The organism is Planococcus kocurii, assembly GCF_001465835.2.
GTDB classification, from domain to species: Bacteria; Bacillota; Bacilli; order Bacillales_A; family Planococcaceae; genus Planococcus; species Planococcus kocurii.
In genome coordinates this window covers 3191179-3306521 of the sequence record NZ_CP013661.2, presented here as the reverse complement: position 1 = coordinate 3306521, position 115343 = coordinate 3191179, and the positions used below count along the sequence as shown (strand labels likewise).

Genomic DNA, 115343 nt, shown 5'->3' with positions numbered 1-115343 from the left:
TAATCAAGAAACAGCACAAAAATATGGTGTTATGAGCATTCCGACACTTCTTTTCTTTAAAGATGGAGAATTGATGGAGAAATCAGTTGGCTTTCAGCCAAAAGAAGAAATTCTTTCAATCGCCCAAAAACACATTTCTTAATAAGAACATTTTTGCTATCATTCTATTCACTGTTGATATGCACTTATACCGGCGTGCATCCTAGCAATCCAACTAGTTAAATGAAAGGAAGATGTAATTTATGACAACGATGACACAAGAAATTAATGAATATATCGAAAAATTTAAAGCCAACAAGCCAAAAGAAGTTCAAGTAAAAATGCAACATGCGATTGAAGAATTAGAAGCATCGAACGAAGGAAAAGGATTAAGAACAGGCGAACAAGCACCAAACTTTAACTTACCTAATGCTGCAGGCGAAACGGTTGAACTATACGAGCAGCTAAAAAAAGGTCCTGTCGTGTTAACGTTTTATCGCGGGAATTGGTGTCCGTATTGCAACATGGAGCTACGCGCTTACCAGCAGATCATTGGAGAAATTCACGACCAAGGCGCTGAGCTAATTGCCATTAGCCCGCAAACACCAGACCAGTCCATGTCTATTCAAGAAAAGCACGATTTAGAGTACTTGGTAGTAAGCGATGAAGGCAATAACGTAGCAAACCAATTTAATTTGGTTTACCAATTGCCAGAATACCTGGTTGAGCTTTATAAAGCTATCGGTCTAGATGTAGCTAAACACAACGGAGACGATACCTGGACACTTCCTGTATCTGCAACTTACATCATTCAGACAGATGGTACAATCGCTTATGAATACACAAAATCAGATTATAAAGACCGTGTTGAACCTTCAGATGTACTACAAGAATTAAAAAAAATTAACTAACCCAACAATAGAAAGAGCAATCCAAACATCAGTACTGATGTTTGGATTGCTCTTTTAATTTTGAAGTTTTTTTGATGAATTAGCCACTCTTGATATAAAAATAGGTAACTTTCTGTAAAAAGCATTCACAGTTATAATCAGCTTAACAGAACTGAAAGCCAAAATACGTCTAACGAGGTTATACTGAAATGACTAATTAATTTTCATCACTCACTTAGAAAAAACTTATTTCTTTTATATTTTAGGAGTATTAGTCGACTCGTCATAAACAATAAACAAAAATCCATAATGATCCCTATTATCACCTACAGCATTTAATGTTGTTCGCCTTTTTTTCGTGTATTCAGAAATAGGAAATGATGCAAAAATAACAACAAACATACACATCATACATAAACTTGCCAGCCCTAGTAATATGGACATTTTAATACCTCCCTCCCCTGTTTCGTTAAGCATAGCGTATGAAACGGGTTTCAGAGCAAGCACAGAAATTAACTTTAAATAGGAGTGATCAACTTGGCAAATATTAAAGAACTCGCTCAAATGGCAGGAGTTTCAGTAGCGACAGTCTCCCGCGTATTAAACAATCATCCGTATGTTAGTGAAAACAAACGGAATGCAGTCGAACAGGCTATGAAAGCATCCAATTATCAACGAAACTTAAATGCTGTACATTTAAGTAAAGGCAAAACCATGCTAATTGGTGTGATTGTCCCTTTTGTAAATCACCCCTATTTTGGTTTATTGGTTGAAGGAATAGCCAATGAAGCGGTTAAAAATAATTATAAATTAGTTCTTTTTCAAACAAATTACGAAGAAACAAGAGAAATCGAAGCGTTGGAAATGCTGAAGCATAAGCAAATCGATGCGTTAATCATTTGTTCTCGAAATTCTCCATTTAGCGTGGTAGATGACTATACTAAATACGGTCCCATTACCCTGTGTGAAGATAGCAGAGAAAAAAATATGTCTTCTACTTTCGTTGATCATTACAAAAGCTTTTCTCAAGCACTGAATTATTTGCATAGCAAAGGGCATAAAAAAATTGGTTACTGTTTAGCGCGGAATTCAGGGTCTAATAGTAGATATAGAGAAAAAGCTTATGAAGATTTTCTCAAAAAAATAAATGAGCCGTTTGTTCCCGACTATGTATTTTATGATTGCTTATACTTTGAAGATGGACAAACCGTAATACAGCGACTGATTGGTATGCACAGTCCTCCTACAGCTTTGATCGTTACTAACGATCAAGTAGCTGCTGGAATATTGGTTTGTTGTACGGAAGAGGACATATCGGTACCAGATCAATTGGCCATCCTAAGTTTTGACAATCAGCCCATTGCACAAGTCATGAACATAACCACTCTTGAAATCCCATTAGTAGAAATAGGAAAAAATCTATTGCTGCAAGCTATCAATCATCGACAAGTTCATCATGATGAGCTATTTGTAAAAATGATTGAACGAAAAACCGTTTAATGGAAGAAGAATCAAAGTCTTGACGCACACTCTAGTCATCCTTAGCATAGCCACAAAGTTAACAATTTATAATTATTTGTACTATCTACTCAAAATCGCAATCTAATTACTTTAATATTAAATACTTTAGTGTTAAAGTATTTTTTGTGAGTAATCCCTCTTATGAGCTAAAAATTCAATCAATACACATAACGATACGTGTTTTCTGTGTATCTTTTTTTCAAACAGAAAATTAGAATTGGAGCGTGAAACGAATTGGAGACAGAAAATTTATTTAAACTTATCCACACAGTAGAAGCGATCACGAACAGAGCAATCGTTGATTGGAATGATATTTTCCCTCATAATATAGGTGTTTCTCCTATATTGGTTTTAAGCGAATTAGAACGGAACGGTCCGCAAAACCAAATGAAACTAGCAGATTTACTTGGCTTTACTGGTGGTGCCATGACAAATATTGCATCCAAACTTGTGAAACTTGAACTGGCCATTCGGACATTTAATGACAGTGATCGTCGACAAGTTTTACTGAAAGTTACACCAAAAGGATCTTCATTGCTTCAAGAAGCGCAAAGGTTAGGGAAACAACAGCACATCGAAATGTTCCAAGTATTGGATGAAGACGAGATTGCTCAATACTTATCTATTAACGAAAAATTATTAAAAAGTTTGAAAACCAAAAAAAGTAATCGATAGGAGCGTTAACTATGAAACGAGTTCACGGAAAAGTAGCATTAATAACAGGAGGAGCTTCTGGCATCGGTCTTTCAACAGCTAGTCTTTTAGCAAAAGAAGGGGCAAAAGTAGTCATTGCTGATTTTAATACAGCTGGCGCAAAGGAGGCTGCCGCTAAAATTAACGAAGAAGGTGGAGAGGCTTCGAGTATCTTTTTAGATGCATCGAAAGAAGATTCCATCAAAGAAGCCGTTGACTTTACAGTAAAACAGTACGGAACAATTACCGTATTATTTAATAATGTCGGTTTGACAAATCTTCAAAAAGATTTAGATGTCGTCAACATTGACTTGGATGAATGGGACCGACTTATGAATGTAAACTTGAAAAGCGTGCTGTTAGGTGCTCGATTCGCCATTCCCCACATGATTAAAGCTGGAGGCGGCTCGATTATCAATACCGCTTCCATGTCCGGATTTACAGGAGATGTTATTCGTTCTGCTTATGGTGCTTCAAAAGCAGCTGTTGTCAATTTAACGAAATACACAGCTGCACAATACGGCAAAGACAATATTCGATGCAACGCGATTGCTCCAGGACTAATTTTGACACCTGCTGCAAAAAATAACTTAACTCCTGAAGTATTATCTATTTTCGAAAAATACAATGCCCTTCCTTACCATGGCGAAGCAGACGATATCGGTTATACAGCTCTTTTCCTTGCCTCTGATGAATCTAAATTTATTACAGGACAAACAATCCAAGTCGAAGGCGGACATTATATCGCAAATCCAACTGTGCCTGACTTTAAAGCTTTCTCAGAACAAGCTTAAGAGAATAACTTGTTAGAAACAGATACATAAAAACTCTTCTATGCTGTTGTAGGAATTTCCTACATACTACATGGAAGAGTTTTTGTATGACAGTCATTATTGGCCGGTTAAAATCATGACTGTCTATTGACTTTAACACCACTTGATTTGAAAAAAAAGGACTATGACAAATGGATATGGCAAGCAACCTTTTGAGTCCAGCCCCTTTGAATCTAAAAAATGTCGTAAAATTGACTTAGAAAATATCTTCGGTCCTACTAAAGGCAATTGGACATTCCCGACAATTAATTCTTATAAATTCAAAAGAGCACACAGCAAATCCGAGATTACAGGTCGCAATTTTAAAAAACAGACGGAGAAAAGGGACACCCTTTTCTCCGTCTGTTTTATTGTAGAGACTTAGGAGACAGTCCCTTTTCCGTTTAAACTAACGCTTACTGTTTGCGTGTACGAACCGCGACTACGGTCGTCAATGCCGCTAACATTAAGCCGGCCAGTACCCACATGAATGGGAATGATCCGGTATCAGACATACCACCCATGCCTGTTTTTGGCATTTCGGCTGGCATTTCAGTCGCGCCGAATTGGTCTGGGAATTGATCGACAATCGCTGCTGACAAGCCCGCTGCTGGCATTTGCATGTGTGCATACGCCTCGCGAATCGAGCTGTACGCTGCGTCATAATCGCCCGCTACATACGAATCAAATGCCGCCAGTAGTTGCCCAACGTGAGCAGTTAAACCTTCTTCCAGTGCTGCTGCAGGAACACGTCCCTCTGTTGCTGCATCTAAGAAGGCTGCTTGGTCTACGATGTACTGATCAAGCTCGGCACGTGCTTGTTCTTGCCCTTCTTTGTTGCCTTCACCCGTTGCCGTTACGTAATCCACAAAGTAACCAATGTGCGACTTCCATGTTTCTTCAAACTGTGCACCGGCTTCGTCGCCGTAAACCGATCCTACGGCTGCTGACAAGTCATCGGCGTTCGCAAGAAGTGCCCCTGCTGCTTGGTCAAAACTTTCAGCGCCGTCCGCGCCGTCTTGCATCGCCATGACCGCAAGTCCTGCGTGTTCAGTGAACGTTTGGTTCAATGTTGCACGCAAATCAATGGCCGGTGTATCGGCACTGGTGTTGTCAAATTTATCCGGAAATTGCGTCGTGATTGCTACTGACAAGCTTTCGGCGAACATGCTCATGTGTTGAATCGATTCACGCTCAAGTGAGTAAGCTTTTTCAAAATCGCCCGCCACATACGCGTCAAACGCCATGATCAACTGATCGACGTGCACGTCCAATCCTTCTTGAACCGCCGCTGCTGGCAAGAGTCCGCCTGTGGCGGTATCAAAGAATTTCGATTGTTCCACTTTGTATTTTTCCAGTTCCGCTAACGCTTGGTCTTTGCCTTCTTGGTTGTCTTCAGCGGTTGCTGTCACGTAATCGACGAAATAGCCGATGTGCGACTTCCATACTTCGTCAAACTGTGCGGCGCCTTCTTCCCCGTAAACTGAACCAACGGCTGCAGACAAGTCGTCAGCGTTTGCCAGTAACGCTCCTGCTGCTTGATCAAAATCTTCTGCCCCGTCGACGCCTTTCCGCATCGCTTCAACTGCTAGAAATGCGTGCTCTGTTAAGGTCGTATCCAGTGCAATGCGCAGTTCCGCCGCAGGTGTTGTCGTGCTTACTTCTGTTGCAGTTTCGCTTGTTGAATGACCGCCGTGGCTATCGGCAAGTGCTGCCGTTGGTACAAGCAACGCTAGGCTAAGTGGTAGGGCCAACAGTAATTTGTTTAATTTCATACTAAAATCGCTCCCTTTTTCTTGTTTTTTTTTCGTTATACAGACATAACGCAAAGGGGATTTGTTTAGATCACTTTATTTTTAAAAAGATTGAATTAACATTTATTAGAGACAGGCTTAATCAACCTACATACAAGAAAAGATTTTTGCTTATTTACATATAATTATTGATGATCTCAATCTGTTTTCTTTTCATTAAGCTATTGCAACTACTTTGGTGTGTGATAGTGGTTGAATCAAGCACTAGCTCTACGCCCAAAATGAGCAATTGACTTTTCTGCACATTTATATAGAAGGAAAAATCTTTTTTCAAAAAAAGTAATCTAATTCTCCCCTTACTGCGTTTTATAGGCAAGAACAAAAAACGAGGAGGAACTAAAATGATTAACAAAAAAATCGGGTTTATTCTCGCTGCATCAATCTTGTCATTAGCAGCTTGTGGGGAAGAACAAACGTCGGGTAACGAAAAGGCTGAACCGGCAGTTGAGGAACAAGGAAGTACCGCAGAAGAAACTACTACTGAAGAAGTAGAAGAAGAGCCTGCGGAAGAAGTTGTGGAAGAAGAACCAGCTGAAGAAACAACAGAGGCTGAACCCGTGGAAGAAAGCTCACCTGAAGCGAAAAGTGGTACCGCTTCTGATTTATTATCAAATGGAGACAAGACGAGCTTTGTGTTTAACGAAGCAGGTGAATTTTCGATATTCTGTGAACCGCACCCTGTTATGCAAATGACCGTGATTGTTGAAGAAGGTGCTGAAGCTATGGATAAAGTAGAAGTCGATATTGCAGATTATGCATTTGGCGAAGAAACGATTACTGTTGCTCCTGGAACAACGATTGAATGGACCAACCAAGATCAAGTTCAGCACAATGTTGCATTTAAATAAGACAATATCTTTTAGCAAATGAATTTCAATACACTAGCACAGGCAATATTAAGCTATTGCCTGTGCTGGTTTTTCATAATTCCTTAAATAAATGGATGTCCCTTCACCATATCCAAGGTCACTATGAATGAGGAGGTTTCTAATGAAATACAGACACTTTAAAAATGCAATTGAAAGTGAATACAAAAAACCATTAAAAGACTTGATGTACGAAGTTTGTGTAGTCAAGAACCTAAATGCTGTAGAAGGCTCCAAAAAAGTTGGGATAGCCAAGGAAGTATTTGTCTATTGGCGGCATTTTTATCGCCTAGAAGCAAGGCAACGATTATTTGACCAAACAATAAATGAATTAAATAAATCCTTTTTTAATGCCACTAATGAAAAAAACATTAGTGAATGCTGAAATTCCAGTTTCTCATAAGGATTAAATCAAAAAAGATGACGCCGGCAAAAACGCCGACGTCATCTTTTTTAGTTCGATCTCTATCAACTTACACAAGCTCCGGAAATAAATAACGTATCAACTTCATTGTCACGCGGCGCGATTTTCCTTTGTACGGGAAAATATGCATATACATAGAGGGATTGAAGTTCGCTTCAATAATTCCATAAGCATTGTTAGCCGACGCTGGAACTTCAATACTTTCAATAATTAAATCGATGCCACTAATCTTAGCTCCAAGAGCAGCTACTGCATCTACAGCTATCTTTTTATAGTCATCTGAAATTTGATCGGTGACATCAATTGAATCGCCGCCTGTGCTCACATTTGAGTTCTCGCGCAAATAGAGGATTTCGTCTTTTTTTGGAATTGAATCCAATTTCTTTCCTTGCCCTTTAAGCATTAACACTTCTAACTCGCCTAATTGAATCTTTTCTAACGGTGTTCGGTGATCTCTGCCTCTCAGTGGATCCTGGTTTTTTTGAGCTACTAATTCTTCAACCGTGTGTTTACCATCCCCGACGACATTTGCTGGAATTCTTGACATAACGGCTTGTACTTCGTCATTCATGATAAAAAATCGGTATTCTGTTCCGTTAAGAAACTCTTCTATTAACACAGAAGAATCTTCTTCAAAAGCCAGTGTAAGAGATTTTTGATAATCCTCATAGCTTGCCCCTTCTTTGAAAATCGAAATTCCCAAACCATAATTTGTCGATTTCGGCTTTACGACAAAAGCTTTAGTGGAAAATAACTCAAAGGCTTGTAAAGCTTGTTCAATGTCGTTAAATTCTTCACCTGCTGGAACACGGAATCCCTGCTGCTGAAGAATTTTCTTCGTTACGGTTTTGTTTTCCATAATTAAAGTCGCAATATAGCTGTCTTTACTGGTCATATTGCCATTCTTGACATATTCAATATGATTATTCAGCTTCAGTTTTAAAAATTGATCTTGACGGTCTATAATTTCCACTTGAATTCCTTGCTGCATTGCATCAAATATTAAAAATTGAGTGGACAATTCCATATCTGTAAATGAAGTTAATTGGTATGGTTTTTCCCATGCAGTTTCATGATATTCTTTCGCAATGCACGTGGCTACTTGACCTTGACTGCTGTCTTTACTTTTTTCAAAAAGCTTTCCTGCTAAAGTTTTACTTGGGTCTTGTAACATTTCTCTAAAATTAGCAAATAAGCCTTCAGAAACAGCTAATCCTAGCAATTGTGTCAATTGCTCTATTTCATCAACGATAGTTTCAGCTTCTGCTTTAAATTGTGTAATTGCCAATGGGTGTTCAAGTGCCACTGCTTCGCTATAAAGTTCTCCTTTTTTAACCCATTCGTCACAATCCATCTCTTCATCTTTCCATAACATATAAATCAAGAACAGATGCAGAAACTCTGCTTGTTCATAGCTAATTCCATTTTTGTCAAAAGGATTAATATCGATGTTTCTTAATTCGATATATCCAATGCCGCGTTCTTCTAAATCTGCAACTTGACTTCCACCTCTTAAACGGACAGCCGAGTAAAACTCTTTTTCTTCACTGAGTATTCCCTTTTCAATCATTAAAGAAATATCAGCTATATAGGTTTTTAAACTACTATAGGATACTTGCACATTGTTTCGATTTGTATAACCGTATTTGCTACTTCGAATGCTTCTCACTGGCTCATCTAAAGAATCATTGTCAAAGAAATTCTTTTCACTGCTAGGAGAGGCCCCATACAAATAGGTAATTAGCCATCTATAGTGCAAATAGTTTCGAGTAATTTTCATATAAACTTCAGTTTTAAAATGAGGAAAAGCTATGATTTCAGACTGCGCCTTAAACAAAGCTTGGAGCAATTCATCACTAAATTCAAAGTTATAATGAATACCACTAATCATTTGCTTGCGACGACCATAAGAATCGGCTAATGATTGACGGTATTGAACACCTTCATCGTTAGCTAATTTTGCAATAATAATATCTTTTTCGTCTTTTGGTAATTCCGGTGGCATACTTAGTGGCCAAAGCATTTCGTTTTCATCCATCGACCGATAGGCCACTTCATGAATAGCTGTTAAGTAATCAAAAAGTTCTTTTAGTGAATCCGTAACCGGTGTAACCAATTCCATCTGTGTCTCCGCAAAATCACGTTTGATATAAGGATGGTCATCGCTCATCGCTATATTTTCAGGATGGTTTGTGTGAACCAACATCCCCGTCAAATCAACCCGTTGACCTTCTTTTTCAATACCGTAACGAGCTTTTGACAAATATGGTTTTACACGTTCATTGACTAACATTTTTTTCATATCCATATATTCTCTACCTCTTAGTTAACATATTTTTTCCGAACTTGTTGTTATTTTCAAACTATACATTGAAATAGCAATAGCAAATAGCATCAATCCTGTTTTGATTATAACGCATATTTGTTTTTGTATCGTCATACTAGGCTTGATCGCAGAAAATCTTACATCTAGTGTTTCTTAAGTTCAATCTGCTTTGCAATTTTTAAAAAATGAACTAAAAACAATAGGACATCCCCACATTTAACTGCAATGTAGGCATGTCCCATTTTACATCTTATTTTAAAATGAGAATCATTTTAAGTTCTTCATATGGAAGGCGAAATGATCATCCAAGAAAGTGGAGATAAAGAAATAACTATGATCATAACCAGCGTTTTTCGTGTACTCCACCAATTGGTTATTTTCTTTAGCATTTTTTAAGAAAGCTGTCTCTTCCAATTGTTCTGGATAAAACGAATCTTGAGTTCCTTGAGAAATCAGGATAGGTGGTGCATGAGTTGTTTTTACTAATTCTGTCGCATCCCACTCTAACCAAGTTGCTTTATCTTTGCCTAAATAAGTTGAAAAAGCTTTTATTCCCCATGGTACTTGGCTTGGACTCAAAATAGGGGAAAAAGCAGAAATTGCTTTAAAACGTTGTGCATTTTTCATCCCAATGACTAAGGCTCCATGACCGCCCATGGAGTGGCCCATGATGCTTTCTTTGCCTGAAAAACGAGGGACCAGTGTAGACGCAATTTCAGCTAACTCTTCTGTAATGTACGTATACATTTTATAATGCTCTGACCATGGTTGTTCAGTAGCATCTACATAAAAGCCTGCACCTTGTCCAAGGTCATAAGCAGCGTCATCTGCAACAGCTTCTCCGCGCGGTGACGTATCTGGAATTATAACCGCTACTTGGTGTATTTCAGCCAATCGTTGAAAACCACTTTTTTGACTAAAATTATCATCTGTGCACGTTAAGCCTGATAGCCACCAGATAAGAGGAATTTCTTTCTTTTCATTATTGGTTGGTAAGTAAATGCTAAATGTCATATCACATTGCAAGGCTTCCGAAAAATGACTGTATTTACGTTGTTCCCCGTCAAAAGCTATTTTTGTTTCAACATTTTTAAGATTCATTGTATCACTCTCCATAAGTTAAAATCGTACGAATCGACTCACCTTTATGCAAAAGTTCAAATGCTTCGTTTATCTCTTGGAATGCTAAGTGATGCGTGATAAACGACTCCAAATCAATGTCCCCGTTCATAAAGTCTTTGACCATGCCAGGCAATTCCGTACGTCCTTTAACACCACCAAATGCCGATCCACGCCATACGCGTCCTGTCACCAATTGGAATGGACGTGTGCTAATTTCTTTGCCCGCACCTGCGACACCTAAGATAATGCTTTCGCCCCAGCCTTTATGACAACATTCAAGAGCTGAACGCATAACCTCAACGTTTCCGATACACTCAAAGCTATAATCAACGCCGCCATCGGTCATTTCAACAATTACTTCTTGAATCGGCTTATCGAATTTCGACGGGTTAATAAAATCAGTCGCACCCATTTTCTTCGCTAGTTCAAATTTATCTTCGTTCAAGTCGATCACAATAATACGGCTGGCATTTGCTTTTACCAATCCTTGAACGACCGCTAGCCCAATTGCGCCTACTCCAAAGACTGCCGCTACAGCACCTTCTTCAACTTTCGCCGTATTTTTCACTGCGCCCATGCCTGTCGTAACACCACAACCAAGCAAGCAAACTTTATCTAATGGAGCATCTTCATCCACTTTTGCTAAGCTCACTTCGTTCACAACCGTGTATTCACTAAATGTGCTCGTGCCCATGTAATGATAAACCGGCTCTCCGTTATAAGAAAAACGCGTTGTGCCGTCTGTCATTAAGCCTTTACCTTGTGTTTCGCGCACTGCACTACACAAGTTTGTTTTACCTGACAAGCAGAATTTACACTCGCCACATTCCGCTGTGTAAAGTGGAATCACGTGATCTCCTGGTTTTACAGACGTTACACCTTCTCCGACAGATACCACGACACCGCCGCCTTCATGTCCTAAAACAGCTGGAAAAACGCCTTCTGGGTCATTGCCTGATAACGTGAACGCATCCGTATGACAAACCGATGTATAGAGTATTTTTACCATGACTTCTTTTGCTTTTGGTTCTTCTACATCGATTTCAACGATTTGAAGAGGTTCTCCTGCTTTAAACGCGACTGCTGCTCTACTTTTCATATTTATGCCTTCTTTCTTTTTGTTTGTTTTATACTATGTATCTATCATTACATACAAAAATCCTTTAAACAATACTGACGATTTTGTCACTATACACGGCTACTCCTTTTGCAAATGTTTAAGCGAGATACAAAAAGAGATGTCTAAGTCCAATAATCTTCCAGTCAACTTCAGCTATTGTTTCATCAGTGTCATTATTTGATAATGACTTTTTTGTTTTTAATTTTTCAGTTTCACACTTTTTCATATGAAGGACTTTTTCTGATCTAAATGCAATCGCCGCTCTTTTATTTATGCCATCTCCCTCTTTCTACTGTTTTTTAGCCGAGACTTATCTTTTACTAAAGTCCTTTTGAGCAGTACTGACTTTTTTGTCATTACAGGTTAGTATAAACATAAAGGAGTGAGAACACTTGGAAATTCATTATAAAGAAAAAACCTATTTCTCTGGAAAAGATTTAGCATTGTCAGCTATTGGCGGCCGTTGGAAAATAGCTGTTATCTGGTGTCTATTACATGATTCTCCACTACGACTGAGTGAAATACAGAAAAAACTTCCCCAAGCCAATCAGCGCATGTTAATTAGGCAACTAAGAGAATTAGAAGAAGACCAAATCATAACTCGTTTTGTTTATCCGGTTGTGCCACCTAAAGTAGAGTATCAATTGAGTGATATCGGTCTTCGTCTAGAGCCTGTAGTTACATCTATTTGTAATTGGGGCGACGAATTTAGTGACTTTGTCAGAAAAGAAGCCACTAAAATTCCAGTCGAATAAACACTTTGTCTAAACCTTCATTGACTGCGTATCAGTCAATGAAGGTTTATTTTTTATCCCTTTCAAGTTGACCAATAAATTTTACTATCCTTTTTCTCAACTCTTCTCAATCCGGCTTTTTCTAGCACACGAATAGATGCAAAGTTGTCGTAATCGCAACTGGCAATTATTCTGTTGATACCTGACTGCGTTTTCCCCCATGCTACTAAAGCTTGTGCCATTTCGGTTGCATAGCCATGGCCTTGATAACTCGGGACGATGCTATAGCCTAGTTCCAATTCATCTTGCTTGCCATCTCGGTACCGAAAACCCATATCTCCTATAATGGTTCGCGTCTGATTATGTACAAGTATGCCTTCCCATTTATTTTCGTGTGGATATTCGCTAAATTGTTTTATTTTATATGGAATGATTTCTTTGTAAGCAGTCATCGGGTAGCCGTCAGCTACTCGGTATGTTGTGATCCTTTCCAGATCAGCCTTATTAGAAATTGCAGCTTTCATCATTGCCACAGTAAATGTGATTAAGGTCAATCTACTTGTCTGAATGTATGGCACTTTCGATTTCTCTCCTTCCTACTATTCACGTAGTTTTGTTCGGTGTAATTTTTACGCTACTCTTACTTTCTCTTTTCAATGCAAAAGTCCTTTAAAAAAGCGAAAGACCTTTCATACAAAATAAAAAAGGAGCTGTACTCAAAAAGTCATTGTTTATGACCTTTTGAGACAGCCCCTTGTACTTAATTTTCTTCTGCTAATCTATATGCTTTACGACTTCGCAAGCTAAGTACTAGCCATAACAGCAGATTAAAGACCACAATAAAAGCGACAAGCACTAAAATACTCGTAATGAAAGTATGTGTTCCATATGCCGAAGACATCGATTCTCGGAATCCGAGGATGGCATAGCTCATGGGAACAAAATCATGCACCGTCTGGAAAAATGTATTTGTTAATTCTACAGGGAATGTACCACCACTTGCACCCAATTGGAGAACGAGAATAATCATTGCCACAAATCGTCCTGGATTTCCAAAAGTAATACCTAAGAACATAATCAAGAACATGTAGGTAAGTGAAGTGATGACTGAGACCGCAATAAACTCTCCGATGTGATCGACTTGAAGATGGAAACCGAACAGCATAATTGCATCAACAATGAGTGCTGCTGCTGTTGCTTGGATAAAACCAAGTGAAAACTTACTAAACCACCAGCCAACTCCTGAAGTCTGGCGTCCAGCTGGCGCGTTAATTGGGAATACTAAATTGAAAGATAAAGCTCCGACGAAAAGAGCAAGCGACAAAATATAAGGTGCTAATGCATGACCGTAGTTCGGTACATCGCTCCGTTCACTTTCTGTTGCTGTTGCTGGTGCAGCGATCATTTCGTAATTATCATCTGTTACTTGTTTACTTGCTACGTCTTCTGCGCCATCAGATAAACTTGTAGCAAGTTCAGAAGTTCCTTCCTCTAGCTTTGTAAGGCCTTGACCTAATTCACCAGAGCCGTCTTCTAGTTTGCTGGCTCCGCTATGTAAATCAGTTGCTCCACCAGCAAGTTCACCTGCACCACTTGAAAGCGCTGGTACGCCCTCGGCTAGCTGATTTGCACCATTTGCCAAATCACTGGAACCAGAATTCAGCTCTGCAGAGTTAGCCGCAAGTTCAGCCGTTCCTTCTTGAAGCTGCCCTGCTCCTTGTGCTGCTTTTGATACTCCTGCTGTGTATTCAGTTGTTCCTTTTTCTAATTCTATAGACCCTTGTTGCAACGCGCTCGCACCTTCAACAAGTCCAATTGAGCCTGAAGCAAGAGAAGATACACCGTCATTCAGTGAAGAGCTTCCTTCTGCTAACCGGTCAACTGCATCTGCAAGCTGAGGTAGACTTTCTGCTGTTTTTTCAATTCCCGCAAGAAGTTGTCCACTTGTCTCGGCCGCTTGCTCTGCTCCCGCATTGAGATTCTTCACACCTGGAATAAGTTGATCGTTCAGTGCATTTCGGACGGCTGAATATCCACCAAGAGCTTCTTGGGCTGCAGGATTTACTTGATCTACAGCACTGTTCAATTCTGCTACTTTCTCAGGCATGGATCCGAGTGATTGAAATGCGGGAATAATTTGCTCGTTTATGTTAGCTGATACAGCTGCAAGACTTTGCTCGAGCGTTTCAAGTGCACCTTGTTGTGCTGCTGCTTGTTGCTGTGTACTTCCAGTTACTGCAGCTGATAATTCGGCTTGTTGCTCCGCAGTTAAACTGCTATAAGTAGCTGTTGCTTCAAGAGCTGCCACTGTTGCAGTTGAAGAAGTTGGCTGCATTTCGCTAACGGCTTGTTGCGCCGCCGCTAGATTCGCCTGCAATTTTGATGCATTCTGTGCACTACTGGCTGAAACAGCACCATTTAATTGGTTAACGTTTTCTTGAATAGCTAATAAACCTTGTTGCAAATTGTTGAGTTGATTTGGTGTTGGAAGTTGGTTATTTAATGCACCAAGCCCCTCTTGAAGAGTGGTACTACCATTAGCCAGTTTAGCAAGACCCTCACCAAGCGCAGCTTGACCTAATACCAACTGTTGAATGCCAGAAGAACTCCCTGTTAACTCGCTTGTTTGTGTTTGAAGCTCATGTAAGCCATTATTTAGCTGTGCACTACCAGCTTCAGTAGCTGTCAGACCTTGACTCAGTTGTTCTGCTCCTGGAACGAGAGAATTTAGACCTTGCTCTAACTTTTGTGATCCTTCAACAAGTTTTGGACCATTATTATTTAGCTCTGCAGTTCCTTCGGCAAGTCCAACCACACCGCTTTGCAACTTGCCTACTCCTGCTGTATAAGAAATAATCCCTTTATTCAACAGGTTCGCTCCTTGATTTAAATCTGCGGCTCCTGTAGCAAACTGTCCGGCACCAATTTCTAATTGCTCTGCGCCTTCCTGGAAAGTTAAACTTCCTTCTGAAAGTGTGCCAAGCCCTGCGATTAATTCTGCATTTCCTTTTTGTAATTTGACAGTTCCATCATCAAGTTGTTCCGCACCTTCTGCTGCATCTCCTAAACCTTCGCCCAGTGTATCAATTTGTTCAAATACTGCTTTTACGTATTCTTTTGTCACACTTTCTGCAATTTCCTCTTTAATCGTCGTAGTCGCTTGCTTACTTATTGATTTTATAAAAAATCCGCGACCGGGATTGGTTTCATACTGTAAATCCATCGGTTTTGGATCATCACTCATTACAGATGCTGCATGTTCCGAGAAATTTTCTGGAATGGTCAAAACCATAAAGTATTTCCCATCCTCCATTCCTTGCTCTGCTTTTTTTGCATCGGTAAACTGCCAATCCAATGCATCATTCTCTTTTAAATTTCCAACTAACTCTGAACCGACATCAAGTGTCTTGCCCTCATATTCTGATGGTACATCTTCATTAACGACCGCTACCGGTAAGCGTTCTGTTTTTCCGTAAGGGTCCCACGACGAGCCTAAGAAAAAACCACTATAAATAATCGGGATAAACATCATAACAACCATGGTTCCTAACAAAAGTGGTTTGGAAAACAATTGCTTCCATTCCTGTTTAAACATTTTCATTTTAAATCATCCTGTTCTTTTTTCAATACATCACTTAACGTTTCTCTATTCCAGTTTAACGTTGGCAAATTTGATGTTCCTAATCCTTCTTTTAAAAGATCAGCAGCTGTTACTTTAGATAAATATTCAATCAATAACCGATCTCCTTGTGAAAAAACATTTTTAAGAATTTCTTGTCCTTTTTGTGCGTACTCTCCATCTTTAAAAGCCAGACGAATTAACCCTGTATCTGGGTATAATTGTATCGGACCTTCCATTGCTTCAATAACGTCAAGCATTGTAATATGCGTTGCTGATTTTGCTAGTGAAACGCCGCCATTATTGCCAGGTACCGAAACAGCAATTCCTTGAACGACTAATTTCCTCGTTATTTTCTTCATATAAGATGGTGAAACGCCCAGCCTTTTGCTAATTTCATCTGAAGCAAGCGGCGCGCTGCTTTCTTGCGTCGCCAGCAACACAATAATACAAATAGCCTGCTCGACACCCTTTGTTAGCTGCATAATCTGCACTCCTTTTCTGTCTAATATAAGTTAACAGTTATTTTCAATGTTAAGTAGCTATTTGCAATATCCATTGTGGATATGCAATATCTATTTAGGTATATTACTCTTTTTTGACGAAATTGCAATAAGTAAGTCGAAATATCATTCTTTTTTTACAGAAAAAAGCAGACACCCCGAGTAGAATCGGTTGTCTGCTTTTTCGCATAAAACAGTTGTACTTCTCTTAAATGATTAATTTTGGTCTTGTGCTAGTCTAAACCCACTAAATTGCCATCTTTTTTCTGGCGGGAAAAAATTTCGGTATGTTTCTCGGATATGTTTTAGCGGCGTTGCGCATGAACCTCCGCGAAGAATCATTTGGTTGCACATGAATTTTGCATTGTATTCACCTAATGCACCTTCTAACGGTTTACTTCCTGGATACGGTGAATAGGCACTGGCAGTCCATTCCCATACATCTCCGAACATCTTAGACAACAATTCACTTTGTGAATCGCTACTGCTTGCTACAGGATGGTAAACTCCCTCATCCAACGTATTTCCATGAATAGCAACACTTTGAGAAGCATATTCCCATTCAGCTTCAGTAGGTAACCTTTTGCCTTTCCATCTACTAAAAGCATCTGCTTCGTAAAAACTAATATGACTAACCGGTTCATCGAGTTCTAGGTCCTGTATGCCCGCTAAGGTAAAGATTTGCCAGTGCTGTTGTTTGTCTTTCAGCCAATAAAGTGGTGCTTTCCAATTGTGTTCTTTGACTATACTCCAACCATCAGAAAGCCAATATTCCGGTTTTTCATAGCCTCCGGAATTTATAAATTCAAGAAATTCTCCATTGGTTACAGGTTTTGTTGCCAATTTGAAAGGTTCAAGCCAAACCTTGTGACGCGGACTTTCGTTATCAAACGCAAAGCCATTCCCGTCGTGACCGATTTCGACCAATCCTCCCTCAAACTCAACAAACTGCGATTCCTGCTGTTTACTTACTGGACGTTTTTCAGTTTCTGTATACGTAGGAAAAAGTGGATTAACAAAAAAGTTGTATTTTATATCCATTAAGATCAATTCCTGATGCTGTTGTTCGTGTTGAAGGCCCATATATATTAAAGCTTCTATTTCTTCCTTTGTTTCACTAGCTGATTCAGCAAGTAAGTTACTTACTTGCTGATCCACATAATTGCGATATTCAATAACTTGATTTACAGTCGGTCGTGATAGCACGCCACGTTGGTGGCGTGGTTGATAAGGTCCAATCGTGTTGTAATACGAATTAAACAAAAAATCAAAAGTCGAATTGAATTCTTGGTAATCCGATTTAAATTCTTTTAAAATCATACGCTCGAAAAACCAGGTGGTATGGGCAATATGCCACTTTGCTGGACTCACATCTTCGTGGGATTGAATGATAAAATCTTCCATTTCTAAAGGCTCAATTAGTTTCATCGTAACGCCTCTAATTTCTGCAAAGCGCTCTGCTATAGACGTATTTTCTACTGCTTTCATCGAATAACTCCCCTTACCTACTAAAAATTTTCTACTTACTTACATGTTAATAAGTTTCTCTATTCTTCAATCAATTCTTTTTCGATTAGAAATTCTCGAGCTACGTCTTGCGGTTGCTCTTTATCAACATCTACTTTAGAGTTCATCGCCAACATTTCTTCTTCGCTGATTTGCCCAGCAAGCTCGTTTAAGACATCTTTCAACTCTGGATACTCTTCAAGTGTTTCTAATCTGACAACTGGGGCTGCATCATATTTTGGAAAGAAGTTTAAATCATCTTTTGTCGTTGCTAGGTCGAACAACTCAATTCTGCTATCTGTTGTAAATGCCGGAATAACGTCTACATCTCCATTTTTCACAGCTTCGTACATAATAGAGGGATCAAAACTTTCGGTAGCCGAAAATTTAAAATCATAAGTAGCTTTTAAATCTTCGTAGCCATCACCCTGTCGTTCATAAATAGAGTGGGGTCCGCCAAAAGTGACATCCTCAGAAGCAGAAATCGCAGCTAAATCAGAGTAAGTTTCAGCATTAAAGCCGCTATCTTTAGAGTAAGCTAACGTATAGCCATTTTCAAAACCCAGCGGCTCTAACCATGTCGCTCCTAGTTCTTCTTCATACCCTTCTCTAACTGCCTCGAGCACTTCTTCAGATGATTGACCTGGTTCTGAATCACGTTTCAGCACATCTTTTAATCCTGTACCGGTATACTCTACATACATATCAATATCACCTTTTTCCAAAGCAGGTGTTAAAATTGCCACTTCCCCTAGGCCATCTTCATACTCAACCGTATACTCTGAGTTGGACTCTATGTACTCACCTAAAATATAAGGCAAAATATACTGCTCAGTCCAAGGCTTTCCTCCAATAATAATTGGCTCTTTTGCATCTTCTCCCGAACTACACCCGACCAAAGCGATTGAAGCAATGATCGACATCCCGACTACTTTTTTATTCATATTCATACCCCCTATTTTTTAGTAAAATCAACTACTTTTAAACGATCAAGCAAGTCAAATGTCTATTTCTTTCTAACTCGCATTTATATCGTCTCTTTTCGAATACCCTTTTTCTAAATTTTCAATCTCACTTTTCCGCTTGCTTCTATTTATAGTTACTATGCATTGTAAGTTGCAAAAATAAAAAATTAGCATCATCCAGCAGCCATCATATGATTTCCGGTTTGTACTGTATAATAAAAGATAAAGTTCTTCTGCTTTCAAGTTAGAAAAAAATAAATAAAAGTTTATACTCGTTGATTACAAGTGGGTTTCTATAAGGGATTATGCCAATAAAAACAGCACTAAGCAGATAACTCAATGAAATTTACCGAATCGAAAGGACGGATTCACATGATGACAAACCTCTCAGATATCCCCATATTCTCAGACATCCCAGAAAACGATTTGCAACAGATTCTTCTGCTGCTCAAAGAGCGTCAATTCAAGAAAAATCATATGCTCATGTTTGAAAATGATGAAAGCGAAGATATTTACATTATCCGTTCTGGAAAACTGAAAATTTTCCGCTTGCACGAAGACAAAGAAATTGTGCTCAGCTTTGCATTACCTGGAGAAATTTTAGGAGAAGTTGAAGCTTTATCTCTTGTTAATTACCGAATTTCTTCTATTGAAGCACTTGAAAACGTTGCAGCCTGGCAAATTAAGAAGACAGATTTCCTGGAACTTGTGGAACAATACCCAGCGATTTTAAGAAATGCCTACAGGATCCTTGTTGAACGCACGCGTATACTAAATCGCTTGATTCGTTATTTAAGCTTGCATGATGTCCGGACAAAAGTCGCTAATTTACTCGTCGATTTCTATTTCAATTTTGGCGATCAAAGTAATGATGGCTACAAAGTGGATTTAAAAATCAATCAATCTTTTCTCGCAACGATGCTTGGGATTACGCGAGAATCCATGTCTAAAACTTTGAACGAATTTCAGGACGAAAAGATAATTAAAATTCGAGAAAAAAATATTTATATAGTAGATATGAAAAAACTCGAGTCTATTTGCAATCAAGCAGAAGAAATACAAATGCTTCGTAAATGGAATAGTATGTAATCAAAAAACCAGCTACCTTATCCTCTGCTTTTTTGTGAACAAGTTCACAAAAATAAGGTAGTTGTCTTCACAGCTCACTTCTTTCTGTCATGTTATGATGCTTTGTAAAGATGCAATTACATGCAAACGAACAACAACGACAATGGAGGTTTTTCTAATGAGTTTTCATATTGAAGCAAAAGTAGGAGAAATAGCAGAGTCAGTGTTACTTCCCGGAGATCCGTTACGCGCAACCTATATTGCAGAAACTTTTCTTGAAGATGTAAGTTGCTACAATAATGTGCGTGGCATGTTGGGGTATACAGGCACCTATAAAGGAAACCGCGTTTCTGTTCAAGGAACTGGAATGGGTATGCCCTCAGCATCCATTTACATTCATGAGTTAATCAATGACTATCAGGTAAAAAATCTTGTGAGAATCGGAACATGTGGTGCAATTCAGCAAGACGTGAACATTCGCGATGTAATTATTGCACAAGCTGCTGCAACGGATTCTGCGATGATCCGCAAAGATTTCCCAGGAATTGATCTTCCTCAAATTGGAAACTTTGATTTAATCAAAAATGCTTATGATATTGCTACAGATAAAGGACTTACGCTTCATGTAGGAAATGTATTTTCTTCTGATAGTTTCTACTCTGATGACCAAGCAACAACTAACAAGCTTGGTCAGCACGGTGTATTAGCTGTTGAAATGGAAGCAGCTGCTCTTTATTACCTATCTGCTAAATTTGGTGTAAGAGGATTAACGTTGTTAACGGTTAGCGATCATATTCTTACTGGGGAACACACGACTTCACAAGAAAGACAAACGACGTTTAATGACATGATTGAAGTGGCGCTGGAAACGGTAGCAAAATAAAGTTTCAATTTTAAAAAGAGTGTTGACCCTTACCGGTCCCACTCTTTTGTCATTCTATCTTGTTTTGATTTTGTTGAAAGTAACCAAAAGAAAAATCACACTCGTCGGAAACGTATGGTCATCATGAAAAATAAGTCAACACACATGAGAACTTTTAATCTACCTATACAAAACAACTATGGAGGCATCGGCTGTTATGAATAAAATTATTAAAGGAACAGGCTTTTCAAGTATTAACCTACAGGAAATCGAAATATTGGAAGACTATCTTTTCTGTATAAATGATGATGGCTTTATTGCTAAACGTCTTTCACCGAATGATCAAGATTACAACATGGTATTGAAACAAGCTCGCAGTGAAGAAACGCTGATGGAACTAACAGAAGGTCAGTATTTACTTCCTGGATTTATCGATTTGCATATTCATGCTCCTCAATGGGCTCAAACCGGCACAGCACTTGATTTGCCACTTTATGAATGGCTGAATACGTACACATTCCCACTAGAAGCTAAGTTTTCAGATATAACTTTTGCCGAAGAAACTTATAACCACTTAGTCGATACATTGCTTGGAAACGGCACAACAACCGCTCTTTACTTTGCGACCATCCACGAAGAAGCAAGTTTTTTGCTAGCAAAAATTTGTGCCGAAAAAGGACAACGCGGACTCGTCGGAAAAGTCGTGATGGATGACCCGGCTGAAAACCCGGATTTCTACAGAGATGCTAGCCTAGAAGAAGCATTAACAGGCACAGAACGCTTTATTCAACGAGTAAAAGAGTTGAATAAAACAACAAAGCAAGGTGTCTACCCAGTAGTAACGCCGCGTTTTGTACCAAGTTGTACATCTGAAGCTTTAGAAGGATTAGGGAAAATTGCGGCTAAACACGATGTTCATATCACTTCGCATTGTAGCGAGAGTGACTGGGCACACAATCATGTGAAAGAGCGTTTCGGCAAAAATGACGCACAAGTATTAAATGATTTCGGCTTATTGACTGAAAAAGCAATTATGGCGCATGCTAATTTCTTGAGCGATGATGATGCAAAAACGTATATCGAACAAGGAACTGCAATCGCTCACTGCCCTATTTCCAATGCTTATTTTGCCAATAGTGTAATTCCGATCAAACATTTTGCTGACATGGGTGTTGAAATTGGACTCGGTACGGATTTGTCGGCAGGTTATGACCCTGGAATTTATTCCGCCATTCGCCAAGCCGTTATTTCTTCTCGCATGCTAGAAGATGGGGTAGATCCTTCTAAAAACGCTGCTTCTCGCGGACGTGCTCATTCGCGTATCACGGCCAATGAAGCGTTTTATTTTGCTACAGCAGGTGGCGGTGAAAGCATTAGTCTGCCAGTTGGTCGACTTGCGGAAAATTATGCTTTTGACGCACAAATTATCGATACCAAGATAAAAGACTCATCCATGCCAATTTTCGAAGGCATGAACTCTCTCCAAGATATTTTTCAGAAGCTCGTCTATATGACTCAACGTCGCAATATTATCTCGGTGTTCGTCCAAGGCGAACGAGTAAAATAACTCCAACACAAAAACCTTCAGGCAACTAAATGCTTGAAGGTTTTTGTGGCGATGGGGCCTGCATTCAAATTAAACAACGTATCTGATTTCAGCTTACTTACTAGTTAATGTAAGAATTTTACTTACGACATATTCAGCTGATTGAAGCGCTCCTTCTAAATGGCCACTATACTGTGAATTTGTCTCAGTTCCTGCAAAAAACACTTTTTCTTCCCAGTCACCAGCTGATGGCGGTTGACCATAACTCGCATAATTTTTGAATGGGCTTGAATCTTCTTCAACTGCAGTATTAAAATCGCTAGACCAATCTTTATAAAGAATTGCTTGGGGATTTTCAGCGTCTCTGCCAAACAATTTAACTAATTGATTAGCGACCAATTCTTTTACTTTTTCTGGTCCCATATGTTGACGCACTTCAGAAGAAATCCCGAAAAATCCGAATAGCGCACCTGCCCCATTAGTAGGCGAAGCATCGTAGATTTCTTGCAAGGGACCAACCGAACTCAACACCAAACCTGACAATCCAGATTCTCTCCAAAATGGACGATCAAAAACCACAACCACTTTGGCTTGTGAGCCCATCCATGTCGGTTTTTCGGCAATATCAGTTAAAAGTTCTGTCGGAAGTGATGGGGAAAATTTAATATGACGTGCTACAAGACGCGGTGGCAATGCCAAAATAACCGAAGCTGCACTCATATTTTCTAACTTTCCACCTGCTCTTTCTACTGTAACCGTAATTTTTCCAGCCTCGTCCATACAGATTTCTTTAACACGAGTTTCTAACTCAATCATTTTTGCAGGGATTTGCTCTGCCAATGCATCTATTAACGACTGCATTCCCCCGGTTAACCGAACTCCTCTGGCATCAATGTGTTCTTCCATAACACAGCGCTCTGGAGGCTTTGTTTGAAACCGTTCCATTAGCATGTCTCCTTCGTTCTGCTGAACGAAGTTCACCAACCCTAATTCTTCTACTAGAGCCAAAATTTTGCGCTCGTGTTGCGGCCAAAACCACGTTGGCCCCAGATCAAATCTTCCGAGATCCTCTTGATTTGGAACAGACTCACTTAAAATTCTGCCACCAATTCTATCTCGTGCTTCAAGCACTTTACAAGTTATTCCTTGTTTTGTAAGTAGTAATGCCGCGCGCAAACCGCTTAATCCTGCACCTATAATGATGACTGGATTATTCATATGTATTCCTCCTACTGCTACGTTTAGCTAGATTGTTCGATTGGAAAGCTGTACATTCCAAAAGCTATATCCATCATTATAATGCTAAAATTCCTTATTGCACCTATGAGGGGTTTATAGTTTGCAAATTACTATTTTGAGTTACCTTTATGTGAAAAAAAAGACCTTTATTCAGCTACAAGAACTGAAAAAGATCTTTTCTTATTCAGAAGATATTATTGCATATATCATAACGGATTTCATCCTGTCTCACGTAAATACTTATACATTTCTTGGCTCAGGTTTGAGACGAAAAACTACAGACTGTAGCCTCATCTCAACCCCTGCGAATATACAATCAATAGCTTTAATAATTTAATCCTAAGACGAATTACTCAAAATTATCTATTCGGTCAACATCCCACATCTACTAAAAAATAGATTTCGACTATAATTTGTTTGAGAAAAAGCACTAGTCTATTCTAGTTAACCATATGATCACTCCCAAAAAAATTACGAAACATTTGGACTGTTGTGTCGCGATTCATCGAGGCAATCGACGTGGTTAACGGGATTCCTTTCGGACAAACCTCTACACAGTTTTGCGCCATGCCGCATTCTTGAATGCCGCTCGGTCCCATGAGTAAGGTCAACCGTTCATCTTTGTTCATCGCACCCGTTGGATGGGCATTCATCAAGCGTACTTGTGAAATAGGAGCTGCCCCAATATAATTGGTTTTGTCGTTGACGTTTGGACAAGCTTCTAAACAAACACCGCACGTCATACACTTGGACAACTCATATGCCCACTGGCGTTTGCGTTCTGGCATGCGCGGACCTTCGCCAAGATCATAAGTTCCATCAATCGGAATCCACACTTTGAGTTTTTTCAACGTATCAAACATCGAACTGCGATCAACAATCAGATCACGAACAACTGGAAATGTTTTCATAGGCTGTAGCCGTATAGGATGTTTTAATTGGTCAACTAAAGCTGTGCATGATTGGCGAGCATAGCCATTGATAACCATCGAACAGGCTCCACATACTTCTTCTAAGCAGTTCATATCCCATGTGACAGGCGTCGTTTTTTCTCCTTTCATGTTGACAGGATTTCGTCGAATCTCCATCAAAGCAGAAATGACGTTCATGTTCATCACATAGGGTAATTCAAACTCTTCCCAGTAAGAACTTTCTCCCGGCGTGTTTCTTCGTTCGATTTCAAAAATAACGGTCTTCTGCACATTTCCCACGATTCTCATCTCCTTTTAATCAGCGTAGCAATAGTTTTATTGTGTAAACTAAACGTTATTGACTTTTTCTATAAACCCCAATTCCTTTTTCTCTATTTCATACTCAAAAGATTAACTCTACCTTAACATATTTATCAGAAAATTGAGATAATGTGGTATACTAAATGAAAATGATGCAAAGTATGAGGAATTCGAATTGATATGCTGTCCCACATAAATCTAAAACGACAATGAGGAGGAAGTAACATGAAAGATCCACAACAAACAGCACTTGATCGCTTTCATGCGATTGACCAGATGATTAATGAAGGACTAGGCAGCGGCACGATTAATCCGAGCTATACAAAAACTCATTTAAAGTTAAAAGAAAAACAAGAAGCACAATTACTTTCTGCCTTGTCGGAAAAGCCTTTAGACAACAAGCCTATTAAGAAGTGAAGAAGCAGTAACAAGCTAAAACTATTGTAATTTGGTCCCTTTGCCTCAATGACAAACTAAATGATTTATTCAAGTAAAAGACGTCTAGCTAGCACCTATTTTCAAGTGCTGGCTAGACGTCTTTTTGTTGCTTAAAAAAGAGCGTATTTATCTCAGTTGACAACTGTCACTTTCTAGCTTTTTTCATAATCACTGATAAAAGTCTGCTCACTTACTTCTGTAGTTAAGACGAATTTGTGAAATCGTCTTCATAGGGTGGATTTCTATGGTAATCTATAGGATACTCTGTATAAAAAAGTAACTGTACTAGGTATGAATTTCGGATAAATCATTTCGATGAATTCATTTGGCACTGTCTATACAACTATTCCTCTGTTTCAAAGCGTTCCTGCTATGACATCATACTGTGCCTCTTATAATCATCTTGTTTTAGCTTAACTGCAAAACAAAAAAGATGAAAAAAATGTGCATTCAGCTATAATGGGACACGTTGAGTAGTTAAATTCCAATACAGATGGAGGTACTTTTGTAATGAATACTATCCGATCAGAAGAGCAATCATGAGCTACATTCCTATTTTTCATCTGACCATTCCCGCTATATGGATTGCTGTTTTGTTAGCAGCTGCCGTAGCTAAGCTTTTCATGCGTTTTTTTACCGGAGAAAAAATCGGAGAATGGTATTGGAATGCGCTGACGTTCTATATCCTTACCTGGAAACTCAGTTACAGCCTATTTCATTTCGAAAACTTTTGTAATATGCCTTTATCCATCCTTTATTTTAACGGCGGTTTATATGGACATTTCCTTGGAATTGTTGTCGTTAGTATCTATTTAATTATGGTGCAGAAAAAACAATGGAAGGTAGCGAAGCAATCCGCATTTGCCTGGCTTTTGTTCTTTTTATCTTATCAAGCAATTCTGCAAAGCTTTGAAAAAAATGTGGTTGAAGCAATTTTACATACTTTGCTTCTGATTATAAGCATTCTGGCTATTCGCTTTCTCGCAAAACGTACTGACGTCCCGAACGTATTATTGCTTGCCGCATTATTAACATTAGAGTTGCTAATTTCAAGTGCATTTGGTTCGCTTTGGTCATGGCAAAACGCAACATTCATTTTACTAGCGATCGTCACTAGCATCATGTACATCCGCTTTGAACAGAAAGGACAGACTCTATGATTAAAAAAATACTTTTTGGAATTCTGCTTTTAGCTGCTATTGGCATCATGGCGCTCAATTTCTTTACGAAGAGTGAATCAACTAAGCAATCAGAAACCATTACACCTACTTCAACAGGACTCTCTCTAGGAGCAAAAGCACCCGATTTCACTTTGACCGACCAACATGGTCAAACAGTTCAGTTATCCGATTATCACGGCAAAAAAGTCATTCTCAATTTCTGGGCTACTTGGTGTCCTCCGTGTCGTGCAGAAATGCCACACATGCAGCAATTTCATGAAAACAATCTAGATGGCGATGTCGAAATACTGGCCGTCAATTTGACAGAGCAGGATAATGGCGAACAAGCAATCGGTTCGTTTATTGATGAATTTGGCTTAACCTTCACAATGCCTATGGATGAGACAGGTAGCGTCGCTCAAACTTATCAAATTCGCACTGTACCAACAACATATATCTTGAATACAAAAGGCGAAATTGCTCAAAAAATTATTGGCCCGATGGATGAGCAAATTATGAAAAATCAAACAGACAGCATCGATTAGTTTGTTAAGTAAGCTTTAAGTTACCTATCGTAGATGATCAGAAATAACGAACGGAGAGGAGGTGTCGAATGACGCCTCTTCTCCGTTTTTATAGTACATTTTTCTTCTGTAGATGAGTATTTTCTAGCTCCACGTTTTTAGCATATATGCAAGTCAAAAATTCATTCATTTGCGTCCATTCACTAAGGATTTTTTGGAATCGCTCAATCTTATTAAGAAGTGCTTGGAAATCTTTTTTCTTTGGTACAACTCTATAAATTCCGATATCATTGCCAGCGTCTTACTGTTCTACGCCAAATGATTTAATGATTTTCTTAGTTCAATTGATTGGCTCCCGTCCTCGTATAAAGAATCTAAATTCCAACGTTTAATCGTTTCTCTCTTTGGATAAATTAACAATAACTCTTGTGATTTTTATTCTCTATACTCCTTTTGGATGTTAGACATATTAATCTCAATAGCTTCTGTATCCATCCCTTTACTCGTTAAGCTTTATCATTATCTCGAGTATCAGACAAGCCTTTGTAAAAGCTAGGTTTTTTCACCATCGTAATAAAATCTGTAAAATTTGCACTAAATTCATTAACTTGAATAAACCCAAGCTTTTTGTATAAGTAAATGGCTCTCTGGTTAAATTTCGCTACAGTCAATCGAATAGAGTGACTATGATAATATTCTTCGATGACTTTAACAATATATGAGCAGAACTCATATCCGTTACCTCTTCCTACTAGTTGAGGATTCATCCCTAATCCCATATCAAAAAGGGGTTCTTCGTATACTTTGAATTTTTTCTCACTTGGAACTTGGGCGCTTTTACCGGTACAGAAGAAACCGATTAACTCGCTTAAATCATTGGTGATAGCAAAGTATGAACCATCCATCATTTCGGCCAGTGTCTCTTGCGTTAACTTATTGTTGTAAAAATCATAAGGAGAATCATACTCCCATTTCAATATTTCAACCGCTATTTTCCCATTCATGGCTACATGGTCTAACTTCACCTTCAGCACCTCTGTCATTCTCATTAACTTTTACCCGAAGAAAAACCTTCAAATAACCGTCCTCCATAAGGCAGTAAGACTTCGTCGATCAGTTGGATAATTTTTTGTTTGTTGTCATTTTTATAAAATTCCTCAAAAGCCTCAATAAAATAATTAGCAAATTCACAATCATAGTGTCTCAACGATCGAATTATCCATTTTGACGAACCACTCCATTGCTTGTTCGTTCGTAGTACAAATTCACTTATGAGTTCAGCTATAGCGCCAGCAGTAAAGATCGCTTCGGCTCGGTCATGACATCCGATAAAGTCATCGAGTAAATCGGTAATAACGTATCGTTTAGTATCGATGATTTGGGTTGGCCACTCTTTCGGACCCCTATCTAGTAATACCTCCGCTTCTGCTTTTACTCGCTCAATAATTCCATTGTCTTTTAAAACCACCCCTTCGGCTACCATCCTAGGCATTGAAGGTCTAGCTCTTTCGCAATCACTTGAAAAGTACTCCTTATACGAAGTCAAATTGTGAACAAATACTTCAATATTCCAACCAAAATCGATAAATGATTCTCGGTAAGAAGAACGTAACTGATGATCGAATACCACAATATCAAGATCAGATGTTGCTGTGGCCTCACCACGAATTACACTTCCTGCGAGCAATGCTGCATCACAGGAGGGATGATTCTTTTTCACAAATTGCTTAGCTGCGTTAATTGGATTCTCTTTATGATCCTTCTTCATTGTCTGAACACCTTCTTTCTACGCAATCTAAATCTATTAACAAATTAGACATGCAACGTGAACATAATTTTCTACTAAAATAAATTATTTCTTTGGTTGAAAATACAAAAGTTCATCAATTTGAGAAGAGGCTAAATCCTTTAGCTCTTCACAAAATACCGGTAACCTCGCTTCGATTTCTTCCTTACTGCCATATCGAATTTTTGTTTCCTCAGCAAGATCCTCTGAAAGCAAACAAAAATGGCTATAAGCGGTTTCCAGTAATTGAAGCAACTGCTCTCCTCTCACTTCACTAGCAATTTGTCGATTGCCGGCACTATAACCGGTTATATATCCTTGCGCAACCAACTTTAATTTAGCCGCACATGTTGAAAATTGATGTCTGCTGTAACGAGGTGTATCCGAAAGAGCGATAAAAAATGTCTCGTAGAGATTCATAAAGTTGCCGGCCATTCCTCTTGAATAATAGATACTAGGATAAGAGTCAATTAGACATAACCCATTTTCATCAATCAAAATATTTTCTGGCGAAGCATCTTGATTAACAAGTTGCGGTTTCGTAAATGCTTTTTTTCTACTAGTCACAGCTAATTGAAGTGCTTTACTAACCACACTGTCTTCAAACTTCGGATGTGCAAGGCAAAGCGTTTGATAATCTGCTAAATGCTCCTTGCTTTCTTCTTTCAAAAATTCGTGTACATCTCCATTTAATGTGCCTTTTAGTCCATTTTCTTCTGACCAAGTTAGATAACCAAAACCACTCAATCCATGTGGAATATCTTCTGTTTTACGTTGGATTGATCCGACTTTACTGCCTATCTGAAAAGCCGCTTTTTCTGTCATACTGTGTAAATCAATTTGTTTTCCTCTAAATGTTTCTAACGTGTAAGTCAGCTCAGACGACACATGGAATTTAAAAAAATCCGGTGCCGCCCCTTTTTGAGCTTTATTTACAGCCCAGTAGTAGAGTTCAGTGCCTGCATACTCTGCTTTAAATGCCTCTTCATCAAACGAGACAGATTTTCCATAAGCAATCGCTTTTGGAATTCGAAGCACTAATTTTTTTTCTTCTCTACATACTTTCCAGGCATAATGCCAGGCTCCTTCACCGAGAAAACTCGCTCGGTTGACTCCAGCATGCACCAATGCTGCTTGTAATTTAACTTCAATCATTTCTTCTCTTCCTTTCTTTTTTTCACGACATTACTAGAGGCTCTAATTAATCTGCTTAATATTCTGTTTTCTTGAAACCTTTTTTCTATTGTAACGTAAAGAATAACTAAATAGATTAACATTTATTACAAAAACTATAAAATGGAGGTAGCTATGAAAAAAATATTCATAATTCTTTTAACCCTTTCGACTATCGCATTTGGCAATTGGGCAAGTGCCTTTGCTCTACAACTAGCTTTCTTAGATATTGCAATCCCATTCGCAGGGTTGGCCTTAGCCCTCGTTTACTTTTTTAAATCTAAGGGTGGGATGACGAGTCGTCGATTAGATATGTCAATTCAAGGACAAACAGGAATTCGAATGGAACAGAAAGTTCACGTATCAGAAAGGTCTTATATTTTTATTGGTTCAGTCTTATACTTCGTATTGGCACTCGGATTTACTTTCTATACGTACCGAGAGTATTTCTTGACTTGACTAAATGTATCCGTTCATAAATTAAAAAAAGGACACCCGTTGTAGACATCTCTACTCCTTCTTACTATATTTAAGACTTTAAAAGGCTCATAGAAAAAAGGATAGAATGGCTCATAAGTGAGCTGCTATCCTTCTTTTTTTCGTTTACGATCCGCTTTTGTGTAGTGCAAAACTCCTTATAAAATCTCGCTGAATCTTTATTTTTGAAACCACCTAACAATACACAACCAAAAGCCAGTCTGGCAATAGTAGGTAGTGTCGTGCTACTGTAAAGCATGAGATTGATGTGCATATTAACTACAGAAATCTAGCTTTCACTATTCGGCAAATAAGGTATAAAAAAGACTAAAATAACAAACGCCAGTAAGCTCATAGCAACAAATTCAATCCAATCGAATGAGTGATCCTGCCATTCTTTTGTTTCGAGAATAAATTTCGGTGTGTGCATCAGCAACCCTATTATCACCGGAAACAAAAAAGTGTAAGCTCGAAGTGGATAAAGAGTAAATGTTGTTCGCGATTTTGCAACAAGCTGTTCTTGAAAGTATAGTCCCAAAATAACTACAATTCCAATAACGAATGTCCACATAAAATAGCAGGAAAATGGTTTCATAAAACTCTCCTGCCCTTTATTACTAAATAAATACTTCAACATACTTCTATTTACGTATTGAAAAGTTAGAAAGTTTCTTCTATTCAAAAACGTTTTCTATTTGATAAAGGTTTAAGAGTAAACAGATATTTTTCTTTATTCAGCACCTAATTATTACTTAATGCAAAATCACAAATTTTCCGTTAAAAGGTCTCTTCATCTAAAAAACAGCCTGATTTTTAAAAATCGGCTGTTTTGTTCGCTATGTGTCGTTATTAGAAGATTCTTCTTTTCCACAATGCCCCCCCAATTAAGACAACCAAGATCAACGCTATTAAAAGTGTACTAACCCATGAAGTCGAGTCAGTACCCATTGCAGGCAAATCTACATTCATCCCGTAAAAACTAAATACTAATGTTGGAAGAGTTAAAAACACAGTAAATAGCGTTAGCGTTTTCATCGTATTGTTCAATTCGTTTGATATGAGCGAAGAATATGAACTTGTGATGCTGTCCAAAATTCTCGTATACAATTCGGTCGTTTCAATCCCTTGATTGTTTTCTATTTTCACATCTTCTAAAAGATCTTTATCGTCTTCGTACAACTTGATCGAATGGATACGAAACAGTTTGGTTATGACGGTTGCATTTGACTTTAACGAGGTGAGAAAATACACCAAACTTTTCTCAATTTCCATTAGGTCATAAAGTTGCTTGTTTGTTAATGAGTCACGCAAGTTACTTTCTATTTTAAGGCGATGCTTATTAAGGTGTTTTAAGTTGTCCAAATACTGGGTTGATATGGACAATAATACTTCTAAGGCAAATCGACTTTTCATTAAGGTGCTGACGTTTTTCTTAATGAGTCCGTTTAAAAAGTTACTTGGCTGCTGACAAACCGTGACGATGTAGTCGCTCCCTAAGATAATGCCGATAGGAATAGTGATATACGAATTAAACTGGTCGTTGGTCACATCGACGATTGGAAAGTCATTAATCAGCAACGTGCTATTCGTTTCTTCGTCATATTCAATACGAGCACTTTCTTCCAAATCTAATGGATCTTCTAAAAAATCCATTGGGATCTTACAAGAACGAGATACTTCCTCAAGTTCTTCTTTTGACGGTGCGGTAATATTGATCCAGCAATTGCTTTCGAATTTTTTTATTGTTTTTAATATTCCATCCGGTGAGGATTTATAAATGGTTAACACGCTTTACTTCCTCTCTATTTTAATCGCACAATTATTGTCGATTCGACTCTTATTTTAATACTAACCGCGTACCATAGAAAACGGTCTCACTTTCTTTTTAATTTTAGCAATAAAAAATAAAAAAAGCAGGTGTTCAAAAGAAAAAAGGAAAAGATGTCGAGCTTTCCCTTATTGTATGTTTGTTTAAATGAGCATAACCTACTGAAATGCCGACAGAGACTGAGCTACTTCTTTCAGTTGCGCTCAACTTCTATAAACGGACTGTATTCTTTCTCCGTTCGCTATAAATACTCTATCCAGCACCTATTACGTAGCAGATTAATAGCAGTAAAATAAAAGTCAATGAATTTTAAAAAAAGCAGCAACTTTCCTATGAAGCTTCCTCCACCGTTGAATTTTTTTAAGTCATCAGAATGTCTCTACTTGCTTTAGGTGCTCTTCCGTATGGAATCGGTTCTGTATTTAAAAGTTTGCTTCCTACTCCTACGACATTCCTTGGCATATTTCGGAGTACGTTCACTATCAAAACTTAATATTCCAATCGGTTTTTAATTGAGTTAGCAAATCCTTTGGTGGATTTTTGATAAAATACGAAGTTCCTTCTTTGTCTACTTGAATCGTTCCATCTTGATAAAAGAGAAAAGGCAGAATATCCTCACTTTTACTGTTGACACTTGGTTTGTTGTAAAGCAACACACGGTAACTGCCTGACTGTTCTAGTGTAGCGGTTCTTTTTTGAATCTCTTTTTCGTTTGGTTCAAACAATTCTTTCCCATTTAACAGGTCAATTAACTCATTAGCCCTATCTTCACTTTTGACGAAAACCTCTTCATAGCCATCCGTTTTGACCAGTGAAGAAGCATCGGAAACCAAAATTCCCTCGTAACCTTTCGAATTTTCAATAACGAGCGTTTTTGAGACATTCGTATTTGAACATCCACTTACCAACAGAAAGAGTACAAAGGGGGAAAAAACCAAAAATAACTTATTCATCGCTTTCATACAAATCCTCCACTTATCGAATAGATGATTTTAGCATATCACTAATGGTAAAATTTACAATGCTAATTGTCACTTTGAGAAATACCGTCTAAAAGGAGATAACTATTGTCTCACTTTACGTCTCAAGTTAAACAGAAAAAAGGCTCATCTTTATCACTCAATTGAACCTTGAAAATAAGAATTAGAATAACTATTAAACACAAGTAACTCAAGGCGAACAAAGCTTATGATCAAAACGATATACATTCTTTGTCATCCTAATTTGGATAGTCTTTTCCATTTACGAAATCAAGTTATCCTATTTCTGTCAAACTCCATTTAACATGACCATTTATACAACTCGCCACAAATTCTCCTTTTTTTAAAAAACAACTCACTCTTTTGAATGGATTGAAGCACAGACTCTATTCGTCAATTGGCATGATTTATTTGAATAGATTTTCCCAAACTTATAAGTAATTAAGAATGCGCTTAGCTCCTCTCTTTGCGCCTAAACACGAACTACGGTTGCATAGTTCAAAACTTTAGTTGAATCGATCCAGTGAAAATGGTGCAATGTTTTGTTCAGTCTTCCCAGAACTGATCAATTCACTCAAAATTTGACCAACGGCACTGCTGAATTTAAAGCCGTGTCCAGAGAAGCCTGCAGCAATAGCGACGTTTGAGTAGACTGGATGTAAATCGATAATAAAATCTTCATCAGGAGTCAATGTATACATACATGTTTTTCCATACTTTAGTTTTTTTACTGAAGGCATATAATGATTTAAAAAGTTTCTTAGATCTGTTCTGTCTTCATCTAGCTGTCCAAATTCTGGGATGGATTTGTCTGGATCAATTGATTGTCCTCCATCGTGGCGGCCAACTTTTAATCCGGAACCATCAATGCTCGGAAAACCATAATAGAATCCTTGAGATGTCGCAAACGTAAAAGCTGGAAAATTCGTATGATTGTATAGATTTTCGCCAGCATCAAACCAAGCAAATGTTTTTCTTACTGGATTTAACGGTAGATTTAACCCCAACATGGAAAAAAGGTCTCGAGACCATGCGCCTGCTGAAATCACTAAAGCATCCGAGCTAAAAGTCTGAGCCTCAGTTTTGACGGTAACTCTTTGATCATGAACCGATAATTCGTTCACTTTACTATCCATCAAAAGTGTAGCACCGTGCTGCTCTGCAAGTGTTCTATATGCTCTAATACACGACTCGCATTTTAGTATGCCGGATGCAGGTTCAAAACATCCGATGTACTTGGCAGGTATCGTTATGCCGGGCCAACGTTTGTTCACTTCAGGTGAAGCTAGAGTCTCAAGTGGTAACGAATAGGTTTTTGAACTCGAGATGATGTTCTGGATAAAATCAGTTTTTTCATGGCCAACGTTTAACACACCAGTGGCAGAAAATAATGATATTCCCGTCATTTCCTCTAAGTCGTTCCATAATTTTTGAGCCTGAAGTGCCAAAGGGACGTATTCTCCACCTTCTCCATATGCATGCCGAATGATTCTTGTTTCCCCGTGATGACTTCCTTTATTGTGCGGGGGGCTAAAAGAATCTAGTAATAACGTTTTCTTTCCGCTCTTTGCTAAAAAATAACCTGCTGCCATTCCCATCGACCCTGCTCCAATTACAATTACGTCATAATGCATCGCACGTCCACTCCCATCAAAAAAGTAGTAAAGATCAGGTACTGGATTGTCTTTATAGCTTTTCGATCAGCTAGAAAACTGAATCAGCAATCGACAAATTGAAAAAACTTCTCTATTATCAGAATACGAGTACGGCCATATTAAATCAAATCGCTGTCGCATACAGCAATCCGGTAAATAGCGCTAGATACACATATACCCATCTGTTGTGTATTTCTCTAACAGTCCTCACTATTCTTTCTTTATAAATAAGGTAGTTTTTAAATTGCGCAATTTGTCACAAAAACTAGAAAGTAGGTTACCTTTTTTATATTCAACGCTTAAAAAACATCTCTGAAATTCACATGATGTCTTTGCTTAAAATTATTTCAAAATAAATGATTGACAAGATTAGAAGCTGTAAGTATAGTGTTGAATAACAGTTAAAACTTTTCTTATATAGTTTAAAGAAACGCGATGAGTAGGAGTAGTAAAAGTTTATTAGTTGGTCAAGAGAGCTGCGGGTTGGTGCAACGCAGTCCACTAATGCTTTGAACTTGCCTAGGAGTGGTAAAGCACATAGAGCTATCTATACGCTTTAACGATTCACCCCCGTTACAAGGTGGTCAAGTAGGGTTCATAAAGAACCAATTAGAGTGGTACCGCGGTTTGCACAAGGCATGTCGTCTCTTCTTTCATGTACTCATGAAGGAACAGACGACATGCCTTTTTTGATTTTGTATTTTGGAGATATTTTGAAATGAAGGGTCAAGGGCATTAAAACGAGCACGAGTACTTAAACTAAAAGATAATTTTAAAGAAACGCGATGAGTAGGAGTAGTAAAAGTGTATTAGTTGGTCAAGAGAGCTGCGGGTTGGTGCAACGCAGTCCACTAATGCTTTGAACTTGCCTAGGAGTGGTAAAGCACATAGAGCTATCTATACGCTTTAACGATTCACCCCCGTTACAAGGTGGTCAAGTAGGGTTCATAAAGAACCAATTAGAGTGGTACCGCGGTTTGCACAAGGCATGTCGTCTCTTCTTTCATGTACTCATGAAGGAACAGACGGCATGCCTTTTATATTTTAGGAGGTAAGAAAATGGAAAACAATAACGAGAAATTGCAGAGAACGATGACATCACGTCATATCATGATGATGGCATTGGGTGGTGCTATTGGCGCCGGATTATTTAAAGGGAGCAGTGCAGCCATTGATATGGCAGGTCCAGCCGTACTTATTGCGTATTTAATAGGTGGTATTATTCTATTATTTGTTATGCAGGGCTTAGCAGAAATGGCCGTCCGCAACAGCGAAGCAAGAACTTTTAGAGATTTGGTGCAATCGATTTTAGGAAAATATCCTGCTTATTTTCTGGACTGGATCTATTGGAAGATGTGGGTATTAAATATCGCAGCTGAATCAGTAGTTGCAGCTATTTTCATTCAATATTGGTTACCTAATTATCCGATTTGGATACTCGCATTATCTGTTTCCATATTGGTTACAGTCATAAACTTGTTATCCGTAAAAGTTTTCGCGGAAACAGAATACTGGCTGGCATTAATCAAAATTGCCGTTATCGTAGTGTTCATTGTAGCTGGGTTAATCCTATTACTCGTCACATTTGGTAACCACACAGCTATTGGTTTTTCTAACTTAACAGACCATGGTGGTTTTTTGCCGAATGGACCCTCCGGTTTAGTCGCCGCTATGCTTGTTGTGATTTATTCTTATGGAGGAACTGAAATTATTGGTATTACATTAGCCGAAACCAAAAATCCAGAAAAAGCTGTACCAAAAGCTGTAGGTGGCACACTTGTACGCATCATTTCCTTTTATTTACTTCCATTTTTTATTATTGTCAGCTTAATTCCTTGGAATGAAGTAAACGGAGTACCGGAAAGTCCGTTTGTTATGGTATTTAAGATGATTGGTGTACCAGGCGCTGATCATATTATGAATGCCGTTGTCATACTCGCTATTATTTCATCTATGAATTCGGGCTTGTATGGCTCATCGCGCGTCCTGTATACGCAAGCTGCAGATGGTCGTATTCCTAAAATCTTTGGACATTTATCAAAAAGGAAAGTACCTGTCTACGCCATATTCATGTGTACAGTTGCTTTATATGCGGGTGTCATTATTTCTTTATTTGCAGGCAGTAAAACCTTTGAGTTCTTAATGGGTTCACTTGGCTATACCGTATTATTTATTTGGCTAATCATTGCGGTTGCACACCTAAAATCCCGAAAAATACATCCAGAAAAAACGAGTGCCTACGCAGTAAAATGGTTCCCCTACACAACCTGGGCAGCCATCATCGCTTTGAGCGCTATTCTTATTGGAATTGTTGCCACAACTCCTATAGTCATTACAGGTGTTACATTAAGCATTTATATCTTTATTACGCTAACATATATCTTCAAAGGTCGTTTTCATGAAGATAAAAGTGAAAACCAAATTTTGTAAAGGAACTGATGGAGCGTTCTTTTCGTCAATGACTTTGTTAAAAAACTTGCGATTTTCACCGTTTAAAATCCGATTCTCTATAAAATTATTATTCGTTAATTTTGACATTAATGAAAGATTTGAATATTTGTGTTAAAATTCAAATTAATCAACTAATTGAGCTTGAGAGTACTGCTTTTTGTAAATTAAAATACAATTATTCAACCAATTCACTGAAAGGACGTGCTTAACGTATGTGGATTTTTGTCATTCCGATAACTTCTCTATTGGCTTTCGGAGGATTTATAGAATGGAAACGTAAGAGAAGAAATGATCTCACTCATAAAGTGAGCAATCCCCACACACGACCTGGAGAAAGTACAAATTTTAAAATGGGCGATAATCATTATACTAGCGGTGGAGAGTAAGTTCTATTTTCTTCATAATAGGTTCATTACTGGAGCAACAAAAGCGTATTCGAAGAAAATCGAATACGCTTTTGTATTGGTCTTCACTATAATACTAAAAGATTTTTCGTAAAATATACTTTGCAGACAAAAGAGAAGGAAGATGCTGATCAAAGTCTATTTTTTCTTTCTATTCGAATAGCTTCCAATCGACTGCGATATGTAAATCCCAATTCATTGGAATTCAATATGCGTCTTCACCATGACCTTCTATAATACACGTTCCCCTTCATTATCTATCAATTTGAAATGGATATCAGTCGATGTTCCTCCACCAATATGTTCTTGGACATCTGTTACGTCGAGTAATTCATTTAAATGCACAGTTTTTTCTTGATTAGCTTCTATAGTGATACGATACGGACCGGCTAAATTCATAAGCGACTCCAATTCTACAGTCTCTTCCATAAAAATAGTATCTATAAACTCTAATTCAAATGATACTGCCTCGTCACTCCGATTATGCAAGATAAAATTACACTCACCACTCATTTTTTTATCTACCAACTCCAAATTACATTGGCCATTATGGTCATAAGATATTGCTGCAACCCCACTTGCTAACGTTTCTTGATACGCCGTGATAAGAAAACTGGGTAAAATTGCATATGCAAAGGCAACTAGAAATAGTATTCGAAATTGATATTTTTTTAAGCCTTTGAAAAGTAAAGTTAAAGCGGCGATAAACAAAATCGACCCTATTATTCCAAGTAAAATATAACCATCTTGATTGAGGATTGGAAACGACATGAACGTAATACGTGCGTCTACCATTACATTATTTGGAAAAGGAAAAAACAAATACATGCATATAGCTAGAATAATAAACGAACTAAAGAGTGCTAATTTATTTTTTATCATCTATCCTTATTCTCCATTTTGGACTCTCCTCTATAGTGTAAAAATACCAAATTTTCTCTATGGCCAATTCAAGTATGTACACTTTTTTCCTATTTTTTTATATACTGAAGTAATTACTTATTGATCTAACATCTTCTAATGATACAACCTCAAAACCTATAGCTTATTCTTTTTGTGCTATTCGTTAATTTACTCAGGTATTTTATCTCCTTCCATTAAATAAAGAAAATCAAATCTATGCCACCTTCAGAATCGCTTAAAAGTTCACTTGGCTATAGACAATAAAGAGAAAAAGCTGTCTTCCGCTGTGGCTCTTCCAATAATTGGTCAACTGTTAACTGACTATCTAATTGACCCAGATAATTATAAATCAGCGCAAATCTAGCTAAACTCTCGATTTTCTTCCTACTGTTTCCCTTTAATTTTACCATGTTAAACGGCCATTAAAAGAAAACTCTTTTATGCCACTCTTAGCTAATATTCTATAAAGCAAAAAGCCATAGCTTTAACTACTTCAAATCATTTTTTCGGAATTTACTTAATCTGTACATAAGGTTTAAAAGAGCTTCTTTTTAGCATCATTCCTTCCGCCAAGTTGCATTATGTAACTATTTTTAGTCAGCTTAACTCATAAAATAACTTCATGACAAATACATTTCCCAACAAATGACTTTAGAAGTCCCTTTTAAAAAGAGTGAATATTCCACCTTTATGAAACTTCACTCTTATTTTAGCGTATACAATAATAGAAGTAACCTAACATTTATTTCAAAAAATACAAAAAGGAGTGAAATGAAAACACTAACGAGTACTTTGCTAACTTTTCTATTTGTTCTTATTGCTTAATACAAAAGTCTTGAAAACAATTAATTTCATTGCAGACGGTATGCATTTTCTGCCAATGTTTGTTCACTTAGGAATTTTATCGATCTTTTTGGAGGAGTACGCTATTAAATGCATTCGCCGTATCCTGTACTGGATGATTGTGCCTCCATTATTGATTTAATGGTCCTGATCTATTGCTTTACGACAATTGCAAAACAATTTGCTCAAAAAAAATAGATGCAAGTATCTTCTTTTACACAAATGAAGAATGCAAAAGTGAACGATAAAGTGAATGAACTAGCCCCAAATCACTTTACGCCTCATTCCCATTTGAGAACTTCAAAAAAGAAAGGAAAAGTTCGTATTAGCTGCACTCCTTCTTTTTACTTCATTCTTTAAACAGTGAACTACTTTTGAAAAGTTATATTTGCAAGCTGAATACATGAATTTAACAATGGAATTTACCTTACTATATATAAAACTGATTAATAAGGAGGTCGAATATTTTGTTTGAGATATTTGTAAAAAAAGTTAATTCTGACATCGTCATTAAATGGCTTTTCTCAAAAGTAACAATTCCAATCGCTGATATTGTAGCCATTAGTACAGATGATACTTATGGCGGAAAAGAAAAGCAGGCAATAAGACTTGGAATGCCCTATGGCACGACAGATAGAGTGGTTATCATCACAAAGGAGAATATGTATATTTTGTTTACAACCAATTATGTTTCGATACAAAAAAAAACTCAACGCGTACATCAATTCATTTTAATAACTGGACTGTTAAAACCGTCGGCGCCTTTGCGCATTCGGTTTTTTGCGTTCTCAATCTATCGCCTAGCTTAATTTTGGCTAAAGGTTATGTGTGTAACGTGATCATTTTATTAGAACATTTATTGTTAATCCTTAAACAACAGTGAATCGTATGCATCTTATTACATTGAAAAACTCAAAAAATCTCTTCAACATCATTCTTATAAATTTAGTGCAATTAGCACTACAGCACCTCAAAACTAGTCTTATCTGCTGTTTAAAAGATAATTTAAACTTCCTTATGATAGCTCTTTTTCTGCACAATCAATCCACCCCCAACACCAATTGCTATGAATATGGATGCTGTAACTAAACGAACTGCAAAACTGTCTGTTAAAAACAAATGATGGGCAGCTCTTTCTAAAATTGTGGCGAAGATCACTATCCAAACTACAGTCCATTTTTTCATAAATTATCCTCCTATTATTGTTTTCATTTCTTAAAACCGAATCCAACTTACCCCCATAAGTAATGTACAAACCTCAGCTTCTGGCCATTCATTTCAAATTCTTCATTATCAATCCCCACTTGTTTAAAATCTTTTTTCTCCAATACCTTTTGAGACGCTTGGTTAACAGTCGTCGTTTTTCCGCGTATTTGTTTCACACTTAAATTGGTTTTTAAAAGCAGCTTCAATGCCTGATTCCCAATTCCTTTTTCCACGTATTCTGCGCCTATTCTAAATCCAATATCCGCTATATTATTTCGTTTATCAATATCGACTAAGTTAACCCTACCTACCATTTCTCCAGAATTATTTTTGATCAGATAAAAATTAGAAAGGCCATTCTGTTGTTCTTTAGGTGTTGCCATTACTAACTCCATATTTTCACTCCGTCTCAACCTTTTTCAATCATTAAATTTAGTATGGATAAACATACTATGCCTTAACATATTTTGAATGCAACTTAATTTCACTTTTGTTACATTCAAATCCTAGTGTCAACCCACTGACTTCTTTTGGATATTATTGAGGATATGTTCAGATTTTATCTAATCTAATTAAAAGCGAAACTCATACATTAAATATACTTAGACCTCCACACATTAGCTAGATAATTTTGGAAATAAAAGCGTTCTTAAAAGTACGGTATCACGAACAGAAAAGAAGAAAAGATACGCTGCGTCCGGCTTCTTTTCTTTTCTCTTCTAAATCTGCTTTTGATAAACAGGAATATGTTAACTAAAATAATTCGATATTTTTACTTTTAAATTTATACTTATTTACTCGAATCAATTTCATAATGCGCACTTTTAAAAAATCATAGAAGAGCCGAAAATCGATGATTCCTTAAAAAAACGAATGAAATGGTGAATTACGCTGCGATTGTTTGAAGAACTTTTAAACGGTCGATGGCGAGTTTGGATGCGTTATACGCTAACTGAACCAAATCGACATGCAATTTGGCTTTCTTTCCAGTGCGATGATAAATCTGATTTAAGAGGAAATACCCTTTCAAATAGGCATTGACCCTTTCAACGGCACTTCGTGCCTTGTAGAGCTGTTTCCATTTCAGCGAGCCTCTTGCCGGCGCTGTGTATTTGCGGAGATCGTCCGTGATTTTCTTTTTGTATACTTTTTGGCACAAGCTGTCGTGGGCTAACGGACAGTCCGCGCATTCGCTTGGCCTCGTATACTTAAGGGTTTCGTGCTTTTTATCGAAACTGTCATATCGGTAGCTATGTTCGCGGACGCAGGTCGGCGCAAAATGACGATCAAATCCAATCGGTTCTGGTTCGTTCTTTTTATTGTAGGCAATGACTGATTGGGCGCCCATCCGGTAAACTTGTTCGTAAATCGGAGCGTAGTCGTATCCGGCATCCATCGTGGCATAAGCGATTTTGAGCGAAGCCAACCGTTCCTGTATTCCTTTAAGCAACGGGATGGCGGCTTTTCCGTCATTCAGATTGCCCGAAGAAAATAGAGACTGAAGGATGTACTGGCTTTCTGCCCCAACGGCGAGATGGATTTTGAATACAAACCAGAACACGTTCTTTCCTTCGCTATTCTTTTTCACTCCCCATTCGGGGTGTATGGAAACTGAAGCTCGCAGTTCCGAAAGCAGAATATCCAGCTGATCGGCAATTTTTTTTTCATATAAGGGAAGACTCGCTTCTTCTTCCGCCTTTTCCGCCAGCCATTGTTCCCGTTCTTCTTTCTTTTTGCGGCCACGCTTTTTCGGTTCTTTTTCGACCGCTTCTTTCTTTTGTGGCGCACAGTCACGTGCCTCGACATGGGTGGCGTCTATGGCAACAATTTCATCTGAGATGAACCCTTCAGACATAGCCATCAAAAGAGTGCGTTCCTGGACAATTTCCAAGGCATCCGATTCGCTGACCAACGTAATCATACGTGAATAAGAAGCTTCCGAAGGAATCTCGTCCGATACCAAAAAGCCGCAGTCCACTTTGAAGCGCAAATCACTTTCCAAGCGTTTGACCAAATCTTTGATGAAGGGAATCCGTTCGGTGATCCGCACAATCAGCGAATAGATCATCGCCGCGTAATTCAAGGTTTGCGGTGGTCCGAAACGAGACTTTTTCGTCACAACATTAAGAATTGGATGGATATCAATTCCCGATAAAATTGAGTTGAACCGGTGGGTAGGTTCCAAGTCATATAAAACTTGCATGTCAAACAGGCTTTCTTGTCGTATAATAGGCATAGGGCAACTCTCCAGTCTGTTAATGTTTGTGTCGTAACTCTCATTATACAGGATTTGGGGAGGTGCTCTATTTTCTTAGGATTTTACCCTTAGAGCCGCAAGGGCTCAGAGTTATGAAATTGATTCACTCAAATCTTTTTAACGATTCATTAAAAGTTTGTTCATGACTTTCGGGATGTTTTCTAAAGGGTTATTCATTTGTCCGATAGCGTCTGTTCTAAACAAGCTATCATAAGAGCCTGTTTTAATTTTAGTTTATCGAATATTTAGAAACTTTTGCACTTCACTTACGTAAGCAACATATAGATTAAATATAATTTATTTCAAGAAAGGGGCTACGCATCATGAATAAGTGGTTTGCTTTTTTATTACTCTCTTCTGTACTACTACTCTCAGCTTGTAGCGATACTAATGATTTAGTTGGGAAAACTTTCGATGTTGCTTATGTGCCAGTACTCGAAGAGGATACTGACAGTCCAGATAGGTATAGCTCTATTTTGACACTAGAATTTTTAAACGAAAATACGATAACGAGTCCTGTCTACGGAGAAGGAACCTATGAGTTAACCGACGATAACCTTGTCCTTTATTATGAAAATGAAAATGAGTCTTTAGAAATAACAATTGGCGTTGCAGAAAGTGATAAAGATTTTAGTGAGTATTACGCATTAATCAATGACCTTGATTATCAGATTACTGATTCTGATAAAATAAGTCATTTCCAGAATCTAGCCTTTAAATTAGATAAAGAGAGGCCCATCGAATTTATAAAAGATTAAAAGTAGTTTTTTAGAATGGCGTTATAGAAAGCTGTTTACTTATCAGAAATTTACGTATAACAAAAAAGATAAACACATTGTGGTTTTAAGAATTCTAAAATGGACACTCTTTACGAATAAGAGGAAGGCAAAAGCACTTATACTAGCTTCTGTTTTCCCTCTTTGTTTTTAACATCATTTCTAGTTTTTTATAGGTGGTAAATTACTGCCTATAATTCCGAATATGTAAACTAGTTAAGTTTAAGTAATGAACAGAATATAACCTAAGAACGAAGGTATTCCTAGTTTCTTTCTTCGCCTTATGCTCGCTTATATAGCAAGCATCTAAGCTTTAGTCCATCTTTCGAAACAACAATTCAAATATTTATTGATTTACATTTATGGTAATTTAATAGGAATTTAGATTACATTCTGGATAGGAGTGATTGAAAATTAGTACCGAAAATAGAGTGGTTAAAGTGGTTCCTCGCCTTACCCATATGGAAACTTTTCTTAAAGCAATAGCCTCATATCCAGGAACCAGCAGGAAAGATCTATTCCTTGAAATATTCAATCTTTCAGAAGAGGAATTAGAAACAAGATCGTTTTTTGGCATATTTCATTTAGAAAGTGAGATTGGGATACTTGAATCGCAATTAAATAAGATGCACAGCCTTACTTATGAGAATTTTATAAAGGATGAATTAACGCTTCTCTGTAAAGAATTCCCGGTTTCAAAAGCGATAGAGTTTGAGTTGTTCATTCTTGATGAACAGGATCAATTTGTCAGAGAAAAACTTGGAGGGGTTTCAGCATTCACTGACTGGAGTGGCAAGCTATTTTTCGCAGTTTTTCCTGACGCTCAAGTTCGTTCAACCCTAAAGTCAGTAATTAACCATGAATACCATCATCATTGGCGAATGCACGCCTTAACTATTACCAAACAGAATCAAACGTTAATGGACCGATTGATCCTAGAAGGTTTAGCAGAACATTTTGTGGAAATCAGATTAGGCGATGCCTATCTTGGTCCCTATAAAGATGCACTAACCGAACAACAAGCCAAAGATTTATGGGAAAGTACATATAAATTATGTCGCACCGAACTAGGTGGAAGAACCGATGTCTACATGTTCGGAAGCAAGGAAGAAAAATTGCCTTTCTGGGGAGGTTATTCCATTGGATACTATCTCGTGAAGTGGTATCTGGAGAAAAACGAAGGAAGTTCTATTGAATACATGACATCCTTGTCTAGTGAAAATTTTATATTTTAATTCGTGTCATATAATTACAGCTATAACCCGTTTCATAAAAACAGTTGTGTCAACCGAAAAAGTTGAAATAGTTTGAATAATATATTATATTTATAAAATAATGGAAACAACGATTCTATATCTCGATGAAACAGTTACTCCACTTTTAATTTTATCTTATTATTTTAGAAATTAACTTAATTCTTATATCGTATTGTTAAAGGAGGTATAAGACAGTGGATAAATTACGTAAGTACTCTTCAAAATAACAATTTTGAGGAGGAAAAATAATGACTATAGTATTCAAAGAAACCAAGCAAATTGATCAGAAAAATTTACTAGTACTTTACGAAGATGTGGAATGGTACGCCTACACTAAAGATATCAATCAGTTAGAACAAGCAATATCAAACTCATTATACGTATTATCTGCCTGGGATGAAGAATGTTTAATTGGCTTAATAAGAATTATTGGCGATGGCCTTACAATTATCTATATACAAGATATCCTAGTATTGAATAGCTACCAAAACCACGGTATTGCAACTAAATTGATGGATCGTATTCTTGACAAATTTAAGGCTGTGCGTCAAAAAGTGCTGTTAACTGAAGAAGCTCCAAATGTTCGTCACTTTTATGAAAAAAACGGCTTTGATTCTTGTGACAAAGGAACACTTGTGGCTTTTGTAAAACTGACTTGATTGACCACTAAATCCTTTTCTTTTGGTTAGTTGTTGTATCAAAAAAAGATTGAAATGAGAAACTTTGTATATAAAAAAGAAAAACCTTCATAAAAATACACTAAACCCCAAATAGATCACTTCAAAGTAAGTGATCTGTTTGGGGTTTAGCTAAAAGAATCAAAAGTGGTGATTTATTTTCCGAGAATTTTTGGTGTGATGCTCATCCTTGTTCATCAAAGGCAAGTAAAAAATTCACTTGTGCATTCTAATTGCTTTCATTCTCTTCGTTTTCTTTTAAAACAGGAAAAATAGGATTATTATTAATTTTATGGGTACCTTCAAGCATATTAATTTCTAAAGCATCAAACTCGATCCGGTATGATTCTGGGGTTTCTCCGTTCATATGGCTAACATGTGCAAACGGATAAAACGTCAGTACCGTCGCTTCGGGATTTAAGCCTCTCATTGTTGCTGTCCAGAAAAGGTCCTCCTGTGTATTTGCTCCTCCGTAAGCAGTCCCCCCGTTGTGCGGAACTTTATAGACATTCCCTAAATTATCTTGAGCAATTAATTCGGCTTCTACAGCTCCCGACTCTTTTAATAACGATGGATCAACTAATTGCTGATAAGCAATATTCACCGCAATATCCGTAAAAGTAACTTCAGTAAAATGAACCGTCACGCCACTTCCCAAAACTTTTTCATCCAGAACGATAGGATCCTTCTTCAGTTGGTCCACCGCAAACTCAAACTTCCAATCTCCTTCAATCTCTCCTTTTTTAGTATAAAGGCTTGCTGGCTCCCAAAGTACATTGACTTGGGCAGCCTCTTCGTTAAGATGTGGAATACTGTTTATGCCAACCAGTATATCTTGTTTCATCTCCCACTCCATTGAAGTGCTTACGTCTTCTGCTTCCAATAATGTTGGAAATCCAGTAATATGAGTCGAGTCATCCAATTCCACATCACCCATGACCGTATACGTAAAGGTTACATTGGTTCCATCATAAACTGCCTGGTCAATAGAAATCGTCACTCCGTTACTCGTTTTCGACAATCCCACTTTTTCGCTGAATCGTTCATATTGTAATAATCCTTCTTCTTTCTCCGAAAAAATTGAAAATACACTGCCGATGATTGGCAACTCTGTCATATAATTTGCGAGGGCTGGAGATGCGGTAAGAGTTGCTACTGAAATGCCAGTAAAAAGGATAGATGCTGCTATAGCAGGAATTAGCCACTTCCGTCGCTTTCTTGCTTTTGTCCGAGCTGGACCAAAGAATGCGTTGCTAATAATCAAATCCAATTGATCTTCTGGCACTTCTATTTGCTCAATCGCTTTTTTAATTAGAATCTCTTTGTCTTTCATCTACATACACTCCTTTCAAGTTTTTTTTCAATAGTGCCATTCCCCGATGAATATTTGTCTTCACCGTTCCTTCTGGACATCCCATTACTTCCGCAATTTGCTTCACCGTAAAATCCTGAAAAAAACGTAGCATCAAAGCGGTTTTATATTTCTCTGGCAACAAATTCAAAGCATTTGCCACATCGAGTTGCTGGGCAACATCAATAGAAATAATATTTTCTGTTCTTTGTTCTTCTACTTCACTTATCACAATCAACTTTTTCTTTTTCTTGATAACTGCTAATGCTTTATTGATACATATCCGCGTCAACCAAGTCGAAAAGTAGGATGGTTCTTTTACTTGATGCATTGATTCAATAGCCTGAAGAACTGTCTGCTGAAAAACCTCGAGCGAATCTTCTTCGTTCTTCACGTATGTATAAGCCATCCGGTACAGTTTTTCTTTTTCATTTTTTAATAAGTGCTGAAGCGCCAAGCGGTCTCCTTGAATCGCTGCTGAAACCATCTCTTCATCATGCTGCATCCACCTCATCCTCCCTTTACTTATTAGATACATCTATACGTTGAAACGTTTCGTTTATTTTAATTTCCTATTAAAAATTTACCATTTCTTATTGACATACAATAGTTATACTGTGTAGTGCAATATAGAAGTACAGAGTTATGAAACGAAAAAGTACATAACGCTGCACTGTACGAAGGCACAAAAAAAAGACTTGCCGGTCTTCCAAAATTTCTCTACCGTAATTGGTGTCGAATCAATAAGGTGGAGGTTGAAAGGAATGCTGACAATGTCTGAAGTAAATTGTATCAAAGTTTTGCGGAATCAAAAATCATTATCTATCAATGCAATCCATAAAATGCTGGGAATCAACTGGCGCACAGCGAAAAAGTATGCCGATGGCGAGGATCTGCCGGAGGAGAAGGTAGTTAAAAAAGAAGGCATGATGCATGAGGAGCAATGGGGCGAGATCGTAGCCGATTGGCTATGGGAAGATGAAAAGCTGAAGAAAAAACAGCGCCGGACCAATAAAAAGATGTTTCAGGATTTGAAAGCCATGGAGTTTCCAGGCTCCTACCGAACCGTCTGCTATTTTATCAAAGAGTGGCGTGAGGGCCGTGAGGATCTGGAAGAAGAGACACGGGACAAGAACGCGGAACGACTGGAACACCCGCCGGGTGAAGCGCAGTTGGATTTCGGTTTAATGGAGGCGGTGAAAGAAGGCAAATATGTGGATGTTCACGCACTCGTCTTGTCACTTCCTTTCAGTAACGCCGCTTATGCAATACCGTTGCCAGGCGAGAACCAGGAATGTTTCCTACAAGGAATGAAGATGATTTTCAATCAATTGGGAGAAGTCCCAAGAAAAATTCGCATTGATAACCTGAAAGCCGCAGTCATCCGCCCACGTGGCCGTCATGAAGAGGCCGTCTTTACGGATGAGTTCCTCCGCTTCGCCAATCACTACGGATTTGAGCCACAGGCGTGCAATCCGGCTGCCGGCTACGAAAAAGGAAATGTAGAAAACAAGGTGAGTTACGTCCGCTACAATTTTATTACGCCGGCGCCTGTCATCGAAAACCTGGATCACCTAACGGGTCTGCTTAAAGAACACTTGGAAAAAGACCGAGAACGAACTCATTACAAGAAACAGGTGCCAATTAAAGATCTGTTGGAAGAGGAGTCTCAGTACCTTCTCGCATTGCCTGAAGAAGAGTACCCCGTGTTCAAGGAAGAAAAGGCGAAAGCGAATAAGTATGGCGAGATCCTGGTGGATCAAGTGGGCATTTACATACCGAAAGGCGCTAATTTTTCACAGCTGTCCGTCATCAAATACTGGGACCGGTTCAAAGTCGTCTCTCCTCACGGAGAGATTCTGTATGATGATTTTCGTCCCTACATGCATCGGAATCGGAAGATTCCTTGGGATGGCATTTTACGCGCTTGGCTCAGTAAGCCGCGCGCTGTTCCCTACTCCCGTTTTGCCCCTTATTTGCCAGGACGTATCCGGGAATACTTAGCGATAACGGATCTCGCCATTCGCAAAGAGCGCTTGAGATGGCTCATTGCCACACTTGTCCTGCATGACATGGAAGAAATCAGTGAACGGTTCTATGAGCTGTTAAGTGAACAGACCGAGGAGATGAAAGAGCCGGCAGGCCACCCGTTCGATGTAGACTGGTCGATTTACGATCAGCTCCAATCCCCCACCCACGCTGGAGGTGAGATATGATGACGGCTGAATTGAAACAGATGTGTAAGAGCCTGCGGCTGGCGCATGTCGCCGACATCTACGGGTCCATCGCCTTTGAAAATTCCGCTCAATTTGTGGAAGCGCTTCTGAATAAGGAGCTGCAGATGCGGGAAGAAGCGAAAGCAGCGCGGCTAATCAAGAAAGCAAAGTTCTTGCAGGAAAAGACGCTTCCGTCTTTTGAGTGGAGCGAAAAAATTCATTTTCCGCATCAGCTCGATTCAGAAGAACTCGTCAAGCTTCACTTCATCGAACGAAAAGAGAACTTGATCTTCACCGGATCCACTGGACTTGGCAAAACGCATCTGGCCACTGCGCTGGGTCATGAAGCATGCCAAAAGGGTTTTGAGGTACGGTTCTATCGAGTTTCAGATCTCGCAGAAGCATTGGAAAAAGCGTGGGCAGAAGGACGATGGGGACAATTCCGGAATCGATTCAAAAAAGTGGACTTGGTCATCTTGGATGAGATGGGTTATGTTCCTTTTAGCAAAGAAGGGGCGGAGCTCCTCTTTCAGCTCATTTCGGACTGGTATGAGCAAACGAGCCTCATCATCACATCAAACTTGGAATTCAGCCAATGGAATCGTGTGTTCAGTGATCCCCGACTAACAGCAGCGCTCGTCGATCGCGTCATCCATCACGCACATATTCTGAATTTTACAGGGGATAGTTTTAGAGTCTCAAACGCACTGTCGCGGCAAAAATAAATACAAAAAGGAAGGCTGGCAAGCTTCTGTATTTTTCGTTGCATTCTTATGCACTTTTCTCGGTTCTCACGCTCTTTTGGGGATGCTTCTTTTTATTGTTTTGCGGGTATAGGAATACCAAAAAACCCGAAAGGTCGTTGAACGAGATGAAGACCCCAATGGAAGAAGCCCTTTTCCATTTAGACGAAAACCTCCATCTTCTTTATCAGGAACAGACGGAAGAAGAACTCTTTTTCATCGTTGAAGTCCAGTCCTCCTCGGCACTATGCCCTGCTTGTCATCAAATCTCTCGTCGTCCACACAGCCGTTATTGCCGGAAGGTGGACGACCTGCCTGTGTCAGACCGACATGTTCATTTTCAGGCCCTGCTTCACAAATGGTTTTGTGATAATCCGGATTGTCCAACGAAAGTTTTTACAGAACGTTTATCCTGGCTTCAATCTTATAAGAGAAAAACCGAGCGTTTGGAGAACATCATCGAAAAGATCGCTTTTTCCACAAGTTGTTTAACAGCGGAAAAAGTATGCCGGGAGATGCACATTCCCGTCAGCCACGATACACTTCTCAGACGAGTGAAGGCGATCTCCTTTGATCCCGCGCCCTCTTCCTTTCGTCGGTATCGATGATTTCGCTTTTAAAAAACGCTTTACGTATGGAACCATTTTTATCGATCTCCAAACGCATCAACCCCTGGATATTCTGAACACGCGCCAACCCGAAGGGGTGACAAAATGGTTGAAAAACTACCCAGCCATCAAGTTAATCACCCGCGATGGTTCGAAAACTTATGCGGCAGCGGTAAAGGAAGCTTCACCGGCCATTCTCCAAATAGCGGACCGATGGCATCTGCTTCATCAGCTGTTTGAAGCGTTGAAGAAAACGGTTTTCGCTCTTTTGCCGGCTACGTGGACACCGCCTAGCCCAGAGCAATCAACTCATCCAACTGAAGAGGTAAACCTTAAGCTGCGAAAGCATGAACGGCTAAGAGTTCAAAATGAAGAAAAAAGATGGCGGCGTATTCAACAAGTTCAATCTTTGTATAAAGAGGGCTATACCAAAACCGAAATCCACGAAAGACTCAATATTTCGTTTGGGACGGTAAGAAATGATTTGAGCAAGACAGAAAAGCCTAAGCTTCGACGCACCTCAGCTTTTCAACGATTCCGCCCGTTGATTCGCTCCTTAATCCAAGAAAAGCGAGCAAGCAGCTACATTGAAGAAATCTGCCGATCTGAAGGATATAAGGGGTCCGTTTCAACCTTGACCAATATGATTTCCGAAGAACGTAAACAATTGAAGCAAGGTAGACCAGCAACTGTTTCGATTCGACAAGAAGTTCTGCGAATTCTCTGGGATACCGAAAAAGAAAATCACTATGACCGATTTCAAAAGCTGCATCCTAACTTATTGGATACTTTCCCACAAATTATGAAGCTCGATGAGCTCGTTCACTCTTTCCGTCAATTATTCAAGGACAAGAACGTTGAACATCTATTAGTCTGGTTAAAAAAAGAAGAGCAAGGCAACTTTTCCTTTATTCGAACTTTTGTTCAAGGAATTCTCCAGGATTTGAGCGCAGTCAAACTAAGCATTGAACAGCCCTGGAGCAATGGTCCAACAGAAGGACAGGTGAACCGGTTAAAAACCATCAAACGGATGATGTATGGCAGAGCCGGGTTTCAAGTGTTGCGAAACCGGGTTCTTTATCGATGGTAATTATACTGCGATAAAGTGAAGGTTTCTTATAGGTGAAGGTAATTTCGTTCCCCAAAAATGCGTGAGAACCCTTTTCTCTTGCATTACACAAGTTATACCTTCATTTTAAGGAGTTTTTAATACTTCTTCATAGAAAAATCTCATTTCCTTTAAATTAACTTCTTTTTCATTCACATAAGGTATTTTACGCTCTCAACAAAAAAAAGAAGCTCAAAGTTAAGCTTCTTCTCTTCCGATAAGGTGTCATATGTAAACTTCCGTTTAGTCACTCCTTCCATTTCTTATTTCAAAGCAAATAAAACACAGCTATTGACTCAGCATTTCTATCGATTAGAAATAAGGACAATCCATATACGAATTTTTATCCATAAATTCTCTTTCTTCGTTGGGTGTGTTCATAAAACCACATGATTCTCTTACAAACCTCTTGAGATGAATGCGCTTTATTGGTGGTCAACGAAATAATTCATACTGTTTACTTCTTCTGGACAAAATGGATATTAACTATGTGACTGTTTCTTTTGAGTTGCAAGTTAAAATGAAGTTCCTCCTTCGATTCTCGCTCGTCCACAAGCTCTATTTTAGAAAAGATTGCTATACTTACTCGGTTTTTTCCATAACTCCCCACAAATAAACTCATTTTTACTCCTTAATATTAACTCGAAAAAATGTCAATAAGTATTTTCAGTGTAAAAAGATGGATTAATTTTTAAAAAAAATAAATAAAACTCAAATTAGTGGGTATATAAGTTCTATGGCTTTTTATTCACATGAATAATAAGACTCAATTTTAGCGAAATGACGAAAAATAGAAGTGATCAATCTCGAAACACCTCAACTGCTGATTCTTTATTTCGCTATTATTCAGGAGGTTTTCTATTGAAATACAAACATTTTAAAAATGTAATTGAGAATCAACACAAGACATTTTAAAAAAGATCTTGTATGAAATTTGTATCGCAGAAGAATTGAATGCTGTGAAGGCTCAAAAAATTGGGCATAGCCAAAGAAGTATTTGCTTATTGGACGCATTACTATCTTTTTGAAGAAAGACAACGATAGTTTGACCGAACGATAAAAATAAGCCGACTTTTTCAGATGATGAAGCAAAAGAGTTTACCGAATGCTGTAATTCAACAATTATGAAGATTGAAAGGAATTAAAACCAATGACGATAGCGCTAGAAAAGAAGTACATTTCATTAGCAAATTATTTTTCCATGGCAACAAAGCCAACCTTTACGTTGCACCTTACTGAAATTGAAAAAATCATGGGACAGAACCTGCCCAATAGTGCCTACTTAAATCAAAGTTGGTGGAAAAAGACCAAAGCACCCTCAAAGTATTTCCATGCTTGGCTAGATAACGGCTACATAGTCAAGGAGTTCAAGCCAAATCGTTATGTCAGTTTTGAAAGACTGGATCTTTTGACTAAAAACGGTGGAAATCAGGATCATGCCGATGAGGATGTCTTGCTCATTCGAGCAGCTGGACATAATGACGCACGTTTTCTCGCAGAGTTGCAGAAAAATATAGAAGGAGAATCGGACTTTCTCCTGTATGGAAAAGAGGAACGAGCACTGTCTACACAAAAAGTGAGAAAGCAGATTATTGAGTGGAACCAACGGAGCCATTCAATTATCTTTCTTGCTATTTTAAATGGGAAACACGTCGGTTATTTGATGGTTATAGGGAATGAGGCCAAGCGAGCCAATCATCGTGCTGCCTTACTCCTTGGGATTCAAGCTGATGCACAAGGCAAAGGAATCGCTTTCTCTCTTCTTCAAAAAGCAGAGGAATGGGCTATTTCAAAAGCTATCAGTCGTCTCGAGCTGACTGTTTTAGAAGAAAACATTCCAGCTCGGAAGCTCTTCGAAAAAATTGGGTATAAACCGGAAGGCATTCGCAAAAATTCAATAATTATCAACAATAAACTACACAACGAAATTTATATGGTCAAGTTTTTAGACTACTAAAAAAGGACAGATACTTTGAACTCACATTACCCCTAATGGGGAGTCTTTCGTTCTATGTCTTAAGGATGAGCCTATTCGATTATTGCAGTGTAAACTGTCTGCAGTTGATATTCCAAAATGGACTATTTTACTCTCAGAAGTTCTAGTTTACTCCTAATAGAGTCTTAGATTCAATGTACCTCAATGCGTGATTAGTTTTGGCTTATGCTTAAATAGTTTTTTATTAAAGGCAAAACTTGAGCTAATAATTGCTCATTTGTTAGTTCGATTCCACGCTCAGTCCAAAATGTGTATGCGGTACCTTTAAGAACATCTTGCGTGTCAACTTCGCCGTAGGGATTATCTTTGTAACAAAATACAGTTGATTTATGAAACGCCTTTACGTAGTCAATTTGTTCTGTGATAGCTTCTGTATCTATACCGTCATGACTTGGACTATACACTAACGTATAAAAATTCGCATTGTGAAGTGCTCTATTGCGTGAAATAAAAACCTCTGGGGTCAACATGTTTTCTTGCCAATAGACAATCTCTACGTTTGAATTTAGTGCATGTAACCCGGCTTCAGTTAACGAATCGTTCCACATTCTCGGTTTGTAGCCGCATTGCTCGACATGACCAGAAATTGTATTGATAAACCTTATATACTCTTCCTGGAAGTTATTTGTCCCTGGCACTTCGTCACCGCCTATTGAGAATATTTGGTGTCCTTTATATTTGTCTTGCTTAAATAAGAAGGCTATTTCCTCGATCAAATGTTTCACGAGCATTGTTGCTTGAGGGTTATCAAAATAGTCAACTAAACCCTCATCAAAGTCTGACACGATCGATTTGTAAAAATTTTCGCCGAATTTTTCTTTGACCAGATTCAACCACTCCTTTGAATGGCTTGGAACATCAAAATCTGGAACAATCATCACATCTCTATCATTTGCATAAGCAATGAGTTCTAGAATTTCGCTTTTAACGAGGTATTGATCATTTGTTTTTGTCAAAGTCTGACCTAGGATTTCAGAGAATAACCGGTATCCCTCTGCATCCGAAAAATGTAATTGAAGATAATCTCCACCACCTATTTGAATCTCATCGATAACGCGCATTAAGAACGTTACTGGCACATGACGTCTCGAAGTATCTAATATAATACCACTGGTCAACCGAGACCGAGTAGCTTCTCCTCGTAGGTATTTCGATAAATTGAAGAGCTCTTTTTTAATACGGTTCTGCAAAATAAAAACCTCCTATATCTAAGGATATGGTTAAAGTAGTTTTGTTACTTTCTAAGTATATCGACCTTTTTAAAAAAGAAGTTAATAAAATTAATACATCTATTTTTTCGATAAAAATTCACTATATAAATATAGAAACATGAAAGTAGGAATATTGAAATGGATTTCTTTTCAGGACCCTATGGTTTGGTCACAAGTTTTGTTTTTTGGTATCCATTTCTAATGGCACTTTTTTGGATGGCAGGATCTATTCTTTTTTTAAGAACAAAAGAAAATAAACAAAATGACATCGATATAGATGGATTTGATTGGCCGATGATCAGTATTCTTGTTCCTTGTTATAACGAAGAAGATACGATAAAGGAGACCATAGAAAATCTATCTGGATTGTCCTATCCCAAAAAGGAAATTATTCTAATAAATGACGGATCAACCGATCAAACCGCTTCTCTTTTAGAGGAATTATCAAAAAAACACAATGAAGTAAGAGTAATTCAATTAGAACAGAACCGAGGAAAAGCAAATGCTTTACAAGTTGGCTTATTTGCTGCTAAAGCTGAGTATTTAGTCTGCGTTGATGCAGATGCCCTTTTAGCAGATACAGCCCCTTACTATATGATTCATCAGTTTTTTGTAAGTGGAGAACGAGTGGGCGCTGTTACGGGAAGCCCATCTATTCGGAATCGAAACACGCTTTTGAGCCGCATGCAATTGGTTGAATATGCTTCAATTATTGGCGCGATCAAGCGAACACAAAGACTGTTAGGCAAAGTAATGACGGTATCGGGAGTCGTTGTGACATTTCGTAAAAAAGCATTAGTAGACGTTGGGTTATGGGACCGCGATATGATTACAGAAGACATTGCGGTTAGTTGGAAATTGCAAAAACGATTTTGGGATGTTCGCTATGAACCTCGTGCAATTTGTTGGATGCTTGTCCCGGAAACACTGTCCGGTATTTGGAAACAGCGAATTCGTTGGGCGCAAGGGGGACAGGAAGTCGTTTTACGTCATTGGCGCATCTTATTCAGCTGGAAACAAAGACGGCTGTGGCTTATTTTCTTGGAGCAATGTGTTAGTACAATCTGGGCTTTCAGTTGGCTATTTATTACACTGGTTCTTATTTTTTCAGCTAATGCCTTTCAAGATCTATTACTTTGGTTGACATTAACTTCTTTTTTCCTTGTATTTATTAGCATGATTCAACTGTTCATCTCTCTTGTAATTGATTCTAGACATAACGGTGTGATGAAGTATTATTTTTGGGCCGCATGGTATCCAGCTATTTACTGGATGGTAAACACACTCGTAGTTGTTGTTGCTTTACCAAGAGCTATTAAATCTCGTTACAAAGGAGGTTATGCTGTATGGTCAAGTCCAGATCGAGGTCTAAAGAAATCATGATTATTAGTGGAAATCGCTCAAATTTTAGATTTGTTACCGACCTGCTTATTACTTTGTTTTTTTGGGTGTATACGATCATTGTGATGATTTTCATTTTATCAGCTACTACTGGATTTAGTAATGTCGTGACAAGAACGTTGAATACTACATTCAAAACAACGAATAGTGAAGTTCAAGCAGTGATTTTATTTGGGTTTGTCGTATTTATTGTGATTTATTTAGTGTTATTTATTAATCGTCTTTATAATAAAAAACGGTTTGGTAAACTAACCCGTCGAACTTACCCAGAGACGGTGACTGAGCGTGATCTAATCTCCTTGCGATTAATGAGTATCGAAAACATTGAAAAACTCCAAAGCAACTATGTGGTTTTTGAAAAAAACCCAATTATCTCATTAAAAGAGGAAAAAATACATGAAGAAAGCGATTAAACTAATCATTATTCTAGCTTTAATATATGCGTTTTTTTTGTTCAAAGATAATATCAAAGAAGAAGTGTTTACGGTAGATGAGTTAGCGATGTCTTTTCCAGAAGAGCTAAACAAAGAGAGTTGCCTAGGTTTAAACTATCACCGTGTGGTAGAGGATACTTTGCCTGTTCGAATAAGCAGATGGCTATTAAACTCAGATGAATTGGTTAAGTACAGCGTATTAACTACAGAATTTGAAGAACAATTAACGTCATTAGCCGATGCAGGAGCTGTTTTCTTGTCAGAAGACGAATTACTTCAAGCAAAGAAATCAGGAATCTTCCCACCAAAATGTGTATGGGTTTCTTTTGATGACATCGATCACTCAGTTTACAAAAATGCCTTTCCGATTTTGAAAAAAGCAAATGTTCCATTTACCATGTTTATCATCGCAGGGCGCGTTGGAGATGAAGACTTCAGCAACTTAAAAATGGCAACATGGGATCAAATAAGAGAAATGGAAAAGAGTGGACTTGCCAGTGTTGGATCTCATACGTATAAAATGCATCGATTTGAAAACGAAACTCCCATATTTCTTGTTCCAGAAAATAGAGAGGCATTTAAAAGCGATTTGAAAAAAAGTATTGAAGTTATTGAAAAAGAGCTTGAAATAACTGTGCGTAGCTTCGCTTATCCGTACGGGGATACTGATGAATTTACAGCTCAGGCATTACGGGATCAAGGACTAGAAGCAGGATATATATTAGCACCGCAAACTATCGCACCGACAGATGATAATTTTTACATCAATCGTGTACTTGTTAACGATGCAACACATCGCAAAGTCATTCTTCCTTTCATTAAAAGTCAGTAAGGTTCAAAAAAGAGCATCAGCGAGTAGTATATTCTAAAAGTTAAGTTTGAACGCTAACTTTTGGGAGGCATTACTAATCTTGATGTTCTTTTTCTTTTTGATCTTCATACGAATAGTTAATAGCTTCTTTTAAATCTGGTCCTTATTTTTTGTTCCACTCATTTTATCGCAGCCATAAGCTACTCATGCATTCATCTGTACATATAAATTTTATAATTCTGTTGAAAATCGCACGTATCCACAAAAACTACAATAGAAAAATATATTTTATTTCCAACACTGGCATATAAGGTCCATACGACCCCAACAAAAAATTGTGACTACCACATTTGGCGCACCTATCCGAAATAAACAGCTAATGCCGTATGAACCAGAAACAGATTCTGAACTTTCTTCTGGCGCTTAATCAGGTCACCCCAAAAGTATTCAATTGAAACACGCCCTTTAAAGTATTATTAAATTTCATACCTTGTTTGACTTAAATTGATAATTTACGATATCAGAGCAACTGCAAGCCCGCAAATAAAGTAATCTAAAAACGAGAAATTTTCGTTATTAAATATAGTAGAGAAGAAGTCATGCTAAATGTCATATCTTTGACAGAATTACTTGCATTTATTAGAATTTCGATTACTAGCTCAGTTAAACACTTTAAAAAAATATAATTCAAAGAAAGATGATGGTTATATTGAAGAAAGATTGCGAAAATATTCTATCAACAGAAGTAGGAATAAAAGAATCTATTCTGGATTCTTTGCGAGATCAAATTTGTTTAATCGATGTAACTGGCTCTATTCTTTTTGTAAATAATGAATGGCTTCAATTTGCGTTAAGAAATGGTAAAACTTTAACGAGTTATGGTATTGGAATGAATTATTTAGAACAATGTGAGAATGAGCCTCTACTGTATCAGGGGCTGCAAGCGATATTGACAGGACAGAAAGACTCTTTGAATTTTGAACAACCCTGTCACTCTCCTACTATAAAAAGATGGTTTTTGATGCAAGCTACGCCTCTTCAAACCGAGGAATCTGTTGAAGGAGTAGTTATTCGCTATGTAGACATTACCAAACAGAAACTTCTAGAACTTCAATTAAAAAAATTGGCAGAACAAGATTCTTTGACCTCTTTATATAATCGTCGTTATTTTATGGAGCAATTAGCTAAAGCAGCAAATTGCACGCGTCATGATGGTAGATTTTTGGCCTTGTTATACATCGATACAGACAATTTTAAAGTCATTAACGATACTTATGGACACCCTGCAGGAGACCATGTACTAAAAGAATTGGCAAATCAACTTAAAGAAGACACAAGATTTGCGGACACTGTAGCACGTATAGGTGGAGACGAATTTGCTGTCTTATTGCCCGACATTACTCAAGTTGAAGTGAAACTTATTGCTGACAGGATCCTCCTATCTATTCAGCAATTGACCATTCACTATCAAGATTGCCTAATTGAGCTTACCGTATCAATTGGGGGGGGATTTTCACTGATAAAATGCCGCTTACTTCTATGATGGAGTTAGTAGATAAATCCTTATATATAGCAAAAGATAAAGGGAAAAATAAAGTAGTCATTAGTTGAAAGTATGTGGGGTCTAATATAATTTATAAACTGTCCACCAAATGGGTCGCGGATCGCAAGAATAAGGATTTAGTTTTATTTGAATCAATTTCATAATGCGCACTTTTAAAAAATCATAGAAGAGCCGAAAATCGATGATTCCTTAAAAAAACGAATGAAATGGTGAATTACGCTGCGATTGTTTGAAGAACTTTTAAACGGTCGATGGCGAGTTTGGATGCGTTATACGCTAACTGAACCAAATCGACATGCAATTTGGCTTTCTTTCCAGTGCGATGATAAATCTGATTTAAGAGGAAATACCCTTTCAAATAGGCATTGACCCTTTCAACGGCACTTCGTGCCTTGTAGAGCTGTTTCCATTTCAGCGAGCCTCTTGCCGGCGCTGTGTATTTGCGGAGATCGTCCGTGATTTTCTTTTTGTATACTTTTTGGCACAAGCTGTCGTGGGCTAACGGACAGTCCGCGCATTCGCTTGGCCTCGTATACTTAAGGGTTTCGTGCTTTTTATCGAAACTATCATATCGGTAGCTATGTTCGCGGACGCAGGTCGGCGCAAAATGACGATCAAATCCAATCGGTTCTGGTTCGTTCTTTTTATTGTAGGCAATGACTGATTGGGCGCCCATCCGGTAAACTTGTTCGTAAATCGGAGCGTAGTCGTATCCGGCATCCATCGTGGCATAAGCGATTTTGAGCGAAGCCAACCGTTCCTGTATTCCTTTAAGCAGCAGGATGGCGGCTTTTCCGTCATTCAGATTGCCCGAAGAAAATAGAGACTGAAGGATGTACTGGCTTTCTGCCCCAACGGCGAGATGGATTTTGAATCCAAACCAGAACACGTTCTTTCCTTCGCTATTCTTTTTCACTCCCCATTCGGGGTGTATGGGAACTGAAGCTCGCAGTTCCGAAAGCAGAATATCCAGCTGATCGGCAATTTTTTTTTCATATAAGGGAAGACTCGCTTCTTCTTCCGCCTTTTCCGCCAGCCATTGTTCCCGTTCTTCTTTCTTTTTGCGGCCACGCTTTTTCGGTTCTTTTTCGACCGCTTCTTTCTTTTGTGGCGCACAGTCGCGTGCCTCGACATGGGTGGCGTCTATGGCAACAATTTCATCTGAGATGAACCCTTCAGACATGGCCATCAAAAGAGTGCATTCCTGGACAATTTCCAAGGCATCCGATTCGCTGACCAACGTAATCATACGTGAATAAGAAGCTTCCGAAGGAATCTCGTCCGATACCAAAAAGCCGCAGTCCACTTTGAAGCGCAAATCACTTTCCAAGCGTTTGACCAAATCTTTGATGAAGGGAATCCGTTCGGTGATCCGCACAATCAGCGAATAGATCATCGCCGCGTAATTCAAGGTTTGCGGTGGTCCGAAACGAGACTTTTTCGTCACAACATTAAGAATTGGATAGATATCAATTCCCGATAAAATTGAGTTGAACCGGTGGGTAGGTTCCAAGTCATATAAAACTTGCATGTCAAACAGGCTTTCTTGTCGTATAATAGGCATAGGGCAACTCTCCAGTCTGTTAATGTTTGTGTCGTAACTCTCATTATACAGGATTTGGGGAGGTGCTCTATTTTCTTAGGATTTTACCCTTAGAGCCGCAAGGGCTCAGAGTTATGAAATTGATTCATTTAAATAATCATTTCAAAAAGTATTCGTAAAAGTGCACTTTTACAAACAATAAGGAGAAAAGATGCGCTACGGACAGCCTCTTCTCTCCTTTTCATTATAAGTAGCTTCCTATAACCTGTGATATGTAAACTAAGCTCTGACACAAAAACTCACTGGAACTTCTTTGAAACAACAAACTCCGTAATAGGAAGTGTAACGAATGCCAGTCCAATTACAATAACAAGAGGGATGTTTTGAATATCATTTAATGCCGTTACTCTTTCTGTAAGAATTAGCACCACCACCATCAATACAAGCAACAGATAATAGCTAATTTTAGAGCTGGTCAAAGTGATGTGTTTCTCTAATTCATCTTTTTCACCTTCCTGCTTTCCATCCATATCTCCCCAAGTCAAAGACTGAAAGAAAAAACCGATGCCCAAAAATAGAAAGAAAATTGTTGAAGCTGTTATCAAATCTTTCCTCAACCATTCAAAAATACCAAATCCGCCAATGGCAACGATTAAAATGATAGAGCAAATTAAGCTCACTTTCTTTTCAATCCTCATTTCTCTCCAATTTGCTATGCTCATTTAATTTCCTCCTCGAAAATAAATAATTCGTCAACTTTCACGTTAAGATTCTTCGACAGTTTAAATGCCAACGCTAATGTTGGATCATACTTATTGTTTTCAATCGCATTGATTGTTTGTCTTGTTACCGAGCATCTTCTGGCTAATTCTTCTTGGGAAAACCCCTGTATTTTACGCAAGTCTTGAATTTGATTTTTCATTCGCTTCAACCACCTAGTCTTTTACGGTGCATCACATAAAAAATGAAGTAACTACTGACAGCAATAAGCAAGTACAGCAATTCCGGATAAATTAGTGGCACATTATCTAATCGCATATCACTTAAATTGAAGAAATCATTGAAAAAGTTGATTACGAAGAATACTAAGAGCATAATCCAACTGCTTACGATCGCCTGCTGTTTAATGTGTTTCTTTCGCTCATCGTTATTTGTTTTGTATCCATGTTCTTCACTTCCGGTTATTTTCCCTAATATTAGAAAGAGCAATAAAGATACTACTATTATTACTAACCAAGATAACAATGTACTCACTCCTTTTATGTCAAAAGTTCTTTACATTTTAATTATAAAGCACCGAACATTTATGTAAATATTTTTTTACATTTCAATGTTTCATATTAATTTAAACACCTAAGAATACTTGCTATCTTAATTCAAAATACTTTATTCTCTTGGCTACGAAAACCGTTCGCTAAAGTGCATTTGCACGAAAAAAAGAGAAGAACCTCATATGAGTTTCTCCTCTTCGGTAATTATTGATGCGTAAACTTGTAGTGACGCATCCAACAAATCTTCTTCAGCCCTAGTATCTGGTAACATCAAATACTATTGGTTTTTTTCTTGCTCTTTCTAATAAAATATAGGATAAGCAAGACGGCAATAATGAGCATTCCGATGAGAGTCAGTGATATATAAAATGGGTCTTCATTAATTTCTTTGGGGATTAATCTTTCTACAATCGATCCTACACTCATCACCCCAGCAACAATGATCGTAATCCAGGATTTTGTATAGAGTGCATAGAGAATAAAAACCAGTATACAGAAAGCTACTATTATATAGCTTTGTTCTGGAGTCGCTACAAAATAATTTGAATCTACTTTTTGGTTCATCCAGAAATAGAGACCGACCCAAGTTCCAATTACAAGAGCGTTCACTCCCACCATCAGAAGGCCAAATTTAACTGGAGAATTATGGAGTTTTGGTAACCCTTTAAATAAAACAAATGCATATACCGCCAGAGTAAGTAATACTATTATCGAACCCCATAACAAGATATTCTGAGAAACCCTGAAATTTCCTTCTATCGCAGGAACGTAACACAAATATGAGAGTATGACGAGAATGGTAGATGGGATTAAAACGAATAACTCTTTCTTCTCTGTCGGCAAAGTTTTCCCGATGCTTTTTATATATTGTTTAGGATCATTCCCCACGATACTCTCAACACTTTTTCCTTTTTTTTCTGATTCAACCAAATGGCTTTCCAATTCTTCCACGATACTGTTAATATCCTCATCACTTTTGCCGTGCTGGATTAAGTACATCCGCAACTCGAGTAAAAATTGCTCCGACTTAGCAGATAACATTTTAATGACCTCCTTTATTGATTACAGTTTCGACCGATTTTTTCATCTCAGCCCATCTTGTTAAGAATTGCACCAGTTCTTCTTCTCCTTTTTGAGATAAGGAGTAATACTTCCGTTTGGGCCCAGCAGTAGATTTTCTTTGGACACTTGATAATAAGCCATCTTTTTGCATTCTTAGTAGGAGGGGATAAATTGTGCCTTCACTGAAAGAAGAAAAGCCATAGCCCTGAAGTTTTTCTGCCAGTTCATATCCATATATTTCCCCTTCCTTAATAATTGAAAGAATGCAGCCATCCAGAATTCCTTTTAGCATTTGGGTAGAATCCGCCACATCCACACCAGCTCTCTGTATTTTTAGTTACCTATATACCTTGCATTGCAAGTGTTATAATCACAATTTATCACATTAACCCTTGCATTACAATATACTGAATAACTTAAGATATAATTTTCAGCTAGTTTTTAAATTAAAAGCGTTCGTAAAAGTACACTTTCCCAGACATAAAGAAAGAGAAAAAGCTTTTTGCAGCTTCTTCTCTCTCGTTAAAGTGCCAGATGTTTTATAAATTAAAATAAGGAAATTTATCTTTTTCCAATAGAGACTTATGGAATGATTACCATCGAAATCGTACGTTCTGTGCCTTCCTCTACACTTTTCATATTGTAGTACTTTTCCATTAATGCACTTAATTCCGATTGAAACTCGCTCAATGAATCATCCGTTAAATTCATTTTCACTAGCGAAAATGTTGATTGATCCTGAGATTGATTTGTGCCGAGACTTTCGTGGTAGTTTTTATAACCTTGCAAAATGTACATGAAGAAGTAAGTAACAAATTTTATTTTTTCATTGTATGTGGCAGACTGCCATTCTTCTTCACTAATTTTATATGCTTGCGTATTTAAGGCATATAATTTCTCTTCAACTTTACCGCTGCGATTTAGTCCAACAATTTTCAACAAGTCATCCTCTACCATTGAATTTACGTGCCTGTATAACGTCGCTTGTGATACTTCTTTCAGTAATTTATTGAGTTCCAAAATGGATAAGCCTTCATCTCTATCTATTAATTCCAAAGCGATTTTAAACCTAACTTGATTTTTAAATAAATCGAATTCCATATAATCTCATCCCCTATTTTCTATGTACTTAGTTAGCTAGTATATATTCTTTCGAGTCATTTACCAACTGACTAAATGCGTCTACTCTTATCTCCACAAACTTATGTGTAGATGCAATTACTAGGCTAAAAGTTAATTTATCAGTTGACTTATATATTATCATTATTGATAATGATAATATATAAGGAGGAGGGGGATAGATATGAATACCGACATTACAGCTTTACTTGAAATTGAATGGTCTACAATACTTCCTTTTTTAGTGCCTGTTGTCTTTTTAAATGTATTGCTCATTGGAGTTGCTTTATACGATTGGGTCAAAAGGAAGGATTTGATCGCCACACCCTATAGTTGGTTGATGGCCATTTTATTGGTCCAGTCGTTGGGACCGATTTTGTATTTAGTCATTGGAAGGAAGGTCATTCGAAATGATTACAGTCGAAAATCTTGATAAGACCATCAATAAACGAAAGATTTTAAGCGATATCTCCTTTTCAATTTCAAAAGGAGAATGCGTAGGTTTGTTGGGACCGAACGGTGCAGGCAAAACGACACTTATTAAATGCATGACTGGAATTTTGCGGTACGAAAAAGGAGACATTCGGTTCAATTCGGTCCCCATTGCGCAACACAAGAAGAATATTGGCTATCTGTCACAACATACAGATTTTAAGTCGTGGATGACCTGCGAAGAATCACTGCAGTTCTTTGGAAAGTTATCAGGGCTCGATGATGATTTTTTAAAAGGGCATATTTCGGTCGTTTTAGAAGAAGTCGGGCTAAAAGACAAAGGAAATTATAAAGTGGAACAATTATCCGGTGGAATGAAACAGCGTCTTGGGATTGCACAAGCCATTTTGCACCAACCCCAGTTATTAATCTTGGATGAACCGGTTTCTGCTTTAGACCCAATCGGTAGAAATGAAATGAAAAAGTTAATCAACCGATTAAAGAAGCGCACAACCATTATTATTTCGACGCATATTTTAGATGATGCCAGCGAATTTTGCGATCGATACCTTATTTTAAATAACGGACTAATTGTTGGAAACATACACGCCGAATCTTCGAAATCAGACCGGAAAAGAATACTGGTGACAGTTGAAAATTCACCCCCACCACCCGTGAATTTTCTCGGTCCAACTTTTAAGAAAATTGAATGGATATCAAAGAACACTCTTCTGTTAACGGGAGTTGAAGAACTGGACTTGCAGAACGTAATCAACGATTTTGCCCATACAGAACTTAACATTACTGCCATCGCTTTTTATGAAAAAGGGTTAGAAGACATTTTCTTAGAGATGGTGTCGGCCACATGACAAAATTTTATACATTAGCGCGCACGGAACTCGTAGAAGCCATGAAAGAATATAAGTTCATCTGGTTAACGCTGTTTTTCGTCATTCTCGGTGTAACTCAACCTTTGATTAATAAATACATGGAAGTCATTCTCAAAAATGTAGGTGGAACCAATGGCATCACAATCGATCCAAACAGACCGGTTCCCTCCTCTGCCGAAGTGCTTCTGTCTACAATTTCCGGTCAGTTCAATCAAATCGGTCTTATCATTTTAATTATTAGTTTTATGGGGCTGATTGCAGCTGACCGTAACAGTGGCATGCAAGATTTTATTTTAACCCGTCCTGTTTCACTTCAGTCCTATCTCTTATCCAAACTGGCAAGCCATTGGATAATTAGTATGTTTAGTATCTCTATCGGGGCAGGGGTTTCTTACTTCTACACCCTGCTGTTATTCGGGACTTTGTCTTTTTCAAGTTTCCTTTTCTTCCTGATTTTATACAGCCTTTGGATTCTATACGTAGTGAGTTTAGCCATTCTGATTAGTACGTTCATTAAGAGCCCCATACTCATCGCAGTCGCAACCATTCTCGTATCCATGGTTTGTATTATAATAAAAGGATTCAATCACCTTGTATTCCAGCTTTCACCAGGTGGCATTTTAAATTTGGCTGAGCAACAGTTACTGTCGATTCAGGACTTGAATTACTTCAGTATCGGAACTTGTTTCTTTTTTATTTCATGTAATATCTCCTTAGCTTACCTGAAAATAAAAAACTCATAAGAAGTCAGTTCAAATGACTAGAGTGAGGAGGTGCGCTTTGACCAATTTCCTCTCTCTTTTTATTTACATAGCTTCCGATAAGCTGCGATATGTAAACCAAATGGCGAAAATATTAATCAAGAAAACCTATTTACAATACCTGGACTGTAACTTCTTCAAGATCAAGTGAGGTACATTTTTTAAAAATCCCTACGAAGACCCCTTCCTTAAATTTATCTCTCGTATACTTTCATCCAAATTTATATGAGTTACAACAATCGTTTGATGTTTTCGCAACTACTCGATACTTAGACCTGCTATTACCTTATTTTTTTCTTTCTTTTTACATCTGAATCTTTCGACCCCAAATTTAGTGAAGAATATAATTCCAAAAGGGACTCAAAAATAATTTCAATAAGTAGAAACATCAGTTACTACTGAAATCTAAATTGGTCGGCTGTGCCGGAAGATCTTCCTCCGAAAGCATGTTCGTTGTAGGGACTTTGTCCGTCACGACTTCAAAACGGAAGCCATCTGCCCAAACTTTCCCCTTCCCGATCAGTAGGACACCGAAATGAATAGAAGCGCTATCTTTTGGTACATCTAAAACCAGTGAGTAATGGTTCCAGTCTGTCGTCCCTTGAATGGACCGATTATCCATATTATCGAACTGAACGGTGTCACCATTACCATTATCAATCCGAAGCCAAGCTCCGCATTTACTCGCATCTTCTGTTGTTAGGAAGCATGACAGCTTCAGTCGCTCCCCTTTATACTCATGAGCTTGGAATCCTTGCATGATTGTAGCGAATTGCTGTTCATTTACATCTCCCTTTGCATATAGCAATCCTGAATGTGTTCCTGTGTGGCAGACAGTTGAATCTGTCGTCAGTCCATACATTTCTGGGTTAGATCCACTCAAACTCCATCCTTTAATCTGTTCACTCGTATTCATCTTTTTCTCCTCCTCCGTCATTCTTACAATTTTCATCAGTTTTCGGTATTTCCCCGGCGGCACGGCGTACACTTCCTTAAAAGCTCTGGTAAATGCCTCCTGTGATTGAAAATGAAATAGAAAAGCAATTGTTAAGATCGTTTCATCGCTATTCAATAGAAGCATCGCAGCCATCGTCAATCGACGCAAACGAATGTATTCGCCAATCGACTTACCCGTTTCTTTCCTAAAAATACGAAGCAAATGAAATTTCGAATAGCCAATCACCGCTGGAAACACATCGAGTTGAATCTCTTCCATCAGATTGCTCTCAATATATGAAATAGTTTTTTGAGTTACATCGCTGTACTGCATTCTGTTCACCCCAAAATTATCATATCGTATTCAATGGGGATTTTTTTGATTGTTCTTGCTAAAGTTATTGATTCATTGTTTTCTCTGTATACCAACGTTTGAAAACCTTAATTTTCTTAGGCTGACTTATAGTGCACCAAAAAATAAACCATTCGTAAAAGTACACTTCTCCATGCAGGAAGGGAAGAAACCTTAATTGGGTTCCTTCCCTTCTGATAATTTTACGATATGTAAACTTAGAATCTTTAAAAACACGATTTTATAACCATACAGAATAGCCTTTTGAATGTATCGTTTTGTCTAGCAAATCCATTCTTATCTCATGCTCTACAAAGATTACTGAAATAAAGGTTTTGAATGTAACTTAATTAGTATTAAGTTACATCAAATTTGTAATCAACATAACTTTTTTCTAATTTAAAAATACATAATTTTAAATTATTATAAATTTGTAATTTTCTGTATACTTTTTTTATTATTTAGAATTATTATTAAAGTTAAGTCTATTTAAAATATAAGGAGGATAAAAATGAAAAAATTATGCTGGAGTATCGGAATAATTTTAATATTTGTATTGCCGTCTCACGTCTTTGCAAATACCCCTGAAAATAATCATGTATCTGTAGAGGATGCAAAAAAGGCTGTTGAGGCTTTTATTGAAGTAGAGTTTCCAAGTGAATTTGATCAAGGAAAAGTTGTTTATAAAGAAGATCTATATGATTTGGACGAATCGACAATTGCCTATTTTTTTACTATCGAAGGAGCATCTTCTGAAGGATTTTTTCTTGTTTCAGCGGTTAATACTTTAAATCCGATGTTGGAATATGGAGTTGGGTCTGATTTAACAGAAACCTTTAGTGAGAGAGAAAAGGGTGAGAAAGCTTACTATTTTGGAGTGGATAAATTTATGTTTGGGATGGACGCAAAAGATATTCTTAAGAAATTTAATGAAAAGAAGAACAAAGCGAAGAATTTAATCAAAGGAGAAATGAAAATCAAAAAAAGCAAGAACAAAGATGTCACTAAATTAGAAAAATCTTTAATGGAAGTAGAAAAAAGTGAGGTGAAATCCTTAAATAGAAAACAGAAGAAAAGTGACGGCTGGGATAGGCTTTTAGATGAAAATCAGTCAACGGTTTCAGTAGCTTCATCAACCGTAACTTATAAAGTCTTGAATGTAGACAGAGTATGTCAGTATGAATCCAACGTAACTAAACCAGGGAGTTCATGCGGGCCTGCTGTGGGAGCAATGATACTAGACTATTATCACGACGAAAGGGGCATTAATGTGATTGATAATTCCCCATATACGACTTACTACAGATTAATTAATCATTTATATAATGATATGTATACGTCAGCTTACGGAACCTCTTTGAATAACTGGGTAGGGGGCATGAGAGCTCATTTTCGAGAATCGAATATATATAAAGAGGGATATTCATATATAAACGTTTTTTATGTCACTTACGGAGATAGCTTAAAATATAGAAACGCTATAACTAAGAATAATCCCGTAGCAATCCGATTTGAATATTTTGATCTTGAAGGAAATGGTGTAAATTGGCATTTTGTTACAGGAGTAGGTTTTAACCTGAATTATCAAAGTTCAGGAAATTTAGCAGTGATGTATAAAAATCCAGCTGGAGGCGTGAATAATACAGGCTGGAGGTATTTTGACTGGACATCCAATGATCGAGACTTTGGCTTCGCTTATTTTCTTTTTTAAATTTATATGAAACGCTCTAAAGGTTTTCAGCGCCCCTTGTCGAATTCTATCCCTAACTAGAACGGCGAAAGGATGGGGCAACCATGAAACTCTACACGCATGAAAACCTGGAACAACGGCTCGCAGAGATTCACCGGTTACTGAAAACTGAAACGAATGTGCGCTTGTATCAACGGTATCACGTGATTCGGCTTCACTTACGAGGATACTCGGACCGGGACATTGCCGAAATTGAAAACCTGACGGAAAGAACGATTGGCACATATATCAAAAAATACCGGAAACAAGGCGTGGCTGGCTTGAAAATGGGGCATTCTCCCGGAGTCCCCCATCGATTGACACCCGGACAGGAAGAACAGGTGCGCGCTATTGTCCTGAACCAGACGCCTTCAGAAGCCGGGTTGAAAACAGCCAAGAATTAGACCACTCCGCTCGTCCGCGAATGGATTCTGCGGGAATTTAGTGTTCATTATGCCAATCGCGGCGTGCTGACTCTTCTCCATCGTCTGGGGTTTAGCCAAACACGCCCGACCTATACGCTGGCCAAAGCGGATCCCATTAAACAAGAAGCGTTCCGAACAACGTTTCAAGACGTAAAAAAATTAGTGTCAGGTGAAATCGACACGATTCTGTTCCAGGACGAATCGACGATTCGGGACTACATGGCCATTGGCTATACCTGGTTTCCGAAAGGGAAGCAGCGGAAAATCCCGACAACTGGCCATCATCAGAGCGTTAAACTGCTCGGGATGCTTGATTACGAAACCGGGTCCGTATTCTGCATGCAAGACCAGCTATTCAATGCCGAAACGTTCCGCTGTTTTCTGAAAATCGTCATGGTCCTTGATAATGCTCGAATTCATCACGCCAAGCTGATCCAACCGTTTTTGACCGAACACCAAGAGCGCCTGGAACTTCTCTTTTTACCGCCGTACAGCCCGAATCTCAACCCGATCGAAGGGCTATGGAAATGGCTGAAGATGTCGGTTGTATACAATGTGTTTTATGTGTCGCTCCCACATATTTATGTAAATGTGCAAGTCTTCATTTCAGAAATCAACCAAATGTCCGAAACCGTCATCGACCGGCTGTGTTTAATTTTGTAATTCTTTAATGCGTTTCATATAGTTGCAGCATACTTGAAATTTTAAAAAAATTGTAAAGGAGCGAACATATGAAAAAAGTTCTCTTCACTGGTGCAGGAATCTTTATCGTTATTTTCGTTCTAGGTTATCTTTATGTTACAAACACTTATCATGGCACATACGAGGAAGCGCTTCAGGAACTGAAACAAACAGAGGAAGGGGATTTTATTCAACTTCCAGACCAAAGTATGCTAATTATTAATGAAGAAGGGATGATCTCATTTGCTGCTGTTAGGTACGATCATCTCTTTCAATGGTATGGGGATTTTACCGTTATTCCAACTAGTTTAAACGTTTTCACCTCTGTTACTGAAGAAGTGACTCCCTATATAAACATGGGGAGTTCATACGAAACGACAATTGGATTGATTAAAAACGGTTCAGTCGAGTATGTAGGATTTAATGGAGGTTACGAAGAGGGGTATCCTTTTAATCCAGAAGATATAAACGAAATCATTCATTTAAATGACTATATGAATACCAAAAGAGCTGAAGGTGTAAAAATCTGGTTTGTATTTGCTGGAGTGGTTCCAGCACAAACTTCCAATGTCCGTTTTTTTGATAAAGATAAAGAAGATCTTTCTCTAGAGGACAAACTCTTTCAAGAAAAGTAACCATCCAAACTGCAACTTTTTAATAATAAGACAATAGACACAAATCGGATTTTGTTAAACGATAAAAAGCAGTGAATCAAGAAGAAAGCCCTCCAGCAATGGAGGGCTTTTGAACGTAACTTAATTCACAATAAGTTACATTCAAAATCTCTATTTTACGACTGGTAGATTTGAATTTTTTACCCAGTCCAAAATAAACCTCTCTTGATGAGAATTTAAATGGGGTAAGTTATCACGTGAGAAGAATCGATGTTCCTGGCTTTCTAGGGCATCTTGGATTAATTCTCCCGAAAACTTCTCTGTATGAAAAATGATTTGAACGCTAAAGATTTTATCTCCGTTTTGGTATTCTGCATATCCTTCATTTCCAGAGTAAAGCCCAAATAGAATTAAGTCTTCAGCCTTTAAGCCGGTTTCTTCCCAAGTTTCACGTATAGCTGCTTCTACAAATGTTTCGCCAGGTTCCATGACGCCTCCTGGAATTCCCCAGACATCGTTGTCTTTACGGTGCTGAAGTAAAATTTGTCCGTCTTTTTCAAGGATAATTCCACAGCCTACAGTCATTAATGTATGAGAACCGATTAATTGACGCATTTCTTGTATATAATTCAGCTTTTCCTCCTAATAATTACGATTATTTAAAGCTGATTTTGCCATAAAGTAGGCACTTGCTGTAAAAAGCTGTGTTTCTACAACTTTATCTTTTATCAAATTGCCTAATTCTTCAAAGTCGAAGAGCTTAACGTTTATATCTTCTGTATTATCCAGCTGCTGATTGGTGGCTTTGAAAGCTTCTGTAATGAGAAAGGTTTTTACTTTGTTGTCTTGGGTTGCTGGATTAACCATATATTCACCTAGTAAAATTGGCTTTTCCAATGACGTATATCCTGTTTCTTCTTGAATTTCTCTAAGGATGCTCTCTTCATAAGTTTCATTCTCTTCGATTTTTCCAGCAGGAACTTCTAAATAAAAATTCTGTCCTCCGTGTCTGTATTGTTCTACAAGTACAATTTGATTTTGGTTGGTAATGACAACTGCATTTACCCAATCGGAATACTCATTGACATAAAAATCTTCAATAATTATTCCATTTGGAAGTTTGCATTTATCTTTTCTTAAATTGCCAAATCGAGTTTTATAAAGATAGTCCGTAGACAGTGTTTCCCATTTCTTCATTCTTGTCCCCCTTTGAATCTGTAGTTAAGCAGGAAATTAATTTGAATGTAGCTTAACTGCGCTTTTGTTACATTCACTTAGACAAATTACTTAACCTTATATTAGTCTCAAACTTTTAATAAGCAAGTTCGAATCTGATTGAAACGTAAGACAGACTTTCTTAATCTTTTTTATATATTGACTAGTCATAAAATCGATTCATTCTCTTTTACAAATGAGGGTTTTCATTTTCCCACAAATAATGTATAAACTTCATTATTTCTCCGTTCATTTCGAACCTTTCTTCGCCTACTCGAACTTGCTTAAACCCATTTCTTTCTAACACCTTTTGCGATGCATGGTTAACAGTCGTCGTTTTCCCACGTATTTGTTTCACACTTAGATCAGTTTTCAATAGCAGATTTAATGCCTGATTTCCGATTCCCTTTCCCACGTATATTGCGCCTACTCTAAATCCTATGTCTACTATGTTATCTTTTTTATCAACCAAGTTGATTCTTCCTACAATTTCTCCAACATCATTGGTGATCAGGTAAAAATAAGAAAGGCCCTTCTTTTGTTCCTTCAGCAATTCTTGATGTCTTCTTAAAAATGTTTCGAAAGAATAGTAATCGTCTCCTCGACTTGGAACCATTTTTTCAAAAAACCATCGATTTTCAGACTCAAACTTAAATAACGCTTCTGCATCAACTTCTTGTAATAAATTTAAAGATATCTCCATAAGTTGTCCAACCCATTTCAAGTAGTAGATTTCTTGATTTCTTTCACCATACCAATTATATCCATTATTTTTGATTATAAATAGAACTTTCTGAAATTCTACTTCGGTATATTTCTGTTATCAGATTCCTTCAGAAAACCGTTCGTAAAAGTACACTTTTACGAACATATCAGGAAAAAATGCACCTCTAAGCGGAAATATTTCTCCCTCCTCTATTTTATTAACGCACTATATCGTCGCTTAAAAAAAGAGAAGTTCTACTTTTGGTTTCGGCAGTATGAATTGTAACGTTTTTTGAAATTCATATTATAAATATGTTACAATATAGGAAAGAGGTGAGTACCGATGGAACTTTATCAATATCTATTAGATGAATACGGATACGATGAACCTATTCTCACAGAGCAACTAAAAGAGAAGCTCCAGCTGAATCCAAGTACACTCAGGCAGTATATCAAGCGCCTTGCTGACAAAGGGCTGCTTGCGAAAGTCCAGAACGGCATCTACTTCATTCCAAAAAAGAAACCGATGTTTGGCTCGGCTGTGCTTGATACCGACCAGATTATGCGAAAGAAATTTATAGAGGATCGGGATCGTATTATCGGTTACAAGTCAGGTACCAATTTTGCCAATGCTTTGGGCCTGACTTCCCAAACAGCAGCGGTTGCGACCATCGTGACAAATAATGCATCCGCAGCCAAGCGGGAAGTGAGCGTCTACAAAAAAAGGTTCATCATCCGAAAGCCAAGAGCAAACGTGAATAAATCCAACTACAAGCTTCTTCAAGTGCTCGACCTGTTGAATAATTATGAGCAGTACAGTGAAAAACCGCTTGAAGTAGCAAAAGAGAAAATCCTGTCCTATCTAGAGGGCGTGTCATTGAATGAACAGGAAGTGAAGGAATATCTCGAGGCGTACCCGATAAAAACAAAACTGAGAGTATATGAATTGGGGTTATTAGATGCGATTGCACGAAGAGAACGAGTTGTTTAATGAGTTAGTACGGTCGGCAGCTGCAGCGTATGGGCTGCAAAATTTCCAGATCGAAAAGGATTATTACGTATCGCTGCTTCTGAAGCAGCTGGTCCCTAACTTCCCTAGCATTGTATTTAAGGGTGGGACTTCCCTCTCAAAATGCTACGATGTCATCAAGCGTTTTTCAGAAGACCTGGATCTCAGCGTTCCGCTTGGAGACAGCAATAAGCTGCCGAGAAGCGAAAAAAAGAAGCTGAAAGCGGCAATCGAATCTGTGATTGAGGACCTCGGATTTTCACTGCTTAATCCGGACCAGATCCGATCAGGCCGAGAGTTTAACGAGTATGAAATTGGCTATCGAAAAGCATTTGAAGGTGACAGCGAGATGTCCCCCCACATTCTAGTGGAAACGAATGTCGCTTATAAGCCATTTCCATTTGAACAGCTTGAGGTAAGTAATTACATCACGAAGTTTGTCATTACCGCAGAGGGGGACGAATCAGAAAAAGAACAGTTTATGGATGAATACGGCATGAGACCTTTTGCGGCTAATGTACAGACGATTGATCGGACGTTTCTTGATAAAATCTTTGCCATCTGTGATTATTATGAAAAAAAAGAAAGCACTCGCTATTCGAGGCACCTGTATGATCTTCATATGATTGAGAGAAGTGGGTTTGTCGATGCAGAAGGATTGAAAATGCTGATTCCTGAAGTGATCGAGATTCGGAGGGATGGTCGGGACACGGCTTCCTGTCAGCCAGGCTATGAACTAAAAAAGACATTGAAGGAAATCATTCGGACGAATTTTTATAAGCAGGACTATAACCGAAACACAAAAACGTTCCTGGCAGAAGACGTATCTTATGAAGAAACTATCGATAGCTTGAAAAAAATTATCGACAGTGACTTTTTACCAAATGTCATCAAAATATAAACGCCTAACCAGCTAACTGGTTGGGCGTTTTTTGTAGAAACCATAAAAGCTCTGTTTTTTTAATTAATTATCGAAAAAACTGGAGTTGCTTCTTTTCGAGCTTCAGTGAATCATTCGGTTTCATTAATAGGTGGTTCTGCTTCCGATAATCCAGAATATGTAAACTCTCATGTCGGATTAAGTTGCTGTCAAAAACCCCTTGCAGGTTACCTTACGTCACCACGTATGCTGGTCTCAGTAAGGTAACTATCTGGAGGGATAAAGTTAATGAAGAAATCTATTGAACGAAATGAAATGTGGAAATGGCGCGATTTAACTTATATGCTGTTTCTTGTATTGGTACTGGTTCCGATTTTCATTGAAACTGTATTATTTACTTATCTATTAAGCGTTTTTCAAAATGAGTTATATGCCGGTACATTAAATGGCTTTATCATGGCGATTGTTTTTACAGCTGTGCTTTATTTTGTTGTTTTAAAACCGAATGGGCAGTCTTTTAGAACTGTTGGACTAAAGTCATTCCCGTTAAGAGAGTGGAAACAGATAGTCGTTTGGACAGTCATCCTTATCGTTGTGAGCATTGCATTGGTAGTTGCTATGTCTTTTATAGGAATTGGAACGGAAAATAACAAAACGGAAAGCCTCCAGTCACAGATGACTTTGCTTAACTTTGCAATAGGATTTGTTTCGGCTGCGATCATTTCTCCTATCTATGAAGAAATTTTTTATCGTGGATTTCTTTATCGTTTTTTCAGCAGTCGCTATGGTGTGTTAAGCGGTATAACCATCAGTTCCCTAATCTTTACGGTTGTCCATATTCCTACATTCAATACATTGCCGGTGAACTTTGTCTCAGGTCTTGTTTTTTCATGGGTCTATCAAAAAACAGGCTCCATCATTCCTAGCATTCTGATTCATGGAACCTTTAATGGGATTGCCGTTATACTGACTGCCATCGCTTAACCACCTTCTCTACCCATTGACGTAATTTAATGATCAGTTGGGAGACATTTCTTTTTTAGTGGCCATCTCTAGGAAACTGATTATAGCTGGTGAGATTGGATAAAGACCCAGCTCAGCGGAAGCTTCGGAAGATTTGCGGACTTCCCAAAAAGCCTCGACCAGTTCCGGATCGTCGCCAAATGTTTCTTCCGATAGAAGGTCAACATCCTCAAGAATGAGTTGACCTTCTAAAGAGGCAGGGGAAACCCCATTCTCAAGACAAAGCTCAATCCTTTTGATGATATTAATCCACTTTTTAGTAGTCTTATCTCGATTTTCAAGTTTAGGCAACTGACTTTTAAGGTGCGACTGTTGCTCGACAGAGAAGTATTGATTCCATTCTTTTTCCTTCTCTGCATTTGCCACCAAGGAAATTAAATCTTCCCAGTGAAGGGTGGTTTTTAAGTCCAACAGATTCAGTAGGGATTGGGTGTGCTTCAGAGAATTTATCAGGTGTTCTATCTCTTCACTCAACAAAGACTGATGGGCAAGCAGAATTGCGGACATCGATTGTTCCAACAGGATACTACGACTGTCTTCGAGCGACAGGCTCAATGACTTGAGCAAGAGTATCTTCTGCAACTTTAGAATATCCTCTTTGGAATAGTGCCGTTTCCCACCAGCCCCCTTCTTCGAAGGCTGCACCAACCCAATTTGATCGTAATAGCGAATCGTCCGCACCGAGACATTCAAAATTTTTGATAATTCACCTGTCGATAAATAAGTTTCATCGCTTTCCTTTTCCACTACTTACATTCCCCCTTAACAAGTTTTTTAAATGACAGATTATGTTGAAATTTATTAGTACAAAGTTTACCATAAATTTTATTTCAATAATTTCTTATAACTAGAAAAAACCTATATAAGTAACCGTTCGTAAAAGGACAATTTATAAACAAAAAAGGAGAAAAGATGTGCTGCTTAAAGCCTCTTTTCTCCTTTTGTATTACTAATAGCTTCCGATAAGGTGTCATATGTAAACTAGGATTCATCCAAAAGTTCTTTTGATTTCTACCAAATTCTTTACGTTTTCCTTTTATGAGTTATAGGAATGACAATACTAGTCGATACGAATTAATCGTTATTTATTCAATACTCCTGTATGAAAGGTTTTGGGTAAAGCATTCTCAATCGTTTGAAAAATAGTAGAAAAAGCATCTTGGTTATCTTTTTCACTTGATTCATAGGTCCACGTCATTTCTTCATCTTCGATAGTTAGAAGATATCCGGTAGCGTAATAGTCATGATAAGGGATTTCTCTCGCTTCATCATATTCCAAATTTTCATCAATGAATGGATAAGCACCTCTATTGGAATCTATAAAGAAGAAAGGAATATTGGAATCTGTAAAGATATGGGTATACCGTTTTTCTGCAGCAACAGATAAACTTTCATTCATTATAAAAACAGCATCAAAATTCCTAATCTTTTTTACTGTGAATTCTTCAAAGTTAATTTCTTGGAATGTTATCTGCTTCTCTTCTACTTCGGGTGCATCTCCTAGGACGGCAATTACTAATTCTTTTCCTTTGTACAACGTTTCATTCTGATTTTGTTGATTGATTCCGATGCTCTCTTTACTTGTCTCGCTTCCTTTGAAGATATTAGAGTTATTGTCTTCTACAAAAGTATAACTTAACAAAATAAGCAGGCTGGCTGCGGCTACCAATATCGTTAAATACACAGGATTAGCTTTTACAAATCTTTTTTTCTGTTGATTGATTTTAGACCGAAGCTGTTCGCCTTCCCTATGTGAAAACCGAATATTTTTTTCAAGAAAATTATTTACTTCTTTCTTTAGTTCATTCTCAAAGCGACTCATCAAAGGCTCCTCCTTCCAAACTTTTCAACAGCTCTGCTTTACCACGGAGTAGTCGGGATTTTACTGTATTGTGGTTTATTTGAAGTGTGTCACTAATTTCTAACATCGTCATTTCGTTGAAGTAATATAAGATGAGAACCTCTTTAAACTTGTGAGGTAGCAAAGAAATCTCTGCTAAGATTTCTTTTGAATTCTGGCTGTGAAAAAACTGTTCCTCTGTTGAAGATTCTTTCTTCATCAATTTGTTCAAGGGCTTATAAATCAAGTTCTTTATACTCCAGCGTCTCTGATGGTCTTTGCATTTATTGATGGTGATTCGAGTCAGCCATGTTTTGTAGTTGGATTCGTTTCGAAATTTAGACAAGTTCTGAAAGCAACTGATATAAACTTCTTGTACAATATCCTCACACTCAGAATGATCATTTATGTATAAAAATGCGATTCTTTTCAGGTCGTTAGCATATTCTTGGATGAGCTGATTCAATAGTAAATCAGCGTCGTCACTAAAAATCGGATTTGACTCTTTGAAAAATGAAACTTTTGATTTCTCCATCTCTGTGTTCAACTCCCTCCATATATTAGACGGACCTGGCCGTTATTTTGACCCTTAAATTTTAATGTTTTATTTTTTGATTTGAATTCAATCTCATTTATCTGTGTATATGTTAGTCTACTTGAAATAATTTGTTCTTTTAGATTCCACAAATAACTGTAAATTTCATATAAGAGTAAGCTTATTTCTAAAGAATAAAAATAAGAAGCTGAATAGACAGCTTCTCTTCTTCCGATAACTCATGATATGTAAACTTATTTATAAAAAGCTGAGTATGCTATAATTTATTAATGAAAATTTAACTTTCATAATTAATTTGAGAGAGTATAATATCTTGTGTAAATCAATAAATAAAAAGAGGAACATATTTCCTTGTAGAATTAAGTCACCACAACCAATTCACAGAAAAGTGGTCTTTCCTTTAACTCAATTATTTTACGCTCTCTATAAGCGAACAGATATTAAACTTCCATTCGGAGCAGAATTTCAAACAACTATATTCTTAAGGAACTTTGTTTTTTTATAAAACAATTTTATTGTCATTAGACACATATTAGATCACATCATTCACTATTCCTATAACCCCCTTATTGCTGGCAAAATATCGATGAGAGGACGCCACGGAATCCAAGAATAGAAAAAAGTTACTACTGATAGGTAGTGGCTCATTTTGTTAGCTATATTCATTCAACAGTCCAAATTCCCCTTTTGATTAATATTTCAATTTCAGATGAATTTTATCCGTATCCTTTTTAACCGGAAAAATCCTATAGTAGGCAGAAATAGAACCCACCCATTTGTATGGGTGGGTTCTATTTGGTTTGTAGCCATATTATTATAGAGCATATACTCAGATTTGCTCTTAGAGCGAACAATCTAAAAGATTATAGCAACCCACCTCCCCATCGTCTGTTCTGCTGTTGCAATTCTTAGGTAAAGAAATTCTTCTTTTTCAAAAGATATTTAATAATATGATTGTTTAGTTACTCCGGATTGCAAAGTTCCCTAACCATTACAACGCCTGAAACAATCGGTCTACCAACCTCTAAATCCCAACTTCCTGCTAAAGCACCAAAAACATCATAATCGAAATGGCATTTATATTGATTCCATAAACTTCCGTTGTCGTATTGGATACCAATATAATTGTCTCCTAATTCATCCCAAGCAGCCTCCATTGTTATCTTCCAAAGTCTGACGGACCACTTTGGTTCCATAGAATATGTATGATAACCGGAACGTAAATGAAACCATACGTCAGTAAAATATTCATCAAGATTTCCGGACAAACTTGCCATTTGTATAGAATTAGCCCCTTTATTTGCATCTTGAACCATAAAATCATCGCTTAAAAGACGTTTAACTTCATCATTTTGTTGCTCTTCTGGAAAGGTTTCAATGTAAGTTTCTAGTCTTACTCCAATTTCATCAATCCATTCACCGTTATCTTCAACGTATTGATTCACTTCCTCAAAAGGTACAGCGTCAATTGTTGCGATTGCGTCCCTTAAGTACTCAAATTCATTCGTTTCAGTTGCTGCAGAAGCTGGAGCCAAATTACCAAACACCATCAGGATAGTTAATGTGATGAAAACCATTTTCATTTTGTTTTTCATTATAGTTTCTCCTTCCATTCTACTAAAAAGTAGTTTGCTAGTTTTAGTTCACTTTTATAAGAATTGTTTCAATGCTTTCTTGCCCGTCAGTATCACTCCCTTCAATTTTTACAAGACCAAATCCATTAGTAAAGCGTTTCCCCCCTATCTACATCCATTTTATCAAAATATTATGACAAATAATATAAAAAATTAGGATTATTTTACATTTTTAGTTATTAATTATACTTCTGAAAAATAATCTCTATATTATCCCTGTAAAATCGAAATTGCGACCTGCGACAGGATGAAATTATGAGTATGCATTACAGTATTCGCAAACTGCAGTTGTAATATAATCCTATCTCTAATAATCACTTATAAAAGTTGTAGCTGTTAATAAACTTGCCTTTTAAGAAGGTGCAAAGATAGCACTCGCGATAAAAGAGCCTAGCAATTCGCAACCTCAACATAGGTATTTTTCGAGGTTCCTGCTAAAGTCAAATATGTTTCCATTCTTACCATTTATAGTTCAGGAGCGCTTGCAGCAAGACTTTCACTTAGTGTAGCCATACTCGTAAAGTGACAAAAAAGAACATACACAGATAAAGCGTCGGAATTAATGACAATAAATAAGCGTGTTTAACGGCTTTCAGTGATCTTGCTGTTATCCAAACATCGAAAGTTGATTTATACAATAAAGTTAGGTTTCATTGACGTGTCGGTTATCAGCAGTTTTGTGAAGAAACTAATCTAGCACTTTCGACATCCTTTAAAGACCAAGGCTATATTCAGATTTTGACAAATATATCACACTTCGCTACAATAAATTATATCGTAGTACGCTATATGAAAAGTGGTGATTGAGTGGATAAAAGAATACGCAGATTTTATATGCCAATGACTGAAACTAGCTTTTATATCCTGTTTGCTTTGCAAGATGAAATGCACGGTTACAATATCATGAATTACGTGAAAATACTTACAAAAGATGAAGTAGCGTTAGGGGCAGGGACGGTTTATACCAGTTTATCCAAGATGGAGAAAGACGGGCTAATTGTTCTTGTAAAAAAAGAGAGCAATCGGAAATTTTATAAAATCACTGACTTAGGACGTGAAATATTAGAAACTGAAATTCTGCGTATCGAAAGATTATATAAAAATACAAGAGCGTATGAAGGGAGAGAATAATGCTTGAAATGAAAACGATCAAAAAGAAATTTTATATAGCTGATTTTGAGGAAGAGCAAGAATTTTTATCCTCTCTACACAACGCCGGCTGGAGATTGACTGACATAAAAGGTAAAAGATATTCATTTGAAAAATGCGATAAAGAAGCTGTTATCTACCAAATAGACTTTAATCCGAAAGAGCAGCGGAAAAGTGAATATGTCCAATTGTTCATAGATTTTGGATGGAAATTCATCACTGAAAAAGACGACAGATTTTATTTTTCAAAGCCTGGTTTACAGTGCAGTGAAGATCAAATATTTAGTGATCATGAAACGAAAATGGTCATGTGCAGAAAGATTATCAAGCGAAAGTTAGCTCAACTTATTACACTTTCAGTCATTTCTATCATCATTTCGTGTGTATTAGCATTCAATATGTTTCATTATAGTCTCTTCCCGTTGGGTATCATTTTTATCGTATCGCTGATATGGCTTGGTGCGCTAATACTGACTCTTTACTCAACGAAATATTTAACAGGCTTTTTCAAACTAAAGAAAATAATGGACAAAAGCGTAAATTAGAAAGGGGACATCATAATGTATGGTTGGCTAAATATAGGAAGCCTTATATTGGGGTTGATTGCATGGGCATTGCCTATTGCAATGCTGGCAAAGCACAATAAGGAGAATAACAAAAGGTTGGTTTTGTTTTCGATAGCAAGTATTAGTGCCTGTGTAATCTCGCTGTGTTTTCAAATTTTATATCAAGATTACTTAGTCAGGATAGAGGATTGGTCGGCGCTTGCGGACACTTCTAAAGCTGTAGTTCGCCTTTCTTTCTTGCTTGCTATAGTGACTATTCTACTTAATGTAATTACTGCGCTTGTATATAACAAAAAAGTAAGTGAGAACTAATCACAGATGGAACTGAACCCCAAATGGAAGACACTTTAAAAAGTGATCCCATTTGGGGTTCAGTTCATATGTTATCATATTTAATTAGATTTAAATTCTTAGAAATTCTGAATATTTAAATAATAAAAAGGGGATTAGATTACGAAACAAACGGGCATATTTTTAGTGGGTTTATCTTTAGTATTCCTAGCGGTAATTTTAGTGGTAGCTAAAGCTACAGAAAAAACCATTGGCGATATAGTACCTTTTCTATCTTATTTACTTATTTTCTTGGTTTTTATTTCTGGAATTATAATTACATATACAAACAAAGAGGATAACTCATAATAAACCGTTCGTAAAAGTACACTTTTCCGAACGCTTTAAAAAGGACTAAAAATGACCGGAAAAAGCGTTCGCAAATGTAGTAAATCAATTTACGAACGTTCGGGAATTACAGTCGCTTTTACGAACGCTTTTTAGTTAGAATAAGAGGAAAGAAACGTTTACTGAGATGAATTATGCACCATCGCAAATTTGATTGCATACGTGTCAGCAGCAAAGATCAAAATGAAGGTCGTCAATTGGAAGCCATGCGGAAAATTGGCATCACTGAACGGGATATCTATCTGGACAAACAGAGTGGCAAGAATTTTGAACGCGCGAACTATCAACTACTAAAACGAGTTATTCGAAAAGGGGATATTTTATATATCCACTCGTTGAATCGATTCGGTCGAAACAAAGAAGAGATTCTCCAAGAATGGAATGACCTGACGAAAAATATCGAAGCAGATATTGTCGTGTTGGATATGCCGTTACTCGATACTACGCAATACAAAGATAGCATGGGACATTTATTGCGGACTTGGTTTTACAGATTCTTTCCTGGATGGCAGAAGAAGAACGGCAACGCATCCGAAAACGGCAGCGAGAAGGAATCGACTTAGCATTGCAAAATGGCATTCAGTTTGGCAGACCAACCGTTTTTGTTTCAGAGGAATTTAAAGAGGTTTATAGAAAGTGGAAAGCTAAAGAGCTAACAGCAGTTGAAGCCATGAAGGAAGCTGGAGTGAAAAAGACCAGCTTTTATAAATTGGTCAAAGCACTCGAAGAAGAGACAGTTAAATCATCATAATAGAAGAAACTCTTTTCCATTATCAGAGCTATTAGTATAGAGTAACTCTATATTCCCAATAAAAAGGAGCTGAATATATTACACAGAATATAATTTGTTAGAAAATTTATATTCTACGTGATATAATTATGGTAGAAATTGAATTCTTAGCAGATGAACATGGCAATCAACAAGTCATCGACTTAATCACTTCCATTGCTGATAGAGCCATGAGCGATAAAAATTATGCCGAACTTGCAGCTCGTATAGCCCAGCTACTTGATTACATGAAAGATATAGGAGTTCCTCCTATAGAAAAACGTACGTTATACGGTATCAGTTCGGCAGGAAATCCCATCACACTAGTCAATGTGGTAAAAGAACTGAACAACCATCCCCCACTGATGGAAGCACGAGCGAATTGGAGACCAGTAGGAGCTTTTCGAGCGATCTTTTTCTATGAAATGGACGACAAAGGCAATCAAACCATTTAGCTGTTATTAAGCAGGCGACCTATTCACGAGACTTTGAACATGCAATTAGTGCGAGTGAAAAAATGATGGTTAAATTTTTTAAACCTGAGTAAAAAAGGAGAGGGTTTAAATGACAAACAAAAATTATAACGATGTGATGGGGACCTTAAGGCAAGTGCCGAAAGTAAATGAACACTTGAATAAAATTTCTGTTATTATGGGAAAAAAAATACTCAAGAGACGTCTTGAGCTAGGTTTGACCCAAAAAGAAGTTGTCACTATGATCAAAGATCATGGAGATGCTTTTACACAGGCGACGCTATCGAAGATTGAAAGTGGTGCTGATAATATCAAATCCGAAACATACGATAAAGTTTTCCTAGCTTTGGGTGGTCTCGAAGATTTAACTCCTACATTTAAGGAAAATCCTAAAGGCAAAGATTTAATTCATTCATAGACATCAATAATAAAAGAAACTCAAAATAGAACCGGAAAGAAAGAAGAACATCTTCTCTGGTTCTATTTTTTTATATAATTTTATGACCTGAAATACGGAACACCATCATTTAAGCCAAAGGATTTGTTACTTCGAAAGAACCCAACTCGAAACTATATGCTTCTTCTTTGCAATTGCACCGCCATTTAATCATGTATTTATAAATACTTATCAATGGTTTCTTCAGATACCGTAAGATAATGTTGAATTAACGTTTCTAGTGATTGATGGCCTGTTTGTTTTGCGATGGTTGATACATCTGCACCAGCTGCGTGCATCGCTACCACCTGGCTTTTCCTGAAATTGTATCCGGTGAGTCCTGTCCATCGCTGCAAAGCTTTGCAATAACCTATTTCACTGATTGCTGTGCTTTCATAGCGTCCATTCTTATATACTCTTCCTACGAAGTAATTATCTGTTTTAAGGTCGTATTCGCGTATATAAACGTCAATTGCGTTAATAACTTCTAGTGTGAGTCGTTTAGTATGCCACCTTTTTTGTTTCTTCAAATAAACATGAACAAGTCTATTTTTCAAATCAAAATCTCGTACTCTTAATCGAACCATTTCATTGAGTCTGTTGGCGGTTACCACGTTAACTAAACAAGTCGTCTTTGCTCTTATCGGAAGAGTGTTTATAATATTCATCAATTCCTTCTTATTAATGGCTGACTTTCCTCGAACTTGGATTAAGTGAGCATACTGATCTTCACGATACATCTTCCTCATTGCTGAAAGTTCGTATGCAACTCTAGCCTTTGCTCTAAAATCTATTCCATGAATCACACTCAAATATTTTCGAATAGCTGCCAATCGTCGTTCCCATGTTGTTTTTTTAACCTTTTGCTCGATCAGCGATATATATAAATAATCGAGCATCGCCTCTGTTCCAACAATTTGACTCGTACTACAGCGATACTTTTTGTACCTACGAATATCCCCGTCGTATTGCCTTGGGATTTCCTCCATCTTTGTTTCAATATGAATTTTCCTGTTGTGGTAACGCTTCTGAGTCTCCAGTACATCTTGGTGCATTACTAATTCAAAATCTGACATTCTACTTCTTCCCCATTTCTTTTAAAATCATTTTGAGACACCATTTATGATAAATTGATTTTGAAAAGAATTATGAGACAAAGCAAAAGAGACAAAGAAGAAAATTTGAATGTCACTTTAAGTGCTATTTTGCACCTGTTCTAAGTTTTTTTGCATATGAATCTAGAAACCCCAGCAATCCTCTTAAAACAAGGTTGCTGGGGATTAGTTTATAGGAATAGTCTGGGTAAACTTCTGATAATTTGAAGATATATAGACTTATTATTGAGAGTTTTTTAAATAATACCTTGCATTATTAGGTATAGTTATTTATATTAGTTGAAAGAGGTGAATTTCGTGGAAATCAACAAAGAAGTGCTGAAGGGACATATCGACACCATCATTCTCTCCCTTCTCTTTACCAAAGACCGGTACGGCTATGAAATTGCCAAACTGGTCCGGGAAAAGAGCAAGAACCAGTTTGAGATGAAAGAAGGCACACTCTATCTTTCCTTGAAACGGATGGAAAAAAACAACTGGATTGAGTCTTACTGGGGAGATGAACAAGGGGCTGGCGGGCGAAGAAAGTATTACAAGCTTACCCCCTTAGGCCAGGAAGGCTATCGCCAAAAGCAAGCTGAGTGGGAATTTGTGAAAGGGATAATCGATGGATTTATCGGAGGTGGAAATGATGACGCGGAAGATTGATGAATATGTAGATCAAGTTTATCGCCATGCCAAAGGAAATACTCAAGAAATTCAGGAACTTAAATTGGAAATGAAAAATCATTTGCTCGAAACGGTTCAAGAACTGCAGGCTGATGGCATAACAGAAGATCAGGCAGTCCAAATCGCCAAGGAACGTTTCGGAGAAGTCACCGAGCTGCGTAACCTGATCAATCAGATGTTTGAACGCCAGAAAAACTTCGGAAAATGGATTCTTTCCATCGGAACAGTCCTGTTGCTAGTAACAGTTATTGCGGCTGTTTTCATCCTCATCAACGGCAATAACCAGACTGCAGAACAAGCAGATATCGCTTACAACATTAGTGGAATCGCTGGAGATGCTGCCGAATTGGCAGAAGCAGATGAGCAGAAAATCGAGACGCTTCTCGACCAAACCACGTACATCCAGGAATCAAGGATTTACACGGACTCTTCTTCCGCAGATTCATTTTACACTTCAAGCAATGATGCCAGTTTCCCCGCCAGCTTATTTTCAACTGAATACAGCTATGGCACGGATGAAAATTTTGTGGTTTTGGAAATTACGGATACACGGATTATCGGTTTGTTGCTCTTGGCAATTGGATTCACCGGATTTATTATCCTATTTTCAATCTGGTTTGCGATCAATCGTTACCATGCAAAAAGAAATTTCAAGCGATAAATAAGTGGATCTTATGGAAAGGAGACAATTATGAAGCATTTGATCAAAACGGAATGGCAAAAGGCCATGACATGGCAACGTTTTCTTTTAGCTTTGGTCGCCACCTCCCTTTTACCGACCATCCAGTTTCTTGCGGTACGTACCGGTTATGAATTTTATCGGCCTGTCGATGTCCACACGGAAACCATCGGAAGCGTCATTGCCCTGCTGTTTCCTTTGTTTTTCATCATACTGTACGCCAACAGTTATGCCATTGAACAGAAAGAGAATTTCATTACTTATACGAAGACTCGCGTTCGTCTTTCTCAGTATGTAACGGCGAAAGGCATTGTGAACGCCGCGATCGTTTTTGGTACTGCTTTTCTGATGATTTTCCTGCCCTTTGTGTTTATCGTCTATATTGAACCGGCGATCGGACTCGTCAGCTATTTCACACGGAGACAAGGCGTCGTTTCGGTTGGCACATTCGAGCCTTTTCTTCGCTACGGGACCTTTGTCTACGCCATCCTCTATTCTATATGGGTGGCAGTAAACGCGGTCCTCTATGCGACGGCTGCTTATGTCTTGACGCTGCTGATCAAAAACAGCTTCCTGGCTCTTTCGATGCCTTTTCTTTGGTATTTTATCATTGATTTTGCGATTGCAGTTTTGGGCTATCCGCAGTTCTCAATGACCAGTACGGTCTTCCCTTTTAACATCACTCAACAGCCACTCTGGACGGTTCTGGTGCCATTTTCGATAAACCTTTTGTTTTTATCAGCTTTAATTCTTTATACAAAAAATCGATTTGAGAAGGCTGTTTATGAGCACGCGGAATAGATGGCCGGCTCTGAATTGGTTGTTGATTGTACCTGTGATTGGCCTGTATGCATGGAGCATTCGGCAGTCCCTGATAACCATCTCAGGAATCGAATGCTCCTATAACTTTTGGGATCTCTTGCTGCAAGGGAGCAACGACGTCTATTTAATCAATTACTTGATGTTTCCATTGTTCCTTTTCCGAATCGGCTATCAACTGACGCATTCCTTTGAATACACATTGTTGATCCGTTTCGGCTCGTATGCCAAATGGATCGTTCGCCAGACACTGGATTTTTCCTTGTTCACGTTTCTATTGTTATTGCTTTGGAACGCAGCGATTCTAAGCCTGGCCATCAGCCTTCCCTTTTCGATGGAATGGAGTGAGATTTCAAAACTGGACCGGGATGGCAATGAAATACTTTTCATACTGAGCAGTTCCTTCTCCTTTCCATTGTTGGCTTGGGCTGGCCAGTTTCTATTATTTTTCCTGACCCTGACCATCATCCATTTGCTGGCTGCTATGTTATACGCGGTTTCCAAAAGTAAATGGCTGCTCAATTCATTTTTGACTTCCTTGTTTATCCTGGCAATTCTGTCCTTTAAAGTGTTTCCGTCATCCTTTAAATGGATTTCCTTGCCGAATTATTTAAGTTTGTTCCATGGTATCGGTAGTTTTGGGCAGTTCATTATTCCGGTTAGTGTTCTAGGTACTCTCCTACTGATGGGCGTTGGCAGCTTATGGCTGATTGGGAGAGATTATCCCCTTTTAAAAACGCAGCTCAAAGAAAAATGGCCAATATTTGCATTCAGTGTTTTTATTTTATTTGCCCTTATCACGAAAGCTGTACAATTCCGCGGAGAGCAAATGACAGCGGTCGATTATTGGATTGTCTCCTTTTTCGGCACGACTCAGGAAGGTTTCGATATTCTCTCTTTCATTTTTTATTTGATTGTCTTTCTAGGCTTCATGTATTTTGTCCAACTTTTTCTGCACACACAGCTGAAGGAAATGAATTATACCTCCATCATCCGTCATCGTTCAATGGTGAAATGGCTGGTCGGATGGCTGACGAAGCTATTCGGATTTATACTTCTTTTTCTATCGATATTGATGGCTAGTGCATTATTGATTGGCACTGCTTTTGATTATCCGTTAATCGGGACCTCGCTGTTGTTTCCGGGTACTTCTTTGCCACCGATTCTTTATCACTTTTGGGTGAACGGATTTTTGCAGCTGGTCTTCTATATCCTGCTGGTGATTTTGGTATCACTGCTGACAGAAGATGTGATGAAAAGTTTCTCGGTTCTGCTTGGCTTGAGCATTTTCATGTTTCCGGGTGTGAATTTCAATTACTTCTTTCCCTTCGGATTAAACAGCATGGGATTATTGCTGGAATCGACACCGCTCGTCCAGCATTCCGGAGTATTGCTGATTTATAGCCTGTTGTTGTCGGCAGCACTTGTCTATGTACTCCGTAAGAAAGATTTCAATTTCTGAAAAGGAAGTGACAAAATGACCTTGATTGAAATGAAAGATGTAAGCAAATCTTATAAGGGATTGGTTCTGCTTGAGAACACGGATCTTTCCATTGAAAAGGGGGGAATTTACGGATTGGTTGGCCCAAATGGATCCGGCAAATCGGTTTTGTTCAAAATGATGTGTGGGTTTGTCTTCCCAGATCAAGGAACGGTTACCGTAAGAGGCGTACAACTGGGGAAACAAAATAGGTTCCCCAATAACTTTGGCGTCATTATTGATCGTCCGGGCTATTTGGGCAATAAAAGTGGTTTTGAAAACCTCAAATATCTGGCGATGATTCAAAACCAGATTACCGATGACCAAATTAAAGATGCGATGACAACTGTCGGCTTGCAGCCTGCAGCACAGCAGAAGGTGAAGAATTATTCATTGGGTATGAAACAGAAACTGGCATTGGCTCAAGCCATCATGGAGGACCAGGAAGTGCTTTTGCTGGATGAACCTTTTAATGCTTTGGATATAGACAGTGTCGAAAAAATACGCGATTTGTTGTTCTTGCTGAAAGAGCAAGGAAAAACAATTGTATTGACCAGCCACAATCAGGAAGACATCGATATTTTAAGCGACCATGTATTCCGTGTTCGGAACTATGGGCTTGAACAACTGAAGTGAACGAATTAAAAGGCCGAAACGAAGAATTCAATTCGTTTCGGCCTTTTTGTATTCTATTCGTTTCCATGCTGCTTTTAATAATTTCATATTTTCATAATCAAGGGATATAATTATAGAAAGAAAATATTTAAGGATTCACTAATGTGACGGCTTCTTGTGATGCTGAGTTAACTATTTATGTACTTAAAAAACGGTAATCTTTAAGTATCAAAGCTTTTATGGAATATAGGACAGACTTTTGAGCATTAATAATAGACCAGGTGTAGTAAATATTAGCCGAAAACATTCTATTTAGGAGGTTAATTATGAGCAAAAATGAAGACCAAACTAATTGGCCAGTCTGGGCAACAGAATCAATTGAAATAGCTAATCCAGATCCCACTTGGCTAGAAAAAGGGAAACAAGAAGAAAATCAGCTTTATAGCCTCCTTTCTCGATTTGGAATAGGTCAGGTAATACACATAGGCAGTACTTCCGTCCCAAATCTTCCTGCAAAACCAATCATCGATTTAATAGCTGATGTGGATTCATTTGAACAGATCACTGATATTTCTCCGTTATTATTTAATCATGATTGGCATTATGTACCTCCCCATTTAGATAACAAAGACTGGAGAAGATTTTTTGTAAAGGTGAAAAACGATAAACGTGTCGCTCATCTTCATTTAATGCTAAAGGGAGAAGAACGATGGGAAAAGCAATTACTTTTTCGCGATAAATTAAGGGATAATCCACACCTAGTTATTGAATACGCTGGTCTCAAAAATAAACTAGCACAAGAATTTAGCCTTGATCGGGAAGCCTACACAGAAGCAAAAACAAAATTTGTTAATCTTGTACTTCGGTCATGATAAACAACAGAACTGTATTTTTTTTGAGTAAACGGATGGTAAGGAGTTTTCTTGGTCTACAACTACCAGTTACAGGTGTGAGTAAACATTTTAGAAAAGAGTTACCAAAGGTGAGTGATACACCACCTTTGGTAACTCTTTTTGTTTATTTCCTCTATGGTTCGTGTTTGAAATGAAGGCAGTTTTAAAAATGTGAAAAATATCGACATTCCTCTATCTCCATAACTAATCGATATTAGTTATGGCGATTCCTAAAAATTTAAAAATAATAGATGTAAAAAAATAGAATTAAATAGTACGTACGAAAACACGTACGATACTACAGACTTTTTCTGTACTCGAATAATGTTCTATAGTATACTTTATTCAAATGAAATAATAGGAGTTGATCACGATGGGTATTCATATTCCAGAAAGACCTAAGTTCAGCGATGAACAAATCACAGCAGCTGGAGTTGCTTCTAAAACGTTCGGCAAAGTACGAGCTGCTGCAAAAAAATCACCCCAATATATTTTGGCCAACAACAAGCTCGACAGTGTTGTGTTAGATTACGCACACTACCTCAAAATGTATCAAGAGCTTGAAACGTACCGCGAATTATTTTATATGGACGAAATCGCCCGTCGTGCTGAATACGCTGATGCGCATCCCGAAGACTCTATCTCACTACGCGAAGCTGTAGGGGAAACTAGCTATGCTCAAATTATGTCTAGTGATCCCGATGAAGTTGCAGATGACGAGTTATTCGAATAAATGAGCCAAGATCGGTTTAAGATTCGGTTCGATAAGAAGGCTCAAAGGGAATACGATAAGCTAGATGGCAGCGTAAAAGGACATGTGAATAAGGGATTAGCAAAGCTACGAACACGGGCTGATACACTTGGAAAAGAACTTGAAAACAAGCGAAATATGAAATTGCATGGTTGTAAGGAATTGAAGTTTAAAGGCAGTGGCATTCGAGTTATTTATCGAATTACAGGTAGAACAGAGGACGAGTTAGAAATCGTCATGATTCTTGGTATAGGAGATCGAGACGAAGATACAGCATTTAAAGATGCTTCTAACCGACTTGCAGATTTCTTAAAAAACCTAGAAGACTAAATAATCTTAAGAAACCTCCAGTAAGGAGGTTTTTTTATTTGATCATACTTTCAACAGTAAGGCTTCATAGTAGAAAGTGTAGACATAATAATAGAGGAATAGTAAAGACAATCCTCTATTATTAGAAATAACTTCATAACACAAAAAGAATATAGATAAGGCACTTGAATAGTTAGTTGAACCTCTAACTGCTCAAGTGCCTTACTTCGTTTATTGTTATTTACAAAACCGTGCTAGTTAAAATTTCTTTCATCCCAAACTAATTTTTCGGGATAAATATTTAGTTTTCCTCCAAGCACTGAATGGTATTCGATTAATTTCACTTTCATCTCACGACACCCACTATAAAACGTAGAAAAAAGCCCCGCCGGTCCGCCACCAATGATACTCACGTCAAAAATCTCTTTAAGCTTCATCGAAAAACTCCTTTCTTTAAATTTTTCTACCCTTGCCATATGGAATGCATACAGGGGTCCCATATATGGGATCTTTCCCTATTTCACAGCGCATGGAAAATACATCGTTGACCATTTGAGGGGTGATCACTTCTTCTGGTTTGCCTTGTGAATAAACATTCTTATCGCAAATGGCTACAATGTGATGCGCATAACGGCACGCTAAATTTAAATCGTGAAGAACCATCACGATGGTTCTGTTTTCTTTTTCATTTAACTCAAACAGAAGATCTAAAATTTCGATTTGATGCGCTAAATCCAAATAGGTTGTTGGTTCATCTAATAAAATAACATCTGTTTTTTGAGCGAGTGTCATCGCAATCCAGGCACGCTGTCTTTGGCCACCTGATAACGAATCCACCGTTTTTTCTTGAAATTCTTTCATATCGGTTAGTTCTAACACACGATTGACGACAGACTCATCTTCCTCCGACCATTGCTTTAACCAGCTCTGATGAGGATACCTGCCCTGTTTAACTAGTTGTAAAACCGTTAGACCTTCTGGAGCTAACGGAGTTTGAGGAAGAATAGCCAGTTTCTTAGCTACTTCTTTTGTGGACTGTTTTTTTAACCCCATCCCATTTAGTAAAATCTCTCCAGTTTGTGGTTTGATAAGCCTTGCTAAAGATCGCAACAAGGTCGATTTCCCACAGCCATTGGCTCCAACAAAAACAGTGATTTCTCCTTTTGGGATGGTTAATTGTAAATCTTCAATGACTTTAGTTTGACCATAGCCTAAGGATAAAGAATGTGCTTCTAACATACGTATTTCCTCGTCCCCTTTCTATCGCATTATCCATTTCGATTTCGAAATAGGAGATAAATGAAAAATGGTGCGCCAATGGCAGCCGTAAATACGCCCGCCGGAAGATCTAAGGGTAAAAATGCAGTGCGCGCCACAAAATCAGCTAACACCACAATCATTCCGCCGATTAATGCCGATACCGGTATAAGTGCAGCAAACGAGCGACCAATCAGTAAACGCCCAATGTGTGGCGCGATTAAGCCAACAAATTCGATTCCTCCCGCGAAAGCTGCCGCTGTTCCCGCAAGAACAACACTAATCAGTAGCAACAAAAAACGCCTAGATTGAACTTTCACACCAAGCCCCGTCGCAATATCATCTCCCAATTCCTTGACACTTACAGAACGTGCCAGAAAAGCCGTTAACGGAATAAATAGGAGAACAAAAGGTAACATCGAATAGACATGTCCCCAATTCGAACCGTATAAACTGCCGGTCAACCAGAGATAGGCTTTGGTGGTTACAGCTGTATCGCTCAACACAATCATCATTAAGACAATCGCTTTCATCGCAGCCGCGATTCCGATACCGATTAATACAAGACGAATGGGTGTTACCCCGTTATTCCATGCCAGCAAATAGATGATTGAGGCGACGATCACTGCCCCTAAAATTGCAGCTACTGGCATAAATACTGCACTAACTGTTCCTAAGAAAACCACAATAAAAATAATTGCGCCCGCAGAAGCTCCAGCTGTGATGCCGATGATGTCTGGTGAGGCTAAAGGATTCCGTATAATTGCTTGCAAAATAGATCCTGCCACGCCTAAAGCTGCGCCGACCATAAAGGCAAGTAACACACGTGGCAATCTCAGTTCGTTCAGTATAAAGTCCGGTTCTACAATTCCCATTAAATTTTTAATGATGACCCATGGACTGATAAAACTACTTCCAACCGACAGACTCATCATCAATATCGCGATAGCTAATAAAGCGAGTGCTATTACAGTAGTAATGGTTTTTTTATCGACTTGAAAAGAAAAATTTTCTGATTTATTTTTAACCGTAATGTGTCTACCCACTCTTCACCACGCCTTTCCGAGCAATATAAATGAAAAACGGTGTGCCAATTAACGCTGTCATCACACCAATGGGCATTTCTTGTGGAGCAATAATAAATCGAGCAACCACATCTGCCAGTAACAGTAAGCTAGCCCCCATTAAAGCACTCAAAATAATCACCCAACGGTAATCAGGTCCAACGATTCCTTTGACTAAATGAGGAACAATCAAACCAATAAATCCAATTGAACCTGCTACGGCTACGGAGCCACCAGCTAATACAATAACGACTATACCAATGACCACTTTCAGTAAGGCCGTTCGTTGACCTAAGCTCTTCGCTACATCTTCTCCTGCAAGTAAGATGGTCACGGGTTTCCCTAAGAATAAAGCAATGATTAAGGCGATTAACATATAGGGTAAGACGGGAATAATCATATCTAAACTTCTTCCCGACACCGATCCTGCTAACCAAAATAAAATGCTCTGCAGTCGTTGTTCATCAACCACAAGCAAACCTTGCGTAAACGAAACAAAAAGGGCAGAAATGGCGGCTCCGGCTAAGACCAATCTAATAGGCGATAACCCGTCTTTTCCTAGTGAACCCAGAAAGTAGACAGAGACCCCCGCTACTCCTGCACCTAAAAAAGCAATCCACATATACGACTGCAGGGAATCTACAGAAAAAAAGGTCGCTGACAAGACGATAAAAAATAACGCTCCTGCATTAACGCCTAAGATATCTGGAGAGGCTAATGGGTTTCTCGTCATCGCCTGCATTAATGCACCTGCCACAGCTAAGTTAGCCCCTATAAAGGTTGCGATAATGGTTCTTGTCATTCTAGAAGTTGTGACAATAATGTGTTCGGTATTCGTTGCATCAAAGTAAAGAAGTGCTTCAATCGTCGTCCAAAATGGAATTGAATTTTGCCCTAATGAGAGACTCAAAACAAATGAAAAAATCATCACCATAATAGAAGCAAACAAAACAACTAATTTAAAAGGTTTATGAGCTGACAACTTCCTCATATTTATCCCTGCTTTCCATAGCCATTAAAGAAAGTAAGGGATGGGATTTCCCCACCCCTTACCGTTTTATTTTTCTAATCCGAATCGATCGTACATATCATCCAACATAAGATTCGCTGAAATGATCCCGCCACCAAGATTCCATACAATTTCGTCTACCTCATAAACTTGATTTGATTTGACAGCATCAAGATTTTCCCATAACGGATGGTTGGTCCACTCTTCGTATGTTTTAACCACCGCTGGATCGTTTTTATCCATGAAAATATAAAAAGCATCCGCATTCATTTCTATAATGCTTTCTTTGTCTGTTAATTTGATGATATCTGGACTGTCATCTTGCATATTTTTGGGTCCTTCAAATCCAAGTTCAGCTAAAATGGATCCTGCAAAACCAGTGTAGTAAATACGTGAATGGTCTGCTCTAAAATTTAACACCGCAACGTGCTCTGGAGCTTCATCACCCATCTTCACTTCTAGCTTTTCTTTAAAATCAATGACTCGGTTATCCCAATCCTCTATGACTTCTTGAGCTTCAGTTTCTTTATGTAAGGCTTGCCCCATCAGATTGACCGTATCTTTAAAGACAAATACGGTTTCATGGGCTATCGTTGGCGCAATGGCTGACAATTGTTCATACACTTCTTCGTGTCGAATTTTAGACGCAATAATTAAATCCGGCTTTAACTTAGCGATTTCTTCTAAGTTTGGCTGTGTTTCTTGTCCGACGATTGGAACTTCACCTAACTCTTCTGTTAAATAATTGTAAACGGGTTGTTCATCCCATGATTCCACAATGCCAACGGGCGTTACACCAAGGGCGACGGCTGCATCATTTGCGCCTTGATAAAGAGTCACCACTCGCTGGGGCGTTCCTTTAATTTCTGTAGTTCCCATCGCATGTGTGATTATTTGACTCTCCGCATCACTTGCCGACTCTGCTTCTGTATTAGACGATGCCGAGTTGCTACACCCTGCTATAACTAAAGATAAGGATATTAACGCTATACTTAAAAAAATTGTTCTCTTTTTACTCTGATTCGAATACAAATCTCTTCACTTCTTCCTTCTTTAATTAAGTTCTTATTGATAATGAAAATCATTATCAATAAGAACTTAATTTTTATTATAACGACTCTCTACTTGTATAGCTACCCTTTTTCAAAAATTTTCTATTTAACAATTATTTAGAGCGAGTAAAATATGTTATGCAAATGAATAAATAGAAAAAAAGAAGACCATTTCTTGTGGAATTAAGTCACCACAACTAATTCACAGAAAAAAGGCCTTCCCAGGGACTCAGTATACGGCAAACACCACAGAAAACTAACGTAAATGTGGCGTTTACCAATTACTAGAACCACTACGTGGCAAATAATGAACGACCAAAAAGCACGGATTTCTTATTCAGAAATCCGTGCTTTTGATTAAAGATTTATTTATTTCGTACATGGATTAGATACTGGATGTTGGTGACCGTTAAGATAATAACGATCGTAAAAATACTAAAAAGCTGTGAAGAATCTGAAGCAATCGAGTATAACAACAATAGGATCACCGCTCCGACTAAAAGAGAATTCATCGTATAATGAGTTTTGTATAACCCACCAAGCATGACATGTTTTTCTCCGTCATCAGAAACTTCTAGTAACTTTTTTGCATAATCTGTGTCATTGATTGAAGGAAGTTCACGCTCTGGATACATTTTTTGTACGAGACTAGAAAGTATGAAAGAGAGTGCAGCGCTGACAAACGTTAAAGCAATACCTGTCACAAGCATCCAAAAAGCTTGACCTGTTATAGCAGTCACACTTAAAGCTGCTAAACTGATCAACATGGCAACGTTGGAACAAAGACTGGCGTCTGAATACCTTCTGTACATACGTCCTTCTGCAGCATCTTCATCATCTCCGGTAAATTCTTGATTGGTAAGTGACAAAACGCTGAAATAGAAATATATCGTAAGCAAAGTTAGTAGTGCTGCGATTGCTAGAAGAGCAATATTGCCTATAAATGCATAGCCAGACAAATCGATGCGAAAATCGTCTTCAAGTAAAACTAGCATTCCGAAAAATCCAACCAATGCGCCAATAATCAGCTGACCACTTGTTTTCAACATTTTCTTCATCCTAACTCCTCCTCGTTGAATTGAAAAATCTCTTGAACCGGTTTATCAAAGACCCGCGCAATCTTCATTGCAATGAGCAACGAAGGCATAAACTCTTCGCGTTCGATCAAACTTACGGTTTGGCGTGAAATCTTTGCACGTTTCGCCAATTCTGTTTGATTTATACCTAAACTCGCCCTTAACTCCTTTAACTTTGTTTTCATGTCTTCACCTCTTTATAACTAAAGTGTAAACGATACGTTTCAAAATGACAAATATATTAGTCAAAAATGCGACTTTAATGTTAAAAATTCTTTTTGCAAGGAGGACTAGCTAAAACGAGAAATGTTCTCTATCAACTATATTATTGAAATAAGGTACAATCAAATTACCCGAGTATATGAAAGAATTATCTGATTTCCCTTAAATTAAATACAATTCTAAATGAGTTGTTTTTTATTTCCTGTTAAATGGGGACTGTCTTTATGGAAAGTCATTGTTAATGTTAATGCAAGGGCTTATCGGTGTGTTCGGTTAAATAATAATGTCATTAAGAGAACATAACCTTTAACAAAAGGACCATTTTGTAGAATATATTGGTAACTTCTTTACCCTTTATCCGTCTAACGATAAAAGGAGGGATTAGCTGAGAATGCGAATATTATTTTTAAGTTTGTCTGTTTTTATTTTATCAACAACTATTGGATGTTCTAATTCTTCAATTACACCAGAAACTTATACAACTCAAAATCCGGACGCAAAAGAGATTTTAACATTAGACCCTAAGGCTGATATATTTCAACTCGATGGTGTGATTTATCAGACTGGAATTGAGTGGGTTGAAGAACTGTCTTTAACCAAAGATAAACAGGTAGGAGAAATAAAAACAAGAAATGATACTGATACAAACTTTGAAGATGGTATGTCGAACAAGTTGCCTGTTGGTGCAAAAATTTATTCAGCTGAAGAATCGGATGAAGTTGCAGGGCCAATTTTACTCGTAGAATCAGAGGGGAAACTCCTTAAATACTACGGACTTGTGGAAGGTTAACCAATTTATCTATATCCATAATCGGATACGATTGTTGAGTAAACTTTTTAGAAAAGAATAGCCTTTGTTTTAGAATTGAGGCAAAGACTAACCTCATCATATAAATTCATATGAAGTAAATAAAACCAAATGAGATTCTTTGTTCAGAAATGAAAATAGTATCGACAATCCTCTGTTTTCTCTACGCCGATTGTAAAATTAAGCTAGACAACTGAAAAAGCCATCCTCCAAAGAAGATGACTTTCCTTTTTTCCGACGCCTATTTCCTCGGTTCCTCATATTTAAGGATGCAATTATTTATTCTTGCCGTGTGAATATCATTAGAACCTAGTTGGATTTTCTTTTCACCAATCCACATTTCATCTATTTCACTAAAGTGATGCGTCTTTACTACATTACGTACTTGTAATACTGTTTTAAGAGATTCAATTTAGGCTCATAAATAGAGCTGAGGAATTAATTTTCGATTTCAAGAATAGCCTCGATTTCTTCTTGGACCTCTCGATTCACCAAACGAGAACGTTTTTTTCTCAATTCAAGATCCATTTCTTGGTCAATAAAGTTATTCGTATGTTTATCAAAACAATTAAAACAAATAGAGTAAAAGTCTTTATTCTCTTTCTTTAAAAAATTAAATTCCCACGTTTCAAGTTCCAAATAACTTACTTGATCTTTCGTTTCTTTTCCACATATTTCGCAAGTTGTTTTCATGATAAAAACACCCTTTCATACAACTACCTTTTATTTTTTTCCTGACGCTCTTTGATTCTTTTTAAACGCCCATGATATTTCAATATATTCGCTTGTGATTGTTTGGCATCTTCGCTAGTAGGCTGCAAGTTGGCAATATCCCAATATTTAATAACGACATCTAATACTTGGTCAAAGTATTGGAGTGGTCCATAATTCGTATCTATGGCAATGGTTTTCATTCTATCCTTAAAGTCTGGCATAACGGCACCTGGCATAGAAAAATTAATAATTACTTTCTCAAAAAAAACAATGAAATTCGGATCAAGTTCAAGATGGGCTTTCACTGTGTCGCGATAGAATGCATAATGAAGTGCTTCGTCTTTCGCTACACGTCGAAGTAATGTTGCTAAATCTTTGTCGTAAAGACCCGCTACCTTAGCTACATTATTATAAAAAACGAGTGTAGCTAACTCTTGCAAAGTAGTATAGGCCATTGTTGCTAGAGGATTCGTGAAATCTGGAAACCAACCACTCTCAACTACTCGTTTTCTTAATTGATGCAATCTTACGGGATCAACATTTCGTGTCACCAATAAATACGTTTCCAGTAAGTTAGAGTGCTGGTCTTCTTCAGCCGTCCAAGTGCGTACGAAATCATTTATGACTTCCATTGAATTTTTAAATGTATAATCCAAATGCGAAGTATACCAAGGTAAATTTACTTCTGTAAGTAACGCTGTTTCTACCGCAATAACTACACCTTCTGGAAGAGTTACTTGACTCTCCTCCCAAGGAACTCGTTTAAAGGACATGGCCTTGTCCCATGGTATAAATTCGTGATAGCTCCAATCAATATTTGCAGAACGTTCCTTATGTAATTGATATAATTCTTTAAGGCGTGGTTCTAAGCGTATATCTAAATCTGAATTTAACATGATCTATTCTCCTTTAGGTGTTTTCCTAACTTTAAACCATTTGAATTTTTTTAACAATTATAATATACATTTAATTATAAATAATCCTCTGTTTTCTTATACTTAAGTGACATAAGTTTACAGCAACTAAAAAGCGAGCCACCTCAAAAGGGAAGTAGATTCCTTACAATCTACTCATCCGCTTTATATGGAGCAGCTGACATGATCCCCTTGTCCGGTTGCTAAACACTTGTTGCTACGCCCTTTCGCGCAGGAGTCATGCCGTAGTCGACATTAAATGAAGGAAGGACGTGTAAAAAGAATGGTCGATCTAGGTGATAAGCCACTACTAATCGGAGATAAAGTAATTCTTAGACCGTTTAAGAATGAGGATTTTTCGTTTATAGAGGAATGTTTAAAGGATCCAGAAGTATTAAAACTGACAGGAAGCCATTCGGATTTTGATCGGGAAGCGACTCTCCATTGGTACAAGACAAGAAATAGCCAAACGGATCGCTTAGATCTTGCGATTGTTGACTCATCCAAAGATGTCTTAGTAGGAGAAGTGGTGATCAATGCATACGATGAAGAAAACCATGGTATGAATTTCAGAATTCTCATTGGACCGAGGGGAAGAAATCAAGGTTTGGGAACAGAAGCAACTCAACTGATCATCGATTACGTATTTCAAAATACGACACTCACCCACCTAACTTTAAGTGTTTTTGACTTTAATCCAAGAGCCAAGCGTGTTTATGCAAAGGTTGGCTTTGTACTATCTGGCATTGATAAAAACGACCTGCAGTTCGAAGGCGACTGGATTGATTCGATTCATATGAAGTTAACAAGAGAGAATTGGCTCAACAGAAAAAAATGATTTTTGAATTAAAAGAATGGTGGTTTTACTAGTCAAGAACAGACGAATTACTCACTTATTTGGGTTTTCATAATTAAACACAAGTAATGAATAAACGTTTTAGAAAAGAAAATGTAAGATGGTTAATTACTTGTACGTTGATCTGGAGGTATTTATGAACACTCATTATTATTTAGGTTGGTTTACCGATTTTTTTCCTGAGCGTTTGAGTCAAATGTTACGAGATGATATAACGGAAAGAAAATCACTCGTTATGATTAGCTCGAATCCGTTAGACGCTCGAGTAGATGGTGCCATTGAACGCTCATGGCTTCACCATGCGGACATTTTATTTGATGACTACTATTTAATCGATTATTGTGTACAGAAAGATGCTGCCCAGACGCTCATTCAAAACGCTTCCGTCATTTTCTTGTTAGGTGGCGATACGCTTAAACAAAATGAATTTTTAATGGCCTACGGATTGTCGGAATGCATCCGAAAAAGTAATGCCATTGTGATTGGCGCAAGCGCTGGTGCGATTAATATGGCAGCTAACTGGTTATGCTCAAAAAACTTTGGCTATCCAGTTGAAGAAAACATCATTTATGACGGCATTGGTCTTGACGATTTTTCCGTTTTGTCTCACTTTGATCTTGAAAATAATATGGCTTTGATTTTAAACGACCTCTCTTCCCTTTCAGAAGAAATGAAGATTTATGCATCGAATAAGGATTGCGCACTACGTATAAAGGAAGGTAAAATCGATATTCTTGGCAGTGTCTATGTAATTTCCCGCTCAGAGATTCAAAAGTTAGAGGAAACATGCTAGTTCGTTCAAACAGCTATAATTACTCCACAAAAATAAACAATGTTTATTTACCAATACTACTTAGTACGCAGTGGACCAGCTAGTTTTTAATATATGTATCGACAATCCTTTATTTCCTGTACAGAAGTGAACTATTTATAGAAAGAAAGTACAAATTGGGCTATTGATGTTACGGCTTATCGGCATGTTGGGTTAAATAATTAGGTGAAGGAGAGCTTTAAGAATGACTAGTTGGAATATAAGAAAAGCAACTTTAACTGATGCTGATGAGCTTCAAAAATGCATGCATTCAGCTTATTTAAAGTATTCGGATAGGATAAACATTAACAATCTACCTCCAATGAATGTAGATTATAAGGATGAAATAGCTTTTTTTCCAGTTTGGGTTGTGGAGTTTAATAACCAACTAATCGCTGGATTGGTATTAGTATTGGAAGAAGATTATGCATCACTTGCTAATATTGCTATAGATCCTGGCTTTCAAGCTAAAGGTTTAGGGAAGTTTTTACTAAACTTTGCAGAACAGGAGATAAGAAATAGAGGATATTCAGAGATGAAATTGGCTACTCATGTTTTATTCACTGAAAATGTATTATTTTATCAAAAACGAGGGTGGGTTATTGTCGATCAAGATGAAACTAAGGTATATATGAAAAAATATTTGAAATGAGTTTTTCACAAACGGGTGCGATTGTTGAGTAACCATTTTGAAAGAAGCATTTGGTGATGCATCCCAAAAGTTGGAGTTTAAATCTAACTTTTGGGATGTTTTTATATGGCAAAATTTCTATAGAGTAACCGAAAATAAATGCTCGGTTACAAAGTACTATCGCCAATCCTCTGTTTTCTGTACTTAAATGGCATATTTTATGAACTCTTGCTGGAAAAGTAATAATCCAATACACTCGCCTCTCCCATTAAAACAGTCTTTGCAGAAAAGCTCGAGACGATGATTGTAAGAGGTACAGTCGATACTCAGTCATTCTATAATCTCTGTGCTGTCCTCTAGACACCTTAAAAATGTTGAAAGGAGGATTGGAGAAAAAAGAACTCCACTCTTCACAATAACATGGGCAATAAATTTCACACTTCGCTTCACTTACTTCATGCCTTCTTAAATACGTATTTTTGTGCCTAGAAGTGTGAAATTATTGCTTAAACTTGTCTAGTTCGTAGTTAAAAGTATCTCTACCGCTGTTAATATGTCTAACAACATACCTTTTTCTCTCGCTGTGACAGAGTTGTATTTTTATTTTTATCGTCATCCCCCCTACTATCCACATGTATTTTTTATTTGCGAACACTTATTTTGGCTAGTTTTTCGTTTAGCAATGTTTTTTCTAATTCATTTAATGCCTCTTGTTCGTCGCTGCCATCAGCTTTAATGTCGAACTCAGAACCAAATGCAATTCCTAAAGACATAACCCCTAGTATGGATTTTAAATTGACCGTTTTTTGGTTATAAACCAATTTGACATCTGCTTCAAACTTGTTTGCTACGTTTACTAAAATTGTTGCAGGACGCGCATGGATTCCCAATTCATCTGTAATTGTAAATTGTTGACTAACCATCTTCTTCAAACTCCTTCGCTATTTGTGTTTCCCAAATTTTTTCCGCAATATTTTCCATTTTTTCATAAGTATTAACTAAGCTACCAAAGCAAACGATAGCTTAGTATAGGTGAATACCGCTATAGTACCTTATCCCTTTAACTCAATCGCCTGGTCTAATACTTTGTCGCCTTGCATCATTCCATATGCCATCTGATTAATAATATCCACTTTGATTCCCAGTGGTTCTACTTGTTGTTTAATCTTTTTTTCAAGGTATCTAACTTGTGGACCAATCAAGACGACATCAATTTTTTCTAAATTATTTTTTAATTGTGATTCTGCGACTGCACTAATTTCTACGTTCATCTGTCTTTCTTCAGCCGCTTTTTTCATTTTGTTCACTAGCATAGAAGTAGACATTCCGGCAGAACATACCAAAATAATTTTCATTTTTTTGCCTCCTCAATCATTTGCATTTTTTCATACATATCGATCATTTCACTCGCTAAGTCTTTCACTGTTATTGCTGTCATCAAATGATCTTGGGCATGAACTAAAATCACAGAAATTAGGTTGACTTCTCCGTTCGCTTCTTCTTGCAAAAGCTTAGTTTGCTGCTGATGGGCTATAGTAAATTCCTCTTCGGCTTCTGCAATTTTTTTGCGAGATTCATCAAATTTATAGTTTTTTGCCAAAGCAATCGCTTCCATTGAACTAGACCGTGCGTTTCCAGCATGTAAAATGATCGTGAATGACAACATTTGGATTTCTTCTACTGTTTGCATCTTTATTCTCTCCCCGCTTGTTTTCTTAAAGCTCTTGCTCCTACTATAACAAATGGAATATACATCAATGTAGCGAGCACCAGATTAAATACTTGCAGTGCAACCCCTCGCCAACTCCCACCTGTCACTAAATAACCACTTAAAATGGGTGGTGTAGTCCACGGAATTATGGCAACAGTCTTTGGTACCAAGCCGCTAGACAGAGCTAGATAAGAAGTGACGGTTAAGGTTACAGGCACCATTATGAATGGGATTAACATAGCCGGATTAAGTACAATCGGTAAGCCAAAAATTACAGGTTCGTTGATATTGAATATTGCGGCTGGAGAAGAAAGTTTTCCAACTTCGCGATAAGGATGATTTTTTTCTTTTCTGATGACAATAAAAATCGCTGCGATTAACGCAATTGTTGTACCTGATCCCCCCATAAATACATACGAATCAAGAAATGGCTTAGTTACTGTATTTGGCACATCAAATGCGGAAACCCCACTTTTGAAGAGTTCTAAGTTTTCTTGAATCAAGGGCAAATACAGTGGTTCAATAATAGAGCCAATAATATTGGTTCCATGTAACCCGAAGAACCACAATAAGTGATTCAAAAAGGCAATAAAAATTGCGGCTGGCAGTGTATTTCCGAGTCCTTGTAGCGGTTGTTGAATCACGATAAAGATAAATTCAAATACACTTATCTCGGCAAAAATACTCATAAGGGCCTGGAAGCAACCCACTAAAATTAAGATAATGGTTGCTGGAATTAAAGCTTGGAATGAACGTGCAACCCCTTCAGGAACACCTTCTGGCATTTTAATGGTCCATCGTGATTTTACTAAAATTCGGAATAACTCTGTCAAACCAATTGAAAGAATCATTGCAACAAACAAACCTTGAGCTCCCAGCCAAGCAAAGTTCAATCCCCAATCTTCTGTTACTGGAACAAGCATAATGTAAGCTGCAGCAGATATTAAACCTGCAGACAAACCATCTATTTCATAGGACTTTGCTAGATTGTAAGCAATCGAAAAGGCAACTAAAAGTCCTAAAACTGCGAATGTTCCATTCCAAATACTCCCCCCGACCGCTTGCCAGTTTCCTTCACCTAATACGCCATTCATCCATTCTACAAAATTGAAAGAACCTAATGGCGGAAAGTTATTGATTAAAATAGCCAGTGATCCTACAATAATTAACGGCATGATAGAAACAAAACCATCACGAACTGCTACAAGGTGACGCTGTGCACCAATTCTACCCGCAATCTCAATAAACTTTTCGGTAACTTTACCATTCATCCTGTCTCCTCCTCGAATTGTGGTAAGTAATCTTTGTGTGCTTTTAACAGTTCGTCTAGCAAGATTTTACTGCCCTTTTCATCACTCACTAGAGGATTCATAATCATTGCATTATACGCATCATTGTAATTGCCAGAGAGACCGGCTTTAATAACAAGTTCTTCAAATGCCTTCATTTGGTAAACCACTCCTTTAATCACTGAAGGCAGTGGACCGACCGAAATGGGCTTTGCCCCATTTTTAGAAATGATGCAATTGGTTTCAATTACTGCGTCGTAAGGCAAATCCGGAATAGCACCATTGTTGAAGGTATTGACTGTTTGTACGTCTTTTTTGTTATTGTAAATGGAATTCATTAAGCTGCAAGCCACGTCGCTATAAAATGCACCTCCACGTTTTTCAAGTTCTTTCGGTTTATCATTTAAGTTTGGATTTTGATAAAGTTCAAATAATGATTTTTCTAGTTCTTGTACATTTTCTGCACGCGTTCCGTTTTCATTAAACGCTTTAATGTCCTTGGCTAATACTTCTTTTGTTTGGAAGTAATATTGGTGATAGGGATTAGGCAAAAGCTTTGTTGCATCGATAAATGTACTTGACCAGCCAAGATTCACGATATTCGCGGGAGAGTAATCCAAACCTTGTTTTAATTTGTTTAGCACTTCTTCTGTATAATCCAGCCCATTCACTGTCACTTTTTTTCCGAAAACAAAGTGATTTATTCCGATGAATTCAATTTCTACTTCCTCTGGCGAAACATCCAAAATCTCAGCTGTAGAATGGCGCATATTAAAAGGAATATTGCACACGCCGATAACTTTATCGTGCGCTGAATGCTTTAATAGCGTTTCTGTAATAATTCCTGCTGGATTTGTAAAATTGATCATCCACGCTTCAGGACAAATATGATGAATATCTTCTGCCATTTCCATCATGACCGGAATCGTTCTAAATGCTTTAAAAATTCCACCAGCTCCATTTGTTTCTTGTCCGATAAATCCATGATTTAATGGAATACGTTCGTCTTTCGCCCTTGCTTCTAATCCTCCGACTCGGATTTGTGTAGATACAAAATCAGCACCTATTAAGGCTTGTTTGCGATCCAGTGTCCATGTCAGGTTAATAGGCTTACCGGATTTCAAAATCATTCTTTTTGAAAGTTCTCCAACTACTTGTAGTTTGTCCTTTCCATTTTCTATGTCGACCAATACAATGTCCGTTACAGGCAATGAATCATGTCTTCGAATAATCCCTTCAATAATTTCAGGGGTATAACTTGAGCCACCGCCGATAACAACTATCTTCAAACTCATTTCACAAAACTCCTTTACCGTTAAGATGAATGCGCTCTCACTCTATTGTGCAAAACATACTAATAGAGCTGTAGATCTAGCTACATGTAGACCTTCTTAAGCCACGCCTAATTAGTCAATTTATTCTGTTAATAATAACTATTTTTCTCAAATGTAATGTATCATACATTTAAAAATTTGTATATAACAAAAATACATTTAACTTTAATGTGATAAAAGTTTGTTATTGTATCTTTAATCTTGTACACTTTAGACATGAATAATGAAGGAGCATTGCAATGGATAAAAATCAGGCACTTCATGCTTACATTAAAGAAGACTTACTTAATCAGATAAAATTAGGGACTTATAAAGTAGGTGACAGAATTCCAACCGAGTTAGAATTGTGTAAAGACTTTAATGTTAGTCGGACGACTGTTCGAACTGCACTAAAACAACTTACTATGGAAGGTTACCTCGTCAGAAAACAGGGCAACGGTACTTTTGTTGCAGAACAAAAAGTGAAACAGACACTTTCCCACACTGTTGAGCGCTATAGTGATCAAATAGCAGTTCAAGGTAAAAAAGCAGAAATATCGCTTGTCAGCATTCAAGTAATTCCTGCTACAGAATCATTAAAACAAGTTTTAAATGTATCTATCGACGATCCAATTCAGTGCATAGAAAGAATTAGAAAAGCAAATGGAGAGCCAACACAATTCGAAATTTCTTATATTCCATGGTCATTAGCACCTGGTATTACGCAACAACATGCAGAATCTTCTTTGTATGAAACACTAAAAAAGGTTTATCATTTACAAATTGCTAAGACCACTGAGCATGTAGAAATTATCTTTCCAGATGAGCGAGTTGCTCAGCATCTGCAGTATAAAGAAGGATTGCCTTGCTTTTATATTGAGACCGTAGCAGAGGATATAAATGGCAATGTATTTGAGTATTCACGTTCTTACTTTCGAGGAGACAAAACAAATTTTGTCATCAGTCGCAATTACTTGATGGACGAATAAGTATAGGGGGCTTTATTAGTGAGAGTGCTATTTAATGCAGATGACTTTGGATTAACTGAAGGTGTGACGGATGGAATCATCCAAGCTCACACCAATGGAGTTGTTCAATCCACTACACTTATGATGAATGGACTTGCAAAAGACTATGCTGTAGAAAAAGCGAAACAGTTTCCCTCTTTGCGTGTAGGAATCCACCTTGTGCTAACTTGGGGAGTGCCTTTAAGTAAAGAAGTACCGTCATTAATCAATGCGCAAGGCTTGTTTAAATATACAAGTTCTTTTGAGGAGATGGATCCTCCGCGTTTGGAAGACGTAGAAAAAGAATGGCGAACTCAACTAAATGCCTTTATCGCTACCGGCATTCCGCTCCATCACATAGATAGTCATCATCACGTCCATGGCTGGGAAGCATTAAAAAATGTCGTACTAACACTTGCTGAAGAATATTGCGTTCCTGTTCGGTATGTAGATTCTTTAAAAAAACATCCGACTGTTCTTTTATCAGAAGTTTTATGGCTGAATTTTTATGACAACGGGATTAGCGAAGACATTTTCAACAGCCTTCAGCAATTTAAAGGCAAAACAGTCGAAGTAATGACCCATCCCGCAATCGTAGACGATCCATTAAAAGCGATAAGTTCCTACCAAGAGAAAAGAGCAGAAGAACTTTCCATCTTGTGTGCATTAAAAATTCCAGAATGGGTGGAGCTTATGGAATGAGTATGCTTCTGTCTCTTTTCTTCTTTTCGCTTTTTCTACCGTTTTAGAATTCCTCATAGCTACTGAAAATAAGCCGTTTCAAATAGCAAATTCTGCTCGTTAAATTTGACTCCTCGGCTTTATTTGATGCAGTTTGTCTTTAAGCTGCTTCTGTAGAGGCTCTATGTCAAACTTAGGAAAATCCAAAGGCATGTATGTGGTTCATTTATTAAGTACGAAATACATTTGAAATGTTGGAAAGCCGCCTATTGAGCGGCTTTTTCTATTAATATTTTTGATGGCTACACCTCGCAATAAAAGCTCAAGAAAATTCTTATTAGTTTATTCCAATTATTTGGATATACTGTCCGAATACAATGAAATACTGTCCATTTCTCAACAAATACTGTCCAAATCTCACAGGATACTGTCCGCATCATATACTTTACTGTCCAAACGCCAAAACGCCTCAAAAAAAGGGCAATTCGCGTGAAGCGAATTGCCCTTTCAACCACTATTATCATACTTTTATTGCAACGATTGGCGTCATGGCACCAAGAACGTCAATTTCTATTTTTAATAATGGACTTAACCCAGCGAATCGCTGGATTAGTTTTTACGTTCGTTCATTTCTGAAACAGCGTCATTAAATTTGTCGAAGTCGAATTCGACGCTATTGGGTTTGTAGAAAAACAAGATCGATTCTTTTTCGCCTTGTGCAAGTAAGAACGTGACGACAGCCTTTGGACTTGTCATATCAATTCCTGCTTGGTTGGCATCCGTAAGTTTTGTCAAAATGTGTTCTGGTGTCCTGCTCACTCTAGTTGCCCCTCTCCGATTGCCGGCAAATTGCGAATGTCTAAAATGGTCGGCAACTTATTAAAATCTGGTCTTTGCGTCATGTCCATCAACATCGCTGCTGTTTCTTCTGGGCTGCTTAACAGGCCATTTTCTTTGTAATGAAGAAACTTTTCCAGTAAAGGAAAATCAGCCGCTTCGCTTTGGCGGATTTTTTCTTGCATGCCCGTATCAATGATTCCAGGTGCTACTGACACTACTTTTACATCGGCATTTTCTGCGTCCAAGCAAGAGCTAAAATGATCCAACCCTGCTTTTCCAGCACAATAAGCGCTCCATCCCTCATAAGCTTTGCGGCCCGCTCCTGAAGAAATATTAATGATTTTTTTGTGACTCGATCGGTCTTTCAGCTGTGCAATAAATGCACCACACAATAGCATCGGCGCCGTTAAATTAAGGACAATGCTTTGGCTAACTTGTGCTGTGTCATTTGTATGAGCAAATCCTATCGGTTCAATCGTCCCCGCGTTATTTACTAGCACAATGGTTTCCGTATCTTTCGAAATCCACTTTAATGCCTGCCCCATAATGTCTTCAATAGCATCTAGTTTTGTTAGGTCAAACGCCAGAAAGTTGTCATCTGGCCAGTTTTCTGGTTTAGTGCGCGCAATTCCAATGACTTGGTGACCTTGTTCATTAAGTTGTCGACTCCATTCAAAACCGATTCCTTTGGATGCGCCCGTAATAATATATGCTTCTTTTGCCATTATTTTTGTCCACCTTGTTGATACATAATTTCTCCTGCTACGACGGTCATTACGGTTTCAACTTCTAAAATCTGTTCTTCGTTACCCGCAAATAGATCTCGGTCAAATACCGTGAAATCGGCGTCAAATCCTTCACGAATAATCCCTCGTACGTTTTCCTTGCCAATCGTCGCGGCACTCCCGCTGGTGTACAACTGAACGGCTTCAAAGCGTGATAGTTTTTCTTCTGGCTGGTAACCTGCATGCGTTTCATAGGGCTTCCTACGTGTTACCGCAGCGTAAATCCCAAGACGCGGGTCTGCCTCTTCAATTGGTGCATCCGATCCCCCGGCACAAATCAAGCCGTGGTCCAATAGTTTTTTCCAAGCGTATGACCATTCTAAACGGCCTTCACCCAGCCGTTCCACTACCCAAGGAAAATCAGACGTCACGAAACTTGGCTGAAGATCTAACGCCACTTCGATTTGTTGCATGCGCGCTACTAAATCTTCACGGACTACCATCGCATGGATAAGACGGTCCCGTTTGTGTGCAGATACCGGATGTGCTTCAATGGCGTCTAACGCCATTTCAAGCCCAAGGTCTCCAATCACATGAATCGCTACAGCTTCTCCGTGTTTGCGTGCAACAGACACCAGCCGTTTTAATTCCTCATCTGATTGAATTGCCACACCGACAGTAGACGGATCATCATTATAGGGTTTGCTTAACAAAGCTGTGCGCCCACCAATCGACCCATCAGCAAAAATTTTCATTGGGCCGGGGTCAATAAACGGTTCAGCATAAGAAGCGTTTTCCATCATTTCCTCAAATGCACTGTGCGCTCTTAACAAATGTGCACGGAATTTCATATGGTCTCCAATCACATTTTTAAAAGCCTCGAGCGGTCGTGAATAATGACCGTAATAGCCCATGTCTTCTGTGTGGGCGCCCGTTAATCCGAGCGATAGTAAATGATCTACTGATTTTTGCAAAGCACGTGTTAAATAATTAACGCTGACTTCCGGGACTTGATTGGATACTAAATCCTGTGCTGCATCTAATAAGTAACCCGTCGGCTCTCCATCTGCATCCCGTACGATGAGTCCACCTTCTGGGTCTAGACTTTCCTTTGTAATTCCGGCAAGTGCTAATGCACTCGAGTTCGCCAAAATTGCATGACGGCAAACTCGTTTCAGCAGCATTGGTGACTTACTAATTTCATCAAGCTCATGGCGATGGAATATTTTACGGTCTGCAAAATTATTTTCATTCCAGCCTTCCCCGATAAACCAGTCGTCTTCTTTTAGTTCTTTCGTTGACTCAATTAATTGTTCACGCATTTCTTCTGAGCTTTCGATTTTTGACAAATCGACGCGCATCAATTTTTCACCGTGGCCGATCATGTGCATATGGCTATCAACTAATCCTGGATACATGCTCGCGCCTTCTAGATTAATTTCCTTATCAGCGAATGGTTTTAACTCTTCATAAGCCCCAATCTTCTCTATGCGATCGTCAGACACTAACACAGCTTCTGTTGTAGTGCCTTCTGCTTCCATTGTATAGATTGTTCCCCCATGCCATAACACGTTCATCTAATCACTCCTTTTCTCTCTCTTCATCATATGTTTATTCGCTGCTGCATTCAATACGTTTAGTCTGATTATTTATTGATTCGTCCGTAAAGCAAATGCTCTTTCTTTTATGTTATACTGTTTTTACTTATAGAAAGCAGAGGTGAACCCTCCAAGTCGGAGGGACGAATTGGACAGTATACTCATTCTCAATTTGGTTATGGTTGCGCTTTTAATCGGGCTGACCGCTTTATTTGTTGGATCGGAGTTTTCCATTATCCGTGTCAGGATGTCCCGCATCGATCAACTCGTTTCAGAAGGCCATAAAAATGCCATTCTAACGAAGAAAATCATTAGCAATTTGGATTATTATTTATCCGCTTGTCAATTAGGGATTACCGTAACGGCACTTGGCCTTGGTTGGCTTGGCGAACCGACTGTAGAAAGGCTCTTGCATCCGGTTTTTGAAAACTTTGGGATCGAAGAACCGACTGCATCTATTTTCTCCTTTATCATCGCATTTACGGTGATTACATTTCTTCATGTGGTAATTGGCGAACTGGCGCCTAAAACTCTAGCTATCCAATATGCGGAGAAAATGGCTTTTGTTTTTGCCAGACCCCTTTATCTGTTTGGCGTCATCTTAGCGCCTTTTATCTGGCTAATGAATGGCTCAGCCCGTCTGCTTTTACGTGCTTTTGGCATTGAACCCGCAGAACACGAGCAGGCCCATTCAGAAGAAGAACTGAAAATCATCATGACGAAAAGTTATCACAGTGGTGAAATCAATCAAACGGAATTGTCGTATATGCAGAATATTTTTTCTTTCGATGAACGGTTAGCAAAAGACATTATGCTACCCCGAACACAAATGGAGACCATTTCACTTGAAATGAGTCATAACGACTTGATGGAGATTGTGCGAGACCATCAGTATACGCGTTACCCTGTTACCGAAAAAGGGGATAAAGACGACATTCTCGGTTTTATCAACGTCAAGGAAATGCTGACCAATTACACGTACCTACAAGATTTAAATGACAGCATCGTCGTTCATGATATTCCCTTTGTCCATGACATGGCACCGATTCAAGACGTGTTATTGAAAATGCAGAAAGAACATGTCCATATGGCGATTGTTGTCGATGAATACGGCGGAACTGCCGGAGTGATCACGATGGAAGATATTTTAGAAGAAATTGTCGGGGAAATTCGGGATGAGTTTGACGAAGACGAACGCGACGAAATTAAAGCCGTCGACATCAATAATTATTTATTGAATGGCCGTGTGCTGTTGTCCGATTTAGAAGATCGTTTTGCGATAGAATTTGATGATAGCGAAGATGTTGATACCATTGGTGGTTGGATCCAGTTAAAAAACACCGATATTGGTGAAGGTGAATCGGTAGAAATGCCGAGTCACACCATCACAGTCCGTGAAATGGAAAATCATCAAATCATTCGTGTCTTGTTAACGCGCAATACCGAAATGTTGGAAACTGAATAAAAAAAATCCCCGATAGCCATGGATGCTATCGGGGATTTTTTTAATTGAGTAGTTCTGAAACTGTTCTGGTCACTTTTAGAAGCACCCTAGAAAGTATCGCCAAAAAATTTACTTATCCAGATTACTTAATAACGTTTTTTCGTATTCGAATTTCTTCATAAGCATTTCGCCTGAATAGCCTTCTTCGATTAATGTGGCTAAGATTTTTTTAGTTTCATCTGTTGCCGCTTCTGGGTGTTCGCCACGGTCAAATTCAACGACATTTTCTGCATCTGTGATCCAGTCTGAGAAACTGCCCATATACAATCGTAACTGATCATAGCCCTTTTCTGTCATGATCGCATACAAGGCAGCTGCAGTAACACCGCTGCCACAGTAGACAACAGCAGGTTCGTGTTTTTGAACAATGTGGCTAATGTCGTCGCCTACATGAAATTCGTCTTCAGCAACAAATTGAGCCCAATCTAAGTTTCGTGCTCCCGGAATCCGTCCAGCTACCGGATCAATTGGTTCAACAAGTCCTGCATAGCGTTCTGCAGAACGAGCATCAACTAAGACCCCTAATTCATCGCCACTAATAATGCTTTTTACGTAAGCTTGATCGGCAAAAATAGCTCGGTTAAATACCGGCTCTATTTCCGTTGGCTGGTATGTTGATTGATCTTGCGCGACTTTAATTCCCTGCTCTTTGAGCTGACTAAAGCCTTTTTTGCTAATATGAACTTTTTCAAATCCTGCATATTTCAACAACCACCAAGCGCGTGTCGCATATGGCGAACCACCTTGGTCATAAATAACAATTGAATCGTTATGTTTCAAGCCAGTTGATTTGATTAGCTCGGTCAGCTGCCGGTCAGATGGCATTGGATGTCGCCCTTCAGAAGATGACATGTCAGACATATCATTTTCCAAATCCCAAAATACAGCTCCTGCTACATGCTCATCTTCATACGTTTTTTTGCCCGCTAATGAATTTTTCAAATCGAATCTTGCATCGATCCATCTATGGTTTTCGGTATCGATTGTTTCAATAAAAACTGACATTGTCTACACCCTTCCGTCCATCAAATTTGAATACAATTGTTTCCACTGTGCCAGCTTTTCGGATTGTTGCAGTAACGTCCGCTCTGAGTCGATTTGGTCTACGGCTTGGCGTAAAATATGCTGACGCAATCCCTCTGCTTCTTGTTCAATCCAAAATTCTGCCCAGTTGCTTAGTACTTTTTTCTCTTTATCTAAATAGCTTAACGCATCAGGTTCCATCAAAGCTTGCAGCGCATCACGTAATTTCTCTTTTTCGTTTTTCTCAAAAAAGCTTTTATTGTTTTTATAATATGATTTTACCGATGAATAATCTGCTTTTGTAAACGGCTTGGTCATATCTAGCGAATTCGCTTCTTGCACTTCGTATGGAGTAAACGAAAATCCAGAATTTTGTTCTTTTAGTTTCGCTGTATCTTCTTTAAACCGCGATTCTAGTTTCTTTTCGATAAACTGACCCAGACGGAAATTTGTGACACGCAACTCCTGCTGAAAATCAAAGCCTGTCATTTCATTCATATCCAGTAACGCTGTATCTAGTGCTTGCTGTGCTGATTTGTTCGAAAAAACGGACGGGTTAAAAGCCTCTTTAAAGAAATCATTAAAACGGTAAAAGACTCGTTGATTGACGTAATACAGCAATTCGTCTAATTCCTGTAAGGCTTCGCGCTCTAATAGCTTTGCAATAGATGCCGAGAACAGTTTCCGCAACTGTTGCTCAAGATGCTTAAGTTCACTAAGTCGCTCATCTTTTCTTAATAAATTCTTTTCCGTATCTTCGATCAAACTGCCGAATCGGTTGACTGCTTTTTGCTCTTCTTCTGCAAGTGATTGGACAGCCATGCCTTTTAGTTCTTCTTTTAAGAAATACTGAAACGCTTCTTCAAATTGCGGCATTCCTGAATGCTCACGGTCACGTAGCGCCAGTAGGCTAGAAACCCCAAACAGACGTGGGAAACGAATGCCAAAACGCTGTAGTTCGTCCTGTACATACGTCACAACGGCGTCTTTTTCTTCCACGTTATTAGCCAAATCGATAGCATTGACGACAAAGAACATTTTATCCATTTCAAATGCGTCTTTAACTCGCCCAAGTTGAATCAGGAATTCTCGATCTGCTCGTGCAAACGCATGGTTGTAATAGGTGATAAACAAAATGGCATCGGCATTACGAATATATTCAAATGCAACATTGGTATGGCGCGCATTGATTGAATCCGCTCCTGGTGTATCGACAAGCGTAACACCATTTCGTGTTAGTTCACAATCATAATAAAAATCGATTTCATCAACAAAACAGCTTTTCTCTTCTTTTGCTACATACAATCCAAAGGCTTCACGATCTGTCCGGATCGTCTCACCTAAACGATCTTTGAAATTCGGGTAGCCTTTGTTAAACGCGTTAATAAAGGATTTATGAACTTGTTGCTCAGTCGGCGTATCTTCCGGTAACTTTGACGACTTGGCATATGCATCATCAAGAGAGGTGATTTGTACGCCTAATGCATGGAAAGAATTTTTAACATCTTCAGTCATTTGCGCATGCGTTTTTAATCGCACATCTGCTGTTTCATGTGGATGTTGCTCTGAGACTGGACGAATACGGTTGATTGTAGCGGTTGTGGGGTTTGGTGACACCGGCAATACCGTTTCTCCCATTAAAGCGTTGGAAAAAGATGACTTCCCAGCACTAAAAGCGCCAAACAAAGCAATCGTGAATTCCTGACCTTCTAAACGACCTGCTTTACGTTTTAAATAGGCCGCCGTTTCAGCAAAACCTTTGATTGGATCAATAACTGTTGCTGTACGATTAGCACGCTCCAGTACAGCTTGTTCGTCAAACTCTGCCACTTCTGCCATTTTTGTTTGCTGTTCTTGTTGCTGTTGCTGTTGATCGTCTTTTTCAAGCATAGATGAATCGAATTCGGTCATATCCTCAATGGAAACTTCAAATTCACCTAGCCATTGTTCTACTTTTTCTGCTGCCGCTGTTTTTTGTTTAGGTAACATTGCCGAATAAGAGCGTTTCACTTTATCGATTTTGCTATCCATTTCCTCAAGTGTTTGAATTGCCAACATTTTTTTGGAAAGTGTTTGTGATTT

At 38.0% G+C, this 115343-nt stretch carries 116 protein-coding genes, 3 pseudogenes and 2 other annotated features (2 of these 121 only partly in view); of the genes and pseudogenes, 59 read left to right on the top strand and 60 right to left on the bottom strand.

Annotated elements, in window-relative coordinates:
• The 5 genes from trxA to AUO94_RS16075 all read left to right on the top strand — a co-directional run.
• Positions 1 to 142 carry the end of a thioredoxin gene (gene trxA, locus AUO94_RS16100; RefSeq protein ID WP_058385186.1) on the top strand. Its footprint begins 176 nt before the window's first position, so only the last 142 of its 318 coding nucleotides appear in the window; its start codon lies beyond the left edge, outside the window; its stop codon occupies positions 140 to 142.
• A 100-nt stretch (positions 143 to 242) separates the two neighbouring features.
• Positions 243 to 890: a peroxiredoxin-like family protein gene (locus AUO94_RS16095; RefSeq protein WP_058385185.1), complete on the top strand. Its 648-nt coding sequence runs from the start codon at positions 243 to 245 to the stop codon at positions 888 to 890.
• A 516-nt stretch (positions 891 to 1406) separates the two neighbouring features.
• Positions 1407 to 2369, top strand: coding sequence for a LacI family DNA-binding transcriptional regulator (locus AUO94_RS16085; RefSeq protein WP_058385183.1), 963 nt, complete (start codon positions 1407 to 1409; stop codon positions 2367 to 2369).
• A gap of 255 nt (positions 2370 to 2624) precedes the next feature.
• Positions 2625 to 3065, top strand: a complete 441-nt coding sequence (locus AUO94_RS16080; protein WP_058385182.1) for a MarR family winged helix-turn-helix transcriptional regulator — start codon at positions 2625 to 2627, stop codon at positions 3063 to 3065.
• A gap of 11 nt (positions 3066 to 3076) precedes the next feature.
• Positions 3077 to 3877 (top strand): SDR family NAD(P)-dependent oxidoreductase, encoded by an 801-nt coding sequence (locus tag AUO94_RS16075; RefSeq protein WP_058385181.1) that lies wholly within the window; start codon positions 3077 to 3079, stop codon positions 3875 to 3877.
• A gap of 434 nt (positions 3878 to 4311) precedes the next feature.
• Here the strand turns inward: AUO94_RS16075 and AUO94_RS16070 are convergent, their stop codons facing one another.
• Positions 4312 to 5670, bottom strand: coding sequence for a hypothetical protein (locus tag AUO94_RS16070; RefSeq protein ID WP_058385180.1), 1359 nt, complete (start codon positions 5668 to 5670; stop codon positions 4312 to 4314).
• A gap of 380 nt (positions 5671 to 6050) precedes the next feature.
• Between AUO94_RS16070 and AUO94_RS16065 the strand changes: the two genes are divergently transcribed.
• Both AUO94_RS16065 and AUO94_RS16060 read left to right on the top strand, forming a co-directional pair.
• On the top strand, positions 6051 to 6557 hold the full coding sequence (locus tag AUO94_RS16065) for a plastocyanin/azurin family copper-binding protein (RefSeq protein WP_058385179.1): 507 nt from the start codon (positions 6051 to 6053) through the stop codon (positions 6555 to 6557).
• Between the two features lie 142 nt (positions 6558 to 6699).
• Positions 6700 to 6960 carry a hypothetical protein gene (locus AUO94_RS16060; RefSeq protein ID WP_058385178.1) on the top strand — a complete coding sequence of 87 codons (261 nt, stop codon included), beginning with the start codon at positions 6700 to 6702 and terminating at the stop codon, positions 6958 to 6960.
• Positions 6961 to 7048: 88 nt separating this feature from the next.
• Here AUO94_RS16060 and gshAB read toward each other — a convergent pair whose 3' ends face one another.
• The 3 genes from gshAB to AUO94_RS16045 form a co-directional block, all read right to left on the bottom strand.
• Positions 7049 to 9307, bottom strand: a complete 2259-nt coding sequence (gene gshAB, locus AUO94_RS16055; RefSeq protein WP_058385177.1) for a bifunctional glutamate--cysteine ligase GshA/glutathione synthetase GshB — start codon at positions 9305 to 9307, stop codon at positions 7049 to 7051.
• Positions 9308 to 9592: 285 nt separating this feature from the next.
• Positions 9593 to 10426, bottom strand: coding sequence for an S-formylglutathione hydrolase (gene fghA, locus AUO94_RS16050; protein ID WP_058385176.1), 834 nt, complete (start codon positions 10424 to 10426; stop codon positions 9593 to 9595).
• A gap of 4 nt (positions 10427 to 10430) precedes the next feature.
• Positions 10431 to 11546, bottom strand: coding sequence for an S-(hydroxymethyl)glutathione dehydrogenase/class III alcohol dehydrogenase (locus AUO94_RS16045; protein ID WP_058385175.1), 1116 nt, complete (start codon positions 11544 to 11546; stop codon positions 10431 to 10433).
• Positions 11547 to 11959: 413 nt separating this feature from the next.
• Here AUO94_RS16045 and AUO94_RS16040 point away from each other — a divergent pair, with 413 nt between their 5' ends.
• Positions 11960 to 12322, top strand: a complete 363-nt coding sequence (locus AUO94_RS16040) for a winged helix-turn-helix transcriptional regulator (RefSeq protein WP_058385174.1) — start codon at positions 11960 to 11962, stop codon at positions 12320 to 12322.
• Between the two features lie 62 nt (positions 12323 to 12384).
• Here AUO94_RS16040 and AUO94_RS16035 read toward each other — a convergent pair whose 3' ends face one another.
• From AUO94_RS16035 to AUO94_RS16015, 5 genes are all read right to left on the bottom strand, one after another.
• Positions 12385 to 12879 (bottom strand): GNAT family N-acetyltransferase, encoded by a 495-nt coding sequence (locus AUO94_RS16035; RefSeq protein ID WP_058385173.1) that lies wholly within the window; start codon positions 12877 to 12879, stop codon positions 12385 to 12387.
• A 182-nt stretch (positions 12880 to 13061) separates the two neighbouring features.
• Positions 13062 to 15902: a YhgE/Pip domain-containing protein gene (locus AUO94_RS16030; RefSeq protein ID WP_058385172.1), complete on the bottom strand. Its 2841-nt coding sequence runs from the start codon at positions 15900 to 15902 to the stop codon at positions 13062 to 13064.
• Complete coding sequence (locus AUO94_RS16025; RefSeq protein WP_058385171.1) at positions 15899 to 16405, bottom strand: RrF2 family transcriptional regulator; 507 nt, start codon at positions 16403 to 16405, stop codon at positions 15899 to 15901. The genes AUO94_RS16030 and AUO94_RS16025 overlap by 4 nt, the downstream gene beginning before the upstream one ends.
• A gap of 234 nt (positions 16406 to 16639) precedes the next feature.
• The gene (egtB, locus tag AUO94_RS16020; protein WP_058385170.1) at positions 16640 to 17911 is read right to left on the bottom strand and encodes an ergothioneine biosynthesis protein EgtB; all 1272 of its coding nucleotides are present in this window, start codon (positions 17909 to 17911) and stop codon (positions 16640 to 16642) included.
• A gap of 59 nt (positions 17912 to 17970) precedes the next feature.
• Positions 17971 to 18873: a glycine betaine ABC transporter substrate-binding protein gene (locus AUO94_RS16015; RefSeq protein WP_058385169.1), complete on the bottom strand. Its 903-nt coding sequence runs from the start codon at positions 18871 to 18873 to the stop codon at positions 17971 to 17973.
• A gap of 393 nt (positions 18874 to 19266) precedes the next feature.
• On the opposite strand from AUO94_RS16015, the gene AUO94_RS16010 reads away from it, so the two are divergent.
• From AUO94_RS16010 to guaD, 3 genes are all read left to right on the top strand, one after another.
• A complete protein-coding gene (locus tag AUO94_RS16010; protein ID WP_058386889.1) occupies positions 19267 to 19983 on the top strand; it encodes a Crp/Fnr family transcriptional regulator in 717 nt (238 codons plus the stop codon).
• Positions 19984 to 20140: 157 nt separating this feature from the next.
• Positions 20141 to 20845 carry a purine-nucleoside phosphorylase gene (deoD, locus tag AUO94_RS16005; protein ID WP_058385168.1) on the top strand — a complete coding sequence of 235 codons (705 nt, stop codon included), beginning with the start codon at positions 20141 to 20143 and terminating at the stop codon, positions 20843 to 20845.
• A gap of 196 nt (positions 20846 to 21041) precedes the next feature.
• A complete protein-coding gene (gene guaD, locus AUO94_RS16000; protein ID WP_058385167.1) occupies positions 21042 to 22391 on the top strand; it encodes a guanine deaminase in 1350 nt (449 codons plus the stop codon).
• A gap of 93 nt (positions 22392 to 22484) precedes the next feature.
• On the opposite strand, the gene AUO94_RS15995 is transcribed toward guaD, so the two are convergent.
• Together AUO94_RS15995 and sdhB are read right to left on the bottom strand one after the other, a co-directional pair.
• The gene (locus tag AUO94_RS15995; protein ID WP_058385166.1) at positions 22485 to 23588 is read right to left on the bottom strand and encodes a flavin monoamine oxidase family protein; all 1104 of its coding nucleotides are present in this window, start codon (positions 23586 to 23588) and stop codon (positions 22485 to 22487) included.
• 461 nt (positions 23589 to 24049) lie between these two features.
• A complete protein-coding gene (gene sdhB, locus AUO94_RS15985; protein ID WP_058385165.1) occupies positions 24050 to 24829 on the bottom strand; it encodes a succinate dehydrogenase iron-sulfur subunit in 780 nt (259 codons plus the stop codon).
• Between the two features lie 237 nt (positions 24830 to 25066).
• On the opposite strand from sdhB, the gene AUO94_RS15980 reads away from it, so the two are divergent.
• From AUO94_RS15980 to AUO94_RS15970, 3 genes are all read left to right on the top strand, one after another.
• Complete coding sequence (locus AUO94_RS15980; RefSeq protein ID WP_058385164.1) at positions 25067 to 25258, top strand: hypothetical protein; 192 nt, start codon at positions 25067 to 25069, stop codon at positions 25256 to 25258.
• A gap of 560 nt (positions 25259 to 25818) precedes the next feature.
• Entirely contained in the window at positions 25819 to 26439 is a 621-nt protein-coding gene (locus AUO94_RS15975; RefSeq protein WP_058385163.1) for a hypothetical protein, read from the top strand.
• Positions 26436 to 26984: a peroxiredoxin family protein gene (locus tag AUO94_RS15970; protein ID WP_058385162.1), complete on the top strand. Its 549-nt coding sequence runs from the start codon at positions 26436 to 26438 to the stop codon at positions 26982 to 26984. The genes AUO94_RS15975 and AUO94_RS15970 overlap by 4 nt, the downstream gene beginning before the upstream one ends.
• A gap of 485 nt (positions 26985 to 27469) precedes the next feature.
• Here the strand turns inward: AUO94_RS15970 and AUO94_RS15965 are convergent, their stop codons facing one another.
• From AUO94_RS15965 to AUO94_RS15955, 3 genes are all read right to left on the bottom strand, one after another.
• Entirely contained in the window at positions 27470 to 28012 is a 543-nt protein-coding gene (locus AUO94_RS15965) for a GNAT family N-acetyltransferase (protein WP_237150138.1), read from the bottom strand.
• Entirely contained in the window at positions 28012 to 28731 is a 720-nt protein-coding gene (locus tag AUO94_RS15960; RefSeq protein WP_058385161.1) for a nucleotidyltransferase domain-containing protein, read from the bottom strand. The genes AUO94_RS15965 and AUO94_RS15960 overlap by 1 nt, the downstream gene beginning before the upstream one ends.
• An 84-nt stretch (positions 28732 to 28815) precedes the next feature.
• Positions 28816 to 29904 (bottom strand): hypothetical protein, encoded by a 1089-nt coding sequence (locus AUO94_RS15955; RefSeq protein WP_058385160.1) that lies wholly within the window; start codon positions 29902 to 29904, stop codon positions 28816 to 28818.
• 153 nt (positions 29905 to 30057) lie between these two features.
• Here AUO94_RS15955 and AUO94_RS15950 point away from each other — a divergent pair, with 153 nt between their 5' ends.
• On the top strand, positions 30058 to 30381 hold the full coding sequence (locus AUO94_RS15950) for a hypothetical protein (RefSeq protein WP_058385159.1): 324 nt from the start codon (positions 30058 to 30060) through the stop codon (positions 30379 to 30381).
• A 307-nt stretch (positions 30382 to 30688) separates the two neighbouring features.
• On the opposite strand, the gene AUO94_RS15945 is transcribed toward AUO94_RS15950, so the two are convergent.
• The 4 genes from AUO94_RS15945 to solA all read right to left on the bottom strand — a co-directional run bounded on the left by AUO94_RS15945 (position 30689) and on the right by solA (position 34841).
• Entirely contained in the window at positions 30689 to 30970 is a 282-nt protein-coding gene (locus tag AUO94_RS15945) for a hypothetical protein (RefSeq protein ID WP_218916860.1), read from the bottom strand.
• Positions 30971 to 31248: 278 nt separating this feature from the next.
• The gene (locus AUO94_RS15940) at positions 31249 to 32187 is read right to left on the bottom strand and encodes a magnesium transporter CorA family protein (protein ID WP_058385157.1); all 939 of its coding nucleotides are present in this window, start codon (positions 32185 to 32187) and stop codon (positions 31249 to 31251) included.
• A gap of 522 nt (positions 32188 to 32709) precedes the next feature.
• Complete coding sequence (locus AUO94_RS15935; protein ID WP_218916859.1) at positions 32710 to 33180, bottom strand: hypothetical protein; 471 nt, start codon at positions 33178 to 33180, stop codon at positions 32710 to 32712.
• A 533-nt stretch (positions 33181 to 33713) separates the two neighbouring features.
• The gene (gene solA, locus AUO94_RS15930) at positions 33714 to 34841 is read right to left on the bottom strand and encodes an N-methyl-L-tryptophan oxidase (RefSeq protein WP_058385155.1); all 1128 of its coding nucleotides are present in this window, start codon (positions 34839 to 34841) and stop codon (positions 33714 to 33716) included.
• Between the two features lie 447 nt (positions 34842 to 35288).
• Positions 35289 to 35514, top strand: a binding site (T-box leader).
• A gap of 124 nt (positions 35515 to 35638) precedes the next feature.
• Positions 35639 to 35864 (top strand) — a binding site (T-box leader).
• 57 nt (positions 35865 to 35921) lie between these two features.
• On the opposite strand from solA, the gene AUO94_RS15925 reads away from it, so the two are divergent.
• A complete protein-coding gene (locus AUO94_RS15925; RefSeq protein ID WP_058385154.1) occupies positions 35922 to 37292 on the top strand; it encodes an amino acid permease in 1371 nt (456 codons plus the stop codon).
• Between the two features lie 656 nt (positions 37293 to 37948).
• Here the strand turns inward: AUO94_RS15925 and AUO94_RS15920 are convergent.
• Positions 37949 to 38488 (bottom strand): hypothetical protein, encoded by a 540-nt coding sequence (locus AUO94_RS15920; protein WP_237150137.1) that lies wholly within the window; start codon positions 38486 to 38488, stop codon positions 37949 to 37951.
• Between the two features lie 1442 nt (positions 38489 to 39930).
• Here AUO94_RS15920 and AUO94_RS15915 point away from each other — a divergent pair.
• Entirely contained in the window at positions 39931 to 40272 is a 342-nt protein-coding gene (locus AUO94_RS15915; RefSeq protein ID WP_237150136.1) for a SunI/YnzG family protein, read from the top strand.
• Between the two features lie 196 nt (positions 40273 to 40468).
• Here AUO94_RS15915 and AUO94_RS15910 read toward each other — a convergent pair whose 3' ends face one another.
• From AUO94_RS15910 to AUO94_RS15900, 3 genes are all read right to left on the bottom strand, one after another.
• Positions 40469 to 40648, bottom strand: a complete 180-nt coding sequence (locus tag AUO94_RS15910) for a hypothetical protein (RefSeq protein ID WP_058385152.1) — start codon at positions 40646 to 40648, stop codon at positions 40469 to 40471.
• A gap of 47 nt (positions 40649 to 40695) precedes the next feature.
• Positions 40696 to 41064: a GNAT family N-acetyltransferase gene (locus AUO94_RS15905; RefSeq protein ID WP_058385151.1), complete on the bottom strand. Its 369-nt coding sequence runs from the start codon at positions 41062 to 41064 to the stop codon at positions 40696 to 40698.
• Between the two features lie 491 nt (positions 41065 to 41555).
• Positions 41556 to 42905: a transposase gene (locus AUO94_RS15900; protein ID WP_058385150.1), complete on the bottom strand. Its 1350-nt coding sequence runs from the start codon at positions 42903 to 42905 to the stop codon at positions 41556 to 41558.
• Between the two features lie 344 nt (positions 42906 to 43249).
• Here AUO94_RS15900 and AUO94_RS15895 point away from each other — a divergent pair, with 344 nt between their 5' ends.
• The 3 genes from AUO94_RS15895 to AUO94_RS15885 all read left to right on the top strand — a co-directional run bounded on the left by AUO94_RS15895 (position 43250) and on the right by AUO94_RS15885 (position 45617).
• Positions 43250 to 43684, top strand: coding sequence for a hypothetical protein (locus AUO94_RS15895; protein WP_058385149.1), 435 nt, complete (start codon positions 43250 to 43252; stop codon positions 43682 to 43684).
• Positions 43685 to 44109: 425 nt separating this feature from the next.
• Entirely contained in the window at positions 44110 to 44937 is an 828-nt protein-coding gene (locus AUO94_RS15890) for a DUF2268 domain-containing putative Zn-dependent protease (protein ID WP_082707562.1), read from the top strand.
• A 269-nt stretch (positions 44938 to 45206) separates the two neighbouring features.
• Positions 45207 to 45617 carry a GNAT family N-acetyltransferase gene (locus tag AUO94_RS15885; protein WP_058385148.1) on the top strand — a complete coding sequence of 137 codons (411 nt, stop codon included), beginning with the start codon at positions 45207 to 45209 and terminating at the stop codon, positions 45615 to 45617.
• A gap of 247 nt (positions 45618 to 45864) precedes the next feature.
• Here the strand turns inward: AUO94_RS15885 and AUO94_RS15880 are convergent, their stop codons facing one another.
• A complete protein-coding gene (locus tag AUO94_RS15880; protein ID WP_058385147.1) occupies positions 45865 to 46968 on the bottom strand; it encodes a DUF4179 domain-containing protein in 1104 nt (367 codons plus the stop codon).
• Positions 46943 to 47491 carry a sigma-70 family RNA polymerase sigma factor gene (locus AUO94_RS15875; protein ID WP_058385146.1) on the bottom strand — a complete coding sequence of 183 codons (549 nt, stop codon included), beginning with the start codon at positions 47489 to 47491 and terminating at the stop codon, positions 46943 to 46945. The genes AUO94_RS15880 and AUO94_RS15875 overlap by 26 nt, the downstream gene beginning before the upstream one ends.
• A 259-nt stretch (positions 47492 to 47750) precedes the next feature.
• Here AUO94_RS15875 and istA point away from each other — a divergent pair, with 259 nt between their 5' ends.
• The 5 genes from istA to AUO94_RS15855 all read left to right on the top strand — a co-directional run bounded on the left by istA (position 47751) and on the right by AUO94_RS15855 (position 53618).
• Positions 47751 to 49202: an IS21 family transposase gene (gene istA / locus AUO94_RS15870; protein ID WP_058385145.1), complete on the top strand. Its 1452-nt coding sequence runs from the start codon at positions 47751 to 47753 to the stop codon at positions 49200 to 49202.
• Positions 49202 to 49927 carry an IS21-like element helper ATPase IstB gene (gene istB / locus AUO94_RS15865; protein WP_058386886.1) on the top strand — a complete coding sequence of 242 codons (726 nt, stop codon included), beginning with the start codon at positions 49202 to 49204 and terminating at the stop codon, positions 49925 to 49927. Before istA ends, istB begins: the two co-directional genes overlap by 1 nt.
• Before the next feature lie 146 nt (positions 49928 to 50073).
• Positions 50074 to 50553, top strand: coding sequence for a transposase family protein (locus AUO94_RS17300; protein ID WP_156423951.1), 480 nt, complete (start codon positions 50074 to 50076; stop codon positions 50551 to 50553).
• On the top strand, positions 50516 to 51643 hold the full coding sequence (locus tag AUO94_RS15860) for an ISL3 family transposase (protein WP_058385144.1): 1128 nt from the start codon (positions 50516 to 50518) through the stop codon (positions 51641 to 51643). The genes AUO94_RS17300 and AUO94_RS15860 overlap by 38 nt, the downstream gene beginning before the upstream one ends.
• A 1168-nt stretch (positions 51644 to 52811) precedes the next feature.
• Positions 52812 to 53618 carry a GNAT family N-acetyltransferase gene (locus AUO94_RS15855; protein WP_058385143.1) on the top strand — a complete coding sequence of 269 codons (807 nt, stop codon included), beginning with the start codon at positions 52812 to 52814 and terminating at the stop codon, positions 53616 to 53618.
• Between the two features lie 191 nt (positions 53619 to 53809).
• Here AUO94_RS15855 and AUO94_RS15850 read toward each other — a convergent pair whose 3' ends face one another.
• The gene (locus tag AUO94_RS15850) at positions 53810 to 54847 is read right to left on the bottom strand and encodes a family 20 glycosylhydrolase (protein WP_058385142.1); all 1038 of its coding nucleotides are present in this window, start codon (positions 54845 to 54847) and stop codon (positions 53810 to 53812) included.
• 159 nt (positions 54848 to 55006) lie between these two features.
• On the opposite strand from AUO94_RS15850, the gene pgaC reads away from it, so the two are divergent.
• From pgaC to AUO94_RS15830, 4 genes are all read left to right on the top strand, one after another.
• Positions 55007 to 56251, top strand: coding sequence for a poly-beta-1,6-N-acetyl-D-glucosamine synthase (gene pgaC / locus AUO94_RS15845; protein WP_058385141.1), 1245 nt, complete (start codon positions 55007 to 55009; stop codon positions 56249 to 56251).
• A complete protein-coding gene (locus tag AUO94_RS15840) occupies positions 56215 to 56682 on the top strand; it encodes a hypothetical protein (RefSeq protein ID WP_058385140.1) in 468 nt (155 codons plus the stop codon). The genes pgaC and AUO94_RS15840 overlap by 37 nt, the downstream gene beginning before the upstream one ends.
• Positions 56666 to 57535 carry a polysaccharide deacetylase family protein gene (locus AUO94_RS15835; protein ID WP_058385139.1) on the top strand — a complete coding sequence of 290 codons (870 nt, stop codon included), beginning with the start codon at positions 56666 to 56668 and terminating at the stop codon, positions 57533 to 57535. Before AUO94_RS15840 ends, AUO94_RS15835 begins: the two co-directional genes overlap by 17 nt.
• A gap of 676 nt (positions 57536 to 58211) precedes the next feature.
• On the top strand, positions 58212 to 59057 hold the full coding sequence (locus AUO94_RS15830) for a sensor domain-containing diguanylate cyclase (protein ID WP_237150135.1): 846 nt from the start codon (positions 58212 to 58214) through the stop codon (positions 59055 to 59057).
• A gap of 235 nt (positions 59058 to 59292) precedes the next feature.
• On the opposite strand, the gene AUO94_RS15825 is transcribed toward AUO94_RS15830, so the two are convergent.
• The 7 genes from AUO94_RS15825 to AUO94_RS15795 all read right to left on the bottom strand — a co-directional run bounded on the left by AUO94_RS15825 (position 59293) and on the right by AUO94_RS15795 (position 64055).
• Complete coding sequence (locus tag AUO94_RS15825; protein ID WP_058385138.1) at positions 59293 to 60642, bottom strand: transposase; 1350 nt, start codon at positions 60640 to 60642, stop codon at positions 59293 to 59295.
• 278 nt (positions 60643 to 60920) lie between these two features.
• The gene (locus AUO94_RS15820; protein ID WP_058385137.1) at positions 60921 to 61343 is read right to left on the bottom strand and encodes a hypothetical protein; all 423 of its coding nucleotides are present in this window, start codon (positions 61341 to 61343) and stop codon (positions 60921 to 60923) included.
• A complete protein-coding gene (locus AUO94_RS15815) occupies positions 61340 to 61543 on the bottom strand; it encodes a helix-turn-helix transcriptional regulator (protein ID WP_058385136.1) in 204 nt (67 codons plus the stop codon). The genes AUO94_RS15820 and AUO94_RS15815 overlap by 4 nt, the downstream gene beginning before the upstream one ends.
• Positions 61544 to 61548: 5 nt before the next feature.
• Entirely contained in the window at positions 61549 to 61875 is a 327-nt protein-coding gene (locus AUO94_RS15810; protein WP_237150134.1) for a hypothetical protein, read from the bottom strand.
• 287 nt (positions 61876 to 62162) lie between these two features.
• On the bottom strand, positions 62163 to 62933 hold the full coding sequence (locus tag AUO94_RS15805; protein ID WP_058385134.1) for a DUF1129 family protein: 771 nt from the start codon (positions 62931 to 62933) through the stop codon (positions 62163 to 62165).
• A 1-nt stretch (position 62934) separates the two neighbouring features.
• Positions 62935 to 63264: a PadR family transcriptional regulator gene (locus AUO94_RS15800; RefSeq protein ID WP_058386885.1), complete on the bottom strand. Its 330-nt coding sequence runs from the start codon at positions 63262 to 63264 to the stop codon at positions 62935 to 62937.
• A gap of 272 nt (positions 63265 to 63536) precedes the next feature.
• Positions 63537 to 64055 (bottom strand): helix-turn-helix domain-containing protein, encoded by a 519-nt coding sequence (locus tag AUO94_RS15795; protein ID WP_058385133.1) that lies wholly within the window; start codon positions 64053 to 64055, stop codon positions 63537 to 63539.
• A 202-nt stretch (positions 64056 to 64257) separates the two neighbouring features.
• On the opposite strand from AUO94_RS15795, the gene AUO94_RS15790 reads away from it, so the two are divergent.
• Genes AUO94_RS15790 through AUO94_RS15780 form a run of 3 tightly spaced genes read left to right on the top strand, consistent with a single transcriptional unit; the run spans position 64258 to position 66138 of the window.
• Positions 64258 to 64506 carry a PLDc N-terminal domain-containing protein gene (locus AUO94_RS15790; RefSeq protein WP_058385132.1) on the top strand — a complete coding sequence of 83 codons (249 nt, stop codon included), beginning with the start codon at positions 64258 to 64260 and terminating at the stop codon, positions 64504 to 64506.
• Positions 64484 to 65374: an ABC transporter ATP-binding protein gene (locus AUO94_RS15785; protein WP_058385131.1), complete on the top strand. Its 891-nt coding sequence runs from the start codon at positions 64484 to 64486 to the stop codon at positions 65372 to 65374. Before AUO94_RS15790 ends, AUO94_RS15785 begins: the two co-directional genes overlap by 23 nt.
• Positions 65371 to 66138, top strand: a complete 768-nt coding sequence (locus tag AUO94_RS15780) for an ABC transporter permease (protein ID WP_058385130.1) — start codon at positions 65371 to 65373, stop codon at positions 66136 to 66138. The genes AUO94_RS15785 and AUO94_RS15780 overlap by 4 nt, the downstream gene beginning before the upstream one ends.
• Before the next feature lie 406 nt (positions 66139 to 66544).
• On the opposite strand, the gene AUO94_RS15775 is transcribed toward AUO94_RS15780, so the two are convergent.
• Positions 66545 to 67426 carry a helix-turn-helix domain-containing protein gene (locus tag AUO94_RS15775; protein WP_058385129.1) on the bottom strand — a complete coding sequence of 294 codons (882 nt, stop codon included), beginning with the start codon at positions 67424 to 67426 and terminating at the stop codon, positions 66545 to 66547.
• Positions 67427 to 67955: 529 nt separating this feature from the next.
• Here AUO94_RS15775 and AUO94_RS15770 point away from each other — a divergent pair.
• From AUO94_RS15770 to AUO94_RS15755, 3 genes and pseudogenes are all read left to right on the top strand, one after another.
• On the top strand, positions 67956 to 69155 hold the full coding sequence (locus AUO94_RS15770) for a cysteine peptidase family C39 domain-containing protein (RefSeq protein ID WP_058385128.1): 1200 nt from the start codon (positions 67956 to 67958) through the stop codon (positions 69153 to 69155).
• A gap of 83 nt (positions 69156 to 69238) precedes the next feature.
• A pseudogene (locus AUO94_RS17125) lies at positions 69239 to 70261 on the top strand (IS630 family transposase).
• Positions 70262 to 70329: 68 nt separating this feature from the next.
• Positions 70330 to 70914, top strand: coding sequence for a hypothetical protein (locus AUO94_RS15755; RefSeq protein WP_058385126.1), 585 nt, complete (start codon positions 70330 to 70332; stop codon positions 70912 to 70914).
• 150 nt (positions 70915 to 71064) lie between these two features.
• Here the strand turns inward: AUO94_RS15755 and AUO94_RS15750 are convergent, their stop codons facing one another.
• The 3 genes from AUO94_RS15750 to AUO94_RS15740 all read right to left on the bottom strand — a co-directional run bounded on the left by AUO94_RS15750 (position 71065) and on the right by AUO94_RS15740 (position 72811).
• The gene (locus tag AUO94_RS15750; RefSeq protein WP_237150133.1) at positions 71065 to 71508 is read right to left on the bottom strand and encodes an NUDIX hydrolase; all 444 of its coding nucleotides are present in this window, start codon (positions 71506 to 71508) and stop codon (positions 71065 to 71067) included.
• A gap of 27 nt (positions 71509 to 71535) precedes the next feature.
• Complete coding sequence (locus tag AUO94_RS15745) at positions 71536 to 72090, bottom strand: NUDIX hydrolase (RefSeq protein ID WP_058385124.1); 555 nt, start codon at positions 72088 to 72090, stop codon at positions 71536 to 71538.
• Positions 72091 to 72298: 208 nt separating this feature from the next.
• Positions 72299 to 72811 (bottom strand): GNAT family N-acetyltransferase, encoded by a 513-nt coding sequence (locus AUO94_RS15740; protein ID WP_058386883.1) that lies wholly within the window; start codon positions 72809 to 72811, stop codon positions 72299 to 72301.
• Positions 72812 to 73156: 345 nt separating this feature from the next.
• Here AUO94_RS15740 and AUO94_RS15735 point away from each other — a divergent pair, with 345 nt between their 5' ends.
• The 3 genes from AUO94_RS15735 to AUO94_RS15725 all read left to right on the top strand — a co-directional run bounded on the left by AUO94_RS15735 (position 73157) and on the right by AUO94_RS15725 (position 75686).
• A complete protein-coding gene (locus AUO94_RS15735) occupies positions 73157 to 73804 on the top strand; it encodes a DUF6088 family protein (RefSeq protein WP_058385123.1) in 648 nt (215 codons plus the stop codon).
• Complete coding sequence (locus AUO94_RS15730) at positions 73773 to 74723, top strand: nucleotidyl transferase AbiEii/AbiGii toxin family protein (RefSeq protein ID WP_082707560.1); 951 nt, start codon at positions 73773 to 73775, stop codon at positions 74721 to 74723. Before AUO94_RS15735 ends, AUO94_RS15730 begins: the two co-directional genes overlap by 32 nt.
• Positions 74724 to 74990: 267 nt before the next feature.
• Entirely contained in the window at positions 74991 to 75686 is a 696-nt protein-coding gene (locus tag AUO94_RS15725) for a CPBP family intramembrane glutamic endopeptidase (RefSeq protein ID WP_237150132.1), read from the top strand.
• 33 nt (positions 75687 to 75719) lie between these two features.
• Here the strand turns inward: AUO94_RS15725 and AUO94_RS15720 are convergent, their stop codons facing one another.
• The 4 genes from AUO94_RS15720 to AUO94_RS15705 form a co-directional block, all read right to left on the bottom strand.
• Entirely contained in the window at positions 75720 to 76472 is a 753-nt protein-coding gene (locus tag AUO94_RS15720) for a MerR family transcriptional regulator (protein ID WP_058385121.1), read from the bottom strand.
• A gap of 334 nt (positions 76473 to 76806) precedes the next feature.
• Positions 76807 to 77547, bottom strand: coding sequence for a hypothetical protein (locus AUO94_RS15715; protein WP_058385120.1), 741 nt, complete (start codon positions 77545 to 77547; stop codon positions 76807 to 76809).
• Complete coding sequence (locus AUO94_RS15710; RefSeq protein ID WP_058385119.1) at positions 77534 to 78100, bottom strand: sigma-70 family RNA polymerase sigma factor; 567 nt, start codon at positions 78098 to 78100, stop codon at positions 77534 to 77536. Before AUO94_RS15710 ends, AUO94_RS15715 begins: the two co-directional genes overlap by 14 nt.
• A gap of 983 nt (positions 78101 to 79083) precedes the next feature.
• The gene (locus AUO94_RS15705; protein WP_058385118.1) at positions 79084 to 79716 is read right to left on the bottom strand and encodes a DUF2599 domain-containing protein; all 633 of its coding nucleotides are present in this window, start codon (positions 79714 to 79716) and stop codon (positions 79084 to 79086) included.
• Between the two features lie 846 nt (positions 79717 to 80562).
• Between AUO94_RS15705 and AUO94_RS15700 the strand changes: the two genes are divergently transcribed.
• The 6 genes and pseudogenes from AUO94_RS15700 to AUO94_RS15675 all read left to right on the top strand — a co-directional run bounded on the left by AUO94_RS15700 (position 80563) and on the right by AUO94_RS15675 (position 83808).
• Positions 80563 to 80886, top strand: coding sequence for a PadR family transcriptional regulator (locus AUO94_RS15700; RefSeq protein WP_058385117.1), 324 nt, complete (start codon positions 80563 to 80565; stop codon positions 80884 to 80886).
• Entirely contained in the window at positions 80886 to 81449 is a 564-nt protein-coding gene (locus tag AUO94_RS15695) for a DUF2812 domain-containing protein (RefSeq protein ID WP_058385116.1), read from the top strand. Before AUO94_RS15700 ends, AUO94_RS15695 begins: the two co-directional genes overlap by 1 nt.
• A gap of 15 nt (positions 81450 to 81464) precedes the next feature.
• Positions 81465 to 81782: a hypothetical protein gene (locus tag AUO94_RS15690; protein WP_058385115.1), complete on the top strand. Its 318-nt coding sequence runs from the start codon at positions 81465 to 81467 to the stop codon at positions 81780 to 81782.
• A gap of 500 nt (positions 81783 to 82282) precedes the next feature.
• Positions 82283 to 82899, top strand: a pseudogene (locus AUO94_RS15685) (recombinase family protein).
• Positions 82900 to 83027: 128 nt separating this feature from the next.
• The gene (locus AUO94_RS15680; protein WP_058385114.1) at positions 83028 to 83372 is read left to right on the top strand and encodes a hypothetical protein; all 345 of its coding nucleotides are present in this window, start codon (positions 83028 to 83030) and stop codon (positions 83370 to 83372) included.
• A gap of 109 nt (positions 83373 to 83481) precedes the next feature.
• Positions 83482 to 83808, top strand: coding sequence for a helix-turn-helix domain-containing protein (locus tag AUO94_RS15675; RefSeq protein ID WP_058385113.1), 327 nt, complete (start codon positions 83482 to 83484; stop codon positions 83806 to 83808).
• 197 nt (positions 83809 to 84005) lie between these two features.
• Here the strand turns inward: AUO94_RS15675 and AUO94_RS15670 are convergent, their stop codons facing one another.
• Complete coding sequence (locus AUO94_RS15670; RefSeq protein WP_058385112.1) at positions 84006 to 84902, bottom strand: tyrosine-type recombinase/integrase; 897 nt, start codon at positions 84900 to 84902, stop codon at positions 84006 to 84008.
• A gap of 336 nt (positions 84903 to 85238) precedes the next feature.
• On the opposite strand from AUO94_RS15670, the gene AUO94_RS15665 reads away from it, so the two are divergent.
• The 8 genes from AUO94_RS15665 to AUO94_RS15630 all read left to right on the top strand — a co-directional run bounded on the left by AUO94_RS15665 (position 85239) and on the right by AUO94_RS15630 (position 91177).
• Positions 85239 to 85589, top strand: coding sequence for a PadR family transcriptional regulator (locus AUO94_RS15665; RefSeq protein WP_058385111.1), 351 nt, complete (start codon positions 85239 to 85241; stop codon positions 85587 to 85589).
• The gene (locus AUO94_RS15660) at positions 85570 to 86271 is read left to right on the top strand and encodes a permease prefix domain 1-containing protein (RefSeq protein ID WP_156423950.1); all 702 of its coding nucleotides are present in this window, start codon (positions 85570 to 85572) and stop codon (positions 86269 to 86271) included. Before AUO94_RS15665 ends, AUO94_RS15660 begins: the two co-directional genes overlap by 20 nt.
• A gap of 30 nt (positions 86272 to 86301) precedes the next feature.
• Positions 86302 to 87090: an ABC transporter permease gene (locus AUO94_RS15655; protein WP_058385109.1), complete on the top strand. Its 789-nt coding sequence runs from the start codon at positions 86302 to 86304 to the stop codon at positions 87088 to 87090.
• Positions 87074 to 88570 carry a hypothetical protein gene (locus AUO94_RS15650; protein WP_058385108.1) on the top strand — a complete coding sequence of 499 codons (1497 nt, stop codon included), beginning with the start codon at positions 87074 to 87076 and terminating at the stop codon, positions 88568 to 88570. The genes AUO94_RS15655 and AUO94_RS15650 overlap by 17 nt, the downstream gene beginning before the upstream one ends.
• 15 nt (positions 88571 to 88585) lie before the next feature.
• On the top strand, positions 88586 to 89224 hold the full coding sequence (locus AUO94_RS15645) for an ABC transporter ATP-binding protein (RefSeq protein WP_058385107.1): 639 nt from the start codon (positions 88586 to 88588) through the stop codon (positions 89222 to 89224).
• A gap of 305 nt (positions 89225 to 89529) precedes the next feature.
• Positions 89530 to 90075, top strand: coding sequence for a GrpB family protein (locus tag AUO94_RS15640; RefSeq protein ID WP_058385106.1), 546 nt, complete (start codon positions 89530 to 89532; stop codon positions 90073 to 90075).
• 394 nt (positions 90076 to 90469) lie between these two features.
• Positions 90470 to 90829: a hypothetical protein gene (locus AUO94_RS15635; protein ID WP_058385105.1), complete on the top strand. Its 360-nt coding sequence runs from the start codon at positions 90470 to 90472 to the stop codon at positions 90827 to 90829.
• Positions 90830 to 91177, top strand: coding sequence for a type II toxin-antitoxin system RelE family toxin (locus tag AUO94_RS15630; RefSeq protein WP_058385104.1), 348 nt, complete (start codon positions 90830 to 90832; stop codon positions 91175 to 91177).
• Positions 91178 to 91428: 251 nt separating this feature from the next.
• On the opposite strand, the pseudogene AUO94_RS15625 reads toward AUO94_RS15630, so the two are convergent.
• From AUO94_RS15625 to AUO94_RS15595, 7 genes and pseudogenes are all read right to left on the bottom strand, one after another.
• Positions 91429 to 91593, bottom strand: a pseudogene (locus AUO94_RS15625) (thioredoxin reductase); the annotation flags it as partial.
• A gap of 16 nt (positions 91594 to 91609) precedes the next feature.
• Positions 91610 to 92395, bottom strand: a complete 786-nt coding sequence (locus AUO94_RS15620) for an ABC transporter ATP-binding protein (RefSeq protein ID WP_058385102.1) — start codon at positions 92393 to 92395, stop codon at positions 91610 to 91612.
• 29 nt (positions 92396 to 92424) lie between these two features.
• Entirely contained in the window at positions 92425 to 93459 is a 1035-nt protein-coding gene (locus AUO94_RS15615; RefSeq protein WP_058385101.1) for a FecCD family ABC transporter permease, read from the bottom strand.
• On the bottom strand, positions 93452 to 94468 hold the full coding sequence (locus tag AUO94_RS15610) for a FecCD family ABC transporter permease (protein ID WP_058385100.1): 1017 nt from the start codon (positions 94466 to 94468) through the stop codon (positions 93452 to 93454). Before AUO94_RS15610 ends, AUO94_RS15615 begins: the two co-directional genes overlap by 8 nt.
• Positions 94469 to 94534: 66 nt before the next feature.
• Positions 94535 to 95365, bottom strand: coding sequence for an ABC transporter substrate-binding protein (locus tag AUO94_RS15605; protein ID WP_269465413.1), 831 nt, complete (start codon positions 95363 to 95365; stop codon positions 94535 to 94537).
• Between the two features lie 538 nt (positions 95366 to 95903).
• The gene (locus AUO94_RS15600; RefSeq protein WP_058385099.1) at positions 95904 to 96596 is read right to left on the bottom strand and encodes a DUF3169 family protein; all 693 of its coding nucleotides are present in this window, start codon (positions 96594 to 96596) and stop codon (positions 95904 to 95906) included.
• Positions 96593 to 96799, bottom strand: a complete 207-nt coding sequence (locus AUO94_RS15595) for a helix-turn-helix transcriptional regulator (protein WP_058385098.1) — start codon at positions 96797 to 96799, stop codon at positions 96593 to 96595. Before AUO94_RS15595 ends, AUO94_RS15600 begins: the two co-directional genes overlap by 4 nt.
• Positions 96800 to 97227: 428 nt before the next feature.
• Between AUO94_RS15595 and AUO94_RS15590 the strand changes: the two genes are divergently transcribed.
• Positions 97228 to 97626, top strand: coding sequence for a hypothetical protein (locus AUO94_RS15590; RefSeq protein WP_156423949.1), 399 nt, complete (start codon positions 97228 to 97230; stop codon positions 97624 to 97626).
• A gap of 456 nt (positions 97627 to 98082) precedes the next feature.
• Here AUO94_RS15590 and AUO94_RS15585 read toward each other — a convergent pair whose 3' ends face one another.
• The gene (locus AUO94_RS15585; RefSeq protein WP_058385096.1) at positions 98083 to 98337 is read right to left on the bottom strand and encodes a hypothetical protein; all 255 of its coding nucleotides are present in this window, start codon (positions 98335 to 98337) and stop codon (positions 98083 to 98085) included.
• A 23-nt stretch (positions 98338 to 98360) separates the two neighbouring features.
• Entirely contained in the window at positions 98361 to 99254 is an 894-nt protein-coding gene (locus AUO94_RS15580; RefSeq protein ID WP_058385095.1) for an acyl-ACP desaturase, read from the bottom strand.
• 277 nt (positions 99255 to 99531) lie between these two features.
• Here AUO94_RS15580 and AUO94_RS15575 point away from each other — a divergent pair, with 277 nt between their 5' ends.
• The 3 genes from AUO94_RS15575 (at position 99532) to AUO94_RS15565 (ending at position 101591) form a co-directional block, all read left to right on the top strand.
• Positions 99532 to 100110 (top strand): GNAT family N-acetyltransferase, encoded by a 579-nt coding sequence (locus AUO94_RS15575; RefSeq protein ID WP_237150131.1) that lies wholly within the window; start codon positions 99532 to 99534, stop codon positions 100108 to 100110.
• A 154-nt stretch (positions 100111 to 100264) separates the two neighbouring features.
• Positions 100265 to 100921: a Type 1 glutamine amidotransferase-like domain-containing protein gene (locus AUO94_RS15570; protein ID WP_058385094.1), complete on the top strand. Its 657-nt coding sequence runs from the start codon at positions 100265 to 100267 to the stop codon at positions 100919 to 100921.
• A gap of 223 nt (positions 100922 to 101144) precedes the next feature.
• Positions 101145 to 101591 (top strand): GNAT family N-acetyltransferase, encoded by a 447-nt coding sequence (locus AUO94_RS15565; RefSeq protein ID WP_058385093.1) that lies wholly within the window; start codon positions 101145 to 101147, stop codon positions 101589 to 101591.
• A gap of 620 nt (positions 101592 to 102211) precedes the next feature.
• Here the strand turns inward: AUO94_RS15565 and AUO94_RS15560 are convergent.
• The 5 genes from AUO94_RS15560 to AUO94_RS15540 form a co-directional block, all read right to left on the bottom strand.
• The gene (locus AUO94_RS15560; RefSeq protein WP_058385092.1) at positions 102212 to 102493 is read right to left on the bottom strand and encodes a phosphocarrier protein HPr; all 282 of its coding nucleotides are present in this window, start codon (positions 102491 to 102493) and stop codon (positions 102212 to 102214) included.
• A 129-nt stretch (positions 102494 to 102622) separates the two neighbouring features.
• Positions 102623 to 102925 (bottom strand): PTS sugar transporter subunit IIB, encoded by a 303-nt coding sequence (locus AUO94_RS15555; RefSeq protein ID WP_058385091.1) that lies wholly within the window; start codon positions 102923 to 102925, stop codon positions 102623 to 102625.
• Positions 102922 to 103260: a PTS lactose/cellobiose transporter subunit IIA gene (locus tag AUO94_RS15550; RefSeq protein WP_058385090.1), complete on the bottom strand. Its 339-nt coding sequence runs from the start codon at positions 103258 to 103260 to the stop codon at positions 102922 to 102924. Before AUO94_RS15550 ends, AUO94_RS15555 begins: the two co-directional genes overlap by 4 nt.
• Before the next feature lie 2 nt (positions 103261 to 103262).
• Entirely contained in the window at positions 103263 to 104552 is a 1290-nt protein-coding gene (locus tag AUO94_RS15545; protein WP_058385089.1) for a PTS sugar transporter subunit IIC, read from the bottom strand.
• Positions 104549 to 105865, bottom strand: a complete 1317-nt coding sequence (locus tag AUO94_RS15540; protein ID WP_058385088.1) for a 6-phospho-beta-glucosidase — start codon at positions 105863 to 105865, stop codon at positions 104549 to 104551. Before AUO94_RS15540 ends, AUO94_RS15545 begins: the two co-directional genes overlap by 4 nt.
• Positions 105866 to 106143: 278 nt before the next feature.
• Here AUO94_RS15540 and AUO94_RS15535 point away from each other — a divergent pair, with 278 nt between their 5' ends.
• A complete protein-coding gene (locus AUO94_RS15535) occupies positions 106144 to 106872 on the top strand; it encodes a GntR family transcriptional regulator (RefSeq protein WP_058385087.1) in 729 nt (242 codons plus the stop codon).
• 18 nt (positions 106873 to 106890) lie between these two features.
• Complete coding sequence (gene chbG, locus AUO94_RS15530) at positions 106891 to 107592, top strand: chitin disaccharide deacetylase (protein ID WP_058385086.1); 702 nt, start codon at positions 106891 to 106893, stop codon at positions 107590 to 107592.
• A 588-nt stretch (positions 107593 to 108180) separates the two neighbouring features.
• Here the strand turns inward: chbG and AUO94_RS15525 are convergent.
• Genes AUO94_RS15525 through AUO94_RS15515 form a run of 3 tightly spaced genes read right to left on the bottom strand, consistent with a single transcriptional unit; the run spans position 108181 to position 110713 of the window.
• Entirely contained in the window at positions 108181 to 108390 is a 210-nt protein-coding gene (locus tag AUO94_RS15525) for a hypothetical protein (protein WP_058385085.1), read from the bottom strand.
• Entirely contained in the window at positions 108387 to 109136 is a 750-nt protein-coding gene (locus tag AUO94_RS15520; protein ID WP_058385084.1) for an SDR family NAD(P)-dependent oxidoreductase, read from the bottom strand. The genes AUO94_RS15525 and AUO94_RS15520 overlap by 4 nt, the downstream gene beginning before the upstream one ends.
• Complete coding sequence (locus AUO94_RS15515; protein ID WP_058385083.1) at positions 109136 to 110713, bottom strand: amidohydrolase; 1578 nt, start codon at positions 110711 to 110713, stop codon at positions 109136 to 109138. The genes AUO94_RS15520 and AUO94_RS15515 overlap by 1 nt, the downstream gene beginning before the upstream one ends.
• A gap of 169 nt (positions 110714 to 110882) precedes the next feature.
• Here AUO94_RS15515 and AUO94_RS15510 point away from each other — a divergent pair, with 169 nt between their 5' ends.
• Positions 110883 to 112199 carry a hemolysin family protein gene (locus tag AUO94_RS15510; protein ID WP_058385082.1) on the top strand — a complete coding sequence of 439 codons (1317 nt, stop codon included), beginning with the start codon at positions 110883 to 110885 and terminating at the stop codon, positions 112197 to 112199.
• A gap of 108 nt (positions 112200 to 112307) precedes the next feature.
• On the opposite strand, the gene AUO94_RS15505 is transcribed toward AUO94_RS15510, so the two are convergent.
• A complete protein-coding gene (locus AUO94_RS15505; RefSeq protein WP_058385081.1) occupies positions 112308 to 113243 on the bottom strand; it encodes a sulfurtransferase in 936 nt (311 codons plus the stop codon).
• 3 nt (positions 113244 to 113246) lie between these two features.
• On the bottom strand, positions 113247 to 115343 hold the 3' portion of the coding sequence (locus AUO94_RS15500) for a dynamin family protein (RefSeq protein ID WP_058385080.1). Its footprint extends 1485 nt past the window's final position; the window shows 2097 of its 3582 coding nt (coding positions 1486-3582); the start codon falls outside the window, past its right edge — the gene reads right to left on this strand; it ends in the stop codon at positions 113247 to 113249.

Bases quoted from the DNA above. Each gene is read 5' to 3' on its own strand.
- AUO94_RS15660 (WP_156423950.1), top strand. From the start codon at position 85,570: ATGATGACGCGGAAGATTGATGAATATGTAGATCAAGTTTATCGCCAT.
- AUO94_RS16065 (WP_058385179.1), top strand. From the start codon at position 6,051: ATGATTAACAAAAAAATCGGGTTTATTCTCGCTGCATCAATCTTGTCA.
- AUO94_RS15595 (WP_058385098.1), bottom strand. From the start codon at position 96,799: ATGAAAACAAAGTTAAAGGAGTTAAGGGCGAGTTTAGGTATAAATCAA.
- AUO94_RS15670 (WP_058385112.1), bottom strand. From the start codon at position 84,902: ATGTCAGATTTTGAATTAGTAATGCACCAAGATGTACTGGAGACTCAG.
- AUO94_RS15620 (WP_058385102.1), bottom strand. From the start codon at position 92,395: ATGTTAGAAGCACATTCTTTATCCTTAGGCTATGGTCAAACTAAAGTC.
- AUO94_RS15515 (WP_058385083.1), bottom strand. From the start codon at position 110,713: ATGAACGTGTTATGGCATGGGGGAACAATCTATACAATGGAAGCAGAA.
- fghA (WP_058385176.1), bottom strand. From the start codon at position 10,426: ATGAATCTTAAAAATGTTGAAACAAAAATAGCTTTTGACGGGGAACAA.
- AUO94_RS15570 (WP_058385094.1), top strand. From the start codon at position 100,265: ATGAACACTCATTATTATTTAGGTTGGTTTACCGATTTTTTTCCTGAG.
- AUO94_RS15960 (WP_058385161.1), bottom strand. From the start codon at position 28,731: ATGAAGAAGGATCATAAAGAGAATCCAATTAACGCAGCTAAGCAATTT.
- AUO94_RS15855 (WP_058385143.1), top strand. From the start codon at position 52,812: ATGACGATAGCGCTAGAAAAGAAGTACATTTCATTAGCAAATTATTTT.
- AUO94_RS15895 (WP_058385149.1), top strand. From the start codon at position 43,250: ATGAATAAGTGGTTTGCTTTTTTATTACTCTCTTCTGTACTACTACTC.
- AUO94_RS16015 (WP_058385169.1), bottom strand. From the start codon at position 18,873: ATGAATAAAAAAGTAGTCGGGATGTCGATCATTGCTTCAATCGCTTTG.
- AUO94_RS15885 (WP_058385148.1), top strand. From the start codon at position 45,207: ATGACTATAGTATTCAAAGAAACCAAGCAAATTGATCAGAAAAATTTA.
- AUO94_RS15945 (WP_218916860.1), bottom strand. From the start codon at position 30,970: ATGTGGACATTCGTTATTGGAATTGTAGTTATTTTGGGACTATACTTT.
- AUO94_RS15715 (WP_058385120.1), bottom strand. From the start codon at position 77,547: ATGAGTCGCTTTGAGAATGAACTAAAGAAAGAAGTAAATAATTTTCTT.
- AUO94_RS15795 (WP_058385133.1), bottom strand. From the start codon at position 64,055: ATGGAATTCGATTTATTTAAAAATCAAGTTAGGTTTAAAATCGCTTTG.
- AUO94_RS15770 (WP_058385128.1), top strand. From the start codon at position 67,956: ATGAAAAAATTATGCTGGAGTATCGGAATAATTTTAATATTTGTATTG.
- AUO94_RS15730 (WP_082707560.1), top strand. From the start codon at position 73,773: ATGCGATTGCACGAAGAGAACGAGTTGTTTAATGAGTTAGTACGGTCG.
- AUO94_RS15605 (WP_269465413.1), bottom strand. From the start codon at position 95,365: ATGGGAACTACAGAAATTAAAGGAACGCCCCAGCGAGTGGTGACTCTT.
- AUO94_RS15680 (WP_058385114.1), top strand. From the start codon at position 83,028: ATGGTAGAAATTGAATTCTTAGCAGATGAACATGGCAATCAACAAGTC.
- AUO94_RS15565 (WP_058385093.1), top strand. From the start codon at position 101,145: ATGACTAGTTGGAATATAAGAAAAGCAACTTTAACTGATGCTGATGAG.
- AUO94_RS15910 (WP_058385152.1), bottom strand. From the start codon at position 40,648: ATGAAAAAATGGACTGTAGTTTGGATAGTGATCTTCGCCACAATTTTA.
- AUO94_RS15750 (WP_237150133.1), bottom strand. From the start codon at position 71,508: ATGCGTCAATTAATCGGTTCTCATACATTAATGACTGTAGGCTGTGGA.
- AUO94_RS15550 (WP_058385090.1), bottom strand. From the start codon at position 103,260: ATGCAAACAGTAGAAGAAATCCAAATGTTGTCATTCACGATCATTTTA.
- AUO94_RS15575 (WP_237150131.1), top strand. From the start codon at position 99,532: ATGAAGGAAGGACGTGTAAAAAGAATGGTCGATCTAGGTGATAAGCCA.
- istA (WP_058385145.1), top strand. From the start codon at position 47,751: ATGCTGACAATGTCTGAAGTAAATTGTATCAAAGTTTTGCGGAATCAA.
- AUO94_RS15590 (WP_156423949.1), top strand. From the start codon at position 97,228: ATGCGAATATTATTTTTAAGTTTGTCTGTTTTTATTTTATCAACAACT.
- AUO94_RS15835 (WP_058385139.1), top strand. From the start codon at position 56,666: ATGAAGAAAGCGATTAAACTAATCATTATTCTAGCTTTAATATATGCG.
- AUO94_RS15935 (WP_218916859.1), bottom strand. From the start codon at position 33,180: ATGAATAAGTTATTTTTGGTTTTTTCCCCCTTTGTACTCTTTCTGTTG.
- AUO94_RS15580 (WP_058385095.1), bottom strand. From the start codon at position 99,254: ATGTTAAATTCAGATTTAGATATACGCTTAGAACCACGCCTTAAAGAA.
- AUO94_RS15505 (WP_058385081.1), bottom strand. From the start codon at position 113,243: ATGTCAGTTTTTATTGAAACAATCGATACCGAAAACCATAGATGGATC.
- AUO94_RS15790 (WP_058385132.1), top strand. From the start codon at position 64,258: ATGAATACCGACATTACAGCTTTACTTGAAATTGAATGGTCTACAATA.
- AUO94_RS15745 (WP_058385124.1), bottom strand. From the start codon at position 72,090: ATGAAGAAATGGGAAACACTGTCTACGGACTATCTTTATAAAACTCGA.
- AUO94_RS15820 (WP_058385137.1), bottom strand. From the start codon at position 61,343: ATGAGCATAGCAAATTGGAGAGAAATGAGGATTGAAAAGAAAGTGAGC.
- sdhB (WP_058385165.1), bottom strand. From the start codon at position 24,829: ATGAGAATCGTGGGAAATGTGCAGAAGACCGTTATTTTTGAAATCGAA.
- AUO94_RS16010 (WP_058386889.1), top strand. From the start codon at position 19,267: ATGATGACAAACCTCTCAGATATCCCCATATTCTCAGACATCCCAGAA.
- AUO94_RS16095 (WP_058385185.1), top strand. From the start codon at position 243: ATGACAACGATGACACAAGAAATTAATGAATATATCGAAAAATTTAAA.
- AUO94_RS15640 (WP_058385106.1), top strand. From the start codon at position 89,530: ATGAGCAAAAATGAAGACCAAACTAATTGGCCAGTCTGGGCAACAGAA.
- AUO94_RS15560 (WP_058385092.1), bottom strand. From the start codon at position 102,493: ATGGTTAGTCAACAATTTACAATTACAGATGAATTGGGAATCCATGCG.
- AUO94_RS15900 (WP_058385150.1), bottom strand. From the start codon at position 42,905: ATGCCTATTATACGACAAGAAAGCCTGTTTGACATGCAAGTTTTATAT.
- AUO94_RS15540 (WP_058385088.1), bottom strand. From the start codon at position 105,865: ATGAGTTTGAAGATAGTTGTTATCGGCGGTGGCTCAAGTTATACCCCT.
- AUO94_RS15740 (WP_058386883.1), bottom strand. From the start codon at position 72,811: ATGGAGATATCTTTAAATTTATTACAAGAAGTTGATGCAGAAGCGTTA.
- AUO94_RS15965 (WP_237150138.1), bottom strand. From the start codon at position 28,012: ATGAGAATGACAGAGGTGCTGAAGGTGAAGTTAGACCATGTAGCCATG.
- AUO94_RS15925 (WP_058385154.1), top strand. From the start codon at position 35,922: ATGGAAAACAATAACGAGAAATTGCAGAGAACGATGACATCACGTCAT.
- AUO94_RS15635 (WP_058385105.1), top strand. From the start codon at position 90,470: ATGGGTATTCATATTCCAGAAAGACCTAAGTTCAGCGATGAACAAATC.
- AUO94_RS15995 (WP_058385166.1), bottom strand. From the start codon at position 23,588: ATGAATAATCCAGTCATCATTATAGGTGCAGGATTAAGCGGTTTGCGC.
- AUO94_RS15780 (WP_058385130.1), top strand. From the start codon at position 65,371: ATGACAAAATTTTATACATTAGCGCGCACGGAACTCGTAGAAGCCATG.
- AUO94_RS15735 (WP_058385123.1), top strand. From the start codon at position 73,157: ATGGAACTTTATCAATATCTATTAGATGAATACGGATACGATGAACCT.
- AUO94_RS15710 (WP_058385119.1), bottom strand. From the start codon at position 78,100: ATGGAGAAATCAAAAGTTTCATTTTTCAAAGAGTCAAATCCGATTTTT.
- guaD (WP_058385167.1), top strand. From the start codon at position 21,042: ATGAATAAAATTATTAAAGGAACAGGCTTTTCAAGTATTAACCTACAG.
- AUO94_RS15600 (WP_058385099.1), bottom strand. From the start codon at position 96,596: ATGAAGAAAATGTTGAAAACAAGTGGTCAGCTGATTATTGGCGCATTG.
- AUO94_RS15815 (WP_058385136.1), bottom strand. From the start codon at position 61,543: ATGAAAAATCAAATTCAAGACTTGCGTAAAATACAGGGGTTTTCCCAA.
- AUO94_RS15880 (WP_058385147.1), bottom strand. From the start codon at position 46,968: ATGAAAGACAAAGAGATTCTAATTAAAAAAGCGATTGAGCAAATAGAA.
- AUO94_RS15920 (WP_237150137.1), bottom strand. From the start codon at position 38,488: ATGTCGTTTCCAATCCTCAATCAAGATGGTTATATTTTACTTGGAATA.
- AUO94_RS15905 (WP_058385151.1), bottom strand. From the start codon at position 41,064: ATGGAGTTAGTAATGGCAACACCTAAAGAACAACAGAATGGCCTTTCT.
- deoD (WP_058385168.1), top strand. From the start codon at position 20,141: ATGAGTTTTCATATTGAAGCAAAAGTAGGAGAAATAGCAGAGTCAGTG.
- AUO94_RS16025 (WP_058385171.1), bottom strand. From the start codon at position 16,405: ATGCAGCTAACAAAGGGTGTCGAGCAGGCTATTTGTATTATTGTGTTG.
- AUO94_RS15825 (WP_058385138.1), bottom strand. From the start codon at position 60,642: ATGCCTATTATACGACAAGAAAGCCTGTTTGACATGCAAGTTTTATAT.
- AUO94_RS15950 (WP_058385159.1), top strand. From the start codon at position 30,058: ATGAAAAAAATATTCATAATTCTTTTAACCCTTTCGACTATCGCATTT.
- gshAB (WP_058385177.1), bottom strand. From the start codon at position 9,307: ATGGATATGAAAAAAATGTTAGTCAATGAACGTGTAAAACCATATTTG.
- AUO94_RS15840 (WP_058385140.1), top strand. From the start codon at position 56,215: ATGGTCAAGTCCAGATCGAGGTCTAAAGAAATCATGATTATTAGTGGA.
- AUO94_RS15535 (WP_058385087.1), top strand. From the start codon at position 106,144: ATGGATAAAAATCAGGCACTTCATGCTTACATTAAAGAAGACTTACTT.
- pgaC (WP_058385141.1), top strand. From the start codon at position 55,007: ATGGATTTCTTTTCAGGACCCTATGGTTTGGTCACAAGTTTTGTTTTT.
- AUO94_RS15630 (WP_058385104.1), top strand. From the start codon at position 90,830: ATGAGCCAAGATCGGTTTAAGATTCGGTTCGATAAGAAGGCTCAAAGG.
- solA (WP_058385155.1), bottom strand. From the start codon at position 34,841: ATGCATTATGACGTAATTGTAATTGGAGCAGGGTCGATGGGAATGGCA.
- AUO94_RS15520 (WP_058385084.1), bottom strand. From the start codon at position 109,136: ATGGCAAAAGAAGCATATATTATTACGGGCGCATCCAAAGGAATCGGT.
- AUO94_RS15695 (WP_058385116.1), top strand. From the start codon at position 80,886: ATGCTTGAAATGAAAACGATCAAAAAGAAATTTTATATAGCTGATTTT.
- egtB (WP_058385170.1), bottom strand. From the start codon at position 17,911: ATGAAAGCAGTAGAAAATACGTCTATAGCAGAGCGCTTTGCAGAAATT.
- AUO94_RS15755 (WP_058385126.1), top strand. From the start codon at position 70,330: ATGAAAAAAGTTCTCTTCACTGGTGCAGGAATCTTTATCGTTATTTTC.
- AUO94_RS16045 (WP_058385175.1), bottom strand. From the start codon at position 11,546: ATGAAAAGTAGAGCAGCAGTCGCGTTTAAAGCAGGAGAACCTCTTCAA.
- AUO94_RS15805 (WP_058385134.1), bottom strand. From the start codon at position 62,933: ATGTTATCTGCTAAGTCGGAGCAATTTTTACTCGAGTTGCGGATGTAC.
- AUO94_RS15655 (WP_058385109.1), top strand. From the start codon at position 86,302: ATGAAGCATTTGATCAAAACGGAATGGCAAAAGGCCATGACATGGCAA.
- AUO94_RS15970 (WP_058385162.1), top strand. From the start codon at position 26,436: ATGATTAAAAAAATACTTTTTGGAATTCTGCTTTTAGCTGCTATTGGC.
- AUO94_RS15980 (WP_058385164.1), top strand. From the start codon at position 25,067: ATGAAAGATCCACAACAAACAGCACTTGATCGCTTTCATGCGATTGAC.
- AUO94_RS15545 (WP_058385089.1), bottom strand. From the start codon at position 104,552: ATGAATGGTAAAGTTACCGAAAAGTTTATTGAGATTGCGGGTAGAATT.
- AUO94_RS15975 (WP_058385163.1), top strand. From the start codon at position 25,819: ATGAGCTACATTCCTATTTTTCATCTGACCATTCCCGCTATATGGATT.
- AUO94_RS17300 (WP_156423951.1), top strand. From the start codon at position 50,074: ATGAAGACCCCAATGGAAGAAGCCCTTTTCCATTTAGACGAAAACCTC.
- AUO94_RS15955 (WP_058385160.1), bottom strand. From the start codon at position 29,904: ATGATTGAAGTTAAATTACAAGCAGCATTGGTGCATGCTGGAGTCAAC.
- AUO94_RS16070 (WP_058385180.1), bottom strand. From the start codon at position 5,670: ATGAAATTAAACAAATTACTGTTGGCCCTACCACTTAGCCTAGCGTTG.
- AUO94_RS15690 (WP_058385115.1), top strand. From the start codon at position 81,465: ATGTATGGTTGGCTAAATATAGGAAGCCTTATATTGGGGTTGATTGCA.
- AUO94_RS16060 (WP_058385178.1), top strand. From the start codon at position 6,700: ATGAAATACAGACACTTTAAAAATGCAATTGAAAGTGAATACAAAAAA.
- AUO94_RS15775 (WP_058385129.1), bottom strand. From the start codon at position 67,426: ATGCAGTACAGCGATGTAACTCAAAAAACTATTTCATATATTGAGAGC.
- AUO94_RS15555 (WP_058385091.1), bottom strand. From the start codon at position 102,925: ATGAAAATTATTTTGGTATGTTCTGCCGGAATGTCTACTTCTATGCTA.
- AUO94_RS16030 (WP_058385172.1), bottom strand. From the start codon at position 15,902: ATGAAAATGTTTAAACAGGAATGGAAGCAATTGTTTTCCAAACCACTT.
- AUO94_RS16075 (WP_058385181.1), top strand. From the start codon at position 3,077: ATGAAACGAGTTCACGGAAAAGTAGCATTAATAACAGGAGGAGCTTCT.
- AUO94_RS15725 (WP_237150132.1), top strand. From the start codon at position 74,991: ATGAAGAAATCTATTGAACGAAATGAAATGTGGAAATGGCGCGATTTA.
- istB (WP_058386886.1), top strand. From the start codon at position 49,202: ATGACGGCTGAATTGAAACAGATGTGTAAGAGCCTGCGGCTGGCGCAT.
- AUO94_RS15585 (WP_058385096.1), bottom strand. From the start codon at position 98,337: ATGAAAACAACTTGCGAAATATGTGGAAAAGAAACGAAAGATCAAGTA.
- AUO94_RS15785 (WP_058385131.1), top strand. From the start codon at position 64,484: ATGATTACAGTCGAAAATCTTGATAAGACCATCAATAAACGAAAGATT.
- AUO94_RS15705 (WP_058385118.1), bottom strand. From the start codon at position 79,716: ATGAAAAACAAAATGAAAATGGTTTTCATCACATTAACTATCCTGATG.
- AUO94_RS15650 (WP_058385108.1), top strand. From the start codon at position 87,074: ATGAGCACGCGGAATAGATGGCCGGCTCTGAATTGGTTGTTGATTGTA.
- AUO94_RS15610 (WP_058385100.1), bottom strand. From the start codon at position 94,468: ATGAGGAAGTTGTCAGCTCATAAACCTTTTAAATTAGTTGTTTTGTTT.
- AUO94_RS15645 (WP_058385107.1), top strand. From the start codon at position 88,586: ATGACCTTGATTGAAATGAAAGATGTAAGCAAATCTTATAAGGGATTG.
- AUO94_RS15875 (WP_058385146.1), bottom strand. From the start codon at position 47,491: ATGCAGCATGATGAAGAGATGGTTTCAGCAGCGATTCAAGGAGACCGC.
- AUO94_RS15675 (WP_058385113.1), top strand. From the start codon at position 83,482: ATGACAAACAAAAATTATAACGATGTGATGGGGACCTTAAGGCAAGTG.
- AUO94_RS15830 (WP_237150135.1), top strand. From the start codon at position 58,212: ATGATGGTTATATTGAAGAAAGATTGCGAAAATATTCTATCAACAGAA.